General features: G+C 60.7%; 115 protein-coding genes and 1 pseudogene (2 of these 116 only partly in view). 66 read left to right on the forward strand and 50 right to left on the reverse strand.

Annotated elements, in window-relative coordinates:
* The 13 genes from AF71_RS04390 to AF71_RS04450 all read left to right on the forward strand — a co-directional run.
* A protein-coding gene (locus AF71_RS04390) for a cobalamin biosynthesis protein (protein WP_169680300.1) crosses the window boundary here: on the forward strand, positions 1–19 show its final stretch. It extends 401 nt beyond the left edge of the window; the window shows 19 of its 420 coding nt (coding positions 402–420); its start codon lies off the left edge, out of view; it ends in the stop codon at positions 17–19.
* A gap of 74 nt (positions 20–93) precedes the next feature.
* The gene (locus AF71_RS04395) at positions 94–1,044 is read left to right on the forward strand and encodes a nucleoside hydrolase (RefSeq protein ID WP_018854718.1); all 951 of its coding nucleotides are present in this window, start codon (positions 94–96) and stop codon (positions 1,042–1,044) included.
* A gap of 149 nt (positions 1,045–1,193) precedes the next feature.
* Positions 1,194–2,036: a uroporphyrinogen-III C-methyltransferase gene (cobA, locus tag AF71_RS04400; RefSeq protein ID WP_025660704.1), complete on the forward strand. Its 843-nt coding sequence runs from the start codon at positions 1,194–1,196 to the stop codon at positions 2,034–2,036.
* Positions 2,033–3,340, forward strand: coding sequence for a cobyrinate a,c-diamide synthase (locus tag AF71_RS04405; RefSeq protein WP_018854720.1), 1,308 nt, complete (start codon positions 2,033–2,035; stop codon positions 3,338–3,340). The genes cobA and AF71_RS04405 overlap by 4 nt, the downstream gene beginning before the upstream one ends.
* Complete coding sequence (gene cobD / locus AF71_RS04410) at positions 3,337–4,338, forward strand: threonine-phosphate decarboxylase CobD (protein WP_169680171.1); 1,002 nt, start codon at positions 3,337–3,339, stop codon at positions 4,336–4,338. Before AF71_RS04405 ends, cobD begins: the two co-directional genes overlap by 4 nt.
* The gene (gene cbiB, locus AF71_RS04415; RefSeq protein WP_018854722.1) at positions 4,335–5,315 is read left to right on the forward strand and encodes an adenosylcobinamide-phosphate synthase CbiB; all 981 of its coding nucleotides are present in this window, start codon (positions 4,335–4,337) and stop codon (positions 5,313–5,315) included. Before cobD ends, cbiB begins: the two co-directional genes overlap by 4 nt.
* A 171-nt stretch (positions 5,316–5,486) precedes the next feature.
* Positions 5,487–5,765: an acyl carrier protein gene (locus tag AF71_RS04420; RefSeq protein ID WP_007533215.1), complete on the forward strand. Its 279-nt coding sequence runs from the start codon at positions 5,487–5,489 to the stop codon at positions 5,763–5,765.
* Positions 5,766–5,878: 113 nt separating this feature from the next.
* Positions 5,879–6,361 carry a 3-hydroxyacyl-ACP dehydratase FabZ family protein gene (locus AF71_RS04425; protein ID WP_113471019.1) on the forward strand — a complete coding sequence of 161 codons (483 nt, stop codon included), beginning with the start codon at positions 5,879–5,881 and terminating at the stop codon, positions 6,359–6,361.
* Positions 6,358–7,554: a beta-ketoacyl-ACP synthase gene (locus AF71_RS04430; protein ID WP_018854724.1), complete on the forward strand. Its 1,197-nt coding sequence runs from the start codon at positions 6,358–6,360 to the stop codon at positions 7,552–7,554. The genes AF71_RS04425 and AF71_RS04430 overlap by 4 nt, the downstream gene beginning before the upstream one ends.
* An 11-nt stretch (positions 7,555–7,565) precedes the next feature.
* Positions 7,566–8,852, forward strand: a complete 1,287-nt coding sequence (locus AF71_RS04435; protein ID WP_025660700.1) for a beta-ketoacyl-ACP synthase — start codon at positions 7,566–7,568, stop codon at positions 8,850–8,852.
* Positions 8,853–8,906: 54 nt separating this feature from the next.
* Positions 8,907–9,935, forward strand: coding sequence for a zinc-binding dehydrogenase (locus AF71_RS04440; RefSeq protein WP_018854726.1), 1,029 nt, complete (start codon positions 8,907–8,909; stop codon positions 9,933–9,935).
* A gap of 4 nt (positions 9,936–9,939) precedes the next feature.
* On the forward strand, positions 9,940–10,875 hold the full coding sequence (locus AF71_RS04445) for a lipid A biosynthesis lauroyl acyltransferase (RefSeq protein WP_018854727.1): 936 nt from the start codon (positions 9,940–9,942) through the stop codon (positions 10,873–10,875).
* 183 nt (positions 10,876–11,058) lie between these two features.
* On the forward strand, positions 11,059–11,778 hold the full coding sequence (locus AF71_RS04450; RefSeq protein WP_169680173.1) for a PAS domain-containing protein: 720 nt from the start codon (positions 11,059–11,061) through the stop codon (positions 11,776–11,778).
* On the opposite strand, the gene AF71_RS04455 is transcribed toward AF71_RS04450, so the two are convergent.
* The 3 genes from AF71_RS04455 to AF71_RS04465 form a co-directional block, all read right to left on the reverse strand.
* The gene (locus tag AF71_RS04455) at positions 11,779–12,132 is read right to left on the reverse strand and encodes a VOC family protein (RefSeq protein WP_018854729.1); all 354 of its coding nucleotides are present in this window, start codon (positions 12,130–12,132) and stop codon (positions 11,779–11,781) included.
* Between the two features lie 9 nt (positions 12,133–12,141).
* Positions 12,142–12,540, reverse strand: coding sequence for a polyketide cyclase (locus AF71_RS04460; RefSeq protein ID WP_018854730.1), 399 nt, complete (start codon positions 12,538–12,540; stop codon positions 12,142–12,144).
* A 69-nt stretch (positions 12,541–12,609) separates the two neighbouring features.
* On the reverse strand, positions 12,610–13,395 hold the full coding sequence (locus AF71_RS04465; RefSeq protein ID WP_018854731.1) for a helix-turn-helix domain-containing protein: 786 nt from the start codon (positions 13,393–13,395) through the stop codon (positions 12,610–12,612).
* Between the two features lie 126 nt (positions 13,396–13,521).
* On the opposite strand from AF71_RS04465, the gene gndA reads away from it, so the two are divergent.
* The gene (gene gndA / locus AF71_RS04470; RefSeq protein ID WP_192240567.1) at positions 13,522–14,973 is read left to right on the forward strand and encodes an NADP-dependent phosphogluconate dehydrogenase; all 1,452 of its coding nucleotides are present in this window, start codon (positions 13,522–13,524) and stop codon (positions 14,971–14,973) included.
* An 80-nt stretch (positions 14,974–15,053) separates the two neighbouring features.
* Here the strand turns inward: gndA and AF71_RS04475 are convergent, their stop codons facing one another.
* A complete protein-coding gene (locus AF71_RS04475) occupies positions 15,054–16,097 on the reverse strand; it encodes a LacI family transcriptional regulator (protein WP_062371141.1) in 1,044 nt (347 codons plus the stop codon).
* Between the two features lie 454 nt (positions 16,098–16,551).
* Between AF71_RS04475 and AF71_RS04480 the strand changes: the two genes are divergently transcribed.
* From AF71_RS04480 to AF71_RS04525, 10 genes are all read left to right on the forward strand, one after another.
* Positions 16,552–17,787 (forward strand): ABC transporter substrate-binding protein, encoded by a 1,236-nt coding sequence (locus AF71_RS04480; RefSeq protein WP_018854734.1) that lies wholly within the window; start codon positions 16,552–16,554, stop codon positions 17,785–17,787.
* A 213-nt stretch (positions 17,788–18,000) separates the two neighbouring features.
* Positions 18,001–18,903, forward strand: a complete 903-nt coding sequence (locus tag AF71_RS04485) for a sugar ABC transporter permease (protein ID WP_025660691.1) — start codon at positions 18,001–18,003, stop codon at positions 18,901–18,903.
* A complete protein-coding gene (locus tag AF71_RS04490) occupies positions 18,896–19,816 on the forward strand; it encodes a carbohydrate ABC transporter permease (RefSeq protein WP_018854736.1) in 921 nt (306 codons plus the stop codon). The genes AF71_RS04485 and AF71_RS04490 overlap by 8 nt, the downstream gene beginning before the upstream one ends.
* Positions 19,817–19,819: 3 nt before the next feature.
* Positions 19,820–20,905, forward strand: coding sequence for an ABC transporter ATP-binding protein (locus tag AF71_RS04495; RefSeq protein ID WP_018854737.1), 1,086 nt, complete (start codon positions 19,820–19,822; stop codon positions 20,903–20,905).
* A gap of 121 nt (positions 20,906–21,026) precedes the next feature.
* Entirely contained in the window at positions 21,027–23,492 is a 2,466-nt protein-coding gene (locus AF71_RS04500; protein ID WP_018854738.1) for a glycoside hydrolase family 2 protein, read from the forward strand.
* A gap of 42 nt (positions 23,493–23,534) precedes the next feature.
* Complete coding sequence (locus AF71_RS04505) at positions 23,535–24,296, forward strand: sugar phosphate isomerase/epimerase (RefSeq protein ID WP_169680175.1); 762 nt, start codon at positions 23,535–23,537, stop codon at positions 24,294–24,296.
* An 8-nt stretch (positions 24,297–24,304) separates the two neighbouring features.
* A complete protein-coding gene (locus AF71_RS04510; protein WP_169680177.1) occupies positions 24,305–25,438 on the forward strand; it encodes a Gfo/Idh/MocA family oxidoreductase in 1,134 nt (377 codons plus the stop codon).
* Between the two features lie 67 nt (positions 25,439–25,505).
* Positions 25,506–26,537: an L-glyceraldehyde 3-phosphate reductase gene (mgrA, locus tag AF71_RS04515; protein WP_062371138.1), complete on the forward strand. Its 1,032-nt coding sequence runs from the start codon at positions 25,506–25,508 to the stop codon at positions 26,535–26,537.
* A 95-nt stretch (positions 26,538–26,632) separates the two neighbouring features.
* A complete protein-coding gene (locus AF71_RS04520; RefSeq protein ID WP_169680179.1) occupies positions 26,633–28,246 on the forward strand; it encodes a glycoside hydrolase family 43 protein in 1,614 nt (537 codons plus the stop codon).
* Positions 28,247–28,410: 164 nt separating this feature from the next.
* Positions 28,411–28,722 carry an RcnB family protein gene (locus AF71_RS04525; RefSeq protein WP_018854743.1) on the forward strand — a complete coding sequence of 104 codons (312 nt, stop codon included), beginning with the start codon at positions 28,411–28,413 and terminating at the stop codon, positions 28,720–28,722.
* Between the two features lie 141 nt (positions 28,723–28,863).
* Here AF71_RS04525 and AF71_RS04530 read toward each other — a convergent pair whose 3' ends face one another.
* The gene (locus tag AF71_RS04530) at positions 28,864–29,850 is read right to left on the reverse strand and encodes a zinc ABC transporter substrate-binding protein (protein WP_018854744.1); all 987 of its coding nucleotides are present in this window, start codon (positions 29,848–29,850) and stop codon (positions 28,864–28,866) included.
* 101 nt (positions 29,851–29,951) lie between these two features.
* On the opposite strand from AF71_RS04530, the gene AF71_RS04535 reads away from it, so the two are divergent.
* The 5 genes from AF71_RS04535 to AF71_RS04555 all read left to right on the forward strand — a co-directional run bounded on the left by AF71_RS04535 (position 29,952) and on the right by AF71_RS04555 (position 32,785).
* Positions 29,952–30,872, forward strand: coding sequence for a metal ABC transporter ATP-binding protein (locus tag AF71_RS04535; protein ID WP_113471022.1), 921 nt, complete (start codon positions 29,952–29,954; stop codon positions 30,870–30,872).
* A complete protein-coding gene (gene znuB, locus AF71_RS04540) occupies positions 30,865–31,680 on the forward strand; it encodes a zinc ABC transporter permease subunit ZnuB (RefSeq protein ID WP_018854746.1) in 816 nt (271 codons plus the stop codon). Before AF71_RS04535 ends, znuB begins: the two co-directional genes overlap by 8 nt.
* Entirely contained in the window at positions 31,677–32,075 is a 399-nt protein-coding gene (locus AF71_RS04545; protein ID WP_169680181.1) for a Fur family transcriptional regulator, read from the forward strand. Before znuB ends, AF71_RS04545 begins: the two co-directional genes overlap by 4 nt.
* Positions 32,076–32,336: 261 nt before the next feature.
* Positions 32,337–32,534 (forward strand): hypothetical protein, encoded by a 198-nt coding sequence (locus AF71_RS04550; RefSeq protein WP_018854748.1) that lies wholly within the window; start codon positions 32,337–32,339, stop codon positions 32,532–32,534.
* A 47-nt stretch (positions 32,535–32,581) separates the two neighbouring features.
* A complete protein-coding gene (locus AF71_RS04555) occupies positions 32,582–32,785 on the forward strand; it encodes a hypothetical protein (RefSeq protein ID WP_018854749.1) in 204 nt (67 codons plus the stop codon).
* Positions 32,786–32,937: 152 nt separating this feature from the next.
* Here the strand turns inward: AF71_RS04555 and AF71_RS04560 are convergent, their stop codons facing one another.
* Complete coding sequence (locus AF71_RS04560; RefSeq protein ID WP_169680182.1) at positions 32,938–33,465, reverse strand: gamma carbonic anhydrase family protein; 528 nt, start codon at positions 33,463–33,465, stop codon at positions 32,938–32,940.
* Positions 33,466–33,476: 11 nt separating this feature from the next.
* Positions 33,477–34,172 (reverse strand): fumarylacetoacetate hydrolase family protein, encoded by a 696-nt coding sequence (locus AF71_RS04565; protein ID WP_018854752.1) that lies wholly within the window; start codon positions 34,170–34,172, stop codon positions 33,477–33,479.
* Between the two features lie 193 nt (positions 34,173–34,365).
* Here AF71_RS04565 and dusA point away from each other — a divergent pair, with 193 nt between their 5' ends.
* Positions 34,366–35,364 (forward strand): tRNA dihydrouridine(20/20a) synthase DusA, encoded by a 999-nt coding sequence (gene dusA / locus AF71_RS04570; RefSeq protein ID WP_210258155.1) that lies wholly within the window; start codon positions 34,366–34,368, stop codon positions 35,362–35,364.
* A gap of 80 nt (positions 35,365–35,444) precedes the next feature.
* Here the strand turns inward: dusA and AF71_RS04575 are convergent, their stop codons facing one another.
* The 7 genes and pseudogenes from AF71_RS04575 to AF71_RS31485 form a co-directional block, all read right to left on the reverse strand.
* On the reverse strand, positions 35,445–35,657 hold the full coding sequence (locus AF71_RS04575) for a cold-shock protein (protein WP_007533154.1): 213 nt from the start codon (positions 35,655–35,657) through the stop codon (positions 35,445–35,447).
* 432 nt (positions 35,658–36,089) lie between these two features.
* Positions 36,090–36,293 carry a hypothetical protein gene (locus tag AF71_RS04580; protein WP_018116365.1) on the reverse strand — a complete coding sequence of 68 codons (204 nt, stop codon included), beginning with the start codon at positions 36,291–36,293 and terminating at the stop codon, positions 36,090–36,092.
* A 146-nt stretch (positions 36,294–36,439) separates the two neighbouring features.
* A complete protein-coding gene (locus tag AF71_RS04585) occupies positions 36,440–36,910 on the reverse strand; it encodes a hypothetical protein (protein WP_169680186.1) in 471 nt (156 codons plus the stop codon).
* Between the two features lie 1,061 nt (positions 36,911–37,971).
* Positions 37,972–38,256 (reverse strand): annotated as a pseudogene (locus tag AF71_RS04590) (GIY-YIG nuclease family protein).
* A 221-nt stretch (positions 38,257–38,477) separates the two neighbouring features.
* On the reverse strand, positions 38,478–41,390 hold the full coding sequence (gene uvrB, locus AF71_RS04595) for an excinuclease ABC subunit UvrB (RefSeq protein ID WP_169680188.1): 2,913 nt from the start codon (positions 41,388–41,390) through the stop codon (positions 38,478–38,480).
* A gap of 158 nt (positions 41,391–41,548) precedes the next feature.
* Positions 41,549–41,932: a VOC family protein gene (locus AF71_RS04600; protein WP_018854757.1), complete on the reverse strand. Its 384-nt coding sequence runs from the start codon at positions 41,930–41,932 to the stop codon at positions 41,549–41,551.
* Between the two features lie 278 nt (positions 41,933–42,210).
* Positions 42,211–42,573 carry a hypothetical protein gene (locus AF71_RS31485; RefSeq protein ID WP_246733580.1) on the reverse strand — a complete coding sequence of 121 codons (363 nt, stop codon included), beginning with the start codon at positions 42,571–42,573 and terminating at the stop codon, positions 42,211–42,213.
* Positions 42,574–43,206: 633 nt separating this feature from the next.
* Between AF71_RS31485 and AF71_RS04615 the strand changes: the two genes are divergently transcribed.
* The 3 genes from AF71_RS04615 to gltS all read left to right on the forward strand — a co-directional run bounded on the left by AF71_RS04615 (position 43,207) and on the right by gltS (position 45,964).
* Positions 43,207–43,644 carry a VOC family protein gene (locus tag AF71_RS04615; RefSeq protein ID WP_169680190.1) on the forward strand — a complete coding sequence of 146 codons (438 nt, stop codon included), beginning with the start codon at positions 43,207–43,209 and terminating at the stop codon, positions 43,642–43,644.
* Between the two features lie 178 nt (positions 43,645–43,822).
* The gene (locus AF71_RS04620; RefSeq protein WP_169680192.1) at positions 43,823–44,482 is read left to right on the forward strand and encodes a dihydrofolate reductase family protein; all 660 of its coding nucleotides are present in this window, start codon (positions 43,823–43,825) and stop codon (positions 44,480–44,482) included.
* Between the two features lie 276 nt (positions 44,483–44,758).
* The gene (gene gltS / locus AF71_RS04625) at positions 44,759–45,964 is read left to right on the forward strand and encodes a sodium/glutamate symporter (RefSeq protein WP_169680194.1); all 1,206 of its coding nucleotides are present in this window, start codon (positions 44,759–44,761) and stop codon (positions 45,962–45,964) included.
* Between the two features lie 62 nt (positions 45,965–46,026).
* On the opposite strand, the gene AF71_RS31490 is transcribed toward gltS, so the two are convergent.
* Positions 46,027–46,332: a hypothetical protein gene (locus AF71_RS31490; protein WP_246733581.1), complete on the reverse strand. Its 306-nt coding sequence runs from the start codon at positions 46,330–46,332 to the stop codon at positions 46,027–46,029.
* 134 nt (positions 46,333–46,466) lie between these two features.
* Here AF71_RS31490 and AF71_RS31495 point away from each other — a divergent pair, with 134 nt between their 5' ends.
* Positions 46,467–47,147, forward strand: coding sequence for a hypothetical protein (locus AF71_RS31495; RefSeq protein WP_246733582.1), 681 nt, complete (start codon positions 46,467–46,469; stop codon positions 47,145–47,147).
* A 410-nt stretch (positions 47,148–47,557) separates the two neighbouring features.
* The gene (locus tag AF71_RS04635) at positions 47,558–47,911 is read left to right on the forward strand and encodes a DMT family protein (RefSeq protein WP_018116323.1); all 354 of its coding nucleotides are present in this window, start codon (positions 47,558–47,560) and stop codon (positions 47,909–47,911) included.
* Between the two features lie 33 nt (positions 47,912–47,944).
* Here the strand turns inward: AF71_RS04635 and AF71_RS04640 are convergent, their stop codons facing one another.
* The 4 genes from AF71_RS04640 to AF71_RS04655 form a co-directional block, all read right to left on the reverse strand.
* Positions 47,945–48,268 carry a metalloregulator ArsR/SmtB family transcription factor gene (locus tag AF71_RS04640; RefSeq protein ID WP_169680301.1) on the reverse strand — a complete coding sequence of 108 codons (324 nt, stop codon included), beginning with the start codon at positions 48,266–48,268 and terminating at the stop codon, positions 47,945–47,947.
* Position 48,269: 1 nt separating this feature from the next.
* On the reverse strand, positions 48,270–48,716 hold the full coding sequence (locus AF71_RS04645) for an SRPBCC family protein (protein WP_018116196.1): 447 nt from the start codon (positions 48,714–48,716) through the stop codon (positions 48,270–48,272).
* Positions 48,717–48,785: 69 nt separating this feature from the next.
* A complete protein-coding gene (locus AF71_RS04650) occupies positions 48,786–49,376 on the reverse strand; it encodes a hypothetical protein (RefSeq protein WP_018854765.1) in 591 nt (196 codons plus the stop codon).
* Between the two features lie 2 nt (positions 49,377–49,378).
* Positions 49,379–49,762 (reverse strand): acyl-CoA thioesterase, encoded by a 384-nt coding sequence (locus AF71_RS04655; protein WP_018854766.1) that lies wholly within the window; start codon positions 49,760–49,762, stop codon positions 49,379–49,381.
* Between the two features lie 320 nt (positions 49,763–50,082).
* Between AF71_RS04655 and AF71_RS04660 the strand changes: the two genes are divergently transcribed.
* The 7 genes from AF71_RS04660 to AF71_RS04690 all read left to right on the forward strand — a co-directional run bounded on the left by AF71_RS04660 (position 50,083) and on the right by AF71_RS04690 (position 57,978).
* Complete coding sequence (locus AF71_RS04660) at positions 50,083–51,903, forward strand: methyl-accepting chemotaxis protein (protein ID WP_018854767.1); 1,821 nt, start codon at positions 50,083–50,085, stop codon at positions 51,901–51,903.
* A gap of 137 nt (positions 51,904–52,040) precedes the next feature.
* The gene (locus AF71_RS04665; protein WP_246733583.1) at positions 52,041–52,868 is read left to right on the forward strand and encodes a hypothetical protein; all 828 of its coding nucleotides are present in this window, start codon (positions 52,041–52,043) and stop codon (positions 52,866–52,868) included.
* An 87-nt stretch (positions 52,869–52,955) separates the two neighbouring features.
* Positions 52,956–53,978: a linear amide C-N hydrolase gene (locus AF71_RS04670; protein WP_246733588.1), complete on the forward strand. Its 1,023-nt coding sequence runs from the start codon at positions 52,956–52,958 to the stop codon at positions 53,976–53,978.
* Between the two features lie 55 nt (positions 53,979–54,033).
* Complete coding sequence (locus AF71_RS04675) at positions 54,034–55,695, forward strand: alpha/beta-hydrolase family protein (RefSeq protein WP_018854769.1); 1,662 nt, start codon at positions 54,034–54,036, stop codon at positions 55,693–55,695.
* A 127-nt stretch (positions 55,696–55,822) separates the two neighbouring features.
* Positions 55,823–55,981 (forward strand): hypothetical protein, encoded by a 159-nt coding sequence (locus AF71_RS04680; protein WP_167354909.1) that lies wholly within the window; start codon positions 55,823–55,825, stop codon positions 55,979–55,981.
* Positions 55,982–56,239: 258 nt separating this feature from the next.
* On the forward strand, positions 56,240–56,455 hold the full coding sequence (locus AF71_RS04685) for a hypothetical protein (RefSeq protein ID WP_018854771.1): 216 nt from the start codon (positions 56,240–56,242) through the stop codon (positions 56,453–56,455).
* Between the two features lie 113 nt (positions 56,456–56,568).
* Entirely contained in the window at positions 56,569–57,978 is a 1,410-nt protein-coding gene (locus AF71_RS04690; protein WP_169680198.1) for an aspartate aminotransferase family protein, read from the forward strand.
* A gap of 81 nt (positions 57,979–58,059) precedes the next feature.
* On the opposite strand, the gene AF71_RS04695 is transcribed toward AF71_RS04690, so the two are convergent.
* On the reverse strand, positions 58,060–58,479 hold the full coding sequence (locus tag AF71_RS04695) for a DoxX family protein (RefSeq protein WP_112647841.1): 420 nt from the start codon (positions 58,477–58,479) through the stop codon (positions 58,060–58,062).
* A 117-nt stretch (positions 58,480–58,596) separates the two neighbouring features.
* The gene (locus AF71_RS04700) at positions 58,597–59,604 is read right to left on the reverse strand and encodes a diguanylate cyclase (RefSeq protein ID WP_246733584.1); all 1,008 of its coding nucleotides are present in this window, start codon (positions 59,602–59,604) and stop codon (positions 58,597–58,599) included.
* 325 nt (positions 59,605–59,929) lie between these two features.
* On the opposite strand from AF71_RS04700, the gene AF71_RS04705 reads away from it, so the two are divergent.
* From AF71_RS04705 to AF71_RS04715, 3 genes are all read left to right on the forward strand, one after another.
* The gene (locus tag AF71_RS04705) at positions 59,930–61,246 is read left to right on the forward strand and encodes an extensin family protein (protein ID WP_169680202.1); all 1,317 of its coding nucleotides are present in this window, start codon (positions 59,930–59,932) and stop codon (positions 61,244–61,246) included.
* 397 nt (positions 61,247–61,643) lie between these two features.
* A complete protein-coding gene (locus AF71_RS04710; protein ID WP_169680204.1) occupies positions 61,644–62,570 on the forward strand; it encodes an ABC transporter ATP-binding protein in 927 nt (308 codons plus the stop codon).
* Positions 62,567–63,328, forward strand: coding sequence for an ABC transporter permease (locus AF71_RS04715; protein ID WP_018854778.1), 762 nt, complete (start codon positions 62,567–62,569; stop codon positions 63,326–63,328). The genes AF71_RS04710 and AF71_RS04715 overlap by 4 nt, the downstream gene beginning before the upstream one ends.
* Positions 63,329–63,338: 10 nt before the next feature.
* On the opposite strand, the gene AF71_RS04720 is transcribed toward AF71_RS04715, so the two are convergent.
* Genes AF71_RS04720 through AF71_RS04730 form a run of 3 tightly spaced genes read right to left on the reverse strand, consistent with a single transcriptional unit; the run spans position 63,339 to position 65,053 of the window.
* Positions 63,339–64,040: a TIGR02281 family clan AA aspartic protease gene (locus AF71_RS04720; RefSeq protein ID WP_018854779.1), complete on the reverse strand. Its 702-nt coding sequence runs from the start codon at positions 64,038–64,040 to the stop codon at positions 63,339–63,341.
* Positions 64,037–64,252 carry a DUF1289 domain-containing protein gene (locus AF71_RS04725; RefSeq protein WP_026371463.1) on the reverse strand — a complete coding sequence of 72 codons (216 nt, stop codon included), beginning with the start codon at positions 64,250–64,252 and terminating at the stop codon, positions 64,037–64,039. The genes AF71_RS04720 and AF71_RS04725 overlap by 4 nt, the downstream gene beginning before the upstream one ends.
* 18 nt (positions 64,253–64,270) lie before the next feature.
* On the reverse strand, positions 64,271–65,053 hold the full coding sequence (locus AF71_RS04730) for an adenosylcobinamide-GDP ribazoletransferase (protein WP_169680206.1): 783 nt from the start codon (positions 65,051–65,053) through the stop codon (positions 64,271–64,273).
* Positions 65,054–65,191: 138 nt separating this feature from the next.
* Between AF71_RS04730 and cobT the strand changes: the two genes are divergently transcribed.
* Positions 65,192–66,208: a nicotinate-nucleotide--dimethylbenzimidazole phosphoribosyltransferase gene (gene cobT / locus AF71_RS04735; protein WP_018854782.1), complete on the forward strand. Its 1,017-nt coding sequence runs from the start codon at positions 65,192–65,194 to the stop codon at positions 66,206–66,208.
* 117 nt (positions 66,209–66,325) lie between these two features.
* Positions 66,326–66,706 (forward strand): diacylglycerol kinase, encoded by a 381-nt coding sequence (locus tag AF71_RS04740; RefSeq protein ID WP_018854783.1) that lies wholly within the window; start codon positions 66,326–66,328, stop codon positions 66,704–66,706.
* Between the two features lie 24 nt (positions 66,707–66,730).
* Here AF71_RS04740 and AF71_RS04745 read toward each other — a convergent pair whose 3' ends face one another.
* The gene (locus AF71_RS04745; protein ID WP_169680208.1) at positions 66,731–68,266 is read right to left on the reverse strand and encodes a HAMP domain-containing sensor histidine kinase; all 1,536 of its coding nucleotides are present in this window, start codon (positions 68,264–68,266) and stop codon (positions 66,731–66,733) included.
* A 106-nt stretch (positions 68,267–68,372) separates the two neighbouring features.
* Here AF71_RS04745 and AF71_RS04750 point away from each other — a divergent pair, with 106 nt between their 5' ends.
* From AF71_RS04750 to AF71_RS04760, 3 genes are all read left to right on the forward strand, one after another.
* Positions 68,373–68,909, forward strand: coding sequence for a thermonuclease family protein (locus AF71_RS04750; protein WP_169680210.1), 537 nt, complete (start codon positions 68,373–68,375; stop codon positions 68,907–68,909).
* Entirely contained in the window at positions 68,903–69,553 is a 651-nt protein-coding gene (locus AF71_RS04755) for a uracil-DNA glycosylase family protein (RefSeq protein WP_169680212.1), read from the forward strand. Before AF71_RS04750 ends, AF71_RS04755 begins: the two co-directional genes overlap by 7 nt.
* 68 nt (positions 69,554–69,621) lie before the next feature.
* Positions 69,622–70,110, forward strand: a complete 489-nt coding sequence (locus AF71_RS04760) for an Lrp/AsnC family transcriptional regulator (RefSeq protein ID WP_007533095.1) — start codon at positions 69,622–69,624, stop codon at positions 70,108–70,110.
* A 20-nt stretch (positions 70,111–70,130) separates the two neighbouring features.
* Here AF71_RS04760 and AF71_RS04765 read toward each other — a convergent pair whose 3' ends face one another.
* Positions 70,131–71,126, reverse strand: coding sequence for an ABC transporter permease (locus tag AF71_RS04765; protein ID WP_169680213.1), 996 nt, complete (start codon positions 71,124–71,126; stop codon positions 70,131–70,133).
* A gap of 36 nt (positions 71,127–71,162) precedes the next feature.
* Entirely contained in the window at positions 71,163–71,906 is a 744-nt protein-coding gene (locus AF71_RS04770; protein ID WP_026371466.1) for an ATP-binding cassette domain-containing protein, read from the reverse strand.
* Positions 71,907–72,119: 213 nt separating this feature from the next.
* On the opposite strand from AF71_RS04770, the gene AF71_RS04775 reads away from it, so the two are divergent.
* Positions 72,120–73,100, forward strand: a complete 981-nt coding sequence (locus AF71_RS04775; RefSeq protein ID WP_169680215.1) for an NAD(P)-dependent oxidoreductase — start codon at positions 72,120–72,122, stop codon at positions 73,098–73,100.
* 48 nt (positions 73,101–73,148) lie between these two features.
* Positions 73,149–74,138, forward strand: coding sequence for a sugar-binding protein (locus tag AF71_RS04780; RefSeq protein ID WP_018854790.1), 990 nt, complete (start codon positions 73,149–73,151; stop codon positions 74,136–74,138).
* A 55-nt stretch (positions 74,139–74,193) separates the two neighbouring features.
* Here AF71_RS04780 and AF71_RS04785 read toward each other — a convergent pair whose 3' ends face one another.
* Together AF71_RS04785 and AF71_RS04790 are read right to left on the reverse strand one after the other, a co-directional pair.
* On the reverse strand, positions 74,194–74,895 hold the full coding sequence (locus tag AF71_RS04785; protein ID WP_062371069.1) for a DNA alkylation repair protein: 702 nt from the start codon (positions 74,893–74,895) through the stop codon (positions 74,194–74,196).
* A complete protein-coding gene (locus AF71_RS04790; RefSeq protein WP_348644111.1) occupies positions 74,892–75,809 on the reverse strand; it encodes an NAD(P)-dependent oxidoreductase in 918 nt (305 codons plus the stop codon). Before AF71_RS04790 ends, AF71_RS04785 begins: the two co-directional genes overlap by 4 nt.
* A gap of 317 nt (positions 75,810–76,126) precedes the next feature.
* On the opposite strand from AF71_RS04790, the gene ssuD reads away from it, so the two are divergent.
* Positions 76,127–77,302, forward strand: coding sequence for an FMNH2-dependent alkanesulfonate monooxygenase (gene ssuD, locus AF71_RS04795; protein ID WP_112660535.1), 1,176 nt, complete (start codon positions 76,127–76,129; stop codon positions 77,300–77,302).
* A gap of 370 nt (positions 77,303–77,672) precedes the next feature.
* Here ssuD and AF71_RS04800 read toward each other — a convergent pair whose 3' ends face one another.
* The 4 genes from AF71_RS04800 to AF71_RS04815 all read right to left on the reverse strand — a co-directional run bounded on the left by AF71_RS04800 (position 77,673) and on the right by AF71_RS04815 (position 80,084).
* Positions 77,673–78,149 (reverse strand): SRPBCC family protein, encoded by a 477-nt coding sequence (locus AF71_RS04800; protein WP_169680219.1) that lies wholly within the window; start codon positions 78,147–78,149, stop codon positions 77,673–77,675.
* Between the two features lie 8 nt (positions 78,150–78,157).
* On the reverse strand, positions 78,158–78,490 hold the full coding sequence (locus AF71_RS04805; RefSeq protein WP_169680221.1) for a metalloregulator ArsR/SmtB family transcription factor: 333 nt from the start codon (positions 78,488–78,490) through the stop codon (positions 78,158–78,160).
* Positions 78,487–79,170, reverse strand: coding sequence for a glutathione S-transferase family protein (locus AF71_RS04810; RefSeq protein WP_169680223.1), 684 nt, complete (start codon positions 79,168–79,170; stop codon positions 78,487–78,489). The genes AF71_RS04805 and AF71_RS04810 overlap by 4 nt, the downstream gene beginning before the upstream one ends.
* A gap of 98 nt (positions 79,171–79,268) precedes the next feature.
* Positions 79,269–80,084, reverse strand: coding sequence for a class I SAM-dependent methyltransferase (locus AF71_RS04815; protein ID WP_169680225.1), 816 nt, complete (start codon positions 80,082–80,084; stop codon positions 79,269–79,271).
* A 125-nt stretch (positions 80,085–80,209) separates the two neighbouring features.
* Between AF71_RS04815 and AF71_RS04820 the strand changes: the two genes are divergently transcribed.
* Positions 80,210–80,932: a DUF2270 domain-containing protein gene (locus AF71_RS04820; protein ID WP_018854798.1), complete on the forward strand. Its 723-nt coding sequence runs from the start codon at positions 80,210–80,212 to the stop codon at positions 80,930–80,932.
* Between the two features lie 18 nt (positions 80,933–80,950).
* On the opposite strand, the gene AF71_RS04825 is transcribed toward AF71_RS04820, so the two are convergent.
* The 4 genes from AF71_RS04825 to AF71_RS04840 all read right to left on the reverse strand — a co-directional run bounded on the left by AF71_RS04825 (position 80,951) and on the right by AF71_RS04840 (position 83,897).
* On the reverse strand, positions 80,951–81,217 hold the full coding sequence (locus tag AF71_RS04825) for a USG protein (RefSeq protein WP_018854799.1): 267 nt from the start codon (positions 81,215–81,217) through the stop codon (positions 80,951–80,953).
* A gap of 159 nt (positions 81,218–81,376) precedes the next feature.
* On the reverse strand, positions 81,377–82,207 hold the full coding sequence (locus AF71_RS04830) for an ABC transporter permease (protein WP_018854800.1): 831 nt from the start codon (positions 82,205–82,207) through the stop codon (positions 81,377–81,379).
* A complete protein-coding gene (locus tag AF71_RS04835) occupies positions 82,204–83,007 on the reverse strand; it encodes an ABC transporter permease (protein ID WP_018854801.1) in 804 nt (267 codons plus the stop codon). The genes AF71_RS04830 and AF71_RS04835 overlap by 4 nt, the downstream gene beginning before the upstream one ends.
* A 113-nt stretch (positions 83,008–83,120) precedes the next feature.
* Positions 83,121–83,897 carry an ABC transporter substrate-binding protein gene (locus tag AF71_RS04840; RefSeq protein WP_018854802.1) on the reverse strand — a complete coding sequence of 259 codons (777 nt, stop codon included), beginning with the start codon at positions 83,895–83,897 and terminating at the stop codon, positions 83,121–83,123.
* A gap of 324 nt (positions 83,898–84,221) precedes the next feature.
* Between AF71_RS04840 and AF71_RS04845 the strand changes: the two genes are divergently transcribed.
* The gene (locus tag AF71_RS04845; protein ID WP_169680226.1) at positions 84,222–86,471 is read left to right on the forward strand and encodes an OmpA family protein; all 2,250 of its coding nucleotides are present in this window, start codon (positions 84,222–84,224) and stop codon (positions 86,469–86,471) included.
* Positions 86,472–86,568: 97 nt separating this feature from the next.
* Here AF71_RS04845 and mobB read toward each other — a convergent pair whose 3' ends face one another.
* Genes mobB through AF71_RS04860 form a run of 3 tightly spaced genes read right to left on the reverse strand, consistent with a single transcriptional unit; the run spans position 86,569 to position 88,632 of the window.
* The gene (mobB, locus tag AF71_RS04850; protein ID WP_018854804.1) at positions 86,569–87,084 is read right to left on the reverse strand and encodes a molybdopterin-guanine dinucleotide biosynthesis protein B; all 516 of its coding nucleotides are present in this window, start codon (positions 87,082–87,084) and stop codon (positions 86,569–86,571) included.
* The gene (mobA, locus tag AF71_RS04855) at positions 87,084–87,716 is read right to left on the reverse strand and encodes a molybdenum cofactor guanylyltransferase MobA (RefSeq protein WP_169680228.1); all 633 of its coding nucleotides are present in this window, start codon (positions 87,714–87,716) and stop codon (positions 87,084–87,086) included. The genes mobB and mobA overlap by 1 nt, the downstream gene beginning before the upstream one ends.
* Positions 87,717–87,723: 7 nt before the next feature.
* On the reverse strand, positions 87,724–88,632 hold the full coding sequence (locus AF71_RS04860; RefSeq protein WP_018854806.1) for a DMT family transporter: 909 nt from the start codon (positions 88,630–88,632) through the stop codon (positions 87,724–87,726).
* Between the two features lie 194 nt (positions 88,633–88,826).
* Between AF71_RS04860 and AF71_RS04865 the strand changes: the two genes are divergently transcribed.
* Positions 88,827–89,597, forward strand: coding sequence for an SDR family oxidoreductase (locus tag AF71_RS04865; protein WP_018854807.1), 771 nt, complete (start codon positions 88,827–88,829; stop codon positions 89,595–89,597).
* 21 nt (positions 89,598–89,618) lie between these two features.
* Here the strand turns inward: AF71_RS04865 and moaA are convergent, their stop codons facing one another.
* Positions 89,619–90,665: a GTP 3',8-cyclase MoaA gene (moaA, locus tag AF71_RS04870; RefSeq protein ID WP_018854808.1), complete on the reverse strand. Its 1,047-nt coding sequence runs from the start codon at positions 90,663–90,665 to the stop codon at positions 89,619–89,621.
* Between the two features lie 134 nt (positions 90,666–90,799).
* Here moaA and AF71_RS04875 point away from each other — a divergent pair, with 134 nt between their 5' ends.
* Together AF71_RS04875 and AF71_RS04880 are read left to right on the forward strand one after the other, a co-directional pair.
* Positions 90,800–91,174, forward strand: a complete 375-nt coding sequence (locus AF71_RS04875; protein ID WP_018854809.1) for a DUF971 domain-containing protein — start codon at positions 90,800–90,802, stop codon at positions 91,172–91,174.
* Between the two features lie 27 nt (positions 91,175–91,201).
* Entirely contained in the window at positions 91,202–92,389 is a 1,188-nt protein-coding gene (locus AF71_RS04880; RefSeq protein ID WP_018854810.1) for a low temperature requirement protein A, read from the forward strand.
* A gap of 2 nt (positions 92,390–92,391) precedes the next feature.
* Here AF71_RS04880 and AF71_RS04885 read toward each other — a convergent pair whose 3' ends face one another.
* Positions 92,392–92,859 (reverse strand): MarR family transcriptional regulator, encoded by a 468-nt coding sequence (locus AF71_RS04885; protein WP_169680230.1) that lies wholly within the window; start codon positions 92,857–92,859, stop codon positions 92,392–92,394.
* Positions 92,860–92,904: 45 nt separating this feature from the next.
* Here AF71_RS04885 and AF71_RS04890 point away from each other — a divergent pair, with 45 nt between their 5' ends.
* Positions 92,905–93,858 carry an alpha/beta fold hydrolase gene (locus AF71_RS04890; protein WP_169680232.1) on the forward strand — a complete coding sequence of 318 codons (954 nt, stop codon included), beginning with the start codon at positions 92,905–92,907 and terminating at the stop codon, positions 93,856–93,858.
* A 51-nt stretch (positions 93,859–93,909) separates the two neighbouring features.
* Complete coding sequence (locus tag AF71_RS04895; protein WP_169680234.1) at positions 93,910–94,521, forward strand: pyridoxamine 5'-phosphate oxidase family protein; 612 nt, start codon at positions 93,910–93,912, stop codon at positions 94,519–94,521.
* Positions 94,522–94,654: 133 nt separating this feature from the next.
* Here AF71_RS04895 and AF71_RS04900 read toward each other — a convergent pair whose 3' ends face one another.
* Entirely contained in the window at positions 94,655–95,725 is a 1,071-nt protein-coding gene (locus AF71_RS04900; RefSeq protein ID WP_025662762.1) for a GGDEF domain-containing protein, read from the reverse strand.
* A 352-nt stretch (positions 95,726–96,077) separates the two neighbouring features.
* Here AF71_RS04900 and AF71_RS04905 point away from each other — a divergent pair, with 352 nt between their 5' ends.
* A complete protein-coding gene (locus AF71_RS04905; protein ID WP_037089056.1) occupies positions 96,078–96,293 on the forward strand; it encodes a hypothetical protein in 216 nt (71 codons plus the stop codon).
* Between the two features lie 6 nt (positions 96,294–96,299).
* On the opposite strand, the gene AF71_RS04910 is transcribed toward AF71_RS04905, so the two are convergent.
* Both AF71_RS04910 and fumC read right to left on the reverse strand, forming a co-directional pair.
* Positions 96,300–97,907 carry a fumarate hydratase gene (locus tag AF71_RS04910; protein ID WP_169680236.1) on the reverse strand — a complete coding sequence of 536 codons (1,608 nt, stop codon included), beginning with the start codon at positions 97,905–97,907 and terminating at the stop codon, positions 96,300–96,302.
* A 159-nt stretch (positions 97,908–98,066) separates the two neighbouring features.
* Positions 98,067–99,458: a class II fumarate hydratase gene (fumC, locus tag AF71_RS04915; RefSeq protein WP_018854817.1), complete on the reverse strand. Its 1,392-nt coding sequence runs from the start codon at positions 99,456–99,458 to the stop codon at positions 98,067–98,069.
* A gap of 399 nt (positions 99,459–99,857) precedes the next feature.
* On the opposite strand from fumC, the gene AF71_RS04920 reads away from it, so the two are divergent.
* A complete protein-coding gene (locus AF71_RS04920) occupies positions 99,858–101,732 on the forward strand; it encodes a murein L,D-transpeptidase (RefSeq protein WP_169680238.1) in 1,875 nt (624 codons plus the stop codon).
* A 178-nt stretch (positions 101,733–101,910) separates the two neighbouring features.
* Here AF71_RS04920 and AF71_RS04925 read toward each other — a convergent pair whose 3' ends face one another.
* Both AF71_RS04925 and AF71_RS04930 read right to left on the reverse strand, forming a co-directional pair.
* On the reverse strand, positions 101,911–103,014 hold the full coding sequence (locus AF71_RS04925; RefSeq protein ID WP_246733589.1) for an ABC transporter substrate-binding protein: 1,104 nt from the start codon (positions 103,012–103,014) through the stop codon (positions 101,911–101,913).
* Between the two features lie 375 nt (positions 103,015–103,389).
* Positions 103,390–104,097: an HAD family hydrolase gene (locus AF71_RS04930; RefSeq protein WP_018854820.1), complete on the reverse strand. Its 708-nt coding sequence runs from the start codon at positions 104,095–104,097 to the stop codon at positions 103,390–103,392.
* A 191-nt stretch (positions 104,098–104,288) separates the two neighbouring features.
* Between AF71_RS04930 and rpiA the strand changes: the two genes are divergently transcribed.
* The 4 genes from rpiA (at position 104,289) to AF71_RS04950 (ending at position 108,785) form a co-directional block, all read left to right on the forward strand.
* Positions 104,289–104,987, forward strand: a complete 699-nt coding sequence (rpiA, locus tag AF71_RS04935) for a ribose-5-phosphate isomerase RpiA (RefSeq protein ID WP_169680241.1) — start codon at positions 104,289–104,291, stop codon at positions 104,985–104,987.
* Between the two features lie 17 nt (positions 104,988–105,004).
* Complete coding sequence (locus AF71_RS04940; protein ID WP_018854822.1) at positions 105,005–105,595, forward strand: DUF2059 domain-containing protein; 591 nt, start codon at positions 105,005–105,007, stop codon at positions 105,593–105,595.
* Between the two features lie 110 nt (positions 105,596–105,705).
* Positions 105,706–107,091 carry a glutathione-disulfide reductase gene (gene gor, locus AF71_RS04945; RefSeq protein WP_018854823.1) on the forward strand — a complete coding sequence of 462 codons (1,386 nt, stop codon included), beginning with the start codon at positions 105,706–105,708 and terminating at the stop codon, positions 107,089–107,091.
* 320 nt (positions 107,092–107,411) lie between these two features.
* Positions 107,412–108,785, forward strand: a complete 1,374-nt coding sequence (locus AF71_RS04950; RefSeq protein WP_018854824.1) for a 3-deoxy-7-phosphoheptulonate synthase class II — start codon at positions 107,412–107,414, stop codon at positions 108,783–108,785.
* Positions 108,786–108,909: 124 nt separating this feature from the next.
* On the opposite strand, the gene AF71_RS04955 is transcribed toward AF71_RS04950, so the two are convergent.
* The 3 genes from AF71_RS04955 to AF71_RS04965 all read right to left on the reverse strand — a co-directional run.
* Positions 108,910–109,785: a hypothetical protein gene (locus AF71_RS04955; protein WP_169680242.1), complete on the reverse strand. Its 876-nt coding sequence runs from the start codon at positions 109,783–109,785 to the stop codon at positions 108,910–108,912.
* Between the two features lie 133 nt (positions 109,786–109,918).
* Positions 109,919–110,443: a DUF1003 domain-containing protein gene (locus tag AF71_RS04960; protein ID WP_018854826.1), complete on the reverse strand. Its 525-nt coding sequence runs from the start codon at positions 110,441–110,443 to the stop codon at positions 109,919–109,921.
* A gap of 81 nt (positions 110,444–110,524) precedes the next feature.
* On the reverse strand, positions 110,525–111,406 hold the 3' end of the coding sequence (locus AF71_RS04965; protein ID WP_169680243.1) for an LTA synthase family protein. It continues 1,047 nt past the right edge of the window; the window shows 882 of its 1,929 coding nt (coding positions 1,048–1,929); its start codon lies beyond the right edge, outside the window; its stop codon occupies positions 110,525–110,527.

Below are 111,406 nucleotides of genomic sequence, written 5' to 3' on the forward strand. Positions count from 1 at the left end.
CCTGTTGCAGAAAGAATAGCGGACGCTATGGTGGCCGCCGACTTCGCGGCGCCGTCCGGCTGCCCTGCGACAATAACGAAAAGAGGCACACTCATGCACAAGGTCATTTATGACACGGATCCGGGCGTCGATGATGCAATGGCTCTGCTTTTTCTGCACCGCCATCCCGAGATCGATCTGCTTGGAATCACGACCGTGTTCGGCAACGCGTCGGTGGAGACGACGACGCGCAACGCGCTGTTCCTGAAGCGTGAGTGGAACATTCCCGCTCCGGTCGCCAAGGGCGCCAGCGTGACGATCGATCCAGCGCGCACAGAGGGGGCATGGCCGACCTTCGTGCACGGCGAGAACGGCCTCGGCAACATCGAAGTGCCCGAAACGATCGATCTGCCGCTCGATCCGCGTCCCGCTCACCGCTTCATCATCGATACCGTCCGCGCCCACCCGGGCGAGGTCAGACTGGTTGCCGTCGGTCGCATGACCAACCTGGCGATGGCGCTCAAGGAAGATCCGGAGATTGCGGGCCTCGTGAAGGACGTCGTCATCATGGGCGGCAACTTCTACGTTCCGGGCAACGTGTCGCCGGTCGCGGAAGCCAACATCCATGGGGATCCGGAAGCGGCCGACATCGTCCTGACCGCGCCCTGGAAGGTTGCCGTCATTGGCCTCGACGTGACCGCGATCACGACGATGAGCCGCGGCTATCTTGCCGACGTCGCGGCCAAGGGCGACAGCGCCGTAAAGCTGTTGAACGATCTTTCACAGGACTACATCGACTTCTACAAGCACGCAGTCGAAGACGGCATGATGGTTCACGACAGCTGTGCCTGCGTCTACGTAATCGCACCCGAGCGGTTCTCGACCATCAGCGGCCCGGTGCGCGTCGTCTGCGGCGGCATTGCCGATGGGCAGACAATCGTGAAACCGGACGGCCGCCGCTTCCCGCCGGGCGATTGGGACGGCCTGCCGAGCCAGGTTGTCTGCACCGGCATCGAGTCCGAAAAGGTGATCAGTCTCATACGCGACACGCTTCTGCGTGGGTGAGAACTTCGCCCGGTCGCGCGTCGGCTGGGCGTGAAACCTTGCTTGCCGCAAGAGGAGACGGAATGGTTGGAGGACGTGTGCCTTTCACATCTGTCTCGAGCGCGATCAGCGGCGTTGACCTTGCCTGCGACGGGGCATAGATCATGCCAATGATCGAAGCTGCGTTTTCACATCTGCCGGCTCTTGAGCCGGGCAGCGTTTGGCTTGTTGGTGCGGGCCCAGGCGAGCCCGGATTGCTGACGCTTCTTGCCGTCAAGGGATTGGCGGAGGCGGATGTCGTGGTTCACGATGCGCTCGTGAACGTCGATTGCCTGAAGCTTGCACGACCCGACGCCTTGTTGGAATATGCTGGAAAGCGTGGCGGCAAGCCGTCCGCCAAGCAGCGCGACATTTCGCTGCGGCTGGTCGAACTCGCCCACGCAGGCAAGCGCGTCCTGCGCCTCAAGGGCGGCGATCCCTTCGTCTTCGGGCGCGGTGGCGAGGAGGCGTTGACGCTAGTCGAGCACAATGTCCCGTTCCGTATCGTACCGGGCATTACCGCGGGTATCGGCGGGCTGGCCTATGCTGGCATTCCCGTCACGCACAGGGATGTCAACCATGCGGTGACGTTCCTGACGGGACACGATTCCTCGGGCATCGTGCCGGATGCGATCAATTGGGAAGCCATCGGCAAGGGCTCGCCTGTTATCGTCATGTATATGGCGATGAAGCATATCGATCAGATCAGCAAGAAGCTCGTCGCCGCTGGGCGATCGCCATCGGAACCGGTTGCCTTCGTCTGCAACGCATCGACCGGCCTCCAACAGGTGCTAGAAACCACGCTCGATGAGGCGCCGGCCGCTGTTGCAGCCTCCGGCCTCGAACCGCCGGCGATCGTGGTGGTCGGGGAGGTTGTCCGGCTGAGGCCGTCGCTCGATTGGCTGGGGGCGCTTGCAGGACGCAGGCTGCGCCCCGATCCATTCCAGGACTCGAACAGCAGGGAGACGGCATGAGCGGTTTGTTGATTGCGGCCCCGTCCTCCGGATCGGGGAAGACTACGGTGACTCTGGGCCTGCTGCGTGCGCTTCGTAAGCGCGGCATTGCGGTAGCGCCCGGCAAGGCGGGGCCCGACTATATCGATCCGGCCTTTCATGCGGCGGCCAGCGGCGTTGCCTGCCTCAACTTCGATCCATGGGCGATGCGCGCGGAATTGATCGCCGCCAATGCGACCCTGCATCGCTCTGGCGACCGCGTCCTCGTTATCGAAGCGATGATGGGGCTTTTCGACGGCGCGACCGACGGGAAGGGCACTGCGGCCGACCTTGCTGCCATGCTTGGTCTTTCCGTCGTGCTTGTCGTCGATGCGTCGCACATGTCGCAGTCGGTGGCTGCACTGGTAACGGGATTTGCGGGCTTTCGCGCGGATGTTCGCATCGCCGGCGTCATTCTCAATAAGGTTGGCGGCGAACGCCACGAGATGATGCTGCGCAAGGCGCTCGATGAGATCCGCATGCCGATTGTTGCCGTCGTCCGCCGTGACAATGACATCGCTCTTCCCGAGAGGCATCTCGGCCTCGTCCAGGCGGGAGAGCATGATATGCTTGAAAGCTTCATCGAGCATGCTGCCGATGCGGTGTCCGACGAATGCAATTTCGAGTTCCTGCTGCGCATTGCGCGCCAGGGGCTCAATCGCCCGTCCACTGCCAACATTGCTCGGTTGCCGCCGCTCGGCAGCAGGATAGCAGTGGCGCGCGACATCGCCTTTGCCTTCTCCTACGAGCACATGCTGCTTGGTTGGCGTCGGCGCGGTGCAGAAATCTCGTTCTTCTCGCCGCTTGCGGACGAGGCGCCGGATCCGGCGGCAGATGCGATCTATCTTCCGGGCGGCTATCCGGAGCTCCACCCCGGACGTATTGCGGCGGCCGCCAATTTCCGGGCCAAAGTGCTCGACGCCGCCAACAGGGGCGTGCGCATCTACGGGGAGTGCGGCGGATACATGGTTCTCGGCGAAGGGCTGGTCGACGGGGCCAGCGTCCGTCATGAGATGCTCGGCCTCTTGCCTGTGGTGACCAGCTACGAGGAGCGCAAACGCCACCTGGGTTATCGCCGCGTGAAGCCATTGAACGGCGCCTATTTTGAGCTGCCTATGACCGCGCATGAGTTTCATTATTCGGCCGTGGTTTCCGAGGGTGAAGCCGATCGTCTCTTCCAGGTGACGGACGCGTTGGGCAATGACCTTGGACAAGCCGGGCTCCAGCGCGGGCAGATCGCAGGGTCCTACATGCATCTGATCGACCTTGCCGAGGGGGCAAGATGAACGCCCCGATTGTTCATGGAGGTGGCATCACGGCTGCCGCCGCAATGTACGGCGGCGAGGTAGAGCAGTGGCTTGACCTTTCGACGGGTATCAACCCGTGCCCGGTATCACTGCCGGCTATCCCAATGCGCGCCTGGCATCGCCTGCCCGACAAGCATCTCATCGATCGCGCGCGTGTGGCGGCGCGAGACTATTATCGCAGCTGCGACATCCTCCCGCTGCCTGTTCCCGGTACGCAATCGGTTATCCAGCTATTGCCGCGGCTCTTTGATGTTGCCGGACGGGTTGCCATTCTGGCTCCGACCTACGGCGAATATGAGCGCGCCTTCCGGATGGCAGGCCATTCCGTGGATCTGGTCTCCGGTCTGGATGACGTCAAAGCCGGTCACGCAATTGTCGTCATCGTCAATCCGAACAACCCCGATGGTCGCGTCTACGCTCCGGAGAAGGTCGTAGTATTCAGTGAAGAGATGAGGACCAGAGGAGGTTTCGTCGTTGTGGATGAAGCCTTCGGCGATACATGCCCCGAGATGAGCCTGGCGCCGTTTGCCTCGCGGCTGCCGAATGTTCTCGTCTCTCGTTCCTTTGGCAAGTTCTTCGGGCTGGCAGGGTTGCGCCTGGGATTTGCCGTCGCCGCTCCGCAAATCCTGGCGCAACTCGAAGACCTGCTTGGGCCGTGGTCGGTGTCCGGTCCCGCGCTTTCGATCGCAACCGATCTCCTTGCATCGGATCTGGCCCCGATACAGCTGCGGATCTCCGAGAGGGCCGATGCGCTACGCACGATTCTCGAGCAAGGCAGTCTAAGCATTGTCGGAGGAACGCACCTCTTTGCACTCGTCGATCACGAGCAAGCCGCCGAGCTGCACCGGCATCTATGCCAGCATCGCATTCTGGTTCGCAAATTCGATTATCAGCCGCGTTGGCTGCGTTTCGGTCTCGCCGCCGATGCGGCCGGCGACCAACGGCTATCTGATGCATTGCAGAGTTATAGATCATGACATTTGACCATAATCTTCTCGTGCTGGTTCTCGCGCTTCTGCTCGACAGGATTGTCGGGGACCCAGATGCGCTGTGGATGCGCATGCCGCACCCCGTTGCGCTCTTCGGAAACGCGATCTCTCGAGTCGACCGGATGTTCAATCGCACGGAACTTCACAAGCGCGTGCGGCGCCGCAACGGCGTCTGGTCGATCGCCGGTCTTTTGATCCTCAGTGCCGCTGCGGGTTTCGTCTTGCATCGTTTCTTCTCGTTGTTCGGCCTGATCGGGATCCTCCTTGAAGTTGTTTGCGTTGCCGTCTTCATGGCGCAGAAGAGCCTTGCCGATCATGTGGAGGCCGTTGCCGCCGGATTGAAAACCGAAGGCATCAGTGGCGGCCGGCTGGCTGTTTCGCGGATTGTCGGGCGTGATCCGGAAACACTGGACGAGCCCGCCGTCTGCCGTGCGGCAATCGAGAGCCTGGCCGAGAATTTCTCGGATGGCGTGGTTGCTCCAGCGCTGTGGTACGCCGTTTTTGGCTTGCCCGGCCTATTCGCCTACAAGATGCTGAACACGGCGGACTCGATGATCGGACACAAGTCCGACAGGTATGCCGATTTCGGCTGGGCGGCTGCTCGGTTGGACGACTTTGCCAACTGGCCGGCTGCGCGCCTTTCGATTTTCCTGATTGCGGCCGGGGCCTGGCTGCGGCGAGGGAGCGCCGCCTGCCGGGAAGCGCTGCGTATTGCCGCCCGCGACGGCGGCCTGCATCGCTCTCCCAATTCCGGCCGGCCGGAGGCGGCGATGGCGGGGGCGCTGAATGTGCAACTTGCTGGCCCACGCGTTTATTCCGGGGTTGTCGTCATGGAGCCGATGATCAACGGCAGCGGACGTGAAACGGCAACGGTCGCCGACATCGAGGATGGCGTCTCGGTCTTTTATGCCAGCTGTTCGATCCTTGCGGGGACCGCCCTGGTTCTTTTCCTGGTACTGCTCTGATCGCGAAGGGGTGAGTTCACCCAGCACGCTGTGCGGCAAGCCGCCCGTGTGCTTTGCTGTTTAAGCAACACTGGTCGTGCAAATTGCGTGCCGGGAGGGAGGAAAGCATTGGCTTTTTGAAATGGATTTGCCTATGAGGAGGGTTAACTCGTCATTTCAAGAGGTAAGTGCGTGACCGCCACATTCGATAAAGTTGCCGACATCATTGCAGAAACCAGCGAGATCGATCGCGATACGATCAAGCCGGAAAGCCATACGATCGACGACCTCGGTATCGACAGCCTCGACTTCCTCGATATCGTCTTCGCGATCGACAAGGAATTCGGCATCAAGATCCCGCTCGAGAAGTGGACGCAGGAAGTCAACGAGGGCAAGGTTTCCACGGAAGAATATTTCGTGCTGAAGAACCTCTGTGCCAAGATCGACGAGCTGCGCGCCGCCAAGGCCTGATTGGCGCCGTCATCTTTTTCTCCGCCCTGCCGCTGTTAACCATGGCGGCCGGGCGGTTTCGTTCCTAAGTAGGCCTAGCCGCAGGGCAGGTATCCTTGTGGCCGGAGGATTCGATGCTACTGGAGTACTTCCAGATGATTGACCGCATCGAGGCGGTCAACCTTCAGAAAGGGACGCTCAAGGCGCGCTCTGTCGTGCCTGCGAAAAGCCCGGTCTTTGAAGGTCATTTTCCCGGTATGCCCCTGGTTCCCGGTGTGCTGCTGATCGAAACGATGGCGCAGGCATCCGGCATGCTCGTGCTGGCGGCCACCGATTTTGCCGCAATGCCGTTCCTGATGTCCGTCGACGGGGCCAAGATGCGTACCTTCGTGGAACCCGAGGCGGTGTTGGACATCGAGGCGTTTCTGGAACACGACGGCTCCGGATTTGCGGTAACCAAGGCAAAGATCACGAGCGGCGGTAAGAAGGTCTGCGACGCGCAGCTCAAGCTGCGGACCATGCCTTTCAGCGAGGTTCCGCTTGGAGATATCGTCAAGATGCGTGCCGCTGAAGTTGGCCTCATGGATGCGATTGCTTCGCAGGGAGTAAATGAATGAGCAAGGCTCAGAATGATGTCGTGATCACGGGCGTCGGCATTGTAACGTGCCAGGGCGTCGGCAAGGAGCCGCATATCGCGCTGCTCACTGCTGAAGGCGCGCCGCAGACAATCGTCGAGCTTGAGAAATTCAAGCCCTATCCGGTCCACCCGCTTCCGGAGATCGACTGGTCGCAGCAGATCGCCAAGCGCGGCGACCAGCGGCAGATGGAAAACTGGCAGCGTATCGGTGTTTTCGCCGCTGGTCTCGCTCTCGATGACGCCGGCTTCAAGGAAGACGCGGAAGCCTGCGGCACCATGGACATGATCGTCGCTGCTGGCGGCGGCGAGCGCGACATCAATGTCGATACGCTGATCGTCGACGAAGGCCTGAAGCGCAACGACCGTGAGGTTCTCCTGAACGAAAAGCTGACGACGGAACTGCGCCCGACGCTATTCCTGGCGCAGCTGTCCAACCTGCTCGCCGGCAACATTTCCATCGTCCACAAGGTTACCGGTTCTTCGCGGACCTTCATGGGCGAGGAGTCCGCTGGCATCTCCGCTGTCGAGACGGCCTTCCATCGCATCAAGTCGGGCGAATCGACGCACGCACTGGTCGGCGGGGCTTATTCGGCGGAACGTCTGGACATGGTCCTCCTGTTCGAGGCGATCAATGTCTACTGCCGCAACGAATGGCAGCCGCTTTGGTCCCGAGATCACGGCGGCGTCATTTCCGGATCGCTCGGCGCGTTCCTCGTCCTCGAGTCGCGCGCGCATGCGGACGCACGTGGCGCGCACATCTATGCGTCGATCTCGTCCATTGAAGGCGATCGCGGCAATCGCAACTCGGGCAACCTCGAGAAGCGCCTTGAGCGATTGCTGGAAACCGCGTCCGACCTTCCGCCGGAGAGCACCGCAATCTTCTCCGGCTCTACGGGCATTCCTGACCTCGCCGGCCGTGAGAAGGCCGTGCTCGAGCGTCATCTGCCTGGCGCCGCTGTTCGCGGCTTCGGCGGTGTCACCGGCCATGGACTTGAGGCGCATTTTACGCTCGGCCTGGCGCTGGGGGCGTTGGCCGTCGACAGTAAGGCGAAGATTCCGGTCTTCGATCAGGCCCATGAAAAGCCGATGGCGGCCGCGACCAAGGCGGCCGTCGTTACTACAGTCGGTCATCAGCGCGGCGAAGGCGTCGCGGTTCTTTCCGCGGAAGCGTGAGGAGTGTGCAAATGAAAGATTCGGCTTACAAGGATCACCTCGGCCGCCCGATCGTCGCAGTGACGGGTGTCGGTATCATCACCTCGCTGGGGCAGGGCCTGAAAGATAACTGGTCAGCACTGACCGCCGGTAACTCTGGCATTCATGCGATCAATCGTTTTCCGACCGAGGGACTTTCGACCCGCATCGCCGGAACCGTCGATTTCATCGACATTCCGGTCGCGAACGCAGTCGAACGCTCTTACGCGTTTGCCCGTGAAACCACGATCGAAGCGCTCGCCGATGCTGGTATCAGCGGCGATTTTGATGGTCCGTTGTTCCTTGCTGCGCCGCCGATCGAGCCGGAGTGGAGCGCGCGTTTCGATCTCGCCGACCGTTCGCCGCCGGCCGATCATGCCGGGGATGCCTATGACCGGTTCCTGGCTGCTATGCGCCAGCGCCCGGACGGCGCTTTCCATGAGGCGTCGCTGTTCGGCGCAATTTCCGAGCGCCTTGCCGATCGTTTCGGCACACGCGGTCTGCCGGTGACATTGTCGACCGCCTGTGCATCAGGCGCGACTGCAATCCAGCTCGGCATCGAGGCGATCCGCCAGGGTCGTAGCTCGCGAGCGCTTGCGGTAGCGACCGACGGCTCTGTCAGCGCGGAGGCACTCATCCGCTTCTCGCTGCTTTCGGCTCTCTCGACGCAAAACGATCCGCCGACCAAGGCCTCCAAGCCGTTCAGCAAGGATCGCGACGGTTTCGTCATTGCCGAAGGTGCCGCCACACTGGTGTTGGAGTCGCTCGAGGCAGCTGTCGCGCGCGGCGCGAAGATCCTCGGCATCATGAAGGGCGCTGGCGAAAAGGCCGACTCCTTCCATCGTACCCGTTCGTCTCCCGACGGCGGCCCGGCGATTGCGACGATCCGCGCAGCGCTGGCGGATGCTGGCATGGGCGAGGGCGATATCGGCTACATCAATGCCCACGGCACCTCGACGCCAGAGAACGACAAGATGGAATATGCTTCCATGCTGGCCGTATTCGGCGAGCGGATGGCGTCCATCCCGTTGTCGTCGAATAAGTCGATGATCGGTCACACGCTGACGGCTGCGGGCGCGGTGGAGGCGGTGTTCTCGCTGCAGACGATGCTGACGGGCACGCTGCCGCCGACGATCAACTACACCAACCCCGATCCATCGATCGTTATCGACGTGGTGCCAAACAAGAAGCGGGAAAGCCAGGTCAACGCCGTGCTTTCCAACTCCTTCGGCTTCGGCGGGCAGAATGCCAGCCTTGTCATGGCGCTCGAACCGGCTTAATCGGTTCCCGACAAAACATCGAGATAGAACGCCCTCGCGGCGAAGGACTTTGCCATGCGCGCCTTGCAACTGATTGACGATCGCAAGCTTGAGATCACCGACCTTCCAGAACCGGCCGCTCCCGGCCCGGGTGAGGTTACGCTGCGCGTCAAGGCAGTGGCTCTCAATCACATCGACGTCTGGGGCTGGCGCGGCATGGCGTTTGCGAAGCGCAAGATGCCGCTGGTGATCGGCGCGGAAGCTGCGGGCGTTGTCGAAGCGATCGGGCCGGGCGTTGCCAATGTCCTGCCGGGCCAACTGGTGTCGATCTATGGTGCACGTACCTGCGGCCTCTGCCGTCCGTGCAGTGAGGGCCGCGACAATCTCTGTGAGCATGTTTCCGGCGTTCATGGTTTCCATCTGGACGGTTTTGCGCAGGAAAAGGTGAACCTGCCTACGCGCCTCCTCGTTCCGGCCCCTCCCGGGGTTGATGCCATCGGCGCGGCGCTTGCTCCAGTGACCTTTGGAACGGTCGAGCACATGCTGTTCGACAACGCCAAGCTGGAACCGGGCGAAACCATCCTCGTGCACGCCGGCGGCTCCGGCATCGGCACGGCGGCGATCCAGCTGGCGAAAAAGATCGGCTGCACCGTCATCACGACTGTGGGCTCCGACGACAAGATCGAGAAGGCCAAGGCACTCGGCGCTGATCATGTCATCAACTACCGCACCGACCGCTTTGAAGGCGTCGTGCGCAAGCTCACCAAGAAGAAGGGCGTCGACGTCGTCTTCGAGCACGTCGGCAAGGATACGTGGGCGGGCTCCATGCTCTCGATGAAGCGCGGCGGGCGTCTTGTCACCTGCGGTTCTACCTCGGGTGTCTCCACCGACATGAACCTTATGATGCTCTTCCAGCAACAGCTGAAGCTGCTCGGCTCGTTCGGCTGCCGCATGGAGAACATGGCGAATGCCATGCAGAAGATGGGGCGCGGACTGGTCCATCCTGTCATCGACACCGAAGTCGGCTTCGACGACATCGACCGCGCACTGGAGCGCATGGAGTCGCGCCAGATCTTCGGCAAGATCATCCTCAAGATGGATTGAGCCCTTGAAGCTCTTCATCACTAAGGTCGTGCTGGCCCTCATCCACTTTCGCCAGTGGTTGATCGCCCAGGCGATGTTCGGTTTTCTGAACTTCCTGAAGCTGTTTCCGGCTGACGGTGCGATCAACTTTGCCGACTGGCTGACGCGAAAACTCGGCCCGCGCGTGAAGCGCCACCAGCTGATGCTGACCAATCTGCGCAACGCGTTTCCTGAGAAGAGCGAAGCGGAGATCCAGGAAATCGCGCTGGCGAGCTGGGGGAATATGGGGCGTCTTGCCGCCGAGTATGTGTTTCTCGACCGGCTGTTCGATTTCGACTATTTGAGCAAGGAGCCGGGCCGAGTCGAGGTGTCGGGGATACCGATCTTCATCGATCTGCTGGAAAATCCGCGCCCATTCATCGTTTTCACTGCGCACACGGGCAATTTCGAGCTGCTGCCGGTAGCCGGCGCGGCATTTGGCCTTCATGTGTCGGTGCTGTTTCGCCCCCCGAACAACCCCTATGTCGCGAAGAGAGTTTTCGATTTTCGCAGCGCACGAATGGGCAAGCTCGTGCCGTCTCATGCTGGCTCGTCTTTCGCGTTGGCGCGGCAGCTGGAGGCGGGGCAGGGCGTTGGTGTCCTTGTGGACCAGAAATTCCGCAAGGGACTGAAGACAAAGTTCTTCGGGCTCGACGCCCAGACCAATCCGCTGCTCGGAAAGCTCGTCCGTCAATTCAACTGCGAGGTCTATCCTGCACGCTGCATCCGGCTTCCGGGAAATCGCTATCGGCTGGAAATCGAGCCGAAGCTCGCGATGCCCCGGGATAGCAACGGCAATCTCGACATGGTCGCGACGGCGCAGCTCTTGAACGACAAGGTGGAGAGCTGGGTGCGGGAGTATCCCGAGCAGTGGCTCTGGTATCACGACCGGTGGAAGATAAAACACGACGTGTTCAAGTAAGCCTGCGTCGATCCCTATATCTCATCATTGAAAAACCTGCGCCCGCGTTCATTGAATATGAACCTACGTCATGTTAGCGATTGCCATCAAGGCGAGTGGCTAAGCGCTGTTGGCTTCAACTTGCGTGACGCATAGCTCGGTCGATCTCGGTCGCATTCCTTCACGGAATGCATTGGAGGCGTCTTGCTGGGTCTTTTTCGAGCGTTCTCATTGTGTTGTGCGCAGATTGATGCGGCGATCGCCGTCGGTGACGACGCGCGCGTGAACATGCTGGATCGCTCGGTCGAACCGCTCGTCGACGCAATTCTCGGGCATGCAGCTACGAGCATTCTTGAAGTTCATATGCAGCTGGAATTCATCAGTTGCCTTATCGACCAATATGCGGACGACAGTGAGACCGTTCGCGGTTATGTCGCGCTGCTTTCGGCGCTTATGGAAAGGTACTTCGGGGGATCTGCACCCCGTTGGCGGATGCCGCCGGTTGAGCGACAGCCTGTTACCGATCCTTTTGCGTTCGCGCCGAGCGTCGACAATGGCCACTTTCTGAATGCTGCAATCCTCGATGCGATGCCCGACCGTGTCGCGGTGCTGACGAGGGACTATCGCTATCTTTATTCGAACACCGTCAACTCGGCATATCTTGGCCGGAAGCCAATCGATATGATTGGTCGTCACGTGATGGAGTTTATTGGCGAGAAGCGCTTTCACGAAGGCGCGAAGGCAAAGCTCGACGCTTGTTTTGCGGGGCGTGGCAGCGACTACGCCTACGAGCGCCACGGCAGCGACGCGGTGAAGATCGTCCACTGCCGCATGTCGCCATTGCGAGATTCGTCTGGAAGTGTGATCGGGGCCCTGATCATCTTGCAGCACGCGGGAGCGAAGGCGCCGACCGTCGTCGCGTAATCAGGCCTTCGTCCACACGGCAAGTTCATATCCGTCCGGATCACTGAAGTGAAACCTGCGTCCACCGGGGAAGCCGGTGATGGGTTTTACGATGGTTCCGCCGGCAGCTTCCACGCTTGAAAGGGCGGCCTCAAGATCATCCGCGTAGAGAATGACGAGAGGTCCGCCGGGCCGGGGATTGCCTAGCGTCGTAAACCCGCCTTTCAGCCGTCCGTCATCAAATTCGCAGTATTCGGGACCATAGTCGGTAAAGGTCCAGCCGAAAGCCTTGCCGTAGAACGCCTTGCAGGCCTCTATATTGCTGACGTTAAATTCGACGTAGTCGATGCGTCGGTTGTCCCCTGTTGCAGCCATGATCGCCTCCTATGCTTCCATCAACGCCTTGAGTGCCGTGAGATCTTTCGCGACGTGGGCGGCATCGGCCTCGAACTGCTCGTCCGTCATGCCCGGGATGCGCAACAACGTGAACATGACCTCGCAGCCATCGCCGTTCGGCACGATCCGCAGTGCGTTGTAGACCCGTAACCCGCTCTCGATCGTCACTGTGTGGTCGATGACGCCGAACTCGTTGTTCGGGACGAAACTGACCTTGACCGTGCCGAGCGGACCAGTGGCAATCCAGTCGTCGCCGTTGCGTTCCAGCCCGGAGGCCAGTCCAGAGGCCCAAAGCGGCATGTTCTCCGGGGCGGCGGCAAAGGCATAGACGTCGCGCCAGTTCCTGTCGATGGAGCTGTGGACGATCCTTGCGGGCATCGTAGACATGGCATTTTCCTGTGTTGCTCTCAATGGAGATAGCAGAACGGCCAGTTTCATATTGAAGAAAACGGACGTTCAACCGGTTATCTGCTGCTGAAGCTGCATGGGCGTCAGCGTAGAAATTTCGCGCGCATCTCGGGTCATATGCGCCTGGTCGGCATAACCGGCTGCCACCGCCAACTCCGCGAGCGGAAGGCTCTTGCTGCTCCGGCAGAGGCCGAGCATGCGCTGAAACCGGCGAATTCGCGCAAGGGTCTTCGGTCCGTAGCCGAAATGGGTGTGGCAACGCCGGCGAAGCTGGCGCGCCCCGATGGACAGGTCCTCGAGCATCGCGTCGGCCACGTCGCCGGACTGCGAAATACCGCTTGCGCGCGCAAACACCGAGGCCATGTCACCGGCCGGCGCGATGCGTCTGGCGGCCTCCTGCTCAAGTGCGGCTTTTAACTGCAGCAACCGTTCGTTCGATCCGACACCGACGCCCAGCAATTCATTCAATCTCAAGGCCGCCGCGCCCCAGAAGTCCTCCAGAGGAATGGACTGTCCGACGATGTCGCAGAGCTGCACCTTGAGCCACCCGGCTGCGGCGCCCGGAGCGAAGCGCGCACCCACTATCCTCTCGCCACCGGCAAGCGACGGAAAGGCACTGCTGCGGTCCGGTCCGGCCACCACCAGCGTGCCACCCATCCAGACGATGTCGCAATAACCGTCCGGCACGATCGCTATCCTATCGGCTCCGCTGCGGATCTCGTGTGACCAAAGACAATGAAAATGAGCGCCAAGCACAGGCGAGGGCGCATACTCCGTGTATCGGCCTGCGCGAGCGGCCAGAACGGCCTCCTCCTGTGTTGCTGCGCGGCTCATTGGTCCTCATCCTGTAAGATCAAGTGGGAATATGGCTTAGTTTGCAATGCCGGCAATACGAGGCCGATTCGAAGCCGAATCGAACTTGCCGTTTGAGCCAGAGAGTGCCACAACACCGGTCCAAAAATGACTCATCGGAGGTGTATCGTGGAAAAGGCAGAAATCGGGCTGATCGGCCTTGCCGTCATGGGTTCCAACCTGGCGCTCAACATTGCGGAAAAAGGCAACAAGATTGCTGTCTTTAACCGTACACCTGAGAAAACGGACGAATTCTACGAAAGCGCCGGCGATCTGAAAAAGCAGATCATTCCCTGCAAGACGATCGAGGAGTTCGTCGAAGCGATCCGCCCGCCGCGTCCGATCATCATCATGATCAAGGCCGGTGAGGCCGTCGATCAGCAGATGGAAGCACTGCGCCCGCATCTTTCCAAGGGCGACATCATGATCGATGCCGGCAACGCCAACTTCCGCGACACGATCGCCCGTTTCGACCGCCTGAAGAACACCGACCTCACCTTCATCGGCATGGGTGTCTCGGGTGGTGAAGAGGGTGCACGCCATGGGCCTTCGATCATGGTCGGGGGCACCGAGGACTCCTGGAAGCGCGTCGAGAAGGTGCTGACCTCGATCGCCGCCAAATACAACGATGATCCTTGCGTTGCCTGGCTCGGCAATGACGGTGCCGGCCATTTCGTCAAGACGATCCACAACGGCATCGAGTATGCCGACATGCAGATGATCGCCGAAATCTACGGCATCCTGCGCGATGGTCTCGGCAAGAGCGCCAAGGACATTTCCGGCATCTTCGGCGAATGGAACAAGGGTCGCTTGAACTCCTACCTGATCGAGATTTCCGAGAAGGTGCTGGCCGCGAGTGATCCGGTCTCCGGTGGCCCGATGGTCGACATGATCCTTGACAAGGCCGGCCAGAAGGGCACCGGCAAGTGGTCGGCGATCGAAGCGCAGAACATGGGCATTCCGGCAACCGCGATCGAAGCCGCCGTTGCCGCCCGCAGCCTGTCGTCGATGAAGACCGAGCGCGAAGCCGCCGAGAAGATCTTCGGCAAGCCGGAATACAAGTTCCCGATCGCCTACGGCCCCGAACTCAACAAGGATCTGGAGCTGGCGCTGTTCGCCGCCAAGATCGGCGCTTATGCGCAGGGCTTCGCCGTCATGGCGGAAGCATCGCGCGAGTTCAACTGGTCGCTGCCGATGCCTGTCATCGCCAAGATCTGGCGAGCCGGCTGTATCATCCGCTCGCAGTTCCTCGACGAGATCACCTCGGCCTTCACCAAGGCTCCGGATGCTGCCAACCTGGTCGTGACGCCTGCCTTCTCCGAGATGGTCAAGGAATCGATCCCGGCGCTGCGCCGCGTCGTTGCGGCGGCCCTGCAAGCCGGCCTGCCGGTTCCGGCGCTGACCTCGGCGCTGACCTATTTCGACGCCTATCGCCAAGGCCGCGGCACCGCGAACCTGATCCAGGCGCAGCGTGACTTCTTCGGCGCGCACGGCTTTGATCGCCTCGACAGCAAGGACTTCCACCACGGCCCGTGGGGTAGCGGTGCGGCGACCTTCTGAGCCGGCGCGCGTTCCCTAAATGAAAAAGCCCGGCCGGAGCTGGGCTTTTTTGATTCTCGCCGCTTTGGTTTCCTGTTGGGTCAGTCGAAGACGCCGTCCGGCCAGGTCGGCTGGCTGACGCTCTGCAGCTTTTCGGGCGGAACGCCTTCGATGCGGCCGATCACCGCGCGGGCGAGTTCGCGGCCGGCCTCGCGAACGTCCTCGAAACAGGTGATCATATTCGGTCGTATCCAGTTGAGGATCTCCGTCGATTGCTTCGAGACGAGGTCGACGTCGCGACCGACGACGCAACCGGCAGCCTCTACACCGGCATTGACGGCGATCGCGCCGGCGGCCGAGGAGGAAACGATGCCATCTGGCGCATGCGAGGAACGCATCAGTGCTTCCACCTCGTCGCGTATCTGCTGCAACGGCGCGTCGATGTTGACGCGCAGCGGGATCTCTTCGGCGCCATAGACATGCAGCGCCGTCTGGAAGCCGATCCGCGTATGGGCGAAATAGGTGAGCCGGCCTGGCGGCGGCAGCAGCGCTATCTTCCGACGGCCTTTGGCGACGAGGGCGCGGACGGCCTGATAAGCGTAAGCCTCGCTGTCGAAATCATGATAGGGATGTACGAGATCGCTCTCGGTGCGCCCGTGCGTGGAGAAGGGCATGTTGCGTTCGATCATCAGGCTGACGCGAGGGTCGTCGGGCTCGATTCGCGAGATAATAACGCCGTCGGCGGAGCCGGTGTCGAGAATGTAGCGGACCGGTAATAGCGGATCCTTGGCGATGGAATAGGGCGTCACGACGAGGTGATAGGGCGTGCCCGACAAAACGTCCGAAATGCCGAAGACAATCTGGCTGGTGAAGCCCATGATCTCTTCGTCGATGCTGAGCACGAGCGCGATGACGTTGGTTTTGCCGGTTCTGAGGCGCACGCCCGCTCTGTTCGGCTGATAGCCGAGCTGGCGGGCGACCATGCGCACGCGCTCCTTGGTTTCGGCACCGATATCGGGCGCATCCTTCAGGGCACGCGAAACGGTGGTCACACCGAGGCCCGTCATGAAGGCAATCGTCTTGAGCGTCGGCCTCTCCCGCTGGAGCACGCCGGTGGCGTCTCCGAATTTTTCGTTATTTTTCATCCCTCTAGACCATCCTATGCGATTTGGTCCGCTTATAGAGTCTTTTTAGAAGCGTCGTAAGCGCAAGTGCGACCAAAGATGCTCCTCCCTCAGACAGCGAAATCTGTAACGATACAGTAGAATTGTCGAGACCTTTTTCGCGTTTGAACAGCATGGGTGCGCCCATAGGTTTAGTCATGGTGTTTTGCTCACATTTTTTGCACCTGCGAATGAAACGTGCTGCCGAAAATGCGATAACTACGATATTTTGTGCGTTAAAACAATTCGATAATCCAGATTGTGCACTTGCTCGCTCGTTGTGCTTTCCACGCTCTCCCGTGCAAAAATCAACGCCATTATGCAGTCTGAGATTGCAAAGAAAAAAGTTTAGAAATTTTTCATCGGCTGGCTGTTGCGCGAAAATATCGATTGCACTAAGTTTTTCCGGCAACGTTTCAGTGAGGGAGGAGAACTCATGAATTTTCGTTTGATCGCGGCTGCACTTGCCGCTTCCGTCGTGCTGCCGCTCGGTGCGGCGAACGCGACCGATCTTGAAGTCACCCATTGGTGGACTTCTGGTGGCGAAGCCGCTGCCGTGGCAGAACTCGCAAAGGCATTCGACGCGACCGGCAACAAGTGGGTCGACGGTGCGATCGCCGGCTCCGGCGGTACCGCGCGTCCGATCATGATCAGCCGCATCACCGGCGGTGATCCGATGGGTGCCACGCAGTTCAACCATGGTCGTCAGGCCGAAGAACTGGTTCAGGCTGGCCTGATGCGGGACCTGACCGACGTCGCCACCGCCGAGCACTGGAAGGACATCATTCGTCCGTCGAGCCTGCTCGATTCCTGCACGATCGACGGCAAGATCTATTGTGCCCCGGTCAACATCCACTCCTGGCAGTGGCTGTGGCTCTCCAATGCAGCCTTCAAGAAGGCTGGCGTTGAAGTGCCGAAGAACTGGGACGAATTTGTCGCCGCCTCTCCGGCGCTCGAAAAGGCCGGCATCGTTCCGCTCGCCGTTGGCGGTCAGCCCTGGCAAGCTGCCGGCGCGTTCGACGTGCTGATGGTTGCCATTGCCGGCAAGGATACCTTCCTCAAGGTGTTCAAGGACAAGGACGCTGAAGCGGCTGCCGGTCCGGAGATCGCAAAGGTTTTCAAGGCCGCCGATGACGCTCGCCGTATGTCCAAGGGCAGCAATGTTCAGGACTGGAATCAAGCAACCAACCTCGTCATCACGGGCAAGGCCGGTGGCCAGATCATGGGTGACTGGGCGCAAGGCGAGTTCCAGCTGGCTGGTCAGAAGGCCGGTACCGACTACACCTGCCTTCCGGGCCTCGGCGTGAACGAAATCATCTCCACCGGCGGTGATGCCTTCTACTTCCCCCTGCTCAAGGACGAAGAGAAGTCTAAGGCACAGGCTGTGCTTGCCAAGACGCTTCTCGATCCCAAGACGCAGGTTGCCTTCAACCTGAAGAAGGGCTCGCTGCCAGTTCGCGGTGACGTTGACCTTGGTGCAGCCAACGACTGCATGAAGAAGGGTCTCGACATCCTCGCAAAGGGCAATGTGATCCAAGGTACCGACCAGCTTCTGTCGGCGGATAGCCAGAAGCAGAAGGAAGACCTCTTCTCGGAGTTCTTCGCAAATCCGTCGATGACGCCGGAAGCCGCTCAGAAGCGCTTCGCTGAAATCATCGCTTCTGCCGACTGATCGTCGCTTTTCCGACGCTGTTGCGATCCGGCTCCGTGTGACGGAGCCGGATTTGCCCGGAACTCCCATCGTGTCCGGGTGGCGGCAGCGCTCGAGGCTGGTAGCAGCTGATGCAGGGCATCCGGCCTTGGTATGGGAGTGAGAAGAGGAGGCGACCGGTAGACGGTTCGCTGCTCTGGATCACAGCAGAATTGCGATTCAGGAGGAATTACAATGACGGGTCAAGCGAAAGCCGGCCGGCCAAATCAGTTACTGCGCAATCTGAATTCGAAGATTGCATCCATTCCGATGATCCTGACCGCCTTGGTCATCTTCGTCGGTGGCTCGGCCTGGACGGTCGTTTATTCATTCACGAACTCGAAGCTCCTTCCGCGGTTGAGCTTCGTAGGTCTCGAACAATACAGGCGCCTGTGGGCTGCCCCGCGCTGGATCGTGTCCATCGAGAATCTTGCGATCTACGGCGTGCTATCGATTATCTTCAGCCTGGTGATCGGCTTTGTGCTCGCGGCGTTGATGGACCAAAAGATCCGGTTCGAAAATACGTTCCGTACGATCTTCCTCTACCCATTCGCCCTGTCTTTCATCGTTACCGGCCTCGTCTGGCAGTGGATCCTGAACCCTGAGTTTGGCATCCAATCAGTTGTCCGGTCGCTTGGCTGGACAAGCTTCAATTTCGACCCGCTCTACACACCTGAAATCGTCATCTACGGCATTTTGATCGCCGCGCTGTGGCAGGGCACGGGTCTCGTCATGTGCCTTATGCTCGCCGGCTTGCGCGGTATCGATGAAGACATCTGGAAGGCCGCGCGCGTCGACGGCATCCCGATGTGGAAGACCTATCTCTTCATCGTCATTCCGATGATGCGGCCTGTCTTCATCACGACGCTTGTCATCATCGCCAGTGGCATCGTCAAGGTCTACGACTTGGTGGTGGCGCAGACATCAGGTGGTCCAGGCATCGCCTCTGAAGTGCCTGCGAAATACGTTTACGACTACATGTTCCAGGCTCAGAATCTGGGGCAGGGTTTCGCCGCCTCGACCATGATGCTGGTCACCGTCGCGATCATCATCATCCCGTGGGCCTATCTGGAATTCGGAGGGCGTAAACGTGCCTGATTCTGTTACTCTCAAGACCTCCGGTGGCCGCGCGTCCGGCCCCAGCGGCCCGAAGCCGAAGCGGGTGATCTCTCCGCGCAACATCATTCTCTATGGCACGCTTTTTGTTGCCGCTGCATATTACCTTCTTCCGCTTTACGTGATGATGGTCACGTCGCTGAAGGGCATGCCCGAAATCCGCCTCGGCAATATCTTCTCACCGCCGGTCGAAATCACCTTCGAGCCCTGGGTGAAGGCTTGGGCGACGGCCTGCACAGGCCTGAACTGCGACGGCCTCTCGCGCGGCTTCTGGAATTCGGTGCGTATCACCGTTCCCTCGGTGGTCCTGTCGATTGCCATTGCCTCGGTGAACGGCTATGCGCTCGCCAACTGGCGCTTCAAGGGTTCGGAAGTCTTCTTTGCGATCCTCGTCGTCGGCGCGTTCATTCCCTATCAGGTGATGATCTATCCTATCGTTATCGTGCTGCGTGAGATCGGCGTCTATGGAACTCTGACGGGCCTGATCATCGTGCACAGCATCTTCGGGATGCCGATCCTGACGCTGCTGTTCCGCAACTACTTCGCATCGCTGCCGCAGGAGCTCTTCAAGGCTGCCCGCATCGATGGGGCCGGCTTCTGGCAGATTTTCCTGAAGATCATGCTGCCCATGTCGCTGCCGATCTTCGTCGTCGCCATGATCCTGCAGGTCACCGGCATCTGGAACGACTTCCTGTTCGGTGTCGTCTTCACCCGACCGGAGTACTACCCGATGACCGTGCAGCTCAACAACATCGTCAACTCTGTCCAGGGCGTGAAGGAATACAACGTCAATATGGCCGCAACGATCCTGACGGGTCTGGTGCCGCTCGTTGTCTATTTCGTATCGGGACGACTTTTCGTCCGTGGTATTGCCGCTGGCGCAGTGAAAGGCTGATCCATGAATTCAAGTGTTTCCATCCGAGATCTCTCGTTGAACTTCGGTTCGGTCAGCGTTCTCAAGGACCTCAACCTCGAAATCAACGACGGCGAGTTCCTGGTTCTCCTGGGCTCTTCCGGCTGCGGCAAGTCCACGCTGTTGAACTGCATCGCCGGACTGCTCGACGCATCCGACGGCCAGATCTTCATCAAGGGCAAGAACGTCACCTGGGAAGAGCCGAAGGATCGCGGCATCGGCATGGTGTTCCAGTCCTACGCGCTCTATCCGCAGATGAGCGTCGAGAAGAACCTGTCTTTCGGCCTCCAGGTCGCCAAGGTGCCACAGCAGGAGATCGACAAGCGCGTGGCGCGTGCGGCGGAAATCCTGCAGATCCAGCCGCTGCTGAAGCGCAAGCCGGCCGAGCTCTCGGGCGGCCAGCGTCAGCGCGTTGCGATCGGTCGCGCATTGGTGCGCGACGTGGATGTGTTCCTGTTCGACGAGCCGCTGTCGAACCTCGACGCCAAGCTGCGCTCGGAGCTGCGCGTCGAAATCAAGCGCCTGCACCAGTCGCTGAACAACACGATGATCTACGTCACGCACGACCAGATCGAAGCGCTGACCTTGGCCGATCGTATCGCGATCATGAAAAACGGCATCATCCAGCAGCTTGCCGACCCGACGACGATCTACAACAAGCCACGCAATCTCTTTGTTGCAGGCTTTATCGGCTCGCCGTCGATGAATTTCTTGCGTGGGGAGATCACCAAGCAGGGTGACGAGGCGTTCTTCACCGCCAACGGCGTGAACTTCTCTGTTGCAGCCTATGAGGCGCCCGAATCGCTGCAAGCGGGCCGCAAGGTCATTCTCGGCGTTCGTCCTGAACATGTGAAGGTCAACGAGAATCTCGGCGCCGAGGTCCACGAAGCGACCGTCGACATCGAGGAACCAATGGGCGCCGACAACCTGCTTTGGCTGAAGCATGCTGGCCACACGATGTCCGTGCGTATCAATGGTGCACGCCGCTTCAGCCCCGGTTCCGCCGTCAAGCTCGGCTTCGATATGTCGCTGGCGTCGCTCTTTGATGCGGAGACTGAGCTTCGCATCTAGAAATCGCAATAGGGCGGAGCGTATAGTTCCGCCCGTTCTCCAATCGGCCATCTGGCCACCAAGTTCGGCTGCGGCCCGCGATTGCGGGCGGCCCTAAGCGCGGCCCGATCGGGATAATGCTATGACTTCCTTGCCGACAAACGGGTTTAACCTCGACCTATCCGGATCGTGGAAGCTCACCTCAGCCGACGGCGAGGTCACGACATCGATCACGCTGCCGGGCGATGTGCACACGGCGCTGCATGCCGCTGAACTGATCCCCGATCCCTATTTCGGCCGTAACGAGGAGATCGTTCAGTGGGTGGCGCAGCGCGACTGGGTGCTGGAACGCAGTTTCACGCTGTCCGAGCCGGACGGCGAGTGGTATCTCGATATCGACTATCTCGATACCGTTGCCGCGGTGTTCGTCAACGGTTCTCCGGTGCTGCTCGCCGATAACAGCTTCCGTCGCTACCGGCCCGATGTAGGTGGCCAGCTGAAGACTGGCGAGAACCACATTCGGATCGTGCTGCACTCGAGCATTTCGGCCGGTGCCGACCGGCAGGCCAAGCAGCCGTTCTACATCCCATATCACCCCGGCAATTCGCCTATTGCGAATGGCAATATGCTGCGCAAGCCGCAGTGCCATTTCGGTTGGGACTGGAACATCGCGATTGCGCCGCTCGGCCTCTATGGCACGATCGCTTTGCGCAGGCTCGAGACTGCGCGCATCGACCACGTCACGACACGTCAGGTCCATAATCTCGACGGCTCCGTCGATCTGCAGGTGACGGCGACATTGTTCGCCAAGAATCCGGGGATTGTGCCTGTTCATTTTACGCTCGACGGGGAACGCATTCGGCTCGACGTAGGCGTCGGCGCCGGCGAAACCGTCGTCAACCACGTCTTCCAGATCGATAAGCCGCGCTTGTGGTGGCCGGCGGGCAGTGGTGAGCAGGCGCTCTACACATTGACTGTCGATCTTCCGTCGGATGCGGTCAGCAAGCAAATCGGTCTTCGCACCGTCGAGCTGATCACGACGCCCGATGCCGCCGGCAGCCGTTTCGCGCTGAAGGTCAACGGCCGCGAGATCTTCTGCCGCGGCGCCAACTGGATCCCGGCTGATGCGCTGTTTTCGCTGTCATCGCCCGAGAAGACTGAAGACCTGCTGCAGTCGGCTCATGCCGCAAACATGAACATGATCCGCGTCTGGGGCGGCGGCTTCTACGAACATGACTATTTCTACGATCTTTGCGATCGGATGGGCCTGATGGTCTGGCAGGATTTCATGTTCGCCTGCAACCTCTATCCTTCGACGGAGGATTTCCTCGACAACGTCGCGCTTGAGGTCGACTATCAGGTGCGCCGTCTGTCCTCGCATCCGTCGATCGCGCTGTGGTGCGGCGACAACGAACTGGTCGGTGCGCTCACCTGGTTCGACGAGTCGAAGAAGGATCGCGACCGCTATCTTGTCTCCTACGATCGCCTCAACCGTACGATCGAGCAGGCGATGAAGAAGGCGGCGCCCGACGCCATCTGGTGGCCGTCGAGCCCGGCATCCGGTTATCTCGATTTCGGCGATGCCTGGCATGCCGACGGTTCCGGCGACATGCACTACTGGTCGGTCTGGCACGAGAACAAGTCGTTCGACAATTATCGATCGGTGCGCCCGCGCTTCTGCTCGGAATTCGGCTTCCAGTCCTATACGTCGCTGCCTGTCATCAAGACCTACGCCGATCCGAAGGACATGAACGTAGCGTCGCCTGTCATGGAGCTGCACCAGAAGAATGCAGGTGGCAACGAGCGCATTGCCGGGACGATGTTCCGCTATTTCCGCTTCCCGAAGGACTTCCCGAATTTCGTCTATCTCAGCCAGATCCAGCAGGGTCTCGCAATCAAGACCGCAGTGGAATACTGGCGGTCGCTGAAGCCGCATTGCATGGGCACCATCTACTGGCAGCTCAATGACACATGGCCGGTCGCCTCGTGGTCGAGCCTCGACCACGGCGGTCGCTGGAAGGCGATGCATTATCTGGTCAAGCGCTTCTTCCAGCCGGTCGCCGTTGCGGCGATCCCTGATGAGGACGGCAAGCAGATCCGCTTCTCGCTGGTCAACGACACGCTTGCCGAGGTCAGCATCGACCTGTCGGTCTCGGTCCTCGACATGAAGGGCGAACGCAAGCACCTGAAGGACGTGCAGGCGGTCTGCACCCCTGACGCAGCCGTAACGGCGACGAGCATCGACGTTTCCGAAATTCCTGCCGGGACACTGCTTGCCTGGCGCTTCACGGCGTCGAATGGCATGGGTGGCGAGGGGCACTATGTGCACGGCACCTACAAGGCACTGGAGCTCGAGGCTGCGGGCCTCATGGTCACACACGAGTATGTCGAGGAAGACGGCTCCGTGTGCCTTAACGTCACTGCGAAGGGACTTGCGCTCTTCGTGATGATCGAGACCGAGACCGACGGCAAGTATTCAGACAATGCCTTCGATCTGGCGGCGGGCGAGACGCGCCGCATTACCTTCACCCCGGCAAAGCCGCTCGAGGGCGGCACCTTGCCGGAATTCCGTTTCTACGACCTGCAATCCTGTCAGTCCGTGGATTGATCCTGACTGAAATGCAATGGGCACGAGGCCCGAGGAGGAATGATGACGAAACTGAGTTTCCAGCTTTACAGCGCCCGTAACTTCCAGCCCTATTCGGCGATCTTTGAAAAGCTCGGCAAGGCCGGCTATCAGGAAGTCGAAGGTTTCGGCGGCATCTATGCCGACCTCGATGATGCCGGCCTGAACAGCCTGCGTGCCGAACTCGACAAGAACGGTCTTGTCATGGCCAGTGGCCATTTCAGCCCCGATTTCCTCGACGGCGAAGTCCAGAAGTCGCTGAACATTGCAAAGGTCCTCGGCATGGACTCGATCTATGCGCCGCATCTCGCCGCCGAGCAGCGCCCGATCGATGGTGCCGGCTGGCTGGCCTTCGGCAAGCGGCTGCATGAGATGGCAAAGCCCTACAAGGATGCCGGCTATGAGTTCGGCTGGCACAACCACGACTTCGAATTCGTGAAGCTCGCCGATGGCTCACTGCCGATCGAACGCATCTTTGAAGGCGCTCCTGACATTTCCTGGGAAGCGGATATCGCCTGGGTCGTTCGCGGTGGTGCTGACCCGTTCGCTTGGATCGAAAAGCTCGGATCGCGCATCACCTCGGCTCACGTCAAGGACATTGCGCCGGCTGGCGAGAACAAGAACGAGGATGGTTGGGCAGATGTTGGCCACGGCACTCTGCAGTGGGCCAAGCTCATCGCTGCACTCAAGAGCACCAAGACCAAGCACTACGTCGTCGAGCATGACAACCCGGCCGATGTCGACCGCCTGATCACGCGCTCGATCGCATCCTTCAAGACTTATTGAGGCATATCATGACCAAGGAACTTGGCGTCGGCATCATCGGATGCGGCAACATCTCCACCACCTACTTCTCACTCTCTCCGCTTTTCAAGGGTCTGAAGGTCCTGGCCTGCGCCGATATCAACGTGCAGGCTGCCCAGGCCCGCGCCGAGGAATACGGCGTAAAGGCGCAGACGATCGATGAGCTTCTCGCCAATGACGAGATCGACGTCGTCGTCAACCTGACGATCCCGGATGCTCACTTCCCGGTTTCCAAGGCGATCCTTGAATCCGGCAAGCACGTCTATTCGGAAAAGCCGCTGGTTCTCACCCTCGAGCAGGGTGAAGTGTTGCGCCGCATTGCCAAGGAGAAGAACCTCTCCGTCGGCTGCGCGCCGGATACCTTCCTCGGCGGCGCGCACCAGCTTGCCCGCAAGTTTATCGACGACGGTGGCATCGGCCGCGTCACCTCGGGCGCGTGCTACGTCATGAGCCCGGGCATGGAGATGTGGCATCCGAACCCGGACTTCTTCTTCCTGCCCGGCGGCGGCCCGATCCTCGATCTCGGTCCATACTACATCGCCAACCTGATCAACCTGATCGGTCCGGTGAAGCGCGTCGGCGCGATGACCTCCATGGCGTCCGAGACCCGCACCATCACCAGCCAGCCGCGTCATGGCGAGACCATCCCGGTCAAGACGCCGACGACGATCCAGGCGATCCTCGAATTTGTCAGCGGCGCGACTGTCACGCTGACGGCGAGCTGGGATGTCTGGTCTCATCGCCACGCCAACATGGAGCTCTATGGCACCGAGGGCTCGCTTTACGTGCCGGATCCGAACTTCTTCGGCGGCGTCGTCGAGGCCAGCGGCAAGGACAAGGACATCAAGCCGGTCGAAGGCTGGGAACATCCCTTCGGTATCTTCAACCAGGAGAGCCCGCAGGGACCGCGCGCCAACTACCGCACGGCGGGTCTCGCCGACATGGCGATGGCGATCATCGAGGGGCGCGATGCGCGTTGCTCGCTCGATCGCACGCTGCACGGCGTCGACGTCATGACTTCAATCCTGAAGTCGGGCGAGGAAGGCCGTTTCATCGAGCTGACGACGACCTGCACGCAGCCGGCCGCACTCGGCATCGAAGAAGCGCAGGCGCTCTTGAAGTAAGCGACCAAAGGACTATGGTCCGGCGCGGGCGACAAGCCCGCGCTTTTTCGCTTAAAGGATCAGAATTATGAGCTGGCAACCGGCTTCCGACCGCTATTCAAAGATGAAGTATAACCGCACAGGCCGTTCCGGCCTGAAGCTGCCTGCGGTATCGCTCGGCCTCTGGCACAATTTCGGCGGCGACACGCCGCATGACCGCAAGATCGACATGTGCCGCACGGCCTTCGATCTCGGTATCACCCATTTCGACCTCGCCAACAACTACGGCCCGCCTCCTGGCAGCGCCGAAACCGCCTTCGGTGAAATCCTGCGCACTGAATTTTCAGGCCTGCGCGACGAGTTGATCATCTCGTCCAAGGCCGGCTACGACATGTGGCCGGGTCCCTACGGCGAATGGGGCAGCCGCAAGTATCTGATCGCGTCGTGTGACCAGAGCTTGAAGCGCATGGGTCTCGACTACGTCGATATCTTCTATTCGCATCGTTTCGATCCGGATACCCCGCTCGAGGAAACCTGCGGCGCGCTCGATCATATCGTCCGCTCCGGCCGGGCGCTCTATGTCGGCATCTCGTCCTACAATTCGCAGCGCACCCGGGAGGCTGCCGCTATCCTGAAGGATCTCGGGACGCCGTGCCTGATCCATCAGCCGAGTTATTCGATGCTCAACCGCTGGGTCGAGGACGACAAGCTGCTGGATACGCTTGACGAGGCCGGCATGGGGTCGATCGTGTTCTCGCCGCTGGCGCAGGGTATGCTGACGACCAAGTATCTCGGCGGCATCCCGCAGGATAGCCGTGCTGCCCAGAACCACTTCCTCAAGAAGGACTTCATTCGTCCTCAGATCATCGACAACATCCGCAAGCTCAATGAGATCGCGGAGCGTCGTGGCCAGACGCTGGCGCAGATGGCGATTGCCTGGGTTCTGCGTGGCGACCGGGTGACGTCGGCGCTGATCGGCGCGAGCCGTTCGTCGCAGATCGTCGATTGCGTCAAGGCGCTCGACAATCTCGAATTTACCGCCGCTGAGCTCAAGGAGATCGATGTCTATGCCCGCGAGGCCGACATCAATCTCTGGGCAAAGTCCGCGGAACGCGAATAAACCGAAGCGCCCGGTCCAGTGCGCCGGGCGTTTCTCCTATCATTTTTTGATGTACGTGCGGCAAGCCGCGCGTATTTCAGGGAGGAGACTTCACCATGATCCGCAACCCGATCCTGCCGGGCTTCAACCCCGATCCATCCATTTGCCGCGTTGGAGACGACTACTATATCGCCACCTCGACGTTCGAATGGTATCCCGGCGTCCAGATCCATCATTCGCGCGATCTTGTGAACTGGACGATGGTTCGGCGTCCTCTCGAGCGCAAGTCGCAACTCGACATGCGCGGCAATCCCGACAGCTGCGGCGTCTGGGCCCCCTGCCTTTCTTATGCCGACGGGCTGTTCTGGCTGGTCTATACCGACGTCAAGCGCTTCGACGGCAACTTCAAGGATGCGCATAACTACATCGTGACTTCGCCAACCATTGAGGGCGAATGGTCGGAGCCGGTCTACGTGAACTCTTCGGGCTTCGACCCGTCCCTGTTCCATGATGAGGACGGCCGCAAGTGGTTCATGAACATGCAGTGGAATCATCGCACCGAGAGCTTCGGCGGTGCGCCGAAGTCGCCGGCCTTCGATGGCATTCTGCTGCAGGAATGGGATGCGGCGACCAGGTCGCTGAAGGGCCCGATCAAGAACATATTCGCCGGCAGTTCGCTGGGCCTCGTCGAGGGACCGCATCTCTTCAAGCGGAACGGCTACTATTACCTGACGACCGCCGAGGGCGGCACTGGCTACGACCATGCCGTCACCATGGCTCGTTCGCGCACGATCGACGGTCCCTATGAGATGCATCCGAACAAGCACCTCATCACGTCAAAGGATCATCCTGAAGCCATTCTCCAGCGAGCAGGGCACGGCCAGTATGTCGAAACGCCCGACGGACAGGCCTATCACACGCACCTCTGCGGTCGTCCGATGCCGCCAAAGCGCCGCTGCACGCTCGGTCGCGAGACCAGCCTGCAGAAGTGTGTCTGGAAGGAGGACGGGTGGCTTTACCTCGAGAACGGCGCTGTTGTTCCCGATGTCATCGTGCCGGGACTGGCCGGCGCTGTGCCGGTCGAGAAGCCTGTGCGCAGCGAATACAGCTTCGACGGTGGAAAGCTGCCTGATGATTTCCAGTGGCTTCGCACGCCACAGCCGGAGCGCATTTTCAACCTTACCGATCGGGCAGGACATCTGAGGCTGATCGGGCGCGAAAGCATCGGTTCGTGGTTCGAACAGTCTCTTGTCGCCCGTCGTCAGGAGCACCACAGCTTCAGGGCGGAGACGGTCGTGGAGTTTGATCCCCACACCTACCAGCAGGTTGCCGGCCTGACGCATTACTATAACAGGCACAAGTTCCACGCGGTCGCCGTGACCCTCCACGAGAAGCTGGGACGGTGCGTCACCATTCTCTCCTGCAATGGCGACTATCCCCACAGCCGTCTCGACTTCCCGGTCGGCAGCGGCGTTGCGGTGCCTGCCGAAGGGCGCGTTCAGCTTTCCATGGAAATCCGCGACAATGACCTGCAGTTCTTCTGGCAGACGGAAGGCAAGGGGGCCTGGCAGCCGATCGGGCCTGTGCTGGATGCCGGTGTGGTCTCCGACGAGGGCGGACGTGGCGAGCACGGCTCGTTCACCGGTGCATTCGCCGGCGTTTTCGCCTTCGATACGTCGGGTCGCGCAAAGACCGCGGATTTCGATTGGTTCAATTACGAGGAACTATGATCGAACCAGCGACATCGCCTGAAATTGCGGGCGATGTCGCATTTGCTAATTTAATAGATGCTTTTAAACACGTGTTTTCATTACGTAAGTTTAATCAAACTTTCAGTTTCGGTTCATCATTTTGGACCTAGGTTCTGGGCGTGTTCAACACGAGGAACCTCCCAATGAAAAAGCTCACCACCGTCCTTCTCGCTACTGCTGTGCTCGCTTCTCCGCTGCTGGCAACGACCGAAGCGAGCGCCCAGGATCACCGCCGGCCGGTCGTCGTGGAGCGCGACGTTCACGTCACGAAGTACAAGTGGAGCCGCGGCCATCGCATGACGCCTACCGAGCGCCGCCATATGCGTGACGTGCGCGACTATCATCGCTACCGCCTGTCGGCTCCGCCACGCGGCTATCGCTGGGTGCAGGTCGACAACGACTTCCTGCTCATCGGCTCGGTCAACGGTGTGATCGCGAACATCGTCATTCGCTAAACGCTGACGTCACCATGTGAAAAGGGGGCTTTAATGCCGCCCTTCTGATTCAATCAGACGCCAATTACAGGCTTCCGTAGGACGCTGTGCGCGTGGCCAGAACTAGTGAAGGGCGGGGGTTCCGCACCCGCCCCTGCAATCTCAGCTTTCTCGCGCGAGGCAGGCCTTCATGCTGTTGGCAATGCCGAGCATGAGGTTGGGATAGAGGTCCGCGCCGGCATCGAGCGTGGCGGCCTCCGGATCGAGGACACCGGCCTTCGCCTTGGTCCCCTCGATGACCACATCGACCAATCGCGGCTGGAACTGCGGTTCGGCGAAGACGCAGGTGGCGCCAAGTTCGCCGACCTTCTTGTGGATCTCCGCAATGCGTTCCGCGCCGGGGATCGTTTCGGGGCTGACGGTGATCGAGCCCGCGACCCGTACATGATAGCGGTTCTCGAAATACTGGTAGGCATCGTGGAAGACGATGAACGGCTTGTCCTTCACCGGTGACACGATGCCGGCGATTTCCTTGTCCAGCGCGTCGAGGCTGTCGTCCAGCGTCTTGGCGTTGGCCTGGTAGGTGAGGGCATTGGCGGGGTCGGCTGCGACGAGGGTGGTGGTGATCTCGGAGGCCATCGCCCTGGCATTCTGCGGATCGAGCCAGAGATGGGTGTCGAAAGTCCCGTGATCGTGGCCCTGATCGGTGTCGGCACGGGCATGATCGTGTCCATCGCCGTCATGATGATCTTCACCGTCATGGTCGCTGTGGTCGTGCGGTTCGAAGGCGCCGCCCTCACGGAACTTGAGCTTGGTCAGGCCGGGCGCCTTGTCGAGCTCGGCGACGACGGCATCAGACCCGATCGCCTCCAGCGGCTTCTCCAGAAACGTTTCAAGCCCGGGACCGACCCAGAACACCACCTTGGCGTTTTGCAGCGCGCGCGCGTTTGACGGCTTCATATTGTAGGTGTGGGGCGAGGCGGCGCCATCGACGATCAGTTCGGGTGTGCCGACGCCCTGCATGATCGCCGATACGAGCGAGTGAACCGGCTTGATCGAGGTCACCACGACAGGCGCATCCGCCGTTCTGCCCGCCTCGGCAAAGAAGATGGCGGGAATTGCGAGGGTAAGGGCCGTCGCGAATTTCATCGGTGTACTCCGCTTGAATTGCAGTTGTAATGTTATTACATCGATTGCGTTATGCTATAACGTGTGCGATAGCAAGTCGCAACAGCACATTCGGAAAAATGATGTTCTCTCCCGCAAATTCCGAAGCGAAGCCATTGGTCTCGCTTTCCAACGTCGGCGTCCAAAGAAGCGGCCGCTGGCTCGTCCGGGGCGTGGATTTCTCGGTCTCGCGCGGCGAGATCGTGACGCTGATCGGCCCCAATGGCTCGGGCAAATCGACCACCGTCAAGACGGCGATCGGCGTGCTGAAGCCCGATGAGGGTACGGTTGAACGCGCCGACGGCCTCAAGGTCGGTTATGTGCCACAGAAGCTTGCGATCGATTGGACGCTGCCGCTCACCGTACGCCGGCTAATGACGCTGACCGGACCGCTCTCCGAACACGACATGACCGCCGCGCTCGAAGCCGTCGGGCTTTCACATATGCTCGGCGCCGAAGTGCAGCATCTCTCGGGCGGCGAGTTTCAGCGGGCCTTGATGGCGCGGGCGATTGCGCGCAAGCCTGATCTCCTCGTCCTCGACGAACCCGTTCAGGGCGTCGATTTCTCAGGCGAGATCGCGATCTACGACCTGATCCAGTCGATCCGCAACTCGACCGGCTGCGGCATCCTGCTGATTTCGCACGACCTGCATGTCGTCATGGCGGCGACGGATACCGTCATCTGCCTCAACGGCCATGTCTGCTGCCGCGGCACACCGCAGGCGGTGACGCAGAGCGCCGAATATGTCCGCCTCTTTGGTAGCCGCGCTGCGCAGGCGCTTGCCGTCTACAGCCATCACCACGACCACACGCATCTACCGGATGGCCGTGTGCTGCATTCCGATGGCTCCGTCACCGATAACTGCCATCCTGATGACGGCCACCATCATGGCCACGAAGGGCACGACCACGCCCACCACAACCACGCCGGTCACAGCCACGATCATCATGCTGACGATCATAGCCATGATCACAAACAGCCCGCAGGAGAGCGCCATGTTTGACGATTTCTTCGTCCGCGCGATCCTTGCAGGCGTCGGGCTTGCGCTGACGACCGGCCCGCTCGGCTGTTTCATCATCTGGCGGCGTATGGCTTATTTCGGCGATACGATCGCCCACTCGGCACTGCTCGGCGTCGCGCTCTCGCTGCTCCTGCAGTTCAACCTGACGCTTGCCGTGTTCCTCGTCGCGGCTACCGTGTCGATCCTCCTGCTGTTCCTGCAAAAACGCCAGGCGCTGTCTGCGGATGCGCTGCTCGGTATTCTGTCGCACGCGACGCTGGCGATCGGTCTCGTCATGGTCGCCTTCATGAGCTGGGTGCGCATCGACCTCATCGCTTTCCTGTTCGGCGACATCCTTGCGGTCTCGAAGACGGATATTGTCATGATCTGGGGCGGCGGCATTCTCGTTTTGGCGGCGATCGCCTGGCTCTGGCGACCGCTTCTGGCCTCCACGGTCAACCCCGAGCTTGCCGAGGCCGAGGGACTGCAGCCGGAGCGGGCGCGGCTGTTCTTCATGCTGCTGATGGCTGTTGTCATCGCAATCGCCATGAAGATCGTCGGCATCATGCTTATCACCTCGCTGCTGATCATCCCGGCGGCCGCAGCGCGCCGTTTCGCCTCGACGCCTGAGGTGATGGCGGTCTTCGCCTCGCTGATCGGCGCCGTCGCCGTGGTCGGCGGGCTGTTCGGTTCGCTGACCTACGACACGCCCTCCGGCCCCTCGATCGTCGTCGCGGCCCTGATCCTTTTCATTCTGAGCCTGCTGCCGAGGCGCGGGCGCGGGCAGGCCTTGGAAGGACAACGTTCATGAACGCACCTGCTTTGACCAAGAACCAGGCTCTCGTTTTCGAGGTACTCGAAAAGGCGGACGGACCGCTCAGCGCCTATACGATCCTCGACAAGCTGCGCGATCATGGTTTTCGCGCGCCACTGCAGGTCTACCGCGCCCTCGAGAAGCTGCTCGAGTATGGCGTGGTGCACCGGCTGGAAAGCATCAACGCCTTCGTCGCCTGCGCCCATCCGGACCAGAACTGCCACAGTCACGGCATCGTCGCCTTCGCGATCTGCGAGAGCTGTGGGCATGTCATGGAGTTCCACGACCACGCGGTCGATCACCGCCTCATGGACTGGACGCGCGGCAAGAAGTTCAAGGCAGAGAAGACCACGATCGAGATCCGTGGTCTGTGTGAGGCGTGTGCCGCTTAGGCCTGACCGCTCAACCAAATTCTCTCTATGATTGCTGATTATTGTTTATGTAAGTATTGATTGTATTTGTAGCTGGTTTATGATGTTCGGCGGGGCTGGGGACTCACACATGCCGAAATGTCATCTATCTTTGCTGATATTGGCAATTCCGCTCAGCGGATGTTCCATCTTTGCGCCTGTTTACAACGAGGCCGTCTATACGAAGCTTGACGGCGCACATTCGAGCCTGACGAAAATCGATATTACATCGAAGCTCTCGCCATGGTGAAGGACGCGGGCGATATCGCAGGGCGGCGCACGGCTTATCTCCAGGGCAAACCATCTGCGCGCGCCGCACAGCTCGTGGCCGACAACATCGAACGCTGCCGGCAGGCGATCGAAGCATCCCGAGCGAAGTTCGAGGCCAAGGGTCAGCGGGCCAACGAAACGGACAATATTACGATCGTTCAGAACACCTGAGGCATAGCCAGAACGATGGAGGGGTCATTGAAATAGGGGGGACAGCCATGTCTGTTGACGCGAATTTCGCACCGGAATCTGCCGAAGAACTGCTTGAAGGCCTGCTGTCCGTCGCTGCCGCGACGGCAAAGGGCCAATGGACCGCCATTCGCGACGAGATGACCTACCAGCTGGGTTTCATCGCGCAGAAGACCGCCAAGGTCATGGCGCAGCTTGCGGCGAGACGATCACCGCCAAGTCTGCTGACCTGACGCTGCATCTTCTCGAACTCAATCTCAACAGCGCGTGGCCGAGTTCGAATTCCTCCTTTATGTCGCCGCGCAGAAGATCCTGAACGCCGTTTTCGATCTCGTGAAGATGGCCGTCAAGAACGTGACCGGCGTCGGTCTGCTGTTCTAACAGTTCAGAGTGGGCGCAAGTCCCGCGCGAAACGTTGCCAGTTGCCGACATATTTTTCGGCTGAGCGGCGTAACCCGGCGATCGCCGCCTCGTCCAGGGTGCGGACCACGCGCGCCGGCGAGCCGACGATCAAGGAGTTATCCGGAAACTCCTTGCCCTCGGTGATCAGCGCATTTGCGGCGACGAGGCAGTTGTTGCCGATCTTGGCGCCATTCAGCACCGTGGCACCCATGCCGATTAGGGAATTGTCGCCGATCGTGCAGCCGTGGACGATGGCGTGATGACCGATGGTGCAGCCTTCGCCGATCGTTACGGGAAATCCCGGATCGGTGTGCAGCATCGCGCCTTCCTGGATGTTCGTCGCCGCGCCGACGGTGATCGGCTCGTTATCGCCGCGCAGCACTGCACCGAACCAGACGCCGACGTCGACGCCAAGTAACACCTGACCAATGACATGGGCATCCGGGGCGATCCAATAGTTGCCTGATGGCGGCAGGTCCGGCATCAATTCGCCAAGCGCGTAGACAGGCATGACGTCTCCCCTCAGGCCACGTTGATCGACAGCGTGGAAATGCCGTCGATGCCGCAATCGACACGGTCGCCCTTCTTTACGGCGCCGACGCCTGCCGGCGTACCGGTCATGATGACATCGCCCGGCGCCAGGATGAAGAGTCTCGAGAGTTCGGCAATGATCTCAGGCACCTTCCAGATCATCTGGTTGAGGTCGCCATCCTGGACGCGCTTGCCGTTCAATTCCAACCAGATACGGCCCGCCGAGGGATGCCCAAATTGGCTTGCCGGGACGATAGGCGACACCGGTGCTGAATATTCGAAGGCCTTGGCGACTTCCCAGGGGCGGCCGAGCTTCTTCGCCTCGGCCTGTAGATCGCGACGTGTGAAATCGATGCCGACGGCGTAGCCATAAATGCAGTCGAGCGCCTTGTCGGCGGCGATATCCTGGCCGCCGGCTTTTAGCGCCAGCACACACTCGACCTCGAAATGCACATCGCTGGACAGCGGCGGGTAGGGGAAGTCCTTGCCTGCGGGCAGCAGATTGTCGGCGTTCTTCTGGAAAAAGAACGGCGGCTCGCGGCTCGGGTCATGGCCCATCTCGATCGCATGGTCGGCGTAGTTACGCCCGACGCAGTAAACGCGGCGTACCGGGAACGCCTCGGCTGTGCCTTCGACGGGAAGCAGGACGGGATGCGGAAGCGGGATGACGGTGGCGGGAAGGGACATTGCACGCTCTTGCTGTTCGTGAGTCCTGACATCTTAGACGGAAAGCAACGGCGGGGGAACGCGTGGTTCGACAACGCAGCATCATCATCGCCTTGCATCCTGACATGGCTGCCTTGCGTGAGGAAAACTGGCGTTTTGCCTGCCTTTACGCTATGAGCGCGGCATGACGACATCCAATTTCTACGCCGAGGCCCTGACGTCGGGCCAGCCGATCTTCGCGATTGCGCCGATGATCGACTGGACCGATCGCCATTGCCGCTATTTTCACCGGCAGATCAGCCGCAATGCGCTGCTCTACACGGAAATGGTGGTGGCCGATGCGATCATCCATGGGCCGCGCGAACGGCTGCTGTCCTTCGACGAAGCGGAGCATCCGGTGGCGCTGCAGCTCGGTGGGTCGGATCCGGCGAAACTTGCCGAGGCGGTTCGGATCGCTGGCCCTTACGGCTACGACGAGATCAATCTCAATGTCGGCTGCCCCTCGGACCGGGTGCAGTCAGGCACCTTCGGCGCTTGCCTGATGCTGACACCGGAGACGGTGGCTGCCTGCGTGGCGGCGATGAAGGCGGTGGCCGACGTGCCTGTCACGGTGAAGTGCCGGATTGGTGTCGACGAGCAGGATCCGGAAGCGGCTCTGCCCGATCTTCTCGATCGTGTGCTCGATGCCGGTGCCGACGCCGTCTGGATCCACGCCCGAAAGGCCTGGCTGAAGGGCCTGTCGCCGAAGGAGAATCGGGAAATCCCGCCGCTCGACTACGAGATCGTCTACCGCACGAAAGAGGCGCGGCCCGATGTCTTTATCGGCATCAACGGCGGCATCCAGACGCTGGACGAGGCGGCTGATCATTTGAACCACGTCGACGGCATCATGCTCGGGCGTGCGGCCTACCAGAACGCCGCGATTCTTGCCGATGTCGACCATCGCTTCTATGGCGCGGTTGCCGACGAAGCTGACTGGGGCGATATCCGCGGCCGGATGATGGCTTATGCCGAGCGCCATATCGCCAACGGCGGGCGGCTGCAGCAGGTGGCGCGGCACATGGTCGGGCTGTTTACGGGGCTGCCTGGCGCGCGGCGCTACCGACAGATTCTCTCGACCGACGCGGTCAAGGTGGGAGCAGGCCCCGAGGTGATCGCAGCCGCCTTTGCGGCGGTGGATTTCGAGGGCGCGCGGGAAACGGTCAGCGCCTAGGGCGACGCTACGACCGGCCAAACGAAAAACGGCGCCCCTTGCGGAGCGCCGTTCTCTTTCCTGCCGAAGCAGAGAATGAATTAGTTAGCCGAGATGTTCACGGCCTTCGGGCCCTTGCCCATGCGGTCCGGCTCGGTGTCGAAGGTGACCTGCTGGCCTTCGCGCAGCGACTGGATGCCAGAAGCCTGGAGCGCGGAGATGTGGACGAAAACGTCCTTCGCGCCGCCTTCCGGCGTGATGAAACCAAAACCCTTGTCCTGGTTGAAGAATTTTACGGTGCCCTTGGTGGCCATTGGGATAGTCCTTTTCCCTTAGTCTGTTTGGTATCCATCCCCCGCGAGAGGAAACGGACGGCTTTAGCTTTCGCGCTCCCTCATCAAAATTCAGCGCGCGAAGGGTCAGTCGAGTAGTTCACGAACGGGGAAAGAACGTCTACGTACGCGGGTGTCCCCCACGCTGCCTTCCTGCCGGAAAGCTTTACCACATCAGTCCAGTCACCGGCATGCAAATGCCCGAGAGCCGCATTTGGTGACAGCATTCGAAGCAAAAGGCAAGCGGCAATATTGTGGCACCAGAATCGCCGGAGCGGGAATCGCCAAAGATTCAGACGCTTGACGAATTGTAAGCATTCACAGCCACTGCTGTGCCGTTTCCGGAAACTGTGCCGGAACGGCACCCCCGCGCGCCTTTGCCCCCTCGGCCGTGACCGCCTCGAGCGCGCAATCCTAGCGGGCAGCCGCGCTGGCGAGCTTGTGCTGCACGATGTCGGCGCTGCCGCGCACATGCGACACGACGGGCTTGCCGCTGGCATCGGTGACGGCATAGGCGACAATGGTGACGTCTTCCTCGAAGGAGGAAACGTAGATGACCTGCTCGGGGTTGATATAGATCGTGTTGTTGTGGGTGTTCCTGAAGCCGACGAAGGCCATGCAATGTCTCCTTATGCGCTGCCGGGGCAAGGTATGCCACCCAGGGGTTGAAGCAAGTTTAACGGGCGGCGCTGCCGAAGAGGATGCCTTGCAGTCCGGTGCGAGATCGTCCGACACGAGCACGCGCCGCCGTACCGCTCCGGCGGTCATCGCCGGAAACGTGTTTTCCAGCTCCACGCGGCGGGCGCTTGGCCGGCCCTGATCCTGTCGATCGCGTCGAGGCCGCCATGGGCGCGATGGCCGGGCGGCAGGGCGTGGCGGACGATCTTGGTCACCGCATAGTGATACTCGGGCGGCTTGTCGATCAGCAGCCGGTAGAGATTGCCGAAATGGCCGGACTGCGCCGCCTCGTAGACGCTGGCGGCGAAATCGAAGAACTCGTCATGCGCCTTCCGCTCGTCCTCGGTCAGCATGGTGTAGCAGAGCGGCAGCCTGTTGTGGGTGAAGACGAGCACGCAGGATCGCGTGCGGCGGCAGTTGCGCACGCCGCAGACCCTCGCTGGCAGGCCGAGCATCTCGGCGGTGCGCAGGCGCAGCCTCAGCGTGCCGTAGTCGCCGATCCGGCGTTCCCATTCGCTCATCGTCGCTTCGTCCGTTTTCCCTGCGGATCCCATCATGTCTGCGCCTCCGTCTCTCCTTCGCCGGTGCGCCGGCGGCGGCGCGCGGCATTGCCTTCACGCGGCTGGTTTCGCCCGTGGTTTGATCCTGGCATCGGTTTGCCGGCCCGTGCGGGCGACAGGGTTCGGACGGGGTGCTCGAAAGAGCCTCATCTGAAAAGTGTAAAATGGCGCTGTCGAGCGCCCCGTTCGGCGGTTTATGCCGTCAACTCCGGTCCCTCTGCCGCCTTGCCCGAGGAAGCTTCACTGCTCCTGGGGGCCATGTGTGCCACACAGGCACGTCCGGGGCTCAACTCGACGCCGCATTCGCGCGATCGCCGCCGTCCCCGGAGGGAGACCATTTTCTGCGGACCCGGTGCATGAGGTTTTGCGTCCGACCCTCACACCCGCGCCGGTCCCGCCTCGCCGCAACGCCTTGCGGTGTATCCGTGACGGGACGAGAGGGATGATGGCATGTGTTGGGAGGGGTGGGGATGAATTTCGAGTAGAATTTCACCTAACGTGTAAAAGGAAAGAAAGTAGGCCCATCAAATCATGCGCATAAATTTGCTCACATGCGCTGATCTCCGCACTTCTCAATGCGGGCCTCTATTGCGGAGGCCCGCTCGTGTGCCGATAGGACCGGCTAACGGACCTTGCTGAACTCGGCTATAATATCATCCACGTTGATCTCGCTCAGCTTACTAAATAGTAATTCTGGAGATATTACATCAATATGATCCGCTCCCAAACGTTGGACCAGCGGAGGCTGGAGTTTTCCGGCTTGTGTCAGGGGGGCGGGCTGGTTGCGCCTCCCGGATTCATCAGTGCGATCGGGACCTTGTTGCCGATCGCACCATGTGGCCGAACCATCACTTCCAGGTCGCCGTGTTCCCGTCATGCATGATCCTTGTGGTTGAAAAAGTCAAACACACCACCAGAGATAAAACCAGGTTTTGCACAGCCTGCATTAGAACTGCTTTGGAGAAATATTACCACGTGAGGACCCCGGATCAGGTCCGGGGTGACGGGTAAGTTGGCGACGAGTGCCGCGCGGATGAGGTGGTGTTGTGGGCACGAGTTCAGGGGCCGTGCAGGAAATGGGCGATGTCCTCCCAGTCGGGGTTCATTGTCTCGATGAGGTCGAGTTTCCATTTGCGCGGCCAGTTCTTGATGGTCTTTTCGCGAGCGATCGCATCGGTGACGAGGTCGTATTCCTAGACGAGCGTCTTGACGCCGTAGCGGCTGGTGAAGCCCGGGGTGAGGTTGGTCTGATGCTCGAAGAGGCGGCGCGGCAGGTTGGATGTCACGCCCGTGTAGAGCGTGCCGTTGCGCTGCGAAGTCAGGATGTAGACGTAGCCCTTCATGAGCGGATGATGCGTGTTCCTGAGATAGAATGCAATCAGCGATGGCCGTCATGCCGGACTTGATCCGGCACCCAGCGGCGCGATGTCCATCGCGCGGAGATTGCTGTTGTTTGCTGATTCATTCACCGCGCGGACGCGCGGTTGCTGGATCTCCGATCAAGTCCGGGATGACGGGGAGTGTGGGTGGTGGCGCGACAGAGGGAATGGTCTGGCCGAGGCGATCACTGCCCAGGCCGCCCCGTCTTGCCCTTCGTGCGCCCCTTGCGCTTCTGGTCCACCGGATCCTCATAACTCCCCACGCCCGCCTTGCCGCGCACAAGCGGCCTGACGTCGTCGCGCTCCGGCTGGCCTTCCAGCAGCGGTGAGAAGCGCTTCGTGCCCTTGGCGGCGTCGGGCTTGTCCGGCAGGTGGCCGGCGACCGGCTTTTCGGTGCGGCCGACGGTCATTTCGTCGAGGCTGTTGCGGCGGAAGAGGCTCTTGCCAGCGGGGTCGGCGACGTCGCGGCCCATATCGTCGAGATCGGGTTTGCGGAAGAGCGGGGTTTCGGTGTCGGTGCCGGGGCCCATGTCGTCGAGGCCGGGCTTGGCGAAGAGCGAGCCGCCGCCTGCGGCCGGCTTGCCGCTCTTCTTGCCGCTGCCTTCCTGCGAGCGGGCTTCCTCGCGTGCCATCGGGTCGTCCATGACCGCGAGTTCGGCGGCCTTGAGGCGCTTGATCTCGTCGCGCAGGCGGGCGGCCTTCTCGAAGTCGAGGTCCGCGGCGGCGTCGCGCATCTGCTTTTCCAGCGCGTTGAGATGGGTCTGCAGGTTGCCGCCGACGAGGTTGCCGCCATCGGCAAAGCCCTTGCCCGAGGCGCCCGATATGTCGGCGCGGACGTGGTCGCGTTCGTAAACCGAGTCGAGGATGTCCGAGATCTTCGCCTTGACGCTCTCCGGCGTGATGCCGTGTTCCTCGTTGTAGGCCACCTGCTTTTCGCGGCGCCGCGCGGTCTCGTCCATGGCGCGCTGCATCGAGCCGGTGATGTTGTCGGCATAGAGGATGACCTTGCCGTCGACGTTACGCGCGGCGCGGCCGATCGTCTGGATCAGCGAGGTCTCGGAGCGCAGGAAGCCTTCCTTGTCGGCATCGAGGATGGCGACGAAGCCGCATTCGGGAATGTCGAGGCCTTCGCGCAGGAGGTTGATGCCGACGAGCACGTCGAAGGCGCCGAGGCGGAGGTCGCGGATGATCTCGATGCGCTCCAGCGTGTCGATGTCACTGTGCATGTAGCGGACGCGGACGCCCTGTTCGTGCAGGTATTCGGTTAGGTCCTCGGCCATGCGCTTGGTCAGCACGGTGCAGAGGGTGCGGTAGCCCTTGGCCGCGGTCTCGCGGATTTCGCCGAGCACGTCGTCGACCTGGCTGCGGGCGGAGCGGACCTCGACGGGAGGGTCGATCAGGCCGGTCGGGCGGATGACCTGCTCGGCGAAGACGCCGCCTGACTGGTCCATCTCCCAGCCGCCGGGGGTGGCCGAGACGGCGATCGTGTCGGGGCGCATGGCGTCCCATTCCTCGAAGCGCAAGGGACGGTTGTCCATGCAGGAGGGCAGGCGGAAGCCGTATTCGGCGAGCGTCGCCTTGCGGCGGAAGTCGCCCCGGTACATTCCGCCGATCTGCGGGATGGTGACGTGGCTTTCGTCGATGAAGACGATGGCGTTGTCGGGGACGTATTCGAACAGCGTCGGCGGCGGGTCGCCGGGGTCACGGCCAGTGAGGTAGCGCGAATAATTCTCGATACCCTGGCAGGAGCCTGTCGCTTCCAGCATTTCGATATCGTAGCGGGTGCGCTGTTCCAGGCGCTGGGCTTCCAAGAGACGGCCGGCCTTCTCGAGTTCGACGAGACGGAGCTTCAGCTCCTCCTTGATCGACTTGATGGCGGCGTTCAGCGTAGGGCGCGGGGTGACGTAGTGCGAGTTGGCGTAGATCTTCACCGATTTCAGGTCGCCGGTCTTGGCGCCGGTCAGCGGGTCGAACTCGGTGATGGCGTCGATCTCGTCGCCGAACATGGAGATGCGCCAGGCCGCATCTTCCAGGTGGGCCGGGAAGATTTCGATGGTGTCGCCGCGGACGCGGAAGGAGCCGCGCTGGAAATCCATGTCGCGGCGCTTGTATTGCTGGGCGACGAGGTCGGCGAGCAGCTGGCGCTGGTCGAGGCGGTCGCCGACGTTCATCTGGAAGGTCATGGCGGTATAGGTTTCGACCGAGCCGATACCGTAGATGCAGGAGACCGAGGCGACGATGATGCAGTCGTCGCGCTCGAGCAGCGAGCGCGTCGCCGAGTGGCGCATGCGGTCGATCTGCTCGTTGATCGAGGATTCCTTCTCGATATAGGTGTCGGAGCGCGGGACGTAGGCTTCCGGCTGGTAGTAGTCGTAGTAGGAGACAAAGTACTCGACCGCGTTGTCGGGGAAGAAGTTCTTGAACTCGGAATAGAGCTGCGCGGCGAGCGTCTTGTTCGGCGCCAGGATCAGGGCCGGGCGCTGGGTTTCCTCGATCACCTTGGCCATGGTGAAGGTCTTGCCGGAGCCGGTGACGCCGAGCAGGACCTGGCTGCGGTCGCCATTGCCGAGGCCCTCGACGAGGTCCTTGATGGCAGTCGGCTGGTCGCCGGCGGGCTGATATTCGCTGTTCATGCGGATCGAGATGCCGCCTTCGGACTTGTCCGGCCGGGCGGGGCGGTGCGGCGTCCAGATCTTGCCGTTCTTGTGCAGCGGGTTGCCGCTCTCGATCAGCGCCGACAAAGCCTCGACAGTGGCGGTGACGGCGGTGCCGGCCTGCAATGAGGCGGCTTCCTCCAGCGTCGTGTCCATGCCCGCCACCGGATTGAGGCCGGCGGCCGCACGGGTCTTCGGATCGGTCGAGCCGCCCATCGACGTGCCGCGCGCCGACTTCGAGGCGGCGATTTCGACCTTCTTGCGGTGCTTTCCGGCCTTCGAGGCGATCTGGCGTTGCGTCTCGACACTTGACGCCTCGGCATCGGCCTCCAGCTGCTTCACCCAGTCGGCAACGGAACCGGACAGGGGAGCGCCCTCGAAGGACGACTGCGGAGCTTCCTCGAAGCCAACAGGGGCGGCGGATTTCTTCGGAGTTTTGGCCATGGGCGGAATATGGCGAGAGTCACCGCGAAAGTGAAGGGGCAAAGAGTACTGATGGGGGAGCGACGCGTGACGTGGCGGGGGTGCCGCGTCCAGGCGGCGTTGAAGCCACCCGGTCCTGATCATCGTCGTTACGGCTGCTTGCGGATATCAGGTCGGCGTCATCCGCGTGCCGGCTGAAAGAGCTCAACGGAATTTCCGGAGGGATCAATCAGCAGGATCTGCGACCCGCCCGGTCCGGTGACGATCTCGTTGCGGAACTGGACGCCGGCGCCGCGCAGGCGCGCCACTTCCGCCGACAGATCGTCGACGATCAGATGGATGCGGTTCCAACCGCCGGGGCGGGGCAGTTCGCCGTCCGGCATCGGCCGTCCCGCGGAACTGGTCGGTCCGCTGAGCAGCAGCCGCAGCGCTCCACGCCGCACATCCGCGAAGGCGGGAGCGTAATTCGTCAGAACGGAAAAGCCGAGATGCGTCGTGTACCAGGCGATGGCTGCCTCGACATCATCGACCATGTAGCGGACATTGACTGTGGTTTCCGCCATGTCCTCCTCCCGATGTTGGGCGGCCAACGGTGGCGCCGGTCGCCGTCACGCGTAACCGCCAATTGTCTCACCAGGAAAAGTGTCGCGGCCCGGAGAAAAGGGAAGCCCGTCGCGGCAGATGATGTGCGCCTCATTTGCGTGCGGGCTGTATAGTGGCTGAAAAGCTTGGGCGCCTGGGACGTCGGGTGCGAACACGCACTCGGTCTCGCTCTTGCGGCTCACCCCTGCCACGGGCACAGGGGTGAGGAGTGTTCGATGCGTAAACGGGAACCGACCGGCTAGGGGAGGCTGCGAATGAAGGCCAGCGACGGCATGAAGAAGTATTCGCCGCCCTTCATGGTCACTGCCTGCGGCGGTGCGGTCGTGGTGGTCATCGTCGAGTCGCCCCATTGCGCCGGACAATCGATATCGGGGCGCGGGTTGGGGCTCTGGCCGATCACCAGGTTGAGACCGGGGCTGCCGGCGCCTGCGGGCACCAACAGGGCCCGGCCGCCGGCCGGGTCGGTGAATTTCAGGAACAGGACGGTCAGGAATTCGCGGGTGTGCGCCTTGACGATGTTCGGTTGGAGCTCGTCGAGCATCACCGCTGCGTCTCCTGCCGCGTTCTCCCACGAGAGCGGCTGGGTAAGATCAAAAGGCATGGCTTCTCTCCACAGGGCTTGTCGGCCTAGGATGTCAATGCGCATGGCGGTAACTGTTCAGACCGACGATTGATCTACTGTTGTCTTCAATATGTCTGAGGTCCCAGGCTATCGTTCTTTCGCAAGCGGTATCATCGCCGCCAGACAGCTGACGGGCGTTTTGCCGGTATCGATCTATTTATGCTTACTTATCTTGGTTGCGCTATTGCAACCTGTATATGTATTTCACGAATTACCTTTTGTCGCGATAACTATTTATAACTAGAGGCTTGGCGGAAATTTCCGTACCGAAATTGGGGCGTTCGCTTTGTGGTAAACGCTCCGGTTGTATCCGCGTGCATCAACTGGCGGCGTTTGCTGTTGAGGTGCGGATGGAACGAGAGTGATTGCAGGACGCCTCGTCATCGGCTTCAGGTCACTTCGCCCAGTCGACGACGCCCGACAGGATAGCGCCTTACAGGTTCGATTTTATCTCAGACGGTTGTCGGCACGTCGCATGGGCGATCGTCCTTGGAGTGTAAGAGACGTTTGAAAGCCGGGTGGCGTTTTGAGGCCGTCCGGATTCAAGCGTCTGACGCGGACAGTACTAGGCGACACCTTGTAGATTGGAACGACACCTTGGAGATTGGAAGCATGGCGCTCAAGCGGATGGATAATGTGGGAATCGTCGTCGAAGACCTCGGAGAGACGATTGAATTCTTTCGCGAGCTCGGCCTCGAGCTCGAAGGGCGGGCCACGATCGAGGGAGAATGGGCCGGACGTGTCACTGGACTGGCCCATCAGCGTGTCGAGATTGCCATGATGCGCACACCCGATGGACACAGCCGGCTTGAGCTCTCCCGCTTCCTTGCGCCTGATGTCGTCGCAGATCACCGGAACGCCCCGGTCAACGCCCTAGGCTACCTCCGCGTCATGTTCGCCGTGGACGACATCGACGAGACGCTTGAAAGGCTCCGCAGGCGCGGCGCGCAACTCGTGGGCGAAGTCGTCCGGTACAAAGATATATATCAGCTCTGCTATATCAGGGGGCCTGAAGGGGTTCTCATCGGGCTCGCCCAAGAACTCAGCTGAGCGCAATACGAAGACAAGACTAATGTCAGCGAGCGAGTCCGAGGCAGGCCCAGTGTTCGAGATCCATCCCGCCATGGCCGGCCGCGTTCTCGCCAAGAGCAATTAAGTCGTCAATACCGGCCGGCTCGCTCGAGAAAGCCGCCGTCAGCAGCCTAAACGGCCACAAAGGAGAACAGGCATGAGGAAGATCATCACTGGTGCATTCGTCAGTCTCGACGGCATCATGCAGGCGCCGGGCGGTCCGGACGAGGACCCGATCGGCGACTTCAGGTATGGCGGCTGGGCCGCTCCCTATTTCGACGAGGCGATGGGCGAGACCGTGGGTGAGATGTTCGCCAATCCTTTCGATCTTTTGCTCGGCCGCAAGACCTACGACATCTTCGCCGCGCACTGGCCCTATGTCGCGGCCGACGACCCGATCGGTCCACTTTTCGATCGGGTCACCAAATATGTCGCGACCCGCAACCCGGACTTTGTGCCCAGCTGGCAGAACAGCCAGGTGCTCGGTGCCGATGTGGTCGGCGCGCTCAAGGCGTTGAAAGGCGGCGATGGACCGCACCTGTTGACACAAGGGTCAACCGACTTCCTGCAGACGCTTTTCAAGAACGACCTGGTCGACGAGCTGAATATTTCATTCTTTCCCGTCGTGCTCGGCAAGGGCAAGAAGCTGTTCGGTGACGGCGCCTTTCCGGGCAAACTGAAGCTCGTCAGCTCGCGGGTTTCGGGCTCCGGCGTTACTGCGAACAAGTATGTTCGTGACGGCGACATCGTCACCGGCTCGTTCGAATTCGAGCAGCCGACTACGGCCGAGCTCGAGCGACGCAAGAACCTGACCTGAGGCAATAGCCGGGTGGTGCGGCATAGGCTGGGCGAGGAGCGGCGGCAATGCATCGCTCTTCGTCTTCCATGCACGCCCTTTTCAAAGGTGAGCATGAAGGTTCAAGGATTCCAAAATGCGGCGTCGCGGCAGAAGTCCCTGAGGTTGGGATGCCGCGGCCGTTTTCCCTGCCAGTATCGCGCGTATTTTTCTGGCTCAATCCCGCGTCGTGTGCCAGATTTCCGGCAGCAAACCGTCGCCGCGGCAGACGTGGCGAATCTTGGGGAAGGGTGGCGCGTGGCGGCAATTCAGGTTCCGGGGCTACTGTCTTTCACGATTGCAATTCTGGTGTTCTTTGTTGGGGCAACTCTGAACCATCTTTTCCCCATTCTGACACGGTGGAGCATTCCGGAGGCGGTGACAGGCGGGATGCTTGCGGCGGCGGTGACGCTCCTCGCATACACGCTGTTCGACATCGAGATCAGCTTCGCGCTTCAGGCACGCGATCTGCTGCTTCTCTATTTCTTCACAGGTATCGGTCTCAACGCCCGGCTCACCGATCTTGCCGCCGGCGGCAGGCCTTTTCTGATCCTTCTGGTCATAACGGTCGCCTTCCTGATCATCCAGAATCTGACGTCCATTGGAACAAGCGCGGCGCTCGGCCTGCCCAGGGGCATCGACATTCTGCTCGGCTCGATTTCGCTCATTGGCGGACACGGCACAACGATCGCTTGGGCTCCAATCGTTTCGAGCCGCTTCGGGGTCACCAACGCCATGGAAGTCGGCATTGCCAGCGCAACGCTTGGCCTTGTCATCGCCAGCCTTATCGGCGGGCCGATCGCACAGCGACTGATCGCCCGATACCACCTGAGCGGAGCGGCGAACGAAGAGTTGACGATCGGGGTGTCGCATAAGTCGGCGCGTGAACATGACGATGAGGTCAGCGCGGTCAGCCTGTTGAGGACATTGTTCGTCACCAACATCGCGATCCTGACAGGATATGCCTTGGAGGAGGTGATCGAGGAGACCGGCTTCAAGCTCCCGCTTTTCGTCGTTTGCCTTCTGGTGGCCATCGTGATGACCAATGTCGTCCCGTTGGCGGCTCCACGCCTGCCATGGCCGACGCGGAGCCGTGCGCTGTCGCTGATATCCGATCTTTCGTTGAACGTGTTTCTCTCGATGTCGCTGATGAGCATGCAGCTCTGGGCCTTGAGCGGCCTAGGGCTCTCGCTCATCCTGGTGCTCGGGGCGCAGACGTGCGTGACCGTCATCTACATCCTTTTCGTCGTGTTCCCGGCGATGGGGCGGAACTACGACGCTGCAGTGATTTCCGCCGGCTTTGGCGGTATCGCGCTAGGCGCCACACCGACGGCTATCGCCAATATGACAGCGGTCACCAAGATTCACGGTGCCTCCAGCATGGCGTTCATCATTCTGCCGCTCGTTTCCGCCTTCTTCATCGACCTGATAAACGCGGCAGTCCTTGGCTATCTTGTCCAATAGGGACTGACGACGCAGCGCTGGTCCTCGGCGTCGTCAGGCATTCCGCGGATCGGGGCCTGCTGCTACACGATGACCGACATCAAGAAGGCGACGAATTCGGATTGCTTTGCGCCTGCTGCGTTCTTCTCCAGACGGGGGAATGTCCTCTCGCAGATCGTGTTGCCCTGGTTGCCGCCGAGGAGCGTTACCGTCGTGCTGGTCCAGGAGACCACGAAGCCGACATGGCCGTTTCCCGTTGCCCAGCTCGCGTCGGAGAAGGGGGCGTAGCGGCGAACCGCGATCGCGCCTGGTTGCGGGGCTTGAAGGACATGAAACTGCTTCTTCTTGTTCCAGAAGAAGGAGCGGGCGCTTGGATGGTCGGCGCCCATGTGCCCACTCGTGACAAGGCAGTAGTTGACGAAGGCGGCGCACCAATCGACTTCGTCGCAACCATCAACCTCGAACCATGGGCGCAGACCTTGAAATAGTTCAGGATGCGCGGATTCTCTCCGGGATCAGGCCATTGGCTGCGTTCATGTGCGGGAAGGGCAGCTTCCCGGCGAGCAATGGCCATCCAGTCCTGCGTGGCCGACGCCGCCGACGACGCCACGCCGATGGCCGCGCCTGCGCCGATCAGCGGCGCAGGCGGTCCGTTCGGCCTGATTGTGCCAGGTTTCCAGCCCTCGACGACCTGGATGAATTTCGCGATCTTGCGGAAGTCGTCCATCTTGAGGTCGGCGAGAACCGCCGTCAGCGCAATGCCGGTCTTGTCACGGATGAACTTGGCGTAGTCTTCGGATTGGTTCTCGTTCGGCGGCGCATAGCGGAAGATTGCCTGCCTGAGGGTGAGCTTGATGTAGGCGGTCGTTCTCAGCAGGGCGATGATCGCCGCCTTCCCGCTCTCCTCGTCGGGAAAGATCGCGAAGCTGCCGTCATCGCCGATGGCGCCGCAATTGATCGAGAAGTCGCCCTTGCGGATATTGCCGGCGTTGCAATTACGCCAGGAGCGCGAGCCGCCTTCGCGGATTTCGTCACGCCCGTTCGTGTCGGTATAAAGGATCGTTTTCGGCGCGATCGCGCGGGCGTGGACGAAGGGTCCATGCGCGCCTGCTGGCGCCGGGGCAGGGCTATCCATGTTGGCAATGTGCTCGGCATAGTCTCGCTGAGCTGGGCTCCGTCCGATGCGGAAGGCAAGGGCTCGTAGGTAACGGTATAGCTGCCATCGGCATTGGCGATCGAACCGACCTTCATTTTCGCCGTCGCGAGCGCCGCAAGCAGGCCAGCCAAACTGGATTTGTTGATATCTGTGATCGTGTCCATGGCGCGTCCCCTCCGGCGGACGTCTGGTGAGGCCATCCGGACCGGCGATGCGCGGCAGTGCCTTGCGTTGCAGCGTATCGGACTGTCAATCTGCGGATGCCTTCCCTATTAGGCGCACAGCTTTGGAGGAATTGACACCAATCAACATCAATCATGGATTGTGCTTTTGAGGCTGGCTGACGGGCATCGATTTCAGTTACCGGGCGTGCATGAGGCGACAAGATGGGGTAACCCCTTGCGGAGCAGAAAATTGGCGATACATGCTGCCGCCACCTTTAACTCCAGGAATCGACCATGCCTTTTGCCCTTAGCCCAACCGCCATCTGGCCGGTTGTCATGCTTTTCGCCTCAAATATCTTCATGACCTTCGCCTGGTACGGGCATCTCAAGCACAAAGGCGCGGCGCTCTATATCGCCATTGTCGTCAGCTGGGCGATCGCCTTCTTCGAATACTGCCTTGCCGTGCCTGCCAACCGTATCGGTTCGGCCGTCTATACGACGGCACAGCTGAAGACGATGCAGGAGGTGATCACGCTTATCGTCTTTTCCGGCTTCTCCGTCTTCTGGCTCGGCGAGAACCTGACGTGGAACCACGCCATTGGCTTCGCCCTGATCGCGATCGGCGCATCGTTCATCTTCCGCGCCTGAGGTCTGACTGGTGGCTTGCTGCACGCCAGGGGCCTAACGCTCCACGAACGCGCGCAGGCGCTCGAGCGCGTCGTCCCATTGCCGGGAGACGCTGTCGAGATACGCGCGCATCTCGCCGATCCGATCGGGTTGGAAGGCGTAATGGCTTTCCCGCCCGACCTTGGTGGAGCGGACGAGGCCGACCTGTTCCAGCACATGCAGGTGTTTCGTTATCGCCTGGCGGGTAAGCTCGGTGCCGGCGGAGAGGCCGGCGATCGAGCGCTCGCACCCGTCGCTGAGGGTTGTCAGCAGCGACAGGCGCGTCGGGTCTCCCAAGGCGGCAAACAGGGGGGCCGCATTGTCGCGGCGGAATTCAATGTTAGCGATCGAGGTATTCCTTGATGTTTTTCATTTGCTCGGCCCAGCCGCCGTCGTTCATCCGGAAGGCTTCCTCGCGGCGATGCGGCGGGACCTTGTCGAAACCTGACTCCGTCACCGTCAGGCGCGACCCTGACGGCGTCGGCTCCAGGCGGAATTCGACGAGGGTCGGCGGTTCGCCGGAATAGTCGACATCGGGATCGATAGCGTAGGGATGCCAGGTGAAAGAGAAGAGCTCGGGCTTCTCCATGCGTTTGACGGTCGCCTGCCAGCGGATGTGCTCGTAGCCGGGATAGGTTATGTGGCCGGTCGAATTCTCTCCCGGCACGAAGGGTCCGTCCAGCTGGACGCGGAACCATTCGCCGAACTCGCGGTGATCGGTGATGGCCTTCCAGACGCGTTCGACGGGCGCGTTCAGTTCGATGATCTTCTCGATGCGATCAGACATATCAGCAACCTCCTGGTTGCCTTTTTTAATCGCATATCCGCGACCAATTGGCAACCAAAAAGTTGCACATCATAATCCGAGGACATCGTAGATGCGGAAAATGAAGCTGATCTGATAGACGAGATTGAGCCAGACAAAAGCAGTGTGGAAGCGGCGGCTTCCGGTCCAGGCGGCAATACAGCAGAGTACGATGTAGACGACGTTGCGCGCCGGAAACTCCCAGCCGAGCGACTGGATGTGATCGGCTCCCTTGATCGCCGTATCGACGATGTCGACAGCATAGGTGATGGCGAGCGTGCCGAAAAACCACTTGCGGCGGGAGTAGAAATATTCCTCGTAGCCGCCGTACTCATCCAGCGAAGCGGGGAAGAGCAGGGCACACAACATGAAGAACAGCCCGCAGAAACAGATGAGAAACAAATAGACGCCGAAATGGAGCACCGGTACGGCCTGCAGCCGGTACTCCCACCACCAGATGTGGATGATGAAGAGGAACATGGAGGCCGCCCAGCCGAGATGCACGGCATAGGGCTTCGCCTTTCCGGGGTGTTGGATAATGCCGGCGATCCCGGTCAGCAGCCGCGCAAGGCTAAGCGAGATCACCATCCCCATCACGACCTTGATGTGGAGAAAGACCTCCGGCGAGGCGACCGTTTCCATGCCTACTCCGCGGGAACCGGCGTCGGCTGGCCGCTTTCGTCGAGGGCGACCATGATGAAGGTCGCGGCCGTCACCTTTTCCATGTTGTTGTATCGTGCGCGGGTCGCCCAGGCCTCGACCGACAGTGTGATCGACGTGCGGCCGACGCGTTCGATTGTCGTGAAGACTGACAGCGTATCGCCGATCTTCACCGGTAGGGCGAAGGCCATTTCCTTGACGGCAGCGGTGACGACGCGGCCCTTGGCGCGTTCGGATGCGGTGATGCCCGAGGCAAGGTCCATCTGTGCCATGACCCAGCCACCAAAAATGTCGCCGGCTGGATTGGCGTCGGCCGGCATGGCCACTGTGCGAAGGGTCAGCGCGCCATTCGGCTTGGCGTCGGTCATGAAAGGCTCCTGTTCAGTGATACGGGGACAACGATTCCGAGGGACCCTAGCGCAGATGCCTTTAAAGCGAAACGCGGCCTGGTCCGGTGGCGATGCGTACAACGCCGCAGACTGCTACCATAGTTCTATAAGATCTTACCTAGCGTGTTTGTATGGGCGGAAGCTTGTTGAAATAAATCAATGCTTTGTCGCGAGAAGTGAGTCCCTGGCGAAATCTCTCGCCATACGGCAGTTCAATAAAATCCAATTCAAATTCACCATCCGGTAAGACCCGCATAGCAGTATTCGACCATTATTAAATTCTGAACTGCCGGGGCTCAATGCGTAACGTCAAGATTTCTACCCGCCTTTATTCTCTTGTGGCACTGGCACTGGCTATTCTGGTGCTCGCGATCACCTTCTTCCTCAACTATTCGCACGCGAAGCTGGAGAGCGAGCGCAAGCACGGTCTTGCGCAAATGGATGCCACGGCCATCGCCATCTTCCAGAAATACTACAAGCTGGAACAATCCGGCGCGATGACGCGGGAGCAGGCGCAGGGTGCAGCGAAGGAAGTGATTTCGGCCATGCGCTACGGCGACAACGGCTACTTCTGGATCAACGACATGCATCCGACGATGATCATGCATCCGATCAAGCCGGAGCTGAACGGAACGGACCTGTCGCAGAACAAGGATCCGACTGGCAAGTTCATCTTCGTCGAGTTCGCCAACACCGTGAAGAGGAGCGGTGAGGGCTTCGTCGACTACTACTGGCCGAAGCCGGGTGCAGCGGATCCTGTGCTGAAATATTCTCACGTGGTCGGTTTCGAGCCCTGGGGCTGGGTGGTCGGTACCGGCGTCTATGCTGACGATCTTGCGGCGCTCTATCGCCAGAATGCGATCTGGGCCGCAGGCGCCTGCCTCGTCGGCGCGATCGTGATTATCGCCGTGGCCTTCGGGATTGTGCGCAGCGTCACGGCGCCGATCGCCCGGCTGAAGGGTGCGATGAACGCCATTGCCGATGAAGCCGGCGCCGTCGATATTGTCGACCACGATAGGCGCGACGAGATCGGCGCCATGGCGAAGTCTCTCCTTGTGCTGCGGGATTCCGTCCGCGAGCGGGCCCTGATGCGGGATCGCGAGAGCCAGCACCAGTTGCAGATCGAGGAGGAGCGTCGCGGCAACGAGGCCAACTGGCGCTCGGCAGCGGATCGCCAGACCTTCGCGATCCAGTCGCTCGGCGCGGGACTTGAGAAACTGGCTGCGGGCGACCTGACCGTGTCGATCGGCGATCTCGGCCAGGATTATGCCAAGCTGCGCTCCGACTTCAATTCCGCTGTGGACGCACTGAACGGCGTGATCCGGGCGATCGCGGAGTCGACCAGCGTCGTCAACGACAGCGCCGGCGACATCAGCGAGGCGACCAACAATCTGTCGAAGCGTACCGAGCAGCAGGCGGCTGCGCTGGAAGAAACGGCGGCAGCTCTCGACGAGATCACTGCGACGGTGCGGACCGCTTCCGAACGTGCAGCAGAAGCCCGCGAGATGGTGGCGGAAACCAAGACCAGCGCCGGCAAGTCTGGCGATATCGTCCGCAACGCAGTCACCGCGATGAACCGGATCGAGGATTCGTCGAACCGCATCGGCCAGATTATCGGCGTCATCGATGAGATTGCCTTCCAGACAAACCTCCTCGCACTCAATGCCGGAGTGGAGGCAGCGCGCGCGGGCGAGGCGGGACGCGGGTTCGCCGTGGTCGCACAGGAAGTGCGCGAATTGGCACAGCGCTCCGCCAATGCAGCGAAGGAGATCAAAGTGCTGATCAGCACCTCGGCAAGCGAGGTAAACAACGGCGTGACGCTCGTGCGTTCGACTGGGGATGCGTTGCTCGAAATCGAGGAACTGGTCAACCGCGTGAACAATCACGTCATTTCAATCGCGACTGCGGCCCGCGAACAGGCCACGGGGCTCAACGAGATCAACACTTCGGTCAATCACATGGACCAGATGACGCAGCAGAATGCCGCGATGGTCGAGGAAACCACGGCTGCAAGCCAGACGCTGGCCGACGAAAGCCGGCAGTTGAGCACGTTGCTTGCCAATTTCAGACTACGGGCTGCCGGCGGAACCAGCGCCGGACGCATGTCGTACGCGGCCTGAACGGTAAATCCCTAAGGAGGAAGAGGGCTCCCGGACGGTGTTCGGGAGCCCTCTTGTCTGCGTCTACTCCCTCGTGCGTCCCTTGAATTTGCGCTTTCAGATAGTAAAGTGCATGGCGTCCCCAACGGAGGCTAAGAATGCTTCGATTCTCGCCTTGCCTGCCGAGGAGCCTTTTTAGTCTCGTTTTCTGCCTATCGTCGATTGTGTTTTCGGCAGCCAGGGCTGCCGATTTTGATGCCGAACGCATGGAGCCGGAACCCAAATGGGCAGTGATTGTCAGCCCTTATGTGTGGGCAGCCTCCCTGAAAGGCAACGCGTCGCTTGCCGGCTTCGATACCGACGTGGACGTGCCGTTCTCTGAAATCTTCGACCATCTCGATCTCGCGCTGATGGGCAACGTCGAAGTCACGAACGGCAAATGGGGTGTCTACTTCGACGGGCAGCATGTTCAGACAAGCCAGGATGAGCGGGTCTTCGCGCATGAGATCGGGATCGACATAAAAACCACGACACTTGCTGCGGGGGCGTTTTTCAAAGCGTATGAAGTAGAACTTGGCGGGCAGACCGTCTTTGGAAAGCCGCGCACAATATCCTTCGAGCCGACAGTCGGCGTTCGCTGGACAGAACTGAAGGCAGACGTTTCTGCCTTTGGCGTCAGTTCGACGAAGAGTTCTGACTGGGCCGATCCATTCATCGGCCTTCGAATGAACGCCGACCTCACCGACCGTTGGAACCTGTTTGCCGAGGCTGACGTCGGCGGTTTCGATGTCGGCTCAAAGGTCAGCGTCAATGCGCAGGCGTATCTCGGGTACCGGATCGAGATGTTCGGCAAGCCGACGATCCTGCGTGCAGGCTATCGTCTGTTGTATCAGGACTATGAGAACGACGATTTCACCGGCGCGAACAAGTTTCGCTGGGATGTCAGCCAACATGGGCCGGTCGTCGGCTTCTCGATGCGCTTCTAGTTCAGTTCAAAACAACGAATGGAGTAGCGGATGATCTTCGGCAATAACCCTCTGGCTCGTTCGCTTGTTGCGTTCGCCTTCGGATCGATGATGGTCTTCGGGCAATCGGCGGCTCAGGCTTGCACGCGATTGGTCTATCTCGGCCCTGACGGCAATATCATCACCGCGCGGTCGATGGATTGGAAGAGCGACGTTGCCACGAACCTGTGGGTGCTGCCGCGCGGCATTGAACGCAATGGTGAGGCGGGGCCAAACTCGATCAAGTGGACCGCGAAATACGGCAGCGTCGTTGCGACGGGATACGACGTATCGACGACCGATGGGCTCAACGAGGCGGGCCTTAATGTCAATCTGCTCTGGCTCGTCGAATCCGAGTATCCGAAGTTTGACAAGGACAGCAAGCCCGGCCTGACGATCGCCGCGTGGGGGCAGTATGTGCTCGATAACTTTGCGACCGTCGACGAGGCTGTAGCGGCGTTGGAAAAGGAACCCTTCACGATTGTCAGCGACAACGTGCCAGGTGAGAACCGGCTCACGACGCTTCATCTATCCATGTCCGACAAGACCGGCGACAGCGCGATCGTCGAATATCTCAAGGGCAAGCAGGTCATTCACCACGACCGCAAATACCAGGTGATGACGAATTCGCCGACCTTCGATGAGCAACTGGCGCTGAACACCTATTGGAAGCAGATCGGCGGGACAGTCATGCTGCCGGGCACAAATCGGGCGTCCGACCGTTTCGCGCGCGCCTCGTTCTATGTGAATGCCATTCCCAAGGATGAGGACCCCAACAGGGCATTGGCGAGTGTCTTCAGCGTCGTTCGAAACACCTCGGTCCCTTATGGCCTGAACACGCCCGAAGAGCCGAACATTTCGTCGACGCGCTGGCGGACCGTCGTCGACCACAAGCGCATGCTGTATTTCTTCGAGTCGGCCCTGACACCCAATACGTTCTGGGTCGATCTCAAGGCAATCGACTTCTCCAAGGGGAGCGGTAAAGTGAAGAAACTCGACCTGGGCGAGAACCAGGACCACACCTATTCCGGGGACGCGACAAAGGAGTTCAAGGACTCTCAGCCGTTCAAGTTCCTCGGACTTCAGATGTAGGCAGGCTGGGCGGTCGTGCTGCCTTTACCGGCGCAAGACGCATGAGAGGGAACGCATGAAACGTTTGCTGTTGCGCCTGTTCGTATCGCTTTCGACGCCTGGGTTGGCGCTTGGCTTCATCTTCTTCGCCGCGTCGCTGACGCCGAGCCTGATGCCACGCTCCTATTTGATTCAAGGCGTGTTGTCCGGCATTGCCGCGGCCGTGGGATATTTCTTCGGGGTGGCCTTCAGCTGGCTCTGGAAGTACCTGGAACTGCGGGTCCCCGGTGTTGGCAGGCTGCGCGGCAACCTGATCGTTTGCGTACTCGGCGTCGTGCTGGCCGTAATCTTCCTTCGGCGAGTTGTCGACTGGCAGAATTCCATTCGCGACTTGTGGCACATGGAGCGCGTCGATACCGCTGAACCCTTCAGCGTCGCGTTCGTCGCAATCGTCACCTTCTTCGTTGCTGTTCTGATCGGCCGGCTGTTTCGGTTCACCTGTCTGTTCCTGTCGGGATGGCTATCACGATACGTTCCGCGCCGCGTCTCGCAGGTCATCGCAGGTGTTCTTGCGATCGCACTCTTCTGGTCGGTCGTGGATGGCGTATTGCTGCGGGCGGGATTGCATCTCGCTGATAGTTCGTTCCGCAGCGTCGACGCGCTTGTGGAAACGGGCGTGCCGATGCCAGATGACCCGGCAAAGACCGGGAGCACTGCCTCGCTTGTCACATGGGAGGGACTTGGGCGTCGCGGACGCCAGTTTATCGCTTCGGGACCGACAGCGGCCGAGATCAGCGATTTCTGGAAGGCGCCTGCGCGCGAGCCGATACGAACCTATGTGGGCCTGAACAACGCTGAAACGATCGAGGGGCGCGCAAAGCTCGCACTCGAGGAGATGAAGCGGCAGGGCGCGTTCGAACGCTCGCTTCTCGTCATCATCGTTCCGACCGGCACCGGCTGGATCGACCCGCAGGCGATGGACCCGCTCGAATATCTGCATCACGGTGACGTGGCGAGCGTCGCTCTTCAATATTCCTATCTGGCGAGTTGGCTATCGCTGCTGGTTGAGCCGGAATATGGCTCGGCCTCAGGCAAGGCGTTGTTTCGGGAAGTCTATGGCTACTGGACGACCTTGCCACGAGACAAGAGACCGAAGCTCTACCTGCATGGCCTCAGCCTTGGCGCGCTGAATTCGCAGGTATCTGCCGATATATTCGACATTGTCGCGGATCCGTTTCAGGGGGCTTTGTGGAGCGGGCCCCCTTTTGAAAGCAGGATGTGGCGAGACGTGACGGCGGCGCGCAATCCCCAATCGCCCGCGTGGCTGCCGCAGTTCCGCGACGGATCCCTCATCCGATTTACCAACCAGACGAACCACCTGGATATTCCCGGGGCGACCTGGGGACCCATTCGCATCGTCTACCTGCAATATGCCAGCGACCCAATAACCTTCTTCGATGCCTATTCCTTCTATCGGGAGCCGGCATGGATGAGGCGTCCGCGCGGCCCGGATGTTTCGCCGAGCCTGCGTTGGTTTCCCGCGCTGACGATGCTGCAATTGCTGGTCGACGTGGCAATCGCCACGAGCTCTCCCATGGGGTACGGTCACGTCTATGCGCCCCAGCACTATATCGATGGCTGGGTCGCTGTGACCGACCCGAAGATTGATGCTGAGAAGCTCGATGCGTTGAAGCGGTTGTTCCAAGAGCGGTCCGCGCAGGCCAGTGCTGCCGATTAGTTATCCACAACACGCCGGTCAAGAACGGAAAGGCTGTGCGTTAACCACGTTCATTATGCTTTCATTTAGGCTCTCGTATCAGTTTGCGCCGCAGTGGCTGGGAAACCACAGCATTGAGGCTCGAAACATGACCTATAGCGGCTTGATTGTGACTGCCATCGTGGCCGGTCTGATCACAATTCTGGCAGTCGGTAGCCGTCCGGCGACCGAAGCCGCGTCCAACTGGCCGCAGATGGACGTGATGAAAACGGATCGTATCGTTACGGGGAGCGTCCCTGCGCAATAAAACGGGGACCTTGGATTTGCTCTGTGCCGACGGCCGCGAGCGCCTCTGAAGGGCGTCGCAACTTGTATTCAGGGCCTACCTGCCGCGAGGCGACATCGCTGCGAGAGCTCCGGCAGGATCAGGAACCGTTTTTGTCCTGGTCGTTTCTGGGCTTCCGGCCACCAGCACAAAAAATCGTTCACCCTAATTGCTAATCCAAAGCAAGAGGACGTTAAGAGTCAGTGGGTTAAGTGGGTGGGGTTATCGAGGCAATCTACCATGTACAGTTCCGACCTACGCTACGACGTCATTTGCGACCCGCTCGATCTCTGGATGGTGTGGGACAACGACACCGAGGAGCCCGCATCCTTCGGCGGGCAGATATTGCACGGCTTGACGGAAGGCTATGCCGTCGAAGTCGCCAAGATCATGAACGAGCTCTACGGCAGCGAGAAACACGAGGCGCCCGTGGCACTTCGCAGTGCAGGCGCCTGATTATCTGAAAGCGTTCCGTCGGTGGGTTGAGCCGTTTAGCTGGCTCCGGCACTGAGTTCAGGCTATTCTCCGCCATCGAAGGCTCAACTGCCTGATGTTGGGGGGGCGGACGCATGGGCACGAAGGAATTGTTCTCAATCGCTGCCGACCACGCCGCGCGCTTTCGCGACACGATCGATAGTCGGCCTCATCATCCGTTGCGGGATTACGCCGGCTCGCTGGAGGCTTTCGCCGCTCCGCTGCCGGAACAGCCATCGCCACTTGTCGACGTACTTGACGAGCTAGTAACAACGGCCGAGCCCGGACTGCATTTGATGACCGGCCCTCGCTTCTTCGGCTGGGTCATCGGTGGCTCTCACCCAATGGGGGTAGCGGCTGACTTCCTTACCAGTGCGTGGGGACAGAATGCCGGCAACCATACGGTATCGCCTTCGGCCGCGGCTGTTGAAACAGTGGGCGGGCGCTGGCTGCTTCAGCTGCTCGGACTCCCCTTAGAGGCCTCAGTTGGTTTCGTTACCGGCGCAACCGTCGCGAATTTCACGTGCCTGGCGGCGGCCCGAGGCGAGGTGCTGTTGCGCGCCGGCTGGGATGCCGACGCCAACGGGCTGTTCGGAGCGCCGCCCATTTCAGTGCTGATCGGCGATGATGCGCATACGACGGTATTTTCTGCCTTGCAGTTTCTCGGTCTCGGCCACGACCGCGTGATACGGGTCCCGACCGATGATCAGGGGCGTATCGTGCCGGCAGGGTTCGAACAGGCCGTTGCTGATGTCTCTGGCCCGCGCATAGCGATCCTCCAGGCCGGGCAGATCAATACGGGTGCCTGCGATGATTTCGGCAGGTTGATCCCGATCGCCAAATCGAAAGGCGCATGGGTGCATGTCGACGGGGCGTTCGGCCTCTGGGCGCAGGTATCGGCACGGCGCCGTCATCTCACTTCAGGCGTGGAGCAGGCGGACAGCTGGGCGACGGACGGGCACAAGTGGCTGCAGACGCCATACGATTGCGGCTATGCAATCGTTCGCGACGAAGTCGCGCATCGGCGGGCCATGACCATATCGGCGAGCTATCTGCCGCTTGCCAGCGAAGGCGAGCGCGATCCCTCGCACTATGTGCCGGAGCTGTCGCGGCGCGCGCGTGGCTTTGCCACGTGGGCGATGATCAGGCATCTCGGACGCCAGGGCATCGAGGCCTTGGTTGATGGCGCCAGTGACGTCGCGGCATCCATAGCGCAGGCGCTTGCCAAAGAGCCGGGAATTGCGATCGCCAACGATGTGCTGCTCAACCAAGTGATAGTGCGCTTCGGAGCGGACTGGCCGGCCGAGCAGGCCGACGAGCTGACCAAGCGAACGATCGGTGCCTTGCAGCGGGAAGGCGCCCTGTTTGCCGGTGGCGCGATATGGCGCGGCAGGCAGGTCTTGCGGCTGTCAGTCACGAACTACCAGACGAACACTGCCCAGGCGGTGGAGGCGGTCGAGGCGATCGTGAGAGCCTATCGGGGAGAGCGGTGCGATGCTGCGTGACCGCATGGTGACTTCGCGCAATAATCTTCGCGACGGATCGGCGACGAGGGTAGGTGTTCATATTTTTTAGTTCGACCGGCGCTACTGCCCGCGGCTCCTCAGCCAGTGATCGATCGAGAGAGCGCCGGCTCCCGCCGCGGCGAGCACGAACATCCCACCAGCAATGGCCAGGTCCTTCTCGAAATGAAGGAGTTCGTTCTGGTCGCTGAAGTTCGTGTGGTAGAGCGTGGCGGTTGCGACGCAAAACAGGCCCAGGGCGGCTGCGCCGAAGCGGGTCAAGAGCCCGCCCGCAATAGATAGGCCGGCGCCGATCTGGAGTGCGATCGTTGCCACAAGCAGGGGAACGCTCAAGCCGAATTGCGCGGCCATCTCGACGGCGCCTGAAAAATTCAACGCCAGCGAGACGCCTTCATGCAGGAAGATCCAGGCGAGAAGCAGCCGGCCGATCAATATTGCAATGTCGCGTGCGCCTGGGGCGACCGGGGATCTGCTGTCTGCCATATGTCACTCCTGACGCACGTTGCCGATGACCGCAGTCAGCCTGTAGTATAGTCCAGACGCGTGCATCCGTCGCCAGCGTTTCAGAAGGCACGTTGCTCGGTCAATGCGTGGGAGAGGTTAGGCGGCGTCCATCTTTGGATTGTCGATGCAGGCGGGAGCCTGGTGGACCTGGAAGCGGTTCTTGCCGTCGCTCTTCGCCTTGTAGAGCGCGGCGTCGGCGCAAACGAAGATGTCAGAACGCAGCGATGCGTCGTGGAAGGCAACCCCGACGGATGCGCCGACATCCATTTTGGCGCCGTTCCGTTCGATAGAGCGGTTGAGGCGCCGAACGACTGTCCCGGCGAGCGCGGCGACGCTTTCGACACTGTCGTAGCCGCTGACGAGAACCGCGAACTCATCGCCGCCAATCCGTGCCACGAGGTCTGCCCCCGCGCACGCTGCGAGCAACCGTTCTGCCGTTTCCTTGAGGCAATCGTCGCCCGCCTGGTGGCCGAAGGTGTCGTTAATGCCCTTGAAGCCGTCGAGGTCGATCAGAAGCAGGGCAGCGGCATTGCCGCCAACGGAGCGCAGAGGCAGGCGCTGCAGCGCGGTCTGAAACTGCGCGCGGTTCGGCAGGCCGGTCAGGATGTCGAATTCCGCCAGATAGCGGATCTGATCGTACATCATCTTTTCAGCCGTGATGTCGAGTTTCATGCCGAAGATCCGGACGGGGACATCGTCTTCACACTCAACGGTCGCGGTGATGCGAATCCAACGCGTATGGCCTTTGGGCGTGAGGATCTCGGCATCGAGCGTAAATCCGGTCCGCTCCTCGATCGCTCGGCCGCGGAGACGAATAAGCTCGGAAAGCGATTCTCTAGAGTAGCATTTCAGGATCTCGGCGCGGTCGAGATTCGCCTCATGTGGCAGGTCGAAGAGATCGTAGACCATCTTGGTCCAGACAAGCTGATTGTCGGGTAGGCTGCATTCCCATACGCCAATCCGTGCGGCCTCGGACGAGCGATCGAATATCTTCCGGCTGTGCGCGAGGGCGACCGCCTGCTGTTCGAGCTGCCGCTCCTTGTCCGCGAGTTGGCGTTCCAGCGCCGCCACGGCAGCCTCGCTGCTACCTCGGGATGACGCCATCGGGTCTGCGATTTTGACGAAAGCAGCGAAGAAACTCATACCCGGTCCGACGTTGGATGGCTCAATCTTATAATCGTTGGAATGACTTAAGATTTCGTTTTTGTACAGCATGCGGCAACGTGTGTTGTCGAGGGCGGCTATGTCCAAATTGTGACAGCTGCGTGTCGGGCCAGCGTCTTGTCCTTGGCCTGGATAGGTGCTGTCCGGGCTCGGTTTCGGGAGTTGGGGGCGGCAGTCGCGATCGGGGTAAGCTTTCGTTCACCGTTCATCGTTAAATTTCGGCTCAAGTTTTAGATCCCTGCCGTTCCTCGGAAGCGATGAGAGTATGGCGTTTGTTCCCATTCTTCGGCAATACGTATTGCCCGTGCTGCTATCGACAGCCCTGGTGACGTGTTCCACCGATGGCCTTATTCCGCCCGGCGAGGTGGACAATGGAACACGGGTGGGATCGATCTCTCCGGCAAGCCGCCGTGCACCTGTGCCGCAAATGCAGACAGCGCCGAGCGAGCAGGCCTATCCGGCCGCAAACGCGCCTGTCAGCGATGCCGCAGGATCGGTGGATTATCTCAACACCCCCAATCTTGCTGGAACAGGTGAGAGCCGCAGTGGCAGTCAGACGCTACGGGCATCCGCGCAGCCCGGGCGACTGCCAATGATCGACAGCGACGAGGCGATGGCGGGCGCGCAGGGCGCTGCCGGCTCACTTCGAAACCAGCCTTCGACCTGGGGCGGAACGCAGCCACTTTCCGTGCCTACCGGTGGCGTCAATATGGATGCTGAACTGGGGGCGGAGCCTGTCGTCGGTCTGGCAGAGGAGCAACAGCAGCAGATCGCCGAGGGCCAGTCCGACCAGCCCGTTGTCGATGGCATCGGCACCGAAAATCCGACCCAGCTTAACAGCGCGCGGATCCCTGCGCCCGCGGCGCAGGCGCAGATGGGTAACGCACCTGTCTGGAATGACGGAAGGCGGGTGGTTGCGCCGGCGCGCGTGCCCGAAGAGAACGAGGTCGCCATGTTGCGACCGAACAACCCGACCGCGCCGATGATGAGCGAACCGGTCGCGCCCGCTGATCCGAGCGTAATGCCAGCCTCGGAGCTTGCCTGTCGCCGTGAGTTGAAGCGGATGGGTGTCGTCTATACCGAGAAGCCGCCGATCTCAAACGGGCCGGCCTGCCAGGTGCCGTACCCGATCTCATTGCAGGGCCTGTCAGGCAATATCGGCGTCCGGCCGGCGGTGACGCTGAATTGCCAGGTGACGCTCGCCTTCGCCAAATGGGTCAAGAACGAGCTCGCGCCTTCCGCCCGCTTTCGCTACTGGTCCGGTATCAAGACCATCCAGCCCCTCGGCGGATATAGCTGCCGCCGCATGAACAACAGCCGGCAGCGCTACAATCCGATGTCTGAGCACGCTCACGGCAACGCAATCGATGTCGGCAAGTTTGTCCTGAAGAGCGGTCACGCGATCGACGTGCGCAAGAAAGGGTTATTCTCTTTCCGGGAGGGCAGGCTGCTGCAGGCCGTGCGCAGCGACAGCTGCAAGTACTTCAACACGGTGCTCGGACCGGGCAGCAATCCAGAGCATTGGAACCATTTTCACTTCGATCTGCGCGCACGCCAGAGCGGTAGGGTCTACTGCGATTGAAAAGGAAAGGCCGGCCCGAGAGCCGGCCCCCAATGCGAACGCGGCGCGGGCGACGGCCGCCCAGCCGGATCCTGTCATCTCATGTCATCATAGGTAATACACTCTACTGTATGTCGAGGAAGCAAAGGAGCGTAACGAGATCGCTCGGACGGCGGCTCCGCAAGGGGTGCGGCGGGACGGAGAGCGCTTGCTTGCCTCGCCGTCTTTATGGATCAGAAATATCACCGTCTGATGACATCTTCTGCTTTGGGGTTCGCTGAAGGCGCGAAGGATCTTTTCTTCCCGCGCGCCTTTTCACGCAAGTGAATACTCTGTTCACCTGTGTTGGGATGTCAAAACTACTCAAAGCGGATATATAGCGCCCCAGCAACTCCCGCCGCAGATGTCAGAAGAGTTCATGGCCCCCATCATTTCCATCCGAAATCTCACCAAGACCTACGCCAACGGATTTCAATCGCTCAAGGGCATTGATCTCGATGTCGAGAGGGGTGAGATTTTAGCCTTGCTCGGGCCGAACGGGGCGGGCAAGACAACGATGATCTCGATCGTCTGCGGTATCACGAATCCGACCGGTGGCACGGTCACGGTCGATGGCCATGACGTGGTGAAGGAGTTCCGGGCGACGCGCTCGATGATTGGCCTTGTTCCCCAGGAACTTACCACGGACCAGTTCGAGACCGTGTGGAATACCGTCAGCTTCTCCCGCGGGCTGCACGGCAAGCGGCCCAATCCCGGGCATATCGATAAGGTGCTCCGCGATCTGTCGCTGTGGGACAAGAAAGACAATATGCTGCGGCAGCTGTCCGGTGGCATGAAGCGGCGCGTGCTCATTGCCAAGGCACTGTCGCATGAACCGCAAATCCTCTTCCTCGACGAGCCGACCGCGGGCGTGGATGTGACGCTGCGCAAGGACATGTGGCATGTCGTGGAGAAGCTGCGACGCTCAGGCGTCACGATCATCCTGACGACACACTACATCGAAGAGGCGGAAGAGATTGCCGATCGTGTCGGCGTCATCAACGGCGGGGAGCTGCTTTTGGTGGAAGACAAGACGGCGCTGATGGCCAAGCTTGGCCGCAAGCAGCTCATTCTCGAATTGACCGAGCCATTGCAGGCGTTGCCGGATCGGTTTGCCGGCAACGGCCTCTCGCTCGTCGCAGGCGGCACCCGCCTGATCTACGATTTCGATGCAGAGAAAGAACAGGAAAGCGTTGCCACGTTGCTGACCCGGCTCAGCGAGCACAACATTCACTTCAAGGATCTTTCGACGCAGCAGAGCTCGCTGGAAGACATCTTCGTGGCGCTCGTGGGAGGAGCGAAATGAACGTCGAAGCCATCAAGTCCATCTATTTCTTCGAGATGGCGCGCACGCGCCGGACGCTTCTGCAAAGCGTCGTATCGCCGGTGATCTCGACGTCGCTCTATTTCATCGTTTTCGGCGCGGCGATCGGCTCGCGGATCCAGGAAGTGGAGGGGGTATCCTACGGCGCGTTCATCACGCCCGGCCTGATCATGCTGACGCTGCTTGGCCAATGCATCAGCAACGGGTCGTTCGGCATCTACTTTCCGAAGTTTACCGGCACGATCTACGAGGTCTTGTCGGCCCCGGTGGCCATGAGCGAGATCCTGCTTGGCTATGTCGGTGCGGCGGCGACGAAGGGACTGATGATCGGGGTGATCATCCTGCTGACGGCGAATCTATTCGTGGATATCAGGATCCAGCATCCTGTCATGATGGTTCTGTTCTTCCTGCTGACGGCGATCACCTTTAGCCTCTTCGGATTCATGATCGGCATCTGGGCCGCCAACTTCGAACAGTTGAACCTGATCCCCATGCTGGTCGTGCCGCCCCTGACGTTTCTTGGCGGCAGTTTCTATTCGATCAACATGCTGCCGCCGTTCTGGCAGGCGGTCAGCCACTTCAATCCGGTGCTCTACCTCGTCAGTGGTTTCCGCTGGAGCTTCTTCGGCATTGCCGACGTCAATCCGCTGGTCAGCCTCGGGATGATCTCGCTCTTCCTGCTGATTTGCCTCGGTAGCCTGGGCTGGATCTTCAAGACGGGATACAGGCTGCGGAGCTAGACCGAGGCCATTAGTCTCGCATCCGCAGTTCGTCCGTCTGGATCTGGAGGGAGCCGAGGGTGGAGAGGAAGCTCATGCCGAGCAGGCTCTGGTCGAGCTTGCCGTCCTCAGCGACGCTGGCCGGGACGTTGTGACGAACGATCGGGCCGATCGCGACCTCGGCGAGCGTCACGCGGGCTGCGCGGGCGCGGCCGTTGGCAGTCATAACGCTCATCGAATAATCGAGATTCTCCGGGATGATGCCAACGCGCTCCGCATCCTCGCGGGACAGCGCGATCATGCTGGCACCGGTATCGACCAGCATGGAAATGCTTTGGCCGTTGACCGTGACATAGGCTTCGTAGTGGCCGTTCAGGACTTTGTGAAGGATCACCTCCTGACCGCCCTCGCTGGTCGTCACGACAACGGCACGCCCCGGCACGAGGCCGGCCAGCAGGCGGTTACCGACGCCAAGCGCTTCCTGGCGATACAGATACACGGTCGCAAGAGCGAGGATCAGCACAAGCCAGATCATGAGATTGCGCAGTGTCTCGCTCGCGCTCGTGCGCCTCGCCCAGATGCCGGCGGCCAGCATTAGTGCAATCGGAAGCAGATAGACAAAGCGGCCGAAATCATCGGTTCGCATGCCGAAGACGCGGGTCGTGTCGCCGCTGAACAAGAGGACTGCGAGACCGAGGCCAAGGACCGCAAGGACGATCGTCAGACGGTTCATGCACACTGCTCCGCTGTGGCCTGCTGGGTGGGCTTCAATGGGGTCGCCAATCCGATTGCGGCAAGCCGCGCTGGCAACAAGGTCATCAGCAGCCGGCGCTCTTCGTCGGAAAAGGACATCCAACCGCCGATCTCCGGAAGCGTGCGACCGCAACCCGTGCACAGGGCGGTTTCCGGATCAATTGAGCAGACGTGGATGCAGGGTGTTTGCATGCAATCTATATCGAGATTTCAGAAAGCCATGGCAAGGGCGCAGAAGGCGGCGATCTCCGAAATCTGCTGGGTAGCCCCAAGCGTGTCGCCGGTGTGTCCCGTGAGTTTGCGACGGACGATGCGCGTGAAGACCATGGCGGATAAACCGCAGGCGAGAAGGGCGCAGACGAGGGGCAGGAGGCCAAGGCTCGGCCAGAGCAGCAGGGCCGCGAAAAGGCAGGCTGTGGCGAGCGCCATGTGCATCGCACCTTCGCCCGGCTGTCCCGCGGCGGCCGCCACACCATCGGGTTTTGCTGCCGGCAGCCGATGCCAGTGCCAAACGAGCGCGGCGCGACTGATACAGGCGATCGCCGGAATGGCAAGGGCTGCAGCCATGGGCTGGGCTTCTCGTGCGACAGCGGCGAGTCCCGCCGCGCGAAGCGCAAACGACAGAATCAAGGAGATCGCGCCGTAGGTCCCGATGCGGCTGTCCTTCATGATCGAAAGCGCGTGATCGCGGTCGCGCCCGCCGCCGAGGCCATCGGCGCAGTCGGCGAGGCCATCCTCGTGCAGCGCGCCGGTCAATGCCGCCTGGACGGCAAGCGCGGCGAAGGCCGACATCAGCCGGTCGGCGCGCAGGCCAAGCATGACCAGCAAGACGAGCGCAGGCAGCAGTGCGATGACAATGCCCGCCGCGGGGAAGGCGCGGGAGGCGCGGTCAAGCTTGCCGTTAAAGTCGGCGAAGGCAAAAGACGGCATCGGAATACGGCTGAGGAAGGCAACCGCACGAGCAAGGTCGGCCGCATAGTTTCCGATATTCATTCTGACCCCGACCCCGCGACCATATGCAGCGCTTTAGGTGTTGTTCGCCTCGGCGCCTGCCTTTAAGAGAGTTGCGACGAAAGAAGCTGATTTGCAGCGAAAAGACAAGTTACCGACCAAGACAAGGAAGCCGCATTCATGAGCGTTTCAGGCCTGCCGTTCGACGATTTTCGGGCACTTTTGCGCGATCTGCCGGGACCGGATGCCAGGGCACTTGCTGCCGCGCGCGAGCGCGATGCGCAGTTGACGAAGCCGCCCGGTGCGCTCGGACGGCTTGAGGAAATTGCATTCTGGCTCGCCGCCTGGACGGGCAGGGCGCCTGCAGTGAATCGGCCGCTGGTGGCGATCTTCGCCGGCAACCATGGCGTGACTAGGCAGGGCATCACGCCGTTTCCGCCTGCCGTCACGCAGCAGATGGTCGAGAATTTTGCGGCCGGTGGCGCTGCGATCAATCAGATTTGCGTCGCCTATGACCTCGGGCTGAAAGTCTTCGATCTGGCGCTCGACTATCCGACCGGCGACATTACCGAAGAGCCTGCTTTGTCCGAGCGTGACTGTGCGGCGACCATGGCCTTCGGCATGGAAGCGATCGCTGGCGGTACCGATCTTCTCTGCATCGGTGAGATGGGAATCGGCAACACCACGATCGCAGCGGCGATCAACTACGCCCTTTACGGCGGCACTGCGCGTGATTGGGTTGGTCCGGGCACGGGTTCCGAAGGCGAGATGCTGGAGCGCAAGATCGCAGCCGTTGAGCGGGCCGTTGCGCTCCACAGCGATCATCTGGACGATCCGCTCGAGATCATGCGCCGCCTCGGCGGTCGTGAGATCGCGGCGATGGCGGGAGCGATCCTTGCCGCGCGTGTCGAGAAGATTCCGGTATTGATCGACGGCTACGTCGCAACGGCAGCCGGCGCCATCCTCAAGGCTGCCAATCCTTCGGCGCTCGATCACTGCCTGATCGGCCACGTCTCCGGCGAGCCGGGCCATTTGCGGGCAATCGAAATGCTTGGCAAGACGCCGCTTCTGGCGCTCGGCATGCGGCTCGGCGAGGGGACGGGGGCGGCCCTTGCGGCCGGGATCGTCAAGGCGGCGGCGGCCTGCCATTCCGGCATGGCGACGTTTTCGCAGGCAGGCGTCACCAACAAGCACTGACCTTCAGGTTTGTGACAGGTTGATGACGGAGCCCTTGCCGCGGCGACCGCGAACCGGTATTCGCAATTTCTGACTGGCGGCGACAAGGCCGCCATTGACGGACAACGAGGGCACTTGATGAAACCTGCCGTGACAAAACTCACCGGCATCAGCCACTTTTTTGCAGCCGCCGGCTACTCGCTGGGCGGCTTCAGGCGGTTGATCAGGGAGGCTGCATTCCGGCAAGAACTGCTGTTCTTCGCGTTTTCACTGATCCTCCTGATCGTCGTCGGGGCAACGCTTGCCGAGCTGATGATTGCCGTCGTGCTATTTCTTGCCCTCTTTGCCGTCGAGGCCCTGAACACGGCGATCGAGGAAGTCATCGATAGGATTTCGCCGGAGATTTCCATGGTCGGAAAGCACGCCAAGGATCTCGGCTCCTTCGCCGTCGTCTGCATGATCGTTGCGTGCGGCGTGTTCCTGCTGTTCACGATCGGCAAGCATCTGCTGTTTGGATAGAGGCGCCTGTGGTCGACCAGACGGTCAAGCAAAACTCCGGCGCTTGCGGGAGACCGCCGGCGCATCTTCGACCGCCGGGACAGTCTGGAGCACGCGTTTGGCGGGCAGGATGGCGATGACTTCGGTGCCTTCGCGCAGCTTCGATTTGAGGATGAACTGGCCGTCGTGCTTGGCGAGGATCGCCTGAACGATCGGCAGGCCGAGGCCGGTGCCTTGTTCGGCGCTCTTGATCGCGATCGACCCCTGGCCGAAGGCCGAGAGAACCACGGGGATCTCTTCTTCAGGAATCCCGGGGCCATTGTCCTTGATGGAGATGTATTGGCCCCCGCCGGCGGTCCAGCCGACCTTGACGCGGATTTCGCCGCCTTGCGGGGTGAACTTCACGGCATTGGACAGCAGATTGAGGACGACCTGACGCAGTGATTTCTCATCCGCCCAAACGGCCGGCAATTCGGCCTCGAACTGCGGCGAGATGGTGATGTTCTTGCCGCGTGCGCGTAGCTGCACCATGCCGATGCAATCTTCCGAGATGTTCAGCAGCGAGACGGCTTCCTCGCTCAGCTCGTATTTTCCGGCCTCGATGCGCGAGAGGTCTAGGATCTCGTTGATGAGGTTCAGCAGGTGCTCGCCCGAGCGGTGAATGTCGCTGGTGTATTCCTTGTAGGTGGCGTTGTTCAGCGGCCCCATCACCTCGGCGGACATGACTTCCGAGAAGCCGAGGATCGCATTGAGAGGCGTGCGCAATTCGTGCGACATGGATGCAAGGAAGCGCGACTTTGCGAGGTTTGCTTCTTCCGCACGGCGGCGGGCCTCATCGGACATCGACTTTGCGACTTCCAACTCGGCGATCAGGTCGTCCTTCTCGGCCTGATAGGCGAGGATCCTGAGGTTGGACTGGAACAGCCGGTCGCTGATGTAGTTGAAGAGGATTACCGTCGTGGTGAAGACGGCCGTCAGGCTGATCTCGAGGATTCCACGGGAAAGGCCGGCTTGGGCGATCAGTCCGAGGACGACCGGCGCGAAGGTGATGAGCACCGACGGCGTCAGCATGAAGTTCGACATCGCAGTGATCGAGAGCGCGATCAGCAGCGCGGCCCCCTTGTAGAGCAGGAAACTCGAGGGTTCGCATGCCGTGCAGTCCTGCAGGGCAAACACCGCCCAGCAGCAGCCGACCATGAATTGTCCAAACAGGAGAAGGCGGCGCCATTTGCGGGCCGTCGTCGCGTTGATCTCCTGGCCTCGGGCGCGGCGCGCCAGAAATACGTTGGTCGCATGGGCCGTGAGGGTCAGAAGCGCCCACAGAAAGATTTGGGTGTTTTCGGTGAAGTAGACGCCGAGGGCGGCGATGATCATGACGAAGAGCGGGACGATCGACGCGCCCTGCAGGACCGTATTGATATACATTGCCAGCACGTCGCGATCGAAGTTACCGCTTGCGGCGTGGCTCGACTGGAGGCGCTCTCGCGTCAGCCGCACAGCCTTCGACACTGGCTTGTTGCGGTGGCTGCGTGACTTGTCGACGATGTTCTTGTCGGCCGATGTGCTAACGCCAGTACCCATTGTGCACGTTGAAACTTGATCCGCGGTTGTCTAAACCCTAAAGCGCAATCCTTAAGATGGTGTTAGCCATCTTTGCCAAGGATTTGTTTTTTAAGGAGGCGAAAGCGTGACGCGCGGTTTGCGGGTGATGCGCGACGGCGTGACGGCGCTGGCTCTGCTGGCATTCCTGTGGCTGATTGCAGCCAAGCTGAATGATGACGCGGCAACGGTCTATGCCGGCCAGTTTCATGCGGCTGACGGCGACAGCCTGAACATAGGCGGCGATCGGATGCGGCTATACGGTATCGACGCGCCCGAGCTCAGCCAGACATGCGAGCGTGCGGGCAGCGAATGGGCGTGCGGGCGGGAGGCGAAGCAGGCGTTGCAAGCCCTTGTCAGGGCCGCCGATACGCAGTGCAGGGGAACCGAACGGGACCGTTTCGATCGCCTGCTGGTGGTCTGCCATGCTGGCGGGGCGGATCTCAACGCCACGATGGTGCGCAAGGGCATGGCGGTATCCTACGGAGCGTATGGTGACGAGGAGGCGCGGGCGAGGGCGCAGAAGGTCGGGCTCTGGGCGGGCACCTTCGAGATGCCGCGAAGCGTACGCGACCATGCGCCGCGACCAGTTGCACGAGGTGTCCTGGGGTTGCTCGGATGGTGATTGCAAGAGGTGCGCCGGACGACGCGGCGCTCGATAGTCTTCGGCAGGAGATTGGGGCGTGCCGCATCTGTCGTGACACGCCGCTTGGCGGTGCGAACGCTCGTCTGCCGCACGAGCCGCGGCCGGTTGCAGTGATGTCGTCGAAGGCGAGGATCCTGATCGCGGGGCAGGCGCCCGGCCTCAAGGTTCATGAGAGCGGCATTCCCTTCAATGATGCATCCGGCGACCGGTTGCGCGACTGGCTGAGGGTGGATCGGGAGACGTTCTACGACCCCGACTGTTTCGCCATCGTGCCGATGGGCTTCTGTTTTCCCGGCTATGACTCGAAGGGAAGCGACCTGCCGCCGCGGCGTGAATGTGCGCCGCATTGGCGGAGCAGGGTCATATCGGCTATGCCGCAGATCGAGCTTGTCCTTGCAGTCGGCCAATATGCGCAGGCGTGGCACATGGGCGCGGAGCGCAGCGAGAATATGACGGAGACGGTGCGAGCCTGGCGAACGACGCTGTCGAAGGTCCGCATGCCTGGCATCTTGCCGCTGCCTCATCCGAGCTGGCGCAATACCGGATGGATCAAGCGCAACCCGTGGTTCGAGACGGAGTTGTTGCCTGTGCTGCGCGAGCGGGTCGCCTCATTGCTGCGCTGAAACAAAATTCTTTTAAACTGCCGGAATCACGCTATACAAAGAAAATAAATTCGAAAGGGCTTTTCCGTATGGACCGTCTCGACCGCAAAATCCTGCGCCTGTTGCAGGAGGATTCGACTTTGGCTGTTGCCGATCTCGCCAAGAAGGTCGGGCTGTCCACGACACCCTGCTGGCGGCGCATCCAGAAGATGGAAGAGGATGGCGTGATCAAGCGCCGCGTCGCCATCCTTGACCCGGAAAAGGTCAACACAAAGGTCACGGTTTTTGTCTCGATCCGCACCGCAACACACTCGATCGAGTGGCTGCGGCGTTTTTCGGAAGTCGTTGCCGATTTTCCCGAGGTGGTCGAGTTCTATCGCATGAGCGGCGACGTGGACTACCTTCTGCGGGTGGTCGTGCCTGACATTGCCGCCTATGACGCCTTCTACAAGCGGATGATCGCAAAGATCGAGATTCGCGACGTGTCTTCCGCCTTCGCGATGGAGCAGATCAAGTATTCGACGCAGTTGCCGCTCGATTACATGATCCTCGACAACGCGAAGTCGAACGAGGACTGATACGAGAGCCGCGGCAGTTGCTAGTCGCTCTGCCGCAGGTTCCTGAGCCGGTCAAACAGAACCGCGAGAACGATCGCGCCGCCGATGAAGGTGCCCTGCCAGAAGGCGTTGATGCCGAGCAGGCCGAGGCTGTTGCGGATGACCTCGATCAACGCGGCGCCGACAATGGCGCCGAAGGCGGTGCCGACGCCGCCTGCAAGATTGGCGCCGCCGATGACGGCTGCGGCGATGACCTGCAGTTCCATCCCTGCACCGATGTTCGTGGTTACGGCACCCAGCCATCCGGTCTGGATGATGCCGGCGACACCGGCTGAGAGAGCCGAGATCATATAGACCGCGACTTTGATCTTCCTGACAGGCACGCCCGTGAGCGTGGCTGCATGCTCGTTTCCACCAATCGCGAAGACATAACGGCCGAAGCGCGTCCAGCGCAGCAAGAAGCCGGTCAGCAGCGCCAGCACGGCCATGTAAAGGACCGGATTGGCGATGCCGAGCCATGCGCCGCCGCCAAGCGCCAGCAGCTTGTCGTGATCCGGGCCGAACTGGAAGACGACGGTATTGTTGGAGGCCACCATTGCGAGGCTGCGGGCAATTGACAGCATGCCAAGGGTGACGACGAACGGCGGGAATCCGAGATAGGCAATCAACAGGCCGTTGAAGGCGCCGACCACCAGCGCCGTGCCGATCGAGGCCGCAATGCCGGTCCCGATCCCATAGCCGGCATGCATCGTAACCGCCAACACCATACTGCAGAGGCAAAGAACCGACCCAACGGACAGATCGATGCCTCCGGTGATGATGACCAGCGTCATGCCGAGAGCAATGATGGCGACAAAGGTGACGTTGCGGGTGATGTTGTAGAGATTGGTGGGGGTGGCGAAGGAGCTCGTGGCGAAGGACAGGAAGATGCAGGCGATGATGACGGCGACGAGGACCCAGAAGGTCTGGCTCGCGAACACGGACGAGAACCAGTTGCGCTGCCTTTGCGCTATCGTCTGATCGAGGGTTATTGCCATGGTCGACCTTCACTTACGTTAGGGAGCGGCTGCCAGTCACACCTGTTCGATTGCGCCTGTTATGAGCCCGGTGACTTCCTCCGGCGAACTCGCCGTTATCGGCTTGTCGGCAACCTTGCGCCCGCGCCGCATGACGATCACCCGATCGGCGACCGAGAAAACGTCAGGCATGCGGTGGCTGATGAGAATGACCGCGATGCCGCGATCGCGCAGTTGACGGATGTGAGCAAGAACCTCGGCAACCTGGCGAACCGAGATGGCGGCGGTAGGCTCGTCCATGAGCACGAGCTTCGCTTCCGCCAGCATGGTGCGAGCGATTGCGACGGCCTGGCGCTGACCACCCGACATCTGCTTCACCAGATCTCGCGGCCGCGTCTCCGATTTCAGTTCCTTGAAGATTTCGCCGGCGCGCTTGTACATCGTCTTGTAATCGAGAATGCGCATGGGGCCGTAACCACGGCGCATCTCGCGGCCGAGGAACACGTTCGCTGCGGCCGTCAGATTGTTGCAGAGCGCCAGGTCCTGGTGGACGATCTCGATGCCCCGCTGCCGGGCCTCGACTGGTCGATGCAGAATGAGGTCGTTGCCGTCGAGCCGCATCGTTCCATGGCTCGGACGGAAATTGCCCGCGATCATTTTCACGAGCGTCGATTTGCCGGCGCCGTTATCGCCCATCAATCCGACGACTTCTCCCGCTTCGAGCGAAAACGAAACGTCGTTGACCGCCTGTATGGCGCCGAAATGTTTGGAGATGTTGGCGAGCTCAAGAACTGCCACCAGCCGTCTAGCCTCCCAAAGCGCGACCCTTTCTTGGGGCCGCTGATTCGCTCGCCAGTTTCCTCCCTGCGAGCGCTTACAACATTTACCCAGAACCGTGCGAAACCGTCAATCGGATGCTGCTAATTTACCGTCTTTGTTACAATTACTCGTTTCATACTACAATTTGATTGACGCGCGGAGGTCTCTGTATATTAGCTGTTGACGGAGGAGAGCATGCTGATCCTTGTCACCGGTGCAACGGGCAAGGTCGGGCAGCGCTTCATCGGGGGGCTGCTCGACGATCCGCGATTTTCCAAGGCGCGCATTCGCGCGCTTTGTCATAATCGCTTGTGCCCGGAAAACGAGCGCGTCGAAGCTGTGCGAGGCTCAATCAGCGATCGAGGGGCCGTGTCGAATGCGCTTGCCGGCGTCACGCATGTCGTGCATCTCGCGACATGCAAGGAAACGCCTGAAGATGTCATGGACGTCACCGTCAAGGGACTTTTCTGGCTGCTCGAGGGCTTCAGGACGAGCGCTACTGCGCGCCAATTCATTCTTATCGGCGGCGATGCAGGGATAGGGCACTTTTTCTATCGCCATGAAGCGCCAATCACAGAGGCTACGCCTCACCAGGCCTATCCCGGCTGCTATGCGCTGTCGAAGGTGCTGGAAGAGGTGATGCTGGAGCAGTTCCAGAGACAGTATGGCATAAACGGCTGCTGCTTGCGCGCGCCCTGGATCATGGAGAAGGACGACTTCAAGTTCACCTTGTCGTTCGGCGACGATGTTTTCGGCGGGCCGGACTGGAAGACACTCGTGCCGCGGGCTGATGCGGAGCGCTATCAGCGGGAGCGGACGGTGCCGTTGTTGCGCGATGCCGACGGCAGGCCGCTGAAGCGCAATTTCGTTCACGTTGACGATCTGGTTTCGGCGATCCTCGCGTCGCTCGACAATCCGCGCGCGCGAGGTCAGCTGTTCAACATCTGCATGGACCGACCTGTCGACTACGGCGAGGTTGCCGCCCACCTTTCGCGGACGCGCGGCCTCGGTGCGGTCGATATACCGAGCCAGTTCCATTCCAACTGGATGGACAACAGCAAGGCGAAATACCTGCTCGAATGGCGGCCCGTCTACGATCTGGAAATGCTAATCGACTCGGCCTGGGGGTATGTGCGTTTGGAGGAGGATCCTCGCATCGTCTGGTATCCGGGTTGATCATGTGGCGGACGATGGCGTCCGCCATTTTTTCAATGGGAGGAAGCTATGAGGAAGGCATTATTGCTTACAGCCGCGGTGCTGGCGCTGACGGCGGGACAGGCGCTGGCGGCCAAGAAACAGTTGGTCATCGTTGTGAAAGGCCTCGACAACCCGTTCTTCGAGGCAATCAACCAAGGCTGCCAGAAGTGGAACAAGGAAAACGCCAGCTCCGAATACGAGTGCTTCTACACTGGCCCTGCATCGACTTCGGATGAAGCCGGCGAAGCGCAAATCGTTCAGGACGTGTTGGGCAAGGCGGAAACGGTGGCCATCGCCATTTCTCCGTCGAACGCCAAACTGATCGCTCAGACGCTGAAGACGGCAAATCCCAAGGTTCCCGTGATGACGCTCGACGCCGACCTTGCGGCGGAAGATTCAGCACTGCGCAAGACCTATCTCGGCACCGATAACTATCTGATGGGCGCGCGCATCGGCGAGTACATCAAGAAGGCCAAGCCGCAGGGCGGCAAGATCTGCACGATCGAAGGCAACCCGGGTGCCGACAACATTCTGCGTCGCGCGCAGGGGATGCGTGACACCCTGACCGGCCAGAAAGGCCTGACCGCGCTGAAAGGCGAGGGCGGGTGGACCGAAGTTGCCGGTTGCCCGGTCTTCACGAACGACGATGGCGCCAAAGGCGTTCAGGCCATGACCGACATTCTCCAGGCAAACCCCGATCTCGATGCTTTCGGGATTATGGGCGGCTGGCCGCTGTTCGGCGCGCCGCAGCCCTATCGCGACCTGTTCAAGCCGATGGCCGAAAAGATCGGCAAGAACGAGTTCGTGATCGGTGCGGCCGACACGATCGGTGATGAAGTCGCGATCGCCAAGGAAGGTCTCGTCACCGCTCTTGTCGGCCAGCGGCCGTTCGAAATGGGCTACAAGGCACCGTCAGTGATGATGGACCTGATCGCCGGCAAGACGGTCCCGGATCCAGTCTTCACCGGCCTCGATGAGTGCACCAAGGATACGGTCGATACCTGCATCCAGAAATAGTGGGGGGAAGGACGGCGGGCGGATACCATCATCCGCTCGCTGTCTTTTACAGCGATTATCGCGTTGCCGACTTTCGCTCGAGCCTCGCGATGACCTTCTCGCTTTTGAGTTCCCGGACGGTGTCCTTGCCGATCCAGCGCGCGGTCCGGTCGTCGGATGCGGCAAGTCGTTCCGCGACTGTGCATGCGCGAGCATGGCAATGCAGGTTGCGTTTGCCGATGTTTCGCAGCGCCCAGTTCACCGCCTTGCGTACGAAATTGCGCGGGTCGCGAGCGTGCGCGTCTATGAGTGGAAGCCAGGCAAGGATCGTGTCGTCCGGCTCATTCTTCAGATGCACGGCTGCGCTGGCAATCATCGCAAAGGCAGTTCGCCGAACGAACTCGCGATCGTCGGCTGCGAATTCAGGTATGAGCGCCTTGAGACCAGCCTCGACGTAGAGGTCTGCCGCCGTATCGACGATTTCCCACGAGTGAAAGTTATCGGACCATGTTCTGGCGAGGTCTGCCGTGAGCTTCTGCGGTTCGGCCGTATAGAGCGCTAGCAGGCGAGCTTCGCGGATGTTGCCTTGCCACAGCTCCAGCGCACGGCCGTTACTTTGCTTCACCGTTCGGGCGATCTTTCGGAGATCCGAATTGGAGATGCCGAGCGCCGTTTCGGTGACGATGCCGAAACGGGCCATGCCTGATATGTTTTCCTCCGAGCGCAGCGTTTGCAGATGCGCAATCAGCTCCGCGCTGCTGGAGGAGGGACCGATCATTTTTCGAGACGGGCCAGGAGCGAGGACGTATCCCAGCGATTGCCGCCCATGGCCTGGACGTCACCATAGAATTGGTCGACCAAGGCCGTCACCGGCAGCTTTGCACCGTTGCGGCGTGCCTCGTTGAGCACGATCCCGAGATCCTTGCGCATCCAGTCGATGGCAAAGCCGAAGTCGTACTTGCCTGCATTCATCGTTTTGTGCCGGTTCTCCATCTGCCAGGAGCCGGCAGCACCCTTGGAGATAACCTCGACGACCTTCTCGATGTCGAGGCCGGCGCGCTTGCCGAAGTGAATGCCCTCCGCCAGCCCTTGGACGACGCCGGCGATGCAGATCTGGTTGATCATCTTGGTCAGCTGACCGGCACCCGCCGGTCCCATGAGGCCGACCATCCGGGCGTAGGCATCGATCACCGGCTTTGCCTTGTCAAAGATGGCCTCGTCACCACCGCACATGACGGTCAAGACGCCGTTCTCGGCGCCGGCCTGTCCACCCGATACCGGGGCATCGATAAAGGCGCAGCCCTTGCCTTTTGCGGCGGCATCGAGCTCGCGGGCAACTTCCGCGCTCGCGGTCGTGTTGTCGATCAGGATCGCGCCGGGCTTCATCGTCTGGAGAACGCCGTTTTCACCTGTTGTCACCGAACGGAGATCATCGTCGTTGCCGACGCAGGTAAAGACGAAATCCGCATCCATGGCCGCTTCGGCGGGTGTTGGGGCCGCTCTGCCGCCGAACTTCTCCGCCCAGGCCGCCGCCTTCGATGCGGTCCGGTTGTAGACGGTAACGTCATGGCCGCCCTTCACCTTGAGATGGCCAGCCATGGGAAAACCCATTACGCCAAGACCGATGAATGCGACTTTTGCCATGTGCCAATCCTCTCCTGAATGCCGGGCACGAGGATTAGCGGAAAGCACGGCGCTCGGAAAGCCGTCGAAGTGCGGGTTGCATCGTGGCGGAAAAATTTTCTCCGAAAGCGGCAATTGCCGGTTCGGATAATCCGGCGAGCCTCGAAAGATAATAATTACAAATGTCGATCGATTTGATGGTTTTTGTAAAGATTGCAACGAGACACTGGAGCGCCGAGAGCGGCTGACTTCCAGAGAGGGAAGACGATGATTTTACGACGTCAAACACTGGGGCTTCTCGTCATGGCACCGTCCTGAACACCGACGACGGGCGCCTCGCACGCAAAGCAAAGCTAATTCAATTCCGACTAGAAGGCATCATTTCCATGACCGGCAAACACGATCCCATCAATTTCCTCTGGTTCATCCCGACCTCGGGAGATGGTGCCTATCTCGGCTCGAACGAGCAGACGCGCGCGCCGGAAATCGGTTATCTCACCCAGATTGCCCAGGCGGCTGATCGCCTTGGGTACTCCGGCGTGCTGCTGCCGACGGGCGTTGCCTGTGAAGAATCGTTCGTGACAGCGGCAGCGCTCGCTGCCAAGACCGAGAAGCTGCAGTTTCTGGTGGCAATCCGTCCGGGTACGGCATCACCGGCATACTACGCGCGTCTAACGACGACGCTGGACCGTATTTCGAATGGGCGCCTGCTGCTCAACATCGTCGTCGGCGGCAGTCCGGCGGAGCTTGCCGGCGACGGCATTCATTTGGCCCACGACGAGCGCTATGCCCATGCCGATGAGTTCTTCACGGTCTTCGAAGAGCTGCTCGAAAAGGGTGTCGCGAGTTACGACGGCAAATACATCAAGGCGACGAATGCGAAGCTTGGCTTTCCATCGGTGCAGAACCCGCGGCCGCCCCTGTACTTCGGCGGTTCGTCGGATGCTGGTATCGACTTCTCGGTCGGCCGCGTCGACAAGTACCTGACCTGGGGCGAGCCGCCGGCTCAGGTTGCCGAAAAGGTTCAAAAGGTACGGGCTGCCGCGGCGAACAAGGGGCGCGAGGTCAGCTTCGGCATTCGCCTGCATTTCATCGTCCGCGAAACCGATGAGGAAGCATGGGCAGCGGCCGATCGTCTGATCTCGAAACTCGACGATGAGACGATCCGCGAGGCGCAGGAGCGCTTTGTCAAGGAATCCGACTCCGTCGGCCAGCAGCGTATGGCGGCCCTGCACGGTGGCCGGCGCGACAAGCTGGAAGTGTCGCCGAACCTTTGGGCCGGTGTCGGCTTGGTGCGCGCCGGGGCAGGGACAGCACTTGTCGGGTCGCCGAAGACCGTGGCCGCTCGCCTGCGGGAATATCAGGACGTCGGTATCGATACGGTCATCGGATCCGGTTATCCGCATCTCGAGGAGGCCTATCGCGTTGCCGAGTTACTGTTCCCGGAACTCGGGATCACGCGCGAAGAGCAGCGTCACGGCTTCCAGAGCGATTTCGGCAAGCATCAGGTCTTCGGTGGCGGCAGCCATGGTGGAAACCTCAAAGTAGTGTCCGGCTCCTGATGTGCCAACCGGCGCCGTCTGTTGTCGGGCGGCGCGCTTTCATCGACGACGCACCTTCCGACCATGCTCGCCGGATACTGCGTCGACCGGTGGTGCTGGCTTAGCTACAGCCCGGCCTCTTCCGGCTAGTGCACCAACGCGTTGACTGTGACAATCAGGAGAAAGACAGCGATAACCAGGGACGCTCCCCAGGCAACCGTGCGATTGGCCCGGGCCAGGACGCTTGGCCTGGGGCCGCGCTTGGGATTGAATCTCGGCCGCCGCTTGAGCGTGGATCCGGCTTGTGTGTGTCGTTTATCTGCAGTCATACTGCCTCGCCTGCCGCCGTGAGATGCCGAGGCGCCAACGTAGCATGAAACCGGTTCAAGATTTAGTGCGCTGTGCTGCCGTCGCGCTCGACAAACGCCTGGATGCGATCGACCAGAATTTCCGTTCCCTGCCGTCGCGAGCCACCGTCGGTATAGTCATCGAGGAAGACGACCTGTTCCGTAAAGAGCATGGTTGTTCCTGATGGCGTCGCTTCGAAGGTGATCGTCGCAAGCGATGCCGAAATGCGGGTTTCGCCGAGCTTCATGTCATAGGCATAGATGATGCGGGCCTGCGGCACGATATCGAGATAGCGCGCCTCGTAGGCATGCAGCACGCCGTCGCTGTCAGCGACGCGATTGCGCTCCTGGCCGCCGACGCGGAACTCTAGGCTGTATTCGATGGGGACCCACTCGTCGTGGCATGCAAACCACTGCCGCTTGGCCTCCGCATCGGCCCAGGCGGCAAACACCCGTGAGACCGGCGCCCGCATCTTTCGCTCGATTGCGAATGTCTCGTGCATGGCGGAATGTCTTGTCATGTCGTTCGTCACTCCGGTTGGTCGTCCGAGAGAAATCGTTCAAGTCGGTCAAAGCGGGCGTTCCAACTTGCCTTGTGTTCGGCAAGCCAGCGTTCGACCTGGCCCAATGCGCCTGCTTCCAGGCGATAGGTCCGCACGCGGCCGCTCTTTTCGGAACGGACAAGGCCGCTCCTCTCCAGCACGGCGAGGTGTTTCATAACGGTCGGCAGCGCCATCGACAGAGGTTCCGCAAGCTCGGACACCGAAGCTGGCCCGCGGCCGAGACGGTCGACCATCCCGCGCCGGCTGCGGTCCGAAAGCGCGTGGAACGTCTCATCGAGTGCGGCGGGTTCGTCCATCATATAGAGGCTTCGTCCGGCCGGAAGCGTGCGGGTAGCCGTTCCCGGTAGGGATAGAATCTGAAATACGGCCGCGCTTCTTCAAGGACCCGTGCAAAGGACGGGCGCGCCAGTAGCCTGTCGTAGTAAGCCCGCAGGCTTGGCTGGCCGGCGAAAGGGACAAGGGTCTCGGCATAGAAGAGGGCGGGTGCCGCGGCGCAGTCGGCCATGGTGAAGCTATCCCCTGCGATCCAAGGGTGTTCGCCGAGTTGCTGCTCAATCATGCCGTAGGCCTTGCGCAGCGCCGCCTCAGCACCGGCCACGCGGCTCGGATCGCCGCCGCCGCGCAGACGTTCGGCGACGATCTGTTGCATCGGTTCCTGCACGTGCAGGTCAAAGAAGCGATCCCACAGGCGGACCTCAAGCGCTTTGTCGAAATCGCCTGGGATGAGGGCCGTCGCACCCGGATAGTAGCGATCGAGATACTCGATGATGATCGTCGTTTCAGGGACAGTGCGGTTGCGTGCCTCATCGCGCAGCACCGGCATCTTTCCGAGTGGCCAGACGCTGAGGAACGCGGCTCTCGATGCCTCGTTTCCGAGATCGACATGGACGGGCTCGAAGGGCGTGTCGTTCTCGTAAAGGGCGATCAGGACCTTGTGGCAGAAAGATGCAAGCGGATGACTGTGGAGGAAGAGCGACATGCGGCCGGCCTTTCACGTTGTTTTAAAACTTGCGTGAATGGCTAAGTATCAGGGCGCCGCTTCGCTGGCAACAGGAAAGTTGCGTGGATGGCTAAGTATTAAGACAGCCGCGCAATCACCAGGTGGCCCGGGCTCGGATTGCCTTCCTGCATGCGAACGTTGATCTCTCGCATCTCGACGAGCTCGAATCCCGTCGCTGCGAGGCGTTCGCGAATATAAGCTGCCGAATGCAAAAAGCGCTGATGCGGGCCGACCATGTAGGGTTGGCCATTTGCGGAGGCTTCGGGCAGTTCCTCGGATGAAAAGATGAAGAAACCGCCGGGGTTCAGGTTTTCCGCGACGCCGAAGAACGGCGGTTCGAGCGCGCCGAGATAGGGTAGGACGTCAGTCGCGGTAACGAGATCGAACGGATCCTCGTCATTGTCTTCGAGAAAGTCCTCGACCTCAGCGACGAAGAGCGTCTCGTAGAGCTCCTTCTCGTGGGCGATCTCGACCATGTTTTCGGAAATGTCGATGCCGGTCATGTCCTCGCAGAGGTCGCTGAGCGCGCTGCCGGTGAGGCCAGTGCCACAGCCGAGGTCGAGCATGCGCTTGAAGGGGCCAAGGTTCAGCTCCTGCAGGCGCTGGCGCACCATCATCGGCACGTGGTAGCCGAGCTGTTCGACGAGAACGTCCTCGAAGACTTCGGCGTGCTGATCGAACAGGGTCTCGACATAGGCGTCCGGCGCCTTGGGTGGCGTCTCGCCGCGTCCCATGGAGGCGATCCGGACGGCAGCGCCGCCATGATCCTCGGGGTCGATGGCCAGGACCTCTTCATAGGCCTTTACGGCGGCATCGACATCTCCCGCCTTCTCGAGGGCAAGAGCCCGGTTATAGGCTTCCGCGAGTGCGTCTTCGTCGATCTTCTTGGCCATAGCAATTCACCATCGTTTTAATTCCAGAGCTGCGTCTACGGCGACTGATTGTCTTTTGCAATGGCGACGTTCGAGGCGCAGAATAAGGATCCTCTAATGGATAAGAACAAAATGGAGGAAATACCATGGTGGCCGAAATCAGTAAGGCGAACTTCGAGATAGAGCTGGATAGTCCGCGACCAGCGCTGCCGGCAACGCCAGGCGAGATCACGAATACGCTCAGCCACTATTATCGGGGAGAGCTCGGCCGGATGATAAGCTGGCGCGATCGCATCGACCGAACATCGAATTGGGCGATCACGGTCTCGGCGGCGTTGCTTTCGGTTTCACTGTCGACGCCGACCTCGCACCATGGCGTGCTGCTTTTCGGGATGATGCTGATCACCCTGCTGTTGCTCATCGAAGCGCGCCGATACCGCTTCTTCGATATCTACCGCGCCCGAGTACGGAAGCTGGAGCGGGGCTATTTCGCGCAGATTCTTGCGCCGAACGGCGAATCCAGACCCGATTGGGCCGGCGCGATCGCGAGGAGCTTGCGCAAGCCGCAATTTCTCTTGAGCTACCCCGGCGCGGTCAAGCGGCGACTGCGCCGCAACTATTGCTGGATGTATTTTATCCTGTTGCTCGCATGGTGTCTGAAGATCACCACGCCGAAGCTCCAGGCAGAGGGCAATCCGCTGACGCAGACGCATTCATGGACTTACGTAGTCGAGAACGCGGCACTTGGGCCGATCCCGGGCTGGGCCGTGCTCTGCCTGGTTGGCTTGGGCTATGCCGGTATCCTCTACGGCACACTGCATCGGGAGATGGACGAAGACGAGTTCGTCAAAGGGGAGGCTCATGTCTGACCGGCTTTTGCAGCGTGATCAGTTGATGGTGAACTCGCCTCTCAGCGCCCGCCATTCGGTGGCCGAGATGAGTTTGCGGTGAATGTAGCGGACCGAATGCAGCGGTCCGTCGAGCTTCTCCTGCCAGAACTTCAGGAAGCTGCGCATTTCCGGAAAATCCGGTGCAAGGTCGTAGTCCTGCCAGATGTATGTCTGTAGGATCGTTTGATGATCCGGCATCCGGTAGATGATTTGGGCCGTCGTGAGGCCGTAGCCCTGAAGCTGCCTTTCCATGTCCTTGTGCATCGTCGTCTCGCTTCTGGTTCCATTGATCGCTCATTAGCGATCAATGAAATGGAACCACTACATGCTTAACCGAAGCTTGACGAATTGCTAGTGCCTCAGGAATTTCTTTTGCAATTTCAAATCGTTGGCAGCTCTCATCGGCGAGTGCTGCCACGTTGTTCAGCGCTTCAGGTGGCGGGTGAGGCGGCGCTCGATCCATGCCCAGAGATGCCGCAGGGCTTCGACCATGGTGAGGTAGAAAATCGCTGCCCAAAGGTAGGTCTGGTAATCGAAGGTGCGCGAGAAGGCGTAGCGCGTTTCACCCATCAGGTCGAGAACGGTGATGATGGCGACGACCGCAGAGCCCTTGATCAGCAGGATGATCTCGTTGCCGTAGGGCCGCAAGGCGACAATCAGCGCCTGCGGCAAGAGGATCTTGCGGAAGGCGATGACCTTGTGGATGCCAAGCGAGGCGGCGGCTTCGTGCTGGCCGCGCGGAACGCTCTGGATGGCGCCACGCAGGATTTCAGCCTGGTAGGCGGCCGTGTTGATGGTCATCGCAAACAGACCGCAATACCAGGCATCGCGGAAGAACCACCAGAGGCCGACGGTTTCCAGCTGCGGACGGAAACTGCCCAGGCCGTAGTAAATGAGAAAGAGCTGTGCCAGCAGCGGCGTGCCGCGGAACACATAGACGTAGCAGTAGGCGATGCCGTTGATGAACCTGTTCTTGGACATGCGGGCAAAGGCCAACGGCAGCGACAAGATGGCGCCGAAGAATACCGAGATCACCACCAAGGCAATCGTCGTATACAGACCATGCAGGTAGCGGGGACCGTAGCGGGTGAACTTCTCCGGATCCCAACCGGTCACGACCATCGTGAGCAGTGCGGCAGCCAGGACGATCCAGAGAGCGACGACAACGTATCCGGTAATGCGCGCAGCGGTGACTGGCCTGTGCGCTTGCTTCGGAGCCGGCTGCGCCGGAATGAGCGTCTGGGCGTGGCTCATCGGCTGATCTCCGAACGCTTGGCCCACCGTTCTATGTAGCGAAGGCCGAAGGAGGAAATGATGGCGAGGCCGAGATAGAGAGCGCAGGCGACGGTATAGAACAGGAATGCCTGTTTAGTGACCTTAACGGCGACGCCGGTCTGCCGCAGGATATCGGCAAGGCCAATGATCGAGACGTAGGACGTATCCTTGAGCAGGATCATCCAGAGGTTCACCAGGCCGGGAAGGGCGATGCGCACTAGTTGCGGCAACACGATCAGGCGCAACGTGCGCCCACGATGAAAGCCCAGTGCGTCCCCGGCTTCGTACTGGCCTTTCGGGATGGCGCGGAAAGCCGAGAGCAGCACCTCCGAGCAATAGGCGGAAAATACAATCGACAGCGCGATCACGCCCGCCAAGAAAGCGTTGATTTCGATCCGGCCGTCATAGCCCATGGAGGCGAGGACGGACTGGATCAGGATCTGCATGCCGTAATAGATGATGAACAGTGTCAGCAGTTCCGGCAGGCCACGGAAGATCGTGGTGTAGATGCCGGCCGCAAGGCGGACCGATTTCTCTTCCGATTGCTGGCCGAGTGCGACGAGGAAGCCGATGACAAGTCCGATTGGAAGGGTAACCAGAGCGACCGCAACTGTGACCTTGAGGCCGGCGGCGATCTCATCGCCCCAACCGGTGTCGCCACAGGCCAGGATCGTCGAGGAACCGAACCACGTGAAGAGTCCTGCGGGTCCGCAAAGCGGATCGAAGATATGCCCAATCCAGGCCCAGAATGGACCTAGCGCGGAAAATAATCCGCCCATGCCAGTTTTCCCCTCGCGGTTTCTACCGCTTTGATCTTTCTATCGTTGTCAAACAAAAATGGCGGAAGAGCAAGCCTTCCGCCATCAGCTTTATCAGCGACCTACAGCTTTTCTTATTCGCCGTAAACGTTGAAGTCGAAGTACTTGTCCTGGATCTTCTTGTATTCACCGCTGGTGCGGATCGCGGCGATCGCGGTGTTCAGCTTTTCGCGCAGCGCGTCGTCGCCCTTGCGGACGGCAATGCCTGCACCAACGCCGTTGATTTCCTTGTCGACCGGCAGTGGCGTCAGGATCTTGCAGCATGCGCCGGCATCCGACTTGACCCACTGCGACAGCACGACGATGTCGTCGATTACGGCGTCGACGCGCCCATTCGTGATGTCGAGCTTGTACTCGTCTGCCGTCGGGTAGAGCTTCAGCTCGGTATCCGGCAGGTGCTTTTCAGCGTAGTTCGAGTGAGTGGTGGAGGTCTGCGCGCCGATCGTCTTGCCCTTCAGGCCGGCCACGTCGGTGACGGTCGAATCCTTCGGTACGGCGATTGCCGGCGGGGTGTTGTAGTACTTGTTGGTGAAGTCTACGAGTTTCGAACGCTCCGGCGTGATCGACATGGACGAGATGATCATGTCGAACTTCTTGGCCTGCAGGGCGGGAATGATGCCGTCCCAGTCGCTGCTGACGATGGTGCAGTCGGCCTTCATCTCGGCGCAGAGCGCGCGGGCGATGTCCATGTCGAAGCCGAGGAACTGGCCGCTGGCGTCAACGTATTCGAAGGGCGGGTAGGTCGAGTCTGTTCCGATGACATACTTCTCGCCATCAGCCATGGCGGCGCCTGCGAAAAGAGACATCGCGGCGACGGAAGCGGCGGCAAGAATACGGGTGGAGATACGCATGTTAGTCCTCTCTGTTGGTGCTGCCGCTCGTGTTCTTCTTTTGGACGGCGGCTGAGCAGGGCGGTGCAAGGCACGGCCTTGGCGCGATACTCAAACCTTTTTCGGCGGAATTGCAACTGGAATCGCAGGGGTGTGGCGAACGATCAACTATGTCGAAGATGAACAATGCCGCACTGCCACATTCATACCGGGTTAATGCTGCAGTTCCTAAGACTCGTGGAACAAATGCAGTCCCCGCGCGGTTTTCGCCGCGGATGGGTGCCCCAAAATCGGACGTGGCCACGACCGCGTCCCAAGAAAATGAAGTCAACGAGGAGCCCCTTTATGGGAATGAAATCCAGATTGTTTGCAAGTGCCGCCTTTCCGCTGTTGTCGCTGTCGCTTGTGATGCCTCCAGTGCAATCCTTTGCCGCAGTTGCCAGCGTTGAACAGGTTCAGACAGCACCGCAAGCGGTCGCGGGCAGCTTCGAGGTTGCGCAGGATGCGCCCTCCGATGAAGAGATTCTGAAGAAGCACCACAAGCAGCACGGCGGCGGCGGTGAAGAACAGGCGCCGGCCGCCCAGCAGGAGCAGCCACAGCAATCGCAGGATGCGCCTGCCGAAAAGCCACGCAAGCAGCGTGAGCCGGCAGCAGAGGCACAGCCCGCGCCACAGCAGGAGCCTGTCGTCGAACAGCAGCTGCAGCAGTTGCAGGAGGCAGCCCCCGCCGAAAAGCCGCGCAAGAAGCGGAAGCCGGCCGCCGAGCAGGCAGAGCCTGCGGCTCCGCAGGAGCAGATAGCGCCGGCCCAGGAACAGCAGTTGCAGGAAGCAGCCCCTGTCGAAAAGCCGCGCAAGAAGCGGCAGCCGGCCGCTGAGCAGGTTGAGCCCGCGGCTCCGCAGGAGCAGATAGCCCCGGCGGCCCAGGAACAGCAGCCTGTCGAAAGCCAGGAAAAGCCGCGTCGCAACAAGCGCGACAAGCAGCAACCTCAGCAGGAGGCCGCGCCGCAGCCGCAGACCGAGCAGGTCGCCCCGCAGCAGGAGCAGGCTCAGCCGCAGGGCGAAGCGCCGCAGCCCACGAGGAAGGCAGGCAAGCAGCAGGCGACCGAAAGCTCTGAGCAGCCGGTGAAGCCGCGCAAGAAGCCTGCCGCTGAAGCGCAGGCGCCAGCCGCGGAACAGGCGCCTGCTCCAGTAGAGGCGCCGACGGCCGAGAAGCCGCCCGTTCCCGCGCAGGAGCCGGCGACGGAGGCCCAGCCTGGCGGCACGCAGCCGATCCTGAAGCAGGGCGAACAGGTTCCAGCACCTCAGCAGGGCGAGCAAGCACCGGCTCAGCAGCAGGGTGAACAGGTTCCGGCGCAGCCGACCGATCAGCCGGCAGTGGGCCAAGCCGAGCAGGTTATCCCGGCTCCGGAGAAAATCACGCCCAAGGAACTCGAGCGCCGCAAGGAGATTGCCGCGGACCCGAGCAAGAGCACGGAAACCGTCGTTCTGCCGGTTGAAAACGGTGCCGCCGTTCTCGACAGCGACAAGGACGCCGACCGCTCGGGGGGCATCCAGTCCCGTCGTGACCGCGACAGGCAACGCGGCCAGGAGCAGAATTTCCGGGTTCCGAAAACCGACGCCGAGGCCCAGATCATAACCGAGGGCGCCAAGGCTGCTCCGATCAAGATCGAAGCCGTGACCAGCGAACAGGGTCGGCGTCTCGACAGGCGTCCGCAGTTCGAGCGGCCGGAAGGCGCGCGCTTCGGCGAGCGTGGTGACGACAATCGTGTGATCATCCAGATCAACAACCAGACGATCGTTCGCGGCGATGACGACCGGCGCTTCCTGCGTGACGGCGAGCGGCCGACCTACGAGCAGCTGCCGCGGGACCGTTACCGTGAGACGATCGACCGTGACGGCTATCAGATCGTGACGATCCGCAACCGCTATGGTGACATCATCCAGCGGTCGCGCATCGACAATGGCGGGCGCGAGTCCGTGCTCTACTATTCGCCTGGTCTCTACGAAGATCCGGACCGCGGCTACTTCGAAGATCCGGGCCGCGACCTGCCGCCGATGCGCCTGCGTATTCCGCTCGGTGACTACATCATGGACACGAGCAGCGACGACGATCGCGACTACTACGACTTCCTGCGCGAGCCGCCGGTGGAGCCCGTGGAGCGTGTCTATTCGCTGGATGAGGTGAAGTATTCGGCGCGTATCCGCGACAAGGTTCGCCGTATCGATCTCGATACGATCACCTTTGCGACGGGGAGTGCCGAGATCCCGATGAGCCAGGCGCGCAGCCTGCGCAAGGTCGCCGATGCGATCAACGAGGTGTTGCGGAAGGATCCGTCGGAAACCTTTCTGATCGAAGGCCATACGGACGCGGTCGGCTCCGACCAGAGCAACCTCGTCCTCTCGGACCAACGCGCGGAATCGGTGGCGAATGTGATGACCGACGTTTACGGCATCCCGCCCGAAAACCTGGCGACGCAGGGCTACGGCGAACGTTACCTCAAGGTCAACACGCAGGGGCCGAACCAGGAGAACCGCCGCGTCACCATCCGTCGCGTGACGGCGCTGGTACGCCCGGTCGCCTCCGCGAGCCGATAATCGAAACTGATCGGAAGCCGTCGGGAGACCGGCGGCTTTCGTTTGCGCGCTCTGCGGTTCTGGCGCGAGCGCACCAGCTTCTAGGTCGTAACGTTTCCTACTTTGCAGGCAGCTCCACTATTCCGGAAATGAAGTCTGCGATTGCCTGGGTGTCATCGAGGTTGAATACCGGCAGAAAGCCTTCGGCGATCGGGTGATCGGCCGCGATGGCAACGATGTGGGGATCCGTCGGGGCGAGGGGTTCCTGGTTGGCGGATTCGAGCCGCCGCGCCTCGATCTTCGGGATCGGTTCGCGCTTGTAGCCCTCGATCAAGACAAGGTCGCAGGGCGCGATGCGGGCAAGAATTTCGTCGAATGTCGGCTCTGGGGCGCCGCGCAATTCGTGCATGATGGCATAACGCGTTCCGGAGACGATGGTCACTTCGTGAGCGCCGGCCTGTCGGTGGCGGTAGCTATCGGCACCGACCTTGTCGATGTCAAAGTCATGATGGGCATGCTTGATGGTGGAAATGCGGTAGCCGCGGCGGGTGAATTCCTCGACGAGGCGGACCGCCAAACCGGTCTTGCCCGAGTTCTTCCAGCCGGCGATGCCAAAGACCTTCGGTTTCTCCATCATGCCATGACCTTGAGCCAGCGCTCCGCCTCGGCGAGATCGTCCGGCGTGTTGACGTTGAAAAACGGATCGAGGAGGCTCGCCCGCGTCGGGCGCAGCGGGAAGGCAACTTCCGTAACGTCATGCCGTAGAAGGAAGTCGCGCGCACGGCGTTTTTCGTCGGTTGCGATCCAGGATTCCAGGTCATCGGCAAGGCTGACGGGCCACAGGCCGAACACCGGATGGCTGCGGCCCTCGGAGGCGGCGATGGCAATCTTGCCAGGTGAATCGATGACGCCGGCGAACCAATCGACGAGGTCGCTCGGAAAGAATGGACTGTCGACAGAAACCGTGACCACGTGTGTGACACCCCCAAGCGATGCACCGTAGGTCATCGCTGCATGGATGCCGGCCATCGGTCCCGCTTTGCCGGGAACTATATCAGGAATGAACAGATGCCGGCAATTTTCCGGGGTTGCGTCGGCGTTGACGGCAAGGGTGCTCACCTGCGGCTCGAGCTGTTCGATGACGCGCTCCAGCAGCGTGCGGCCATCGAGCCGCACGGAGGCTTTGTCGCGGCCCATGCGCGAAGAGCGTCCTCCCGCCAGGACCACACCCGGAATATTGGATCTATGCAGCACAAAATCGTTCATGGTTGCCTCAGACGGGGGTTCTCGGCTCGGACTCCTGGGCGACCGGCGGTACATGGCGCTTGGCCTCACGATAGAACGTGTAGAGGCCGGACGCTATGACGATAGCCGCACCGCCGAGCGTCCAGACATCGGGAAACTCCGCAAAGAAGACGAAGCCCAGCAATGTCGAGAAGATAAGGCTGGTGTAGCGGAACGGTGCGACGAAAGAGATTTCACCGGTGCGCATCGCCATGATGACCGACTGATAGCCGACCAGGACGAGAATGGCGGCGAGCAGCAGGTGCGAAAGCGAAGTCACGCTAACCGGCTCCCATCCTCCCAGCAGCGGCGTCAGCAATGCACCGACGACCGTTACCGAGACGGCCGTCACCACTGTGATCATCAGTGACGGGATCTCGGGGGCGATGCCGCGCGTGGCGAGGTCGCGGCCGGCCGTCGTGAGGACGCTGCCAACGCAGAGGAGAGCTGCGGCCGTGAAACCGTCCGGTCCCGGCCGAATGATGATCAGCACGCCAATCAGGCCGACGAGAATGGCCGACCAGCGACGCCAGCCGACGGGTTCGCGGAAGAATAGCGCCGCACCGAAGGTCACGACCAGCGGCAGCGACTGCAGGATGGCCGATGCGTTCGCGATCGGCATCATTCCGAGCGCCGTAATGTAAGTCACCGCTGCCAATATCTCGCAAATGACGCGGATGATGATCATGGGCTTGAGGATGATGCGCCACGATCGCAAGGCACCCATGTGGCGCGCGATGAAGTAGACGAAGATGCTGGTGAAGAGGCCGCGCAGACACATGATCTGGCCGGCATTCATGTAAGCGATAACTGATTTGGAAAGTGCGTCGCTGCAGGAAAATCCGGCCATGGCCGAACTCATGTAGATGGCGCCCTGGGTGTTGCGGGACCGCGGCATGTCGATATTCCGATTCTCGTACACGTGTTCTTAGAGCGTGCCAGGCGCCATGGGTATCGAACGAAAGACACACCCGAAATAATTCGATTGCGCAGTGCACAATAGGGCGCGCGCCGACACGGGCAGGAAACGGGTGGCTGAGCGCCAGGATGTCTGGGATTGGGATACCGCGAACAACAAGCGGAGGTTCCGACATGAGATATCTGGATGGCAAGGTTGCGATCATAACCGGCGCGAGCTCCGGCATCGGCCGGGCGGCCGCCAAGCTCTTTGCAGCCGAAGGCGCGCGGCTGGTCGTCGCGGCGCGACGCGAGGCTCAGCTTGGCATGCTGGTCGAAGAGATCGGAGATGCGGGCGGCGAGGCGGTTGCGGTTGCCGGCGACGTGCGCGACGAGGCTTTGAACTGGCGGCTGGTCGAAGTGGCGGTCGAACGCTTCGGCGGTCTGGATGTTGCCTTCAACAACGCCGGCAGCGCCGGCGAATCGGCGCCGGTGGCTGACCTGTCGCTGGATGGCTGGAACGAAATGCTGGCGGTCAATCTCACCAGCGCATTTCTGGCAGCGAAATATCAGGTGCCAGCAATGATCGCCCGCGGCCGCGGGTCGATCGTCTTCACCTCGACCTTCGTCGGTCACACGGCAGGAATGCCTGGGATGGGTGCCTATGCGGCAAGCAAGGCGGGACTGACCGGCCTGGTGCAGGTTCTTGCCGCCGAGCTCGGTCCGAAAAACATCCGCGTCAACGCGCTGTTGCCCGGGGGCACAGACACCGCGCTGAACCCGGCGAATTTCGAGAATCCCGACATGCAGCTCGTCGCCTTCATCCATGGCCTGCACGCGCTGAAACGGCTGGCACGGCCGGAGGAGATCGCCAAGGCCGCACTGTTCCTGGGATCGGATATGGCGAGCTTTGTGACCGGGACGTCAATGCTGGCGGATGGCGGGGTTTCGATCAACCGGACGTAAGCTGCCCTAGCTCCGCGGGTGTCACCCACCCGTGACACTCATGTGGCGGGCAACGGCAGGGCGATTGTGGGTGCGGTCGATAATGAAGTCGTGGCCCTTGGGCTTGCGCGAAATGGCCTCGTCGATCGCCGCATAGAGCAATCCGTCGTCCTCGGTGGCGCGCAAGGCGGCGCGTAGATCCGCGGCGTCGTTCTGGCCAAGGCACATGTAAAGCGTGCCGGTGCAGGTCAGTCGGACGCGGTTGCAGCTCTCGCAGAAATTATGCGTCATCGGAGTGATGAAGCCGAGCCGGCCGCCGGTTTCCTTCACCTGGACATAGCGTGCCGGACCGCCGGTGCGGTAGCCGATGTCGGAGAAGGTGAATCGTTCTTCGAGATCGGCCCTGAGCTTCGACAGCGGCAGGTAGCGGTCGGTCCGGTCTTCCTCGATCTCGCCCATCGGCATGGTTTCGATGACGGTGAGATCCATGCCGCGGCCGTGCGCGAAGCGGATCATCTCCGGCATTTCGGTGTCGTTGAAGTCCTTCAGTGCTACCGCATTCAGTTTGACCTTGAGGCCGGCCTTCTGGGCCGCCTCGATGCCTTCCATCACCTTGTGGAAATCGCCCCAGCGGGTGATCTGGCGGAACTTGTCGGGATCAAGCGTGTCGAGCGAGACGTTGATGCGACGCACGCCGCTATCATAGAGCTCGCCGGCAAAGCGGGAAAGCTGCGAGCCGTTGGTGGTCAGGGTCAGCTCGTCGAGGCCGGAGCCGATCTGTTTGCCGAGTTCCCGCACGAGATACATGATGTTCTTGCGCACCAACGGCTCGCCGCCGGTGAGTCTCAGCTTGCGCACGCCCTTGGCGATAAAGGCGGAACAGAGCCGGTGCAATTCCTCGAGCGTCAACAGCTCCTGTTTCGGCAGGAAGGTCATGTGCTCGGCCATGCAGTAGGTGCAGCGGAAGTCGCAGCGGTCGGTGACGGAGACACGCAGATAGGTCACGGCCCGTTTGAACGGGTCGATCATCGGTTTCGTCTCTGCAACCAGTGGCGATGCGTTGCCTGTCGTTCCGACGTTGCTGTTCACGAATACCTCCGCAATGCTACTAATGTGCGTATATGCCATTGCCGCGTCAAGGGAAACGCTCCTTACGCACGGTAAATTGAGCTTGCCTCGGCAAGCCTCATTGCCTACTCGTGATTTTGAAGGGGAATGGGATCATGACCGATATCTGGCCGACTGAACTCAGAGTTTCAAAAGACCGGCAGCACCTCGTCGTGACGTTCAACGACGAGCAGAGTTTCGATCTTTCCGCCGAGATGCTGCGGGTGCTTTCGCCATCGGCGGAGGTGCAGGGGCACGGGCCCGGGCAGAAAGTCACCGTTCCCGGCAAGCGCAATGTCGCGATCATTTCAATGACGCCGACCGGCAATTATGCGGTGCGCATCGGCTTTGACGACATGCATGATACCGGCATCTATACCTGGACCTATCTGCGCGAGCTCGGCGAGCGCGGCGAGGAGCTGTTCTCGGCCTATGAAGAAGAGCTGCGCGAAAAGGGCATGAGCCGCGACACCTCAGAGAAGCCGCGTTAAGCGACAATTGCCGCAAGGGGGAAATGCATGGCGGGAACGAGCAAGCGAAACTGGCTGCGCGCCAAAGGCAGTCCGAGTGAAAGCAGGGTCAGCTTCCTCGAACTGTTTTTCGATCTCGTCTTCGTCTTCTCGATCTCGCAGCTCTCGCATGCCCTCGCGGCGCACTATACGCCGCTCGGCGCTCTTGAAGCCGGCCTGATGACCTTTGCCGTCTGGTGGGTGTGGATATTCACGACCTGGGTTACAAACTGGCTCGACCCCGACAAGATGGCGGTTCGCGGCATGCTCGTCGTCTTGATGCTGCTTGGCCTGGTTCTTTCCGCGTCTATCCCCGAGGCTTTTGGCGACAAGGGGCTGCTCTTTGCCGGGTCCTACGTGCTCATGCAGGTCGGTCGATCGCTGTTTGCGTGCTATGCGGTCAAGTCGGACGCCTTGAAGTATCGGAATTTCGTGCGCATCAGTAGCTGGCTAATATTTTCCGGTGTCTTCTGGATCGCCGGCGGCCTTCTGGAACACGAGGCGCGACTGATCGCATGGCTCATCGCCCTTGCTATCGAATATGCCGCTCCGGCGAGCGGCTTTACCGTCCCGGGACTTGGCAAATCGACCGCCGCGGACTGGGACGTGTCGGGCGCGCATATGGCCGAGCGTTGCGCGCTTTTCGTCATCATCTGCCTTGGCGAGGCGGTGCTGGTGTCGGGGCGGACTTTCTCGGAAATGCCGTTTTCGCCATTGACGGCGGTCGTCTTCGGGACTGGATTCGCGGGGACGGTGGCGATGTGGTGGCTCTATTTCCGCTTCGGCCACGAGCGGGCGGCGCATCGGATCGAACACGACGAAACGCCGGGAAGCCTGGCACGGCTGGCGTTCACCTATGCCCATATCCCGATCCTGGCGGGCATCATCGTTCACGCCGTCGCCGTCGAGTTCATGTTCTCGCATCCGCATGAGACTGGCAATCTAGGCGTGATGGCCTCCGTACTCGGTGGCTCCGGACTGTTTCTTGCCGGCAATCTCTGGTTCAAAGGGGCGACCAGCGGACGTATGCCGCTGTCGCATCTGGCCGGCCTTGTGCTCTTGATTCTGCTCGCCTTCATTGCGCCGTTCATCGAGGTCTACCTTGCCGGTATCCTCGCGATGCTGGTGCTGATCATCGTGGCCGCGTGGGAATACAAATCCCTTGCGGGGCAAACGGTCGGCCACACCGTTCACTGAGATCAGTCTTCGTCGACAAGGTCTTGCTGCAGGACCCGGATGATCCGTTCCATTGATCCGGCCATCGCCATGCATTGCTCGATCGGCTCGGGCGAAAGCACCCGCTCGATGAGGTCGGTCTGGATGACCATGGCCTTCTCCGTGACATTCCGGCCTTCCGGCGTCAGGAAGAGGCGCAGTACGCGCTTGTCGTTCTCATCGCCGCGCCGTTCGATCAGCCCGCGCTTCTCCATCTGCGGCAAGAGCATGCTCATGTTCGAGCGACCGACCAGCAGCTTGCGGGCGAGTTCCTGCTGCGAGATGCCCTCGAAGCGATAGAGATTGATCAGAATATCGAGGTGCGGGGTCTTGATATCGAGTTCGGATAGCGAGCGACCGAGCGACTGCTGCATGAGTTGGCAGGCGCGGGCAACAGCGATCCAGCTGCGAAAACGCGGATGATCCCAGGGCAGGGATTGATTTTTGTTCATCGTTGTACTTTATTGTTCAGTGTTGAACATTATTGGATTCCCACTATGACAAACTTTGCGCTGAAGGTCACCCGCCTCGGTTTTTCCCTGCTGCAGTCGGTTTCGCCGCGCCTCGCCGGGAAGGCGGCGTTCCGCCTGTTCTGCGTAACACCCTCGACAAGGCCAAAGGGCGAGAAGGCGAAAGCAGCACATGCGGCCGGCGCGGCAAAGCTTGCCGGAGCGGAGCGGTTCACGCTTCGTCTGGCCGGCGGCGGACGGGCGCATGCCTATCGGCTGAACGGTGGCGCCTTGGGACGGCGCCCGCGCTATCTTGTGACCCATGGCTGGGGATCGAGCGGTGCCTACATGGCCGACATCGCGACGACCTTGGCGGCAACCGGCGCGGAAGTGATCGCGGTCGACTTTCCCGGTCATGGCCGCGCGGCGGGGAGGATGCTCCACATGGGCATGGCGGTGAAGGCGATCGCCGCGGCCGAGCGTCGATTCGGTGCGTTCGATGCCGCGATCGGCCACTCCTTTGGCGGCGCCGCGCTGATGGTGGCCGCGGCAGGCATGTTGCCTGGCGAGTCTGCCGTGCTTCCGGAAAAGCTGGTGCTGATCGGCTCGCCAAGCGAAATGCACTGGCTCTTCAAGGATTTCGGCAGGCTGATCGGGCTTAGGCGCCCGGCACAGCAGGCGCTGGAGAACGAGGTGCACCGTGTCACCGGTCGGCGACTGGAGGCGTTCGATGCGAGCGGGGCGGCCGGCGCGATCCAGCGGCCAGTGATGATCGTGCACGCGGAGGACGACAAGGAAGTGAGTGCCAATCACGCTCGGCGTTACGCGGCCGCAGGCAATGCCGTGCGGCTCCACTGGGCAAATGGCTTCGGGCACCGTCGCATCGTGGCGGCGCGGTCGGTTCTCGATGCGATTAGGGGTTTTCTCGCGGAGGACGATTCCGGAAAGGATGCTGAGATCATTCCGCTTTTCGCTCTTCCTGCGCGGCGCGTGTCATTGTAACGTCACGTTAGGCAGCTAAAGGCCGCCACGATAAAAAGCGGCAGGACAGTCATGAAAATCATTGAAACGGTAGAGGAACTCGCAGCGATCTACGCTGGCGGGCTGACGCAGGCATCCGTAGCCAAGGTGACGGACTATCTGACGCCGCTCTATCGCGAGATGATCGAGGCGTCGCCCTTCGTGGCACTCGCGACGGTGGGACCCGAAGGCCTCGACTGTTCGCCGCGCGGTGATATCGGCGGCGTCGTGCGCATCGTCGACGACCGGACGCTGCATCTGCCTGACTGGCGCGGCAATAACCGGGTGGATTCGCTCTCCAACATCGTGCGGGATCCACGCCTGGCGCTGATGTTCCTCATTCCCGGTTCGAACACCACCATGCGTATTAACGGGCGTGGTGTCGTGACGAACGACGAGGCAGTCCTGTCCAGCTTCGTGATGGACGGAAAGCATCCGCGTACGGTGATCGCCATTACGATCGACGAGGTCTATTTCCAATGCGCTCGTGCGCTGATCCGTTCGGAGCTGTGGAATCCGGCAACCTTCATCGATCCGAAGAGCCTGCCAACGCCCGGTTTGATGCTGAAGGCGGCGACAGGGGATTTCGACTACGAAACCTATGACCGCGAATGGCCGGAGCGTGCCGCCAGGACGATGTGGTAGGCTTCCGCGTAGGATTGGCAGGCCCACCTCTTAGGAAGGAGGGCCGCGCAAATCGCGGTCCATTGCGATGGCGACGGGCGATTGCGGCAATCAAGCTCATCGACAGGCAGGCGAAGACGCTGCTTGCCAGGGTCTATCCCTTGTAGATCAGCCAGCTCTTCGTGAAGTCCTTCTGCATACCGTCTTCGAAGAGGACGCTGCAGTTGCGGCCGGAATTCTTTGCGCCGTAAAGGGCAACGTCGGCCCTGTGGTAAAGCTCGCCGGCGTCTTCCGCGTAGGACGCCATACAGACGCCGACCGATACCGTGACCGGCCCGTAGTTTATTCTGGTGCGCGAGTTGGTGAAGGGCGTCGTTTCCAGCGTGCGACGAATGCGCTCGGCCATCCCCATGACTTCGTCGGCCGTATTGCCTTCTATGATGAGGGCGAACTCCTCGCCGCCGGTGCGGGCGACGAAAACGTCGCGGCGGACGTTGGCGCGGATGACCGAGGCGACCGTGGCGAGAATCTTGTCGCCGACCGGATGACCGTAGGTGTCGTTGATCTTCTTGAAATTGTCGATGTCGGCGAGCACCAGCGCAGTGACGGGCCGCATGGCCGGATTGTTGTAGACGGCGGCGAGGCGATCGTCGAATGCACGGCGGTTCGACAGGCGTGTCAATGAGTCCGTGTTGGCGATACGCTTGTATTCGTCAAGCTCCTTTCGGACCTGATCCATTTCCTGCGATCGCTGGACGACGTTCTCGACCGTGCGTTCGCCGTGCGCCATGGTGTCGCCGGTTGCCTGCGTGAGCAGGCTGAGGGCGTTTTCGATAAGCTCCACGCTGGTATGGTTCTTCGAGCTGATCCGCTTGTAGGTTTCGCCAAGCAGCTTGTTGTAGCTCTCCAGCGAGATTTGCTCCTGGCGCAGCACGCGCAGCAGCGTCTCGAGCTCGGCGGCAATGCGACCGTGCGCGTCGTCGAACACACGGGCAGGGCTGTGCGTAAAATACTGCGCCCCGAGCGCGTCCAGTTCCTCCTGCGTCGCCTGACTGCCGAGCGCAGCAAGATCTCGTGTCAGCGCCGGGTTGGAGCCGATATAGGCTTCGTAAAAGAGTTCGTAGTTCCGAGGGATCGGTGCGACGCCCATGGAGCGCATGGCGAACGTGATCTGACCTGCCACGTCGGGAACCTGCGCCCTCGTTGGCGCTGCGGCCGTCGTCATGCGACTACTCCTCAATTGAATGTCAAATGCAGTCTTTAATTTGATAGCTAAGAAATATTGGGAAATGATTAAGAGAGGATATACCAATGATTACATGTGAAATTTATCCGTTATTCTGCGTTATTTGCTTATCGTATTGATTTTTATCTGAGAAGCTGCAGAAGGGTTGCGGCAATTTCGCCTTATGGGCGAGTGGCGCAAAATAAAAAATCCAACCACTCGTTTCAGTTGCTTTTGCATTGTTTCAAATTTGCTGACAGTCGGTGTCGATCGGTCGCTCTGTTGCGGATCGGCGAGAAGGCGCACATTCCCCCCCGAAAGAGCCGCGTGGCTCCAACGGAAGGCAGAGATCATGGAAAGCTCTCGTCACACTTCGCCGATCGTCCTTGTTGCTGCAGTCATTGCAGGCTCCGTCGCGCTGATCCAGCAGGATGGTTTCTTCGACGGTGTATTTCGCAGCGACATTCTCGCCAGCGTGAAGGCGGAGGAGGTCCTCAATGTTGCTGATCTCGCAAATCGCGTCGATACCGCCACGGTCGACCATCGGGCGACCGCGGCAATCCATTGACGTCGATCAGCCGAGGTTGAATTCCTGGAAGAAGTCGTTGCCCTTGTCGTCGGTGACGATGAAGGCCGGGAAGTCTTCGACCTCTATCTTCCACACGGCTTCCATGCCCAGTTCCTGATACTCCAGCACCTCGACCTTCTTGATGCAGTCCTGCGCGAGGCGGGCAGCCGGTCCGCCGATCGAGCCGAGGTAGAAGCCGCCATGTGTCTTACAGGCTTCGCGCACGGCGCGGGAGCGGTTGCCCTTGGCAAGCATCACCATGGAGCCGCCGAAGGATTGGAATTGGTCGACATATGAATCCATGCGACCGGCGGTCGTCGGGCCGAAAGAGCCTGAGGCGTAGCCTGCCGGGGTCTTGGCCGGGCCGGCGTAGTAAACCGGATGGTTCTTCATGTAATCCGGCATGCCTTCGCCTTTTTCCAGTCGCTCGCGGATCTTGGCGTGGGCAAGGTCGCGCGCGACGATGATCGTGCCCGTCAGCGACAGGCGGGTCTTGACCGGGTGCTTGCTGAGTTCGGCCAGGATTGCGCTCATCGGCTGGTTGAGATCGATCCGGACCATCGAGTCCGACAGCTTCGACTCGTCGATCTCAGGCATGTATTTGGAGGGATCGGTCTCCAGCTGCTCGACGAAGATGCCGTCGCGGGTGATCTTGCCCTTCGCCTGGCGGTCGGCGGAGCAGGAAACGCCGAGGCCGATCGGAAGGGATGCGCCGTGGCGGGGCAGGCGGATGACGCGGACGTCGTGGCAGAAATACTTGCCGCCGAACTGCGCGCCGACGCCCATCTGCTGCGTCAGCTTGTGGATTTCCTTCTCCATCTTGAGGTCGCGGAACGCGTGGCCGCTCTCGGAACCTTCGGTCGGCAAATCGTCGAGGTAGCGCGTCGAGGCGAGCTTGACGGTCTTCAGGTTCATTTCGGCGGAGGTGCCGCCGATGACGATCGCCAGATGGTAGGGGGGGCAGGCTGCCGTACCCAGCGTAAGGATCTTCTCCTTAAGGAAGTCGATCATCCGGTCATGCGTCAGGAGCGACGGGGTGCCCTGGTAGAGGAAGGTCTTGTTGGCCGAACCGCCGCCCTTGGCGACAAACAGGAAGTCGTAGGAGTCGGTGCCTTCCTCGTAGATGTCGATCTGCGCCGGCAGGTTGTTCTTGGTGTTCTTTTCCTCGAACATCTTGATGGGCGCGAGCTGCGAATAGCGCAGGTTCTTCTTCTCGTACGCGTCCATGACGCCCTTGGCGAGAGCCGAGTAGTCCTCACCTTCGGTCCAGACGCGGCGTCCTTTCTTGCCCATTATGATCGCCGTGCCGGTGTCCTGGCACATCGGCAAGATGCCGCCTGCGGCGATGTTGGCGTTCTTCAGCAGGTCATAAGCAACGAAGCGGTCGTTGTCGGTCGCCTCCGGGTCTTCGAGGATCGAGGCGAGCTGCTTCAGGTGGCCGGGTCGCAGGAGATGGTTGATGTCGGCAAAGGCCGTTTCGGCAAGGAGGCGGATGCCTTCCGGCTCGACGGTCAGGATATCCTGCCCCTTGAAGCTGTCGACAGAGACGTAGTCGCTGCTGATCTTGCGGTATTGGGTGGAGTCTTTGCTGAGGGGGAAAAGATCGTCAGCCATCGAGGGACCTTTCATGCGGACCGAAATCGCAGATGATCTATTCGGGCGTCTTCGCAATTGCAATAATTCTAAAACTTGTCTGGTTTAGTCATGAAAATCTGGAAAACACCGCCGCGGGTACGGCGGTGTCAACTGTTTCAAGCAAGCGAGGAGGCAGGCTTACTTCGGGCCGATCATCGTTTCAGGGCGAACGATTGCGTCGTATTCCTCGACGGTGACGAGGCCACTCGCCAACGCTTCTTCCTTCAGGGTCGTGCCGTTCTTGTGCGCGGTCTTGGCGATCTTGGCGGCGTTGTCATAGCCGATCTTCGGAGCAAGCGCCGTGACCAGCATCAGGGACCGTTCGAGACCGGCCTTGATGTTGTCCTCGCGCGCCTCGATGCCGACGACGCAATTGTCGGTGAAAGAAACGGCGGCGTCGCCGAGCAGTTGCACCGACTGGAGGAAGTTGTAGGCCATCATCGGATTGTAGACGTTGAGCTCGAAGTGCCCCTGGCTATCGGCGAAGGTGAGGGCCGCGTTGTTGCCGAAGATGTGGATGCAGACCTGCGTCAGCGCCTCGCACTGGGTCGGGTTGACCTTGCCGGGCATGATCGAGGAGCCGGGCTCGTTCTCGGGAAGGGCGAGTTCGCCGAGGCCGGCGCGGGGACCGGAGCCCAGCAGGCGGATGTCGTTGGCAATCTTGAAGAGCGCGGCGGCGGCCGCATTGATGGCGCCATGGCTGAACACCATGGAGTCATGGGCGGCGAGTGCTTCGAACTTGTTCGGGGCCGTCACGAAGGGCAGGCCGGTGATTTCGGCGATCTCGTCAGCGACCTTCTCGGCAAATCCAACAGGCGCGTTGAGACCGGTGCCGACCGCGGTGCCGCCCTGGGCCAGCTCGCAAAGGCCAGGAAGCGTCAATTCGATGCGCTTGATGGCGGAGCCGACCTGCGCTGCATAGCCGGAGAATTCCTGGCCAAGCGTCAGCGGCGTCGCATCCTGCGTGTGCGTGCGGCCGATCTTAATGATGTGGCTGAATTCGGTGACCTTCATGTCGAGCGCGGCGTGCAGGTGCTTCAAGCTCGGAAGCAGGTGGCGCACGATCTGCTCCGCACAGGCGATATGCATGGCCGTCGGATAGGTGTCGTTTGACGACTGGCTCATATTGACGTGATCGTTGGGATGCACCGGCTTCTTCGATCCCATGACGCCGCCCAACAATTCGATGGCACGGTTGGAGATCACTTCGTTGGCATTCATGTTTGACTGCGTGCCGGAGCCCGTCTGCCAGACAACGAGGGGGAAGTGGTCGTTGAGCGTGCCGTCGATCACTTCCTGCGCCGCGTCGACAATGGCGTTGCCGACCTCCGGATTGAGCTGACCGAGCGCCATGTTGGCACGCGCCGCCGCCTGCTTGACGATGCCGAGGGCGCGAACGATCGAAAGCGGCTGCTTCTCCCAGCCAATCTTGAAATTGCCGAGCGAGCGCTGCGCCTGAGCACCCCAATATCTGTCGTTCTGTACTTCGATCGGGCCGAACGTATCTGTTTCGGTGCGGGTGGAGGTCATGGTCATGCCTTTCTGTCGCGGTGCCTTCGGAGATGCGTCTTATAGGTCCGAAACGGGACGAAGAAAACTGCTGGAAATGCAAAATATGAATGTATAAATCATGTTATCGGCGGGTGATCAGTGGCCATTTAGACACGGCTAAATTTTTATATTTCAGTGCCTCGTTGGCCACTGTGTCCGAAGGCGAAAATAAAGTAAAAAATTAACTAATAATTTCATTATTTTGTGTGAACTGGGGCTCGGCATAAGCGTTTTCCGCGTTACTTTGGGTTGAGAGGCCCAAGGCTGGCGGCTGCGGCCAGTTTCTGCCATGTGACGCTCGCGCCGGATGAAACGAGTTTTAAGGCGGGTTTTTGCCCGCGATTTGAAGACAGCATGACACTGGGACTGGATAAAAGCATGACATTCCTTCTGAAAGGTGCGGCTTCCGCACTAGCGCTTTCCTGCGGCATGGCTGCGATGGGTTCCACGCCCGCGCAGGCTTACACGTTGATGGATATGATCCGCGGGGATCGCGCTCGCACCCAGAGCACGATTGTCAATCCGAGGCGGTCGGTTCCGTCCTTCCTTCAGTCGGCTCCGGATGCGCCGCTGCCGAAGGTTTCGAGCCCGCGCTACTATACCTATCAGCCAGATGCGATGCGCTTCGTCGATACCGGTAAATTTACCGATCCTGTCGTCACCGGGGCAGTTGCCGATGCGTCGGCTGCGACCGAGGCAACGCCGTCGGTACAGCGCCGCTTCCTTATCGAGGCGAAGGTGCGCGCCCCCGTCGAAGTCGCCAGGGCGCTTGAGGCCTATTACGGCGATGTGAAGAATCCGCTGGTCTGGCTCGCCGGAACGGATGTCAACGATCGTGCCAAGGCGGCGATGGACGTTCTGGCGGATGCCGCTTCGGTCGGTCTCGACCCGGCCGACTATGCGGTCCAGGTGCCGGCGGAGGATCCGACCAATCCGGATCCGGCAGTCCGTGACCGCGCCCTGACGCAGTTTGAACTGGAACTGTCCGCAAAGGTGCTCGCCTATGTCCAGGATACAGTTCGTGGTCGCGTCGATCCGAACAAGCTCTCCGGCTATCACGATTTCAAGCGTAAGGACGTGAACCTTGCGCCGGTGCTGAAGCTCGCCCGCATGAGCCCGGATACCTCGGCCTATCTCAGAAGCCGTACGCCGGATGAGCCGCAGTTCGTTGCACTCGAAGGCGAACTGGCGAAGTTGCGCGCAGAGGGAGCCAGCGAAGAGCGCATCGATATCGCGCTGAGCGGCCTGCTTCGTCCGGGCGACAACTCGTCCGAAATCCCGAACATCGTGAAGGCGATCGGCAAGCATGGCTCGGCCGCGCTCAAGGCGGAACATGCGACAACGCTCTCCGCCTATACGGGCAGCACCGAATATTCGCCTGAGATCGTTTCGCTCGTTGAAGGTTTCCAGAAGGAACATGGACTGAAGCCGGACGGCGTTATCGGCCAGGCGACGGTCCGCATCATGGCTGGCGGCGACAGCAACGCATCGAAGGTCGAGAAGCTGATTGTTGCGTTGGAGCAGGCCCGCTGGCTGCCGGCCGACCTCGGCTCGCGCTATGTCTTCATCAACCAGCCGGCCTATATGGTCTACTACCACAACGACAACAAGGAACAGTTGTCGATGCGCGTGGTGATCGGTCAGCCGTCACACCAGACCTTCTTCTTCCAGGATCAGATCGAGACGGTCGAGTTTAATCCTTTCTGGGGTGTGCCGCAGTCGATCATCATCAACGAGATGCTGCCGCGCCTGCGCTCCGACCCGAGCTATCTGGACCGGATGGGCTATGAGGTAACAGTCGGCGGTCGCGCCGTGGCGTCGTCCAGCGTCGACTGGTACGACTCGACGACCAACGTTTCCGTGCGCCAGCCGCCGAGCGACGACAATGCGCTTGGCGAACTCAAGATCCTTTTCCCGAATGCTCACGCCATCTACATGCATGACACGCCTTCGAAGAGCTTCTTCAAACGCGATATGCGCGCCCTCAGCCATGGTTGCGTCCGCCTTGCCGAGCCACGCGCGATGGCAGCGGCCGTGCTGAACACGTCGGTGGACCAGATCGGCAAGGAGATTGCCACGGGCAAGAACCACGCCCTGCAGGTTCCGCAGAAGATCCCGGTCTACGTGGCTTACTTCACGGCCTGGCCGAACAAGGATGGTGTCATCCAGTATTTCGATGACGTATACGGCCGCGACGCCTATGTGCAGAAGGCTTTCGATGCGACGACGAAGGCGCGTGACGCGCAGATTTGATCGCGCCGATGATATGACGGCGGCCGGGGAGCCGCCTTTTCTTTTTGCGATCGGCTTGCCGCCGCTGCGCGCGTTGCGGAAGCAAGCTCCGCGATCAATTCGTCGATCTGTGCAGGCTCCGTGGATCTCGACGGGATGTCGGAATAGTCGAATGGCACGGCGATCAAAACCATATCGGCTACCGCGACATCGTGCGCTGTCCGATGGTGCCTTCACTGAAAACCATTGGGATACCGGAAGGGCTTCCGCACGGGAGACACTGGATTTGCACTCCGACGACGTCTCCCCACCCGTTGGTGATGATCTCCCTTGCTCTATCGAGTTCTTCCTGTGTTGGGAAGAGCGGGTAGACTTCGGTACCAGAATGCTGAACCCGTGCCAGCTTTCCTTCCAAGTCGGCAGGCGCATACCCGCTATTCAGGAAGGCCCGCGTCTCAGTGTATAGGTATTCCATCCACAATCGGGCTGCGTTCGGATGCGGAGTGAACGCGCTGATGGCCTGGGCATAGACGCCACCGACGATGCCCGTCTTCGGCCTCACGATCTCAATCCTGGTTCGTCCTCCTGATCGTTCGCGATCAGTAGCTGCAAGGTAGTCCCAGCGAACGAGGATAGGCGTGCGCCCGTCCTCAAGCGAAGCAAGGCCGCCGACGATAGGAACGAAGTTGCCGCGGCGGCTGAGGTCTGCAAAGAAGCTCAGCCCCTGATCGGCTGCCTCGTCCGCGTTCCCGTGAGCAGCTGACAGGCCCGCAGCGAAAATGCCTTGGATGGCTTGATTTGATGTCAGATTGCCGGCGAGACCCACGGCATTTCTGTATTTCGGCGAGGCGAGGTCCGCCCAATCGGTCGGCATCGTCGTCACGATATCCGCGTTGACCTCGAAGGCAAGCGTGCCGTAGTAGCCGCCGTACCAGTATCCATCAGGATCCTTGGCTGCGTCCGGAATGGCTTCCCACGCCGCCACCTTGTAAGGCCGCAGCAGGCCGTCCCTCTTCGCCGATAAGGCGAAAGGCAGACCGACGTCGATGACATCAGGCGCTTGCGGGTCGGCTGTGTCCCTCGCATTTCTGATGGTATTGATCACCTTGGCCGATCCCGCATCGGGCATAAGTTCGGTGATACAAAGGCCGTATTTCGCCTTGAAACCGTCGATGATGTCCCCGTATCCCCACCAGTCGCGAGGCAGGCCGACAACGGTGAGGTGGCCCTCTGCCTTGGCAGCGGCCACGAGCTCGTCCGTCGGAGCCGCGGACGCAGGAGATGAAGAATTGAGACCGGCCATCCCGGCGAGCGCCGCCGTGCTACCTTGAACGAGAAATTTTCTGCGCTGGAAATCAGGCATATTTCCCTCCGTGACGGTTCTGGAACGCAGTCGCACCGTCCATTCGTCGGTCACCTGAACAGGGACATGCGGGCTATGCGCAACCCACTTGGAACTATCGCGAGCCAATCATGTATCAGTTGCGCATATCACGCATGCGGCATCGGACGATTTGCAACTTGCGCCTTGTATCCTGAATCTGCGCCTCTGCAAAAGAAGAGTCCATAGTCGAGGCTGGGCATGTCGCAAAACCTCCTTGCGTAGGTCAGGGTTTCGCGAGGGTTTTTTCGCGCGATCGGGTTAGGGGCTGGGCCGCGGGCCGCCTTTTCTTTTGCGTCAGCCTGCCGCCGCCGCCGGCGTTGCCGAGGTGAAGTCCTCGATCAATTCGTCGATCAGGGCAGGAGTTAACTCCTTGAAATGCGTAATCACGCTCGTTGGCCCGAGGGTCTCGACGGGGACGTCGGAATAGCCGAACGGCACGGCGATCGAAGGGACGCCGGCATTGCGGGCAACAAGAATGTCGTTGACGCTGTCGCCGATCATGACGGTCCTGCGGACATCGCCGCCGGCGCGCTCGATGGTTCCGAGAAGATGTTGGGCGTCGGGCTTCCTGACGGTGAAGGTGTCGCCGCCGGCAATGGCATCGAAATAATGGGTGAGTTCAAGCTTCTCGATCAGGTTGCGCGCCAGGCCCTCGAGCTTGTTGGTGCAAACGGCAAGCTTGCAGCCGGCACTCTTCAGTTGATCCATTGCCTCGACCAGGCTGGGGTAAGGCGCGGTATGTCCCGGCATGTTGTCGGTGTAGTGCGCAATGAAGCGGTTGAGCAGGGCAGGAAGCTGTTCCTGTGCCAACGGATGTCCTCGAAGACCGCAGGCCCGCTCGATCATGACCTTGGCGCCATGTCCGACGAGATGCGTGAGGTCGTCGTAGCTGACCGGCGCCACACCGATTGCCGCGATCGTATAATTCAGGCTCTCAACAAGATCGGTGTGAGTATCGAGCAGTGTTCCGTCAAGATCGAATACAACAAGGGCAGGGGTCAAGGATTGCGCCTTTCAGAAATGATGTCATCGGCAGTAGGTGATGAGGACCGGAAAAGCAATATTTGCCGGCAAAGGCGACGAGTTGCAAATGCCCACGGCTTTTCAAAAATCATTACGCTCTTTTGGCTTTCGTTTGGCAAGCGAGCCGTGTAAACAGCACATCCAACGCAATAATTCGGAGTCAGCGGCGCATGGATGCCCGCGAAATGAAGATCAAGGCCGCCGAGGCCGCACTCGCTCATGTCGAATATGGCATGCGGCTTGGAATCGGAACCGGGAGTACTGCCGAAGAGTTTGTTCGGCTGCTCGCAGAGAAGGTTTCAACCGGCTTCAAGGTCGAAGGCGTGCCAACCTCCGAACGCACGGCAAGGCTTTGCGTCGAGCTCGGCGTACCGCTGAAGTCACTGGATGAACTGCCGGAACTCGATCTGACGATCGATGGCGCGGATGAGGTCGATTCCGACCTCACGCTCATCAAGGGTGGCGGCGGTGCACTGCTGCGCGAGAAGATCGTCGCTGCGGCATCTCAGCGCATGATCGTGATTGCCGACGAGAGCAAACTGGTCGAGACACTTGGCGCATTTCCGCTACCGATTGAGGTCAATCCGTTCGGACTCGTATCGACACGCATGGCGATCGAAAAGAAGGCCTCGAAGCTTGGGTTGAGCGGCAGCCTGACGCTGCGCCAATCCGGTGGCGAAGACTTCATGACGGACGGCGGCCACTACATCCTGGATGCATCTTTTGGCCGCATTCCTGATGCAGAGGCGCTTTCAAACGAGCTGAATTCAATACCCGGAGTCGTTGAACACGGGCTCTTTCTAAAAATGGCGGCGCTTGCGATCATTGCAGGTCCAGCAGGCGCACGCACGCTGCGGGCGAACAGGTAACAGGAGCATTGAAACTCATGATTAAATTTGCAGGTCTTGGCCGTTTTGCTGCTGCGACCGTTATTTTCTCAGGCGTCGCATTCGGCTTTGCCGCACATGCGCAGGAAGCCTCTCCGGAGCAGCTGAAGGCGGCCCGCGCTGCGATCGACGCGATCGGCGCCACCGCGCAGTTCGACAACATCCTGCCCGGACTGGCTGAGCGCCTGAAGGCCGATCTCATCCAGGACTCGCCGAACTACCAGGATGCGATCACCGCTGAGGTCGACAAGCAGGCACTGGCCCTTGCACCGCGTCGCGCCGATCTCGAGAAGGAAGCCGCGCTGACCTATGCCAAGGCATTCTCCGTCGAGGAACTCAACGCGATCGCCGAGTTCTACAACTCGCCGGTTGGCAAGAAGCTGCTCAAGGATGGCCCGATCGCTTCGCGCGAAACCGTCAAGGCCGCCGACATTTGGGCGCAGGGCATCTCGCGCGATCTGCAGAAACAGACGAGCGCTGAACTCGTGAAGGTCATCAAGGCCCCGCCACCGGCTGCCGATCCGGCGAACCCGGCTGCGACGGCCGCGCCGAAGCCAGCTGCACCGGCTGCTGCAAAGCCGAAGCCGTAAGAAGGCGCGAATAACAGATCAAAAGCCCGGCACCGTCCGGGCTTTTGTTTTTGCGGCCGCCGATACTATATCACTTTCACCTCACCAGCCGATTCCATCCGGAGTTTCTCATGACGTCCTACGATTACGATCTCTTTGTCATTGGCGGTGGCTCAGGCGGTGTGCGAAGCGCTCGCGTTGCAGCCTCGCTCGGTAAGAAGGTCGCGATCGCAGAGGAGTACCGCTACGGCGGAACATGCGTGATCCGCGGCTGCGTGCCTAAGAAGCTCTTTGTCTATGCGGCTCAGTTCCATGAACATTTCGAGGATGCCGCTGGCTTCGGCTGGACGGTCGGCGAGAGCTCGTTTGACTGGAAGAAGCTGATTGCCGCGAAGGACAACGAGATCGCGCGACTGGAAGGGCTCTACAAGAAGGGACTGGCCGGCGCCAACGCCGAAATCCTGGAAACACGTGCCGAATTGGTCGACGCGCATACGGTCCGGTTGGTCAATACCGGCAAGACGGTGACCGCGAAGACCATCGTGATCGCGACCGGTGGCCGCCCGAACCCGCACGCGGCTTTGCCTGGGAACGAACTCTGCATTTCCTCCAACGAGGCCTTCCATCTGGAGGAGCTGCCGAAGGCGATTGTGATTGCGGGTGGCGGTTATATCGCGGTGGAGTTTGCCAATATCTTTCACGGCCTCGGCGTCGAGACGACGCTGATCTATCGCGGCGCCGAGATTCTGTCGCGCTTCGATCAGGACCTCCGCCAGGGACTGCACGAGGCGATGACCGCCAAGGGCATCCGCATCCTCTGCCATGATATGCTGCAGAAGGTATCGAAAGAGGACGGTCGTCTTTCCGTCGAGACGCTGAAGAACGGCACGCTGGTTGCCGATGTCGTGATGCTGGCGCTCGGGCGCATTCCGAATACGGAAGGCCTAGGCCTGGAAGCCGCCGGTGTGAAGACCGACGAGCGCGGAGCGGTGGTGGTCGACGACTATTCTCGCACCAACGTCCCGAACATCTATGCGCTCGGCGATGTCACCGACAGGATACAGTTGACGCCGGTGGCGATCCACGAGGCAATGTGCTTCATCGAGACGGAGTACAAGGACAATCCGACCAAGCCCGATCACGAGACGATCGCAACGGCGGTCTTCTCGCAGCCCGAGATCGGTACCGTAGGGCTGACCGAGGAGGAAGCGGGCAAGCGCTACAAGGAGCTCGAGGTCTACCGTGCGCAGTTTCGTCCACTGAAGGCGACGCTGTCGGGGCGTGGCGAGAAGATGATCATGAAGCTGATTGTGGTCGCTGCCAGCCAAAAGGTTGTGGGCGCGCATATCCTCGGCCACGACGCCGGTGAGATGGCCCAGATCCTTGGAATTACGCTGAAGGCGGGCTGCACGAAGGACGATTTCGACCGGACGATGGCCGTGCATCCGACGGCCGCGGAAGAGCTCGTCACAATGTATGCCCCGAGCTATCGCATTCGGGACGGTGTTCATGTCTGACGCCAGCAGCTGGTGATGTGGGGCGTGCGGATCACGTTGAGGAAGAGCGCCTGTATGACGCCTCATTAGAATTGCCGGCGTTTTTCCGGGACAAGCTTAAATTGGATACAAACCGTCTTGGTATAGTGATCGTTGATCGTACGTTTTCTGTTTGAAAATACGTCATCGAATTCCTTTATATCGCGCGTGGTCGCCGATTTAATCCTCAGTGTCGAAGAGCGGAACGCCGCTATGCAAGATGGCACTAAAGGGTTATAAGCCGCCCAACATTTTTAGGACGGAACATCCGGACTGACCGGATGGTGGAGCAGGTGAGTAAGATGGCAGAGAATTGGACACCGAGTAGTTGGCGGCAAAAACCGATCCAGCAGGTTCCGGACTATCCGGACCAGGCCGCATTGGCAGCAACGGAAGCCCAGCTCGCATCCTATCCGCCTCTTGTCTTTGCGGGTGAAGCACGCCGGCTGAAGAAGCATCTCGCCAACGTTGCAGAAGGCAACGGTTTCCTGCTGCAGGGTGGCGATTGCGCCGAGAGTTTTGCCGAGCATGGCGCCGACAACATCCGCGACTTCTTCCGTGCGTTCCTGCAGATGGCCGTCGTCCTGACCTTCGGGGCACAGCTGCCGGTGGTCAAGGTCGGCCGCATCGCCGGGCAGTTCGCCAAGCCGCGCTCTTCCGGCATCGAGACGCAGGATGGCGTGTCGCTTCCGAGCTACCGTGGCGACATCATCAACGGCATCGAGTTCACGGAAGAATCACGTATTCCGAACCCGGAGCGCCAGGCTATGGCCTATCGCCAGTCGGCCGCTACGCTGAACCTGCTGCGCGCCTTCGCAATGGGTGGCTACGCGAACCTCGAGAACGTCCATCAGTGGATGCTTGGCTTCGTCAAGGATAGCCCGCAGGGTGAGCGCTACCGCAAGCTTGCCGGCCGCATCAGCGAAACCATGGACTTCATGAAGGCGATCGGCATCAGCGCGGAAAACAATCCGAGCCTGCGGGAGACGGACTTCTTCACCAGCCACGAAGCGTTGCTGCTTGGCTATGAAGAGGCGCTGACGCGCGTCGACTCGACGTCTGGCGACTGGTACGCGACTTCGGGCCACATGATCTGGATCGGCGACCGCACGCGCCAGGCAGACCATGCCCATGTCGAATACTGCCGCGGCATCAAGAATCCGATCGGCTTGAAGTGCGGTCCGTCTCTGCAGGCGGACGATCTTCTGAACCTGATCGACATTCTCAATCCGGAAAACGAAGCGGGCCGGCTGACGCTGATCTGCCGCTTCGGCCACGACAAGGTTGCCGAGCATCTGCCGCGTCTCATCCGCGCGGTCGAGCGCGAGGGGCGCAAGGTCGTCTGGTCGTGCGATCCGATGCATGGCAACACGATCACGCTGAACAACTACAAGACGCGTCCGTTCGAGCGGATCCTGTCGGAAGTCGAAAGCTTCTTCCAGATCCATCGTGCAGAAGGTTCGCATCCGGGCGGCATCCACATCGAGATGACCGGCAAGGATGTGACGGAATGCACCGGCGGCGCCCGCGCCGTCACGGCCGAGGATCTGCACGATCGCTACCACACGCATTGCGACCCGCGTCTCAATGCTGACCAGGCGCTCGAACTGGCCTTCCTGCTGGCCGAGCGCATGAAGGGCGGGCGCGACGAAAAGCGCATGGCCGTCAACGGTTGATCGAAAATAGAAGAAAAAGCCCGCCTGATGCCGGGCTTTTTTGTTTTATACGATGGTGGCGGGTGGCGCGCTCTGACTACCGTATCGGACGTCGCTCCGTATGAGTTCGCATCGGCGGAATGCTCTAGCGGATTTGGCCGGCCGCCCAGTGGATAGCGCTGTCCAATTCGGCAAACTTTGCGGATTGCCAGTGGAAATAGTCCTCGATGAATGTCTTGGAAAGCCATAGCGTGCCACGGTTGCGCGGGTTTTCCCAGCCGAGCATGCCGTCCGTTTCTGCTTTCTTGAACATCCGTTTCAAGTTGGTGAGGGAGGTGCCGAAGTCGCTCGCGATTTCGCTGATCGTCACGCCTTTCAGCAGAGTGCGATCATGCTCCCGCGCGTCGTCCGGCAGGCGGCTGATCAGATCGTGCAGCACGAGGCCGCCGACATCCGACCAGAGGAAATGCCCGATGCTGCTCCGGGGTTCCTTCCAGACCGGATCCTGGATAAGGGCACGCGCAGCTCGCGGCTGTGCGAGAAGGAAGAGCCGCGGGGTGTCAGCGGTCAGGCTCGCGCGATTGCCGCCGTCGAGTTGATCGAGGCAGGCCATATGGCCCTGGAACCAGGAGGCCATGGCCTCCTCGCTCGCCTCGGTCGTCTCGAGGCGACGCAGGCGCCGGTCGGGCGTTTCATCGGCAGCATCCCGCAGGAACTTATAGGCAATCAGTTCTGCAAGGAACGACGCAGCCGTATTCTTACTGGCGAGATCGAACTCTTTGGCCACCTGCATCATGCGGCCGGCCGTGAGCCCCGAACGTGGGTTGCCTCGGTCTCGTCCGGCATGCATGGCAAACAGCGTTTGCGTCATTAGCCACTTTTGGTGCGAGGCGGCGAGGCGGGCAAGGCGAGGAGCGCGCTTGTGAATGCCGATAAGGTGGAGTGCGATCTGGCGTTCGATCGACAGAAACAGAGGGTGATGAAGGATTTCGTCGCGTGTATGCAGTCGGCCAGTGAGCATCGTATCGTATTGTCGGATCGGATTGGTTCCCGTTGCTCCTCCAACATTTGCGTCGATGTTTCAATGCGGGACTTGGTTAGCGGATCGTTAATCGATTGGTATAGTTAAATTCAAGCGATCCCGGATCCTTCGATCAACTGGGCAGACGCTGGTTCAAACGCTCGATGTCTTCGCGCAATGCTGCAATTTCGGTGAGCACGCGCATGTCAATCTTCTGATGCAGGGATAGAACTTCCAGTTCTGCTTTGAGATTGACCTCATAGTCTTTTGCCGCCTCGAAACGATCGCGCTCCGCCTGGCGGTTTTGCGACATCATGATGATCGGAGCCTGGATCGCCGCCAGCATCGAAAGCACGAGATTGAGGAAAATGAACGGATAGGGATCGAAGGCGCGCGTCAGCAATACAATGGTGTTTACAACGCACCAGAAGACCAGGAAGAGCAGGAAAGCAATAATAAAGCTCCACGAGCCGCCAACACGCGCAATCGTATCTGCCAAGCGCTGGCCGGAGGAAGATTCGGCTTGAAGAGCGGCATTGATATCGGTCGAGATTATCTTCCGCTCGTGCGCCTTCGCGAGAACGCGCCTTTCGATCTCGCCGAGTTCGTCGGCCGGCTTGTCGAAGTGATGGTGGATGAGGTCCGATAGGTTATGCATGGCCGACTCCGAATGCTAGATCGCTCGGGCGCCAGTATTCCGTAATGTTTTCAAATTGCAATGCGGGCTTGTGCCGCTTTTCTATGCGCCTTGCGCATAGAGCCAGGCATGCTGCGGGAAGAACCGCTCGAGCGTCTGAGCCTTGCCGAACATGATGTCATGCTGGAGGTATCGATAGTCCCGGACGAGGGGATCGAGGTTCTTCGGCTTCAGGACCCAATCGGGAGATGCCGCGTTGTCGCGGGCGATGAGCTGATATCGGTCGATGACGCTGTACTTCTTCTGCACGCGGCCGAGGAAGCCCGTGTAGTAGGGATGCTCGAAGCCGGCGAACTTCAGGAGGTGGTACGGAAGCAGTGAGGGGCTGATGGTGCCGACATCCTTCTTGCTGCCCTTCTTGTTCGACCAGATGACGAGCGGGGTCTCGTGTTCCTGCTTCATGACGCTCACTGATGCCTTGCGGGTGGCAACCTGGTCCGGCATGTAGCCGGTCGCCATGTAGACATTGCCGAGCGGGGGCAGGTGGTCGCCCCACAGCACGATGATCGTTTCGCGGTCGCGCTTTTCTGCCCAATCCATCAGCATCTTGAGGCTGTCGTCGGCTTCCTTGACACCCTGCGTATAGGTGCCAAGGGTGGCGCGGTCGGCATCGTTCAGGTTGCCCTTGATGTCGATAGTGTTGTGGGCGTAACGGTTCGGTTCGTAGGGGCCATGTCCCTGCAAGGTGACACCAAAGAAGAAGAACGGGCGATCCATGCCGTCAGCCTCGTTCATGATCTCCTTCATAAGCGACTCGTCCGAAGCGAAGATGCCTCGCTTTTCCATGGGAGGCAGGGTTTCTTCGGAGCGGAACTGCTCGAAGCCGAAGTCCTTGTAAACCTCGTTGCGATTCCAGAACCAGCCACTGAACGGATGCAGCGACCGCGCCGCGTAACCTTCGCCACGGAAGAACGTGGCGAGCGA

The organism is Rhizobium sp. 57MFTsu3.2 (genome assembly GCF_012932765.1).
In the GTDB taxonomy this organism is placed as follows: domain Bacteria; phylum Pseudomonadota; class Alphaproteobacteria; order Rhizobiales; family Rhizobiaceae; genus Rhizobium; species Rhizobium altiplani.

What these genes read in the sequence shown, in the direction of transcription:
- AF71_RS04395 (WP_018854718.1), top strand. Translation starts at nt 94, where the DNA reads ATGCACAAGGTCATTTATGACACGGATCCGGGCGTCGATGATGCAATG.
- cobA (WP_025660704.1), top strand. Translation starts at nt 1,194, where the DNA reads ATGATCGAAGCTGCGTTTTCACATCTGCCGGCTCTTGAGCCGGGCAGC.
- AF71_RS04405 (WP_018854720.1), top strand. Translation starts at nt 2,033, where the DNA reads ATGAGCGGTTTGTTGATTGCGGCCCCGTCCTCCGGATCGGGGAAGACT.
- cobD (WP_169680171.1), top strand. Translation starts at nt 3,337, where the DNA reads ATGAACGCCCCGATTGTTCATGGAGGTGGCATCACGGCTGCCGCCGCA.
- cbiB (WP_018854722.1), top strand. Translation starts at nt 4,335, where the DNA reads ATGACATTTGACCATAATCTTCTCGTGCTGGTTCTCGCGCTTCTGCTC.
- AF71_RS04425 (WP_113471019.1), top strand. Translation starts at nt 5,879, where the DNA reads ATGCTACTGGAGTACTTCCAGATGATTGACCGCATCGAGGCGGTCAAC.
- AF71_RS04430 (WP_018854724.1), top strand. Translation starts at nt 6,358, where the DNA reads ATGAGCAAGGCTCAGAATGATGTCGTGATCACGGGCGTCGGCATTGTA.
- AF71_RS04435 (WP_025660700.1), top strand. Translation starts at nt 7,566, where the DNA reads ATGAAAGATTCGGCTTACAAGGATCACCTCGGCCGCCCGATCGTCGCA.
- AF71_RS04440 (WP_018854726.1), top strand. Translation starts at nt 8,907, where the DNA reads ATGCGCGCCTTGCAACTGATTGACGATCGCAAGCTTGAGATCACCGAC.
- AF71_RS04455 (WP_018854729.1), bottom strand. Translation starts at nt 12,132, where the DNA reads ATGGCTGCAACAGGGGACAACCGACGCATCGACTACGTCGAATTTAAC.
- AF71_RS04460 (WP_018854730.1), bottom strand. Translation starts at nt 12,540, where the DNA reads ATGTCTACGATGCCCGCAAGGATCGTCCACAGCTCCATCGACAGGAAC.
- AF71_RS04465 (WP_018854731.1), bottom strand. Translation starts at nt 13,395, where the DNA reads ATGAGCCGCGCAGCAACACAGGAGGAGGCCGTTCTGGCCGCTCGCGCA.
- gndA (WP_192240567.1), top strand. Translation starts at nt 13,522, where the DNA reads ATGACTCATCGGAGGTGTATCGTGGAAAAGGCAGAAATCGGGCTGATC.
- AF71_RS04475 (WP_062371141.1), bottom strand. Translation starts at nt 16,097, where the DNA reads ATGAAAAATAACGAAAAATTCGGAGACGCCACCGGCGTGCTCCAGCGG.
- AF71_RS04480 (WP_018854734.1), top strand. Translation starts at nt 16,552, where the DNA reads ATGAATTTTCGTTTGATCGCGGCTGCACTTGCCGCTTCCGTCGTGCTG.
- AF71_RS04485 (WP_025660691.1), top strand. Translation starts at nt 18,001, where the DNA reads ATGACGGGTCAAGCGAAAGCCGGCCGGCCAAATCAGTTACTGCGCAAT.
- AF71_RS04495 (WP_018854737.1), top strand. Translation starts at nt 19,820, where the DNA reads ATGAATTCAAGTGTTTCCATCCGAGATCTCTCGTTGAACTTCGGTTCG.
- AF71_RS04500 (WP_018854738.1), top strand. Translation starts at nt 21,027, where the DNA reads ATGACTTCCTTGCCGACAAACGGGTTTAACCTCGACCTATCCGGATCG.
- AF71_RS04505 (WP_169680175.1), top strand. Translation starts at nt 23,535, where the DNA reads ATGACGAAACTGAGTTTCCAGCTTTACAGCGCCCGTAACTTCCAGCCC.
- AF71_RS04510 (WP_169680177.1), top strand. Translation starts at nt 24,305, where the DNA reads ATGACCAAGGAACTTGGCGTCGGCATCATCGGATGCGGCAACATCTCC.
- mgrA (WP_062371138.1), top strand. Translation starts at nt 25,506, where the DNA reads ATGAGCTGGCAACCGGCTTCCGACCGCTATTCAAAGATGAAGTATAAC.
- AF71_RS04520 (WP_169680179.1), top strand. Translation starts at nt 26,633, where the DNA reads ATGATCCGCAACCCGATCCTGCCGGGCTTCAACCCCGATCCATCCATT.
- AF71_RS04525 (WP_018854743.1), top strand. Translation starts at nt 28,411, where the DNA reads ATGAAAAAGCTCACCACCGTCCTTCTCGCTACTGCTGTGCTCGCTTCT.
- AF71_RS04530 (WP_018854744.1), bottom strand. Translation starts at nt 29,850, where the DNA reads ATGAAATTCGCGACGGCCCTTACCCTCGCAATTCCCGCCATCTTCTTT.
- AF71_RS04535 (WP_113471022.1), top strand. Translation starts at nt 29,952, where the DNA reads ATGTTCTCTCCCGCAAATTCCGAAGCGAAGCCATTGGTCTCGCTTTCC.
- znuB (WP_018854746.1), top strand. Translation starts at nt 30,865, where the DNA reads ATGTTTGACGATTTCTTCGTCCGCGCGATCCTTGCAGGCGTCGGGCTT.
- AF71_RS04545 (WP_169680181.1), top strand. Translation starts at nt 31,677, where the DNA reads ATGAACGCACCTGCTTTGACCAAGAACCAGGCTCTCGTTTTCGAGGTA.
- AF71_RS04550 (WP_018854748.1), top strand. Translation starts at nt 32,337, where the DNA reads ATGGTGAAGGACGCGGGCGATATCGCAGGGCGGCGCACGGCTTATCTC.
- AF71_RS04555 (WP_018854749.1), top strand. Translation starts at nt 32,582, where the DNA reads ATGTCTGTTGACGCGAATTTCGCACCGGAATCTGCCGAAGAACTGCTT.
- AF71_RS04560 (WP_169680182.1), bottom strand. Translation starts at nt 33,465, where the DNA reads ATGCCTGTCTACGCGCTTGGCGAATTGATGCCGGACCTGCCGCCATCA.
- AF71_RS04565 (WP_018854752.1), bottom strand. Translation starts at nt 34,172, where the DNA reads ATGTCCCTTCCCGCCACCGTCATCCCGCTTCCGCATCCCGTCCTGCTT.
- AF71_RS04575 (WP_007533154.1), bottom strand. Translation starts at nt 35,657, where the DNA reads ATGGCCACCAAGGGCACCGTAAAATTCTTCAACCAGGACAAGGGTTTT.
- AF71_RS04580 (WP_018116365.1), bottom strand. Translation starts at nt 36,293, where the DNA reads ATGGCCTTCGTCGGCTTCAGGAACACCCACAACAACACGATCTATATC.
- AF71_RS04585 (WP_169680186.1), bottom strand. Translation starts at nt 36,910, where the DNA reads ATGATGGGATCCGCAGGGAAAACGGACGAAGCGACGATGAGCGAATGG.
- uvrB (WP_169680188.1), bottom strand. Translation starts at nt 41,390, where the DNA reads ATGGCCAAAACTCCGAAGAAATCCGCCGCCCCTGTTGGCTTCGAGGAA.
- AF71_RS04600 (WP_018854757.1), bottom strand. Translation starts at nt 41,932, where the DNA reads ATGGCGGAAACCACAGTCAATGTCCGCTACATGGTCGATGATGTCGAG.
- AF71_RS31485 (WP_246733580.1), bottom strand. Translation starts at nt 42,573, where the DNA reads ATGCCTTTTGATCTTACCCAGCCGCTCTCGTGGGAGAACGCGGCAGGA.
- AF71_RS04615 (WP_169680190.1), top strand. Translation starts at nt 43,207, where the DNA reads ATGGCGCTCAAGCGGATGGATAATGTGGGAATCGTCGTCGAAGACCTC.
- AF71_RS04620 (WP_169680192.1), top strand. Translation starts at nt 43,823, where the DNA reads ATGAGGAAGATCATCACTGGTGCATTCGTCAGTCTCGACGGCATCATG.
- AF71_RS31490 (WP_246733581.1), bottom strand. Translation starts at nt 46,332, where the DNA reads ATGGGCGCCGACCATCCAAGCGCCCGCTCCTTCTTCTGGAACAAGAAG.
- AF71_RS04635 (WP_018116323.1), top strand. Translation starts at nt 47,558, where the DNA reads ATGCCTTTTGCCCTTAGCCCAACCGCCATCTGGCCGGTTGTCATGCTT.
- AF71_RS04645 (WP_018116196.1), bottom strand. Translation starts at nt 48,716, where the DNA reads ATGTCTGATCGCATCGAGAAGATCATCGAACTGAACGCGCCCGTCGAA.
- AF71_RS04650 (WP_018854765.1), bottom strand. Translation starts at nt 49,376, where the DNA reads ATGGAAACGGTCGCCTCGCCGGAGGTCTTTCTCCACATCAAGGTCGTG.
- AF71_RS04655 (WP_018854766.1), bottom strand. Translation starts at nt 49,762, where the DNA reads ATGACCGACGCCAAGCCGAATGGCGCGCTGACCCTTCGCACAGTGGCC.
- AF71_RS04660 (WP_018854767.1), top strand. Translation starts at nt 50,083, where the DNA reads ATGCGTAACGTCAAGATTTCTACCCGCCTTTATTCTCTTGTGGCACTG.
- AF71_RS04665 (WP_246733583.1), top strand. Translation starts at nt 52,041, where the DNA reads ATGCTTCGATTCTCGCCTTGCCTGCCGAGGAGCCTTTTTAGTCTCGTT.
- AF71_RS04670 (WP_246733588.1), top strand. Translation starts at nt 52,956, where the DNA reads ATGATGGTCTTCGGGCAATCGGCGGCTCAGGCTTGCACGCGATTGGTC.
- AF71_RS04675 (WP_018854769.1), top strand. Translation starts at nt 54,034, where the DNA reads ATGAAACGTTTGCTGTTGCGCCTGTTCGTATCGCTTTCGACGCCTGGG.
- AF71_RS04680 (WP_167354909.1), top strand. Translation starts at nt 55,823, where the DNA reads ATGACCTATAGCGGCTTGATTGTGACTGCCATCGTGGCCGGTCTGATC.
- AF71_RS04685 (WP_018854771.1), top strand. Translation starts at nt 56,240, where the DNA reads ATGTACAGTTCCGACCTACGCTACGACGTCATTTGCGACCCGCTCGAT.
- AF71_RS04690 (WP_169680198.1), top strand. Translation starts at nt 56,569, where the DNA reads ATGGGCACGAAGGAATTGTTCTCAATCGCTGCCGACCACGCCGCGCGC.
- AF71_RS04695 (WP_112647841.1), bottom strand. Translation starts at nt 58,479, where the DNA reads ATGGCAGACAGCAGATCCCCGGTCGCCCCAGGCGCACGCGACATTGCA.
- AF71_RS04700 (WP_246733584.1), bottom strand. Translation starts at nt 59,604, where the DNA reads ATGGCGTCATCCCGAGGTAGCAGCGAGGCTGCCGTGGCGGCGCTGGAA.
- AF71_RS04705 (WP_169680202.1), top strand. Translation starts at nt 59,930, where the DNA reads ATGGCGTTTGTTCCCATTCTTCGGCAATACGTATTGCCCGTGCTGCTA.
- AF71_RS04710 (WP_169680204.1), top strand. Translation starts at nt 61,644, where the DNA reads ATGGCCCCCATCATTTCCATCCGAAATCTCACCAAGACCTACGCCAAC.
- AF71_RS04715 (WP_018854778.1), top strand. Translation starts at nt 62,567, where the DNA reads ATGAACGTCGAAGCCATCAAGTCCATCTATTTCTTCGAGATGGCGCGC.
- AF71_RS04720 (WP_018854779.1), bottom strand. Translation starts at nt 64,040, where the DNA reads ATGAACCGTCTGACGATCGTCCTTGCGGTCCTTGGCCTCGGTCTCGCA.
- AF71_RS04725 (WP_026371463.1), bottom strand. Translation starts at nt 64,252, where the DNA reads ATGCAAACACCCTGCATCCACGTCTGCTCAATTGATCCGGAAACCGCC.
- AF71_RS04730 (WP_169680206.1), bottom strand. Translation starts at nt 65,053, where the DNA reads ATGAATATCGGAAACTATGCGGCCGACCTTGCTCGTGCGGTTGCCTTC.
- cobT (WP_018854782.1), top strand. Translation starts at nt 65,192, where the DNA reads ATGAGCGTTTCAGGCCTGCCGTTCGACGATTTTCGGGCACTTTTGCGC.
- AF71_RS04740 (WP_018854783.1), top strand. Translation starts at nt 66,326, where the DNA reads ATGAAACCTGCCGTGACAAAACTCACCGGCATCAGCCACTTTTTTGCA.
- AF71_RS04745 (WP_169680208.1), bottom strand. Translation starts at nt 68,266, where the DNA reads ATGGGTACTGGCGTTAGCACATCGGCCGACAAGAACATCGTCGACAAG.
- AF71_RS04755 (WP_169680212.1), top strand. Translation starts at nt 68,903, where the DNA reads ATGGTGATTGCAAGAGGTGCGCCGGACGACGCGGCGCTCGATAGTCTT.
- AF71_RS04760 (WP_007533095.1), top strand. Translation starts at nt 69,622, where the DNA reads ATGGACCGTCTCGACCGCAAAATCCTGCGCCTGTTGCAGGAGGATTCG.
- AF71_RS04765 (WP_169680213.1), bottom strand. Translation starts at nt 71,126, where the DNA reads ATGGCAATAACCCTCGATCAGACGATAGCGCAAAGGCAGCGCAACTGG.
- AF71_RS04775 (WP_169680215.1), top strand. Translation starts at nt 72,120, where the DNA reads ATGCTGATCCTTGTCACCGGTGCAACGGGCAAGGTCGGGCAGCGCTTC.
- AF71_RS04780 (WP_018854790.1), top strand. Translation starts at nt 73,149, where the DNA reads ATGAGGAAGGCATTATTGCTTACAGCCGCGGTGCTGGCGCTGACGGCG.
- AF71_RS04785 (WP_062371069.1), bottom strand. Translation starts at nt 74,895, where the DNA reads ATGATCGGTCCCTCCTCCAGCAGCGCGGAGCTGATTGCGCATCTGCAA.
- ssuD (WP_112660535.1), top strand. Translation starts at nt 76,127, where the DNA reads ATGACCGGCAAACACGATCCCATCAATTTCCTCTGGTTCATCCCGACC.
- AF71_RS04800 (WP_169680219.1), bottom strand. Translation starts at nt 78,149, where the DNA reads ATGACAAGACATTCCGCCATGCACGAGACATTCGCAATCGAGCGAAAG.
- AF71_RS04805 (WP_169680221.1), bottom strand. Translation starts at nt 78,490, where the DNA reads ATGATGGACGAACCCGCCGCACTCGATGAGACGTTCCACGCGCTTTCG.
- AF71_RS04810 (WP_169680223.1), bottom strand. Translation starts at nt 79,170, where the DNA reads ATGTCGCTCTTCCTCCACAGTCATCCGCTTGCATCTTTCTGCCACAAG.
- AF71_RS04815 (WP_169680225.1), bottom strand. Translation starts at nt 80,084, where the DNA reads ATGGCCAAGAAGATCGACGAAGACGCACTCGCGGAAGCCTATAACCGG.
- AF71_RS04820 (WP_018854798.1), top strand. Translation starts at nt 80,210, where the DNA reads ATGGTGGCCGAAATCAGTAAGGCGAACTTCGAGATAGAGCTGGATAGT.
- AF71_RS04825 (WP_018854799.1), bottom strand. Translation starts at nt 81,217, where the DNA reads ATGCACAAGGACATGGAAAGGCAGCTTCAGGGCTACGGCCTCACGACG.
- AF71_RS04830 (WP_018854800.1), bottom strand. Translation starts at nt 82,207, where the DNA reads ATGAGCCACGCCCAGACGCTCATTCCGGCGCAGCCGGCTCCGAAGCAA.
- AF71_RS04835 (WP_018854801.1), bottom strand. Translation starts at nt 83,007, where the DNA reads ATGGGCGGATTATTTTCCGCGCTAGGTCCATTCTGGGCCTGGATTGGG.
- AF71_RS04840 (WP_018854802.1), bottom strand. Translation starts at nt 83,897, where the DNA reads ATGCGTATCTCCACCCGTATTCTTGCCGCCGCTTCCGTCGCCGCGATG.
- AF71_RS04845 (WP_169680226.1), top strand. Translation starts at nt 84,222, where the DNA reads ATGGGAATGAAATCCAGATTGTTTGCAAGTGCCGCCTTTCCGCTGTTG.
- mobB (WP_018854804.1), bottom strand. Translation starts at nt 87,084, where the DNA reads ATGGAGAAACCGAAGGTCTTTGGCATCGCCGGCTGGAAGAACTCGGGC.
- mobA (WP_169680228.1), bottom strand. Translation starts at nt 87,716, where the DNA reads ATGAACGATTTTGTGCTGCATAGATCCAATATTCCGGGTGTGGTCCTG.
- AF71_RS04860 (WP_018854806.1), bottom strand. Translation starts at nt 88,632, where the DNA reads ATGCCGCGGTCCCGCAACACCCAGGGCGCCATCTACATGAGTTCGGCC.
- AF71_RS04865 (WP_018854807.1), top strand. Translation starts at nt 88,827, where the DNA reads ATGAGATATCTGGATGGCAAGGTTGCGATCATAACCGGCGCGAGCTCC.
- AF71_RS04875 (WP_018854809.1), top strand. Translation starts at nt 90,800, where the DNA reads ATGACCGATATCTGGCCGACTGAACTCAGAGTTTCAAAAGACCGGCAG.
- AF71_RS04880 (WP_018854810.1), top strand. Translation starts at nt 91,202, where the DNA reads ATGGCGGGAACGAGCAAGCGAAACTGGCTGCGCGCCAAAGGCAGTCCG.
- AF71_RS04885 (WP_169680230.1), bottom strand. Translation starts at nt 92,859, where the DNA reads ATGAACAAAAATCAATCCCTGCCCTGGGATCATCCGCGTTTTCGCAGC.
- AF71_RS04890 (WP_169680232.1), top strand. Translation starts at nt 92,905, where the DNA reads ATGACAAACTTTGCGCTGAAGGTCACCCGCCTCGGTTTTTCCCTGCTG.
- AF71_RS04895 (WP_169680234.1), top strand. Translation starts at nt 93,910, where the DNA reads ATGAAAATCATTGAAACGGTAGAGGAACTCGCAGCGATCTACGCTGGC.
- AF71_RS04900 (WP_025662762.1), bottom strand. Translation starts at nt 95,725, where the DNA reads ATGACGACGGCCGCAGCGCCAACGAGGGCGCAGGTTCCCGACGTGGCA.
- AF71_RS04905 (WP_037089056.1), top strand. Translation starts at nt 96,078, where the DNA reads ATGGAAAGCTCTCGTCACACTTCGCCGATCGTCCTTGTTGCTGCAGTC.
- AF71_RS04910 (WP_169680236.1), bottom strand. Translation starts at nt 97,907, where the DNA reads ATGGCTGACGATCTTTTCCCCCTCAGCAAAGACTCCACCCAATACCGC.
- fumC (WP_018854817.1), bottom strand. Translation starts at nt 99,458, where the DNA reads ATGACCTCCACCCGCACCGAAACAGATACGTTCGGCCCGATCGAAGTA.
- AF71_RS04920 (WP_169680238.1), top strand. Translation starts at nt 99,858, where the DNA reads ATGACATTCCTTCTGAAAGGTGCGGCTTCCGCACTAGCGCTTTCCTGC.
- AF71_RS04925 (WP_246733589.1), bottom strand. Translation starts at nt 103,014, where the DNA reads ATGGCCGGTCTCAATTCTTCATCTCCTGCGTCCGCGGCTCCGACGGAC.
- rpiA (WP_169680241.1), top strand. Translation starts at nt 104,289, where the DNA reads ATGGATGCCCGCGAAATGAAGATCAAGGCCGCCGAGGCCGCACTCGCT.
- AF71_RS04940 (WP_018854822.1), top strand. Translation starts at nt 105,005, where the DNA reads ATGATTAAATTTGCAGGTCTTGGCCGTTTTGCTGCTGCGACCGTTATT.
- gor (WP_018854823.1), top strand. Translation starts at nt 105,706, where the DNA reads ATGACGTCCTACGATTACGATCTCTTTGTCATTGGCGGTGGCTCAGGC.
- AF71_RS04950 (WP_018854824.1), top strand. Translation starts at nt 107,412, where the DNA reads ATGGCAGAGAATTGGACACCGAGTAGTTGGCGGCAAAAACCGATCCAG.
- AF71_RS04955 (WP_169680242.1), bottom strand. Translation starts at nt 109,785, where the DNA reads ATGCTCACTGGCCGACTGCATACACGCGACGAAATCCTTCATCACCCT.
- AF71_RS04960 (WP_018854826.1), bottom strand. Translation starts at nt 110,443, where the DNA reads ATGCATAACCTATCGGACCTCATCCACCATCACTTCGACAAGCCGGCC.